The 115,343-nt window shown below is 43.9% G+C and carries 92 protein-coding genes and 1 other RNA gene (2 of these 93 cut by a window edge); 45 read left to right on the top strand and 48 right to left on the bottom strand.

Annotated elements, in window-relative coordinates; genetic code table 11:
• The 6 genes from rpiA to ssrS form a co-directional block, all read right to left on the bottom strand.
• Positions 1-157, bottom strand: the 5' portion of a protein-coding gene (gene rpiA, locus ACXAGV_RS01730; protein WP_474871335.1) for a ribose-5-phosphate isomerase RpiA. It extends 500 nt beyond the left edge of the window; the window shows 157 of its 657 coding nt (coding positions 1-157); it begins with the start codon at positions 155-157; its stop codon lies beyond the left edge, outside the window.
• A gap of 90 nt (positions 158-247) precedes the next feature.
• Entirely contained in the window at positions 248-895 is a 648-nt protein-coding gene (locus ACXAGV_RS01725) for a 5-formyltetrahydrofolate cyclo-ligase (RefSeq protein ID WP_474871333.1), read from the bottom strand.
• 33 nt (positions 896-928) lie between these two features.
• Entirely contained in the window at positions 929-2,557 is a 1,629-nt protein-coding gene (locus ACXAGV_RS01720) for an ATP-binding protein (protein WP_474871331.1), read from the bottom strand.
• 59 nt (positions 2,558-2,616) lie between these two features.
• On the bottom strand, positions 2,617-3,558 hold the full coding sequence (locus ACXAGV_RS01715) for a nucleoside hydrolase (RefSeq protein ID WP_474871329.1): 942 nt from the start codon (positions 3,556-3,558) through the stop codon (positions 2,617-2,619).
• 22 nt (positions 3,559-3,580) lie between these two features.
• A complete protein-coding gene (locus tag ACXAGV_RS01710) occupies positions 3,581-4,477 on the bottom strand; it encodes a ribokinase (RefSeq protein ID WP_474871328.1) in 897 nt (298 codons plus the stop codon).
• Positions 4,478-4,498: 21 nt separating this feature from the next.
• Positions 4,499-4,681: non-coding RNA, 6S RNA (gene ssrS, locus ACXAGV_RS01705), on the bottom strand.
• 594 nt (positions 4,682-5,275) lie between these two features.
• Between ssrS and ACXAGV_RS01700 the strand changes: the two genes are divergently transcribed.
• The 8 genes from ACXAGV_RS01700 (at position 5,276) to ACXAGV_RS01665 (ending at position 15,340) form a co-directional block, all read left to right on the top strand.
• A complete protein-coding gene (locus ACXAGV_RS01700) occupies positions 5,276-5,842 on the top strand; it encodes a UPF0149 family protein (protein ID WP_474871326.1) in 567 nt (188 codons plus the stop codon).
• Positions 5,843-5,914: 72 nt separating this feature from the next.
• Positions 5,915-7,234 carry a Xaa-Pro aminopeptidase gene (gene pepP, locus ACXAGV_RS01695; protein ID WP_474871324.1) on the top strand — a complete coding sequence of 440 codons (1,320 nt, stop codon included), beginning with the start codon at positions 5,915-5,917 and terminating at the stop codon, positions 7,232-7,234.
• A gap of 173 nt (positions 7,235-7,407) precedes the next feature.
• Positions 7,408-8,838, top strand: coding sequence for an FAD-dependent monooxygenase (locus tag ACXAGV_RS01690; protein WP_474871322.1), 1,431 nt, complete (start codon positions 7,408-7,410; stop codon positions 8,836-8,838).
• Positions 8,825-9,997, top strand: coding sequence for an FAD-dependent monooxygenase (locus tag ACXAGV_RS01685; protein ID WP_474871320.1), 1,173 nt, complete (start codon positions 8,825-8,827; stop codon positions 9,995-9,997). The genes ACXAGV_RS01690 and ACXAGV_RS01685 overlap by 14 nt, the downstream gene beginning before the upstream one ends.
• 458 nt (positions 9,998-10,455) lie before the next feature.
• Positions 10,456-12,000 carry a M28 family metallopeptidase gene (locus ACXAGV_RS01680; RefSeq protein WP_474871891.1) on the top strand — a complete coding sequence of 515 codons (1,545 nt, stop codon included), beginning with the start codon at positions 10,456-10,458 and terminating at the stop codon, positions 11,998-12,000.
• A 47-nt stretch (positions 12,001-12,047) separates the two neighbouring features.
• Positions 12,048-12,923: an EamA family transporter gene (locus ACXAGV_RS01675; RefSeq protein ID WP_474871318.1), complete on the top strand. Its 876-nt coding sequence runs from the start codon at positions 12,048-12,050 to the stop codon at positions 12,921-12,923.
• A gap of 110 nt (positions 12,924-13,033) precedes the next feature.
• Positions 13,034-14,323 (top strand): M24 family metallopeptidase, encoded by a 1,290-nt coding sequence (locus ACXAGV_RS01670; protein ID WP_474871316.1) that lies wholly within the window; start codon positions 13,034-13,036, stop codon positions 14,321-14,323.
• 84 nt (positions 14,324-14,407) lie between these two features.
• Positions 14,408-15,340 (top strand): DHH family phosphoesterase, encoded by a 933-nt coding sequence (locus ACXAGV_RS01665; RefSeq protein ID WP_474871314.1) that lies wholly within the window; start codon positions 14,408-14,410, stop codon positions 15,338-15,340.
• A 54-nt stretch (positions 15,341-15,394) separates the two neighbouring features.
• Here the strand turns inward: ACXAGV_RS01665 and ACXAGV_RS01660 are convergent, their stop codons facing one another.
• From ACXAGV_RS01660 to ACXAGV_RS01635, 6 genes are all read right to left on the bottom strand, one after another.
• Positions 15,395-16,243: a LysR family transcriptional regulator gene (locus tag ACXAGV_RS01660; RefSeq protein WP_474871312.1), complete on the bottom strand. Its 849-nt coding sequence runs from the start codon at positions 16,241-16,243 to the stop codon at positions 15,395-15,397.
• 93 nt (positions 16,244-16,336) lie between these two features.
• Positions 16,337-17,653 (bottom strand): sugar MFS transporter, encoded by a 1,317-nt coding sequence (locus tag ACXAGV_RS01655; protein ID WP_474871310.1) that lies wholly within the window; start codon positions 17,651-17,653, stop codon positions 16,337-16,339.
• Between the two features lie 121 nt (positions 17,654-17,774).
• Entirely contained in the window at positions 17,775-18,902 is a 1,128-nt protein-coding gene (gene nagA / locus ACXAGV_RS01650) for an N-acetylglucosamine-6-phosphate deacetylase (protein ID WP_474871308.1), read from the bottom strand.
• A 2-nt stretch (positions 18,903-18,904) separates the two neighbouring features.
• Positions 18,905-19,906, bottom strand: coding sequence for a glucosamine-6-phosphate deaminase NagB-II (gene nagB-II / locus ACXAGV_RS01645; protein WP_474871306.1), 1,002 nt, complete (start codon positions 19,904-19,906; stop codon positions 18,905-18,907).
• A gap of 1 nt (position 19,907) precedes the next feature.
• On the bottom strand, positions 19,908-20,786 hold the full coding sequence (locus ACXAGV_RS01640; RefSeq protein WP_474871304.1) for a glucosamine kinase nucleotide-binding domain-containing protein: 879 nt from the start codon (positions 20,784-20,786) through the stop codon (positions 19,908-19,910).
• Positions 20,787-20,796: 10 nt separating this feature from the next.
• Complete coding sequence (locus ACXAGV_RS01635; protein ID WP_474871302.1) at positions 20,797-21,882, bottom strand: acyltransferase family protein; 1,086 nt, start codon at positions 21,880-21,882, stop codon at positions 20,797-20,799.
• Positions 21,883-22,083: 201 nt separating this feature from the next.
• On the opposite strand from ACXAGV_RS01635, the gene ACXAGV_RS01630 reads away from it, so the two are divergent.
• From ACXAGV_RS01630 to gcvP, 6 genes are all read left to right on the top strand, one after another.
• The gene (locus ACXAGV_RS01630) at positions 22,084-23,118 is read left to right on the top strand and encodes a LacI family DNA-binding transcriptional regulator (RefSeq protein ID WP_474871300.1); all 1,035 of its coding nucleotides are present in this window, start codon (positions 22,084-22,086) and stop codon (positions 23,116-23,118) included.
• A gap of 205 nt (positions 23,119-23,323) precedes the next feature.
• Positions 23,324-25,969: a TonB-dependent receptor gene (locus ACXAGV_RS01625; protein WP_474871298.1), complete on the top strand. Its 2,646-nt coding sequence runs from the start codon at positions 23,324-23,326 to the stop codon at positions 25,967-25,969.
• 60 nt (positions 25,970-26,029) lie between these two features.
• The gene (locus ACXAGV_RS01620) at positions 26,030-28,270 is read left to right on the top strand and encodes an alpha-N-acetylglucosaminidase (RefSeq protein WP_474871296.1); all 2,241 of its coding nucleotides are present in this window, start codon (positions 26,030-26,032) and stop codon (positions 28,268-28,270) included.
• Positions 28,271-28,472: 202 nt separating this feature from the next.
• The gene (gene gcvT, locus ACXAGV_RS01615) at positions 28,473-29,552 is read left to right on the top strand and encodes a glycine cleavage system aminomethyltransferase GcvT (RefSeq protein WP_156078713.1); all 1,080 of its coding nucleotides are present in this window, start codon (positions 28,473-28,475) and stop codon (positions 29,550-29,552) included.
• A gap of 51 nt (positions 29,553-29,603) precedes the next feature.
• Positions 29,604-29,993, top strand: a complete 390-nt coding sequence (gene gcvH, locus ACXAGV_RS01610) for a glycine cleavage system protein GcvH (RefSeq protein WP_014950360.1) — start codon at positions 29,604-29,606, stop codon at positions 29,991-29,993.
• A gap of 121 nt (positions 29,994-30,114) precedes the next feature.
• Entirely contained in the window at positions 30,115-33,024 is a 2,910-nt protein-coding gene (gene gcvP, locus ACXAGV_RS01605) for an aminomethyl-transferring glycine dehydrogenase (protein WP_474871293.1), read from the top strand.
• A 256-nt stretch (positions 33,025-33,280) separates the two neighbouring features.
• Here the strand turns inward: gcvP and ACXAGV_RS01600 are convergent, their stop codons facing one another.
• Positions 33,281-34,171, bottom strand: coding sequence for a hypothetical protein (locus tag ACXAGV_RS01600; protein ID WP_474871291.1), 891 nt, complete (start codon positions 34,169-34,171; stop codon positions 33,281-33,283).
• A 422-nt stretch (positions 34,172-34,593) separates the two neighbouring features.
• Between ACXAGV_RS01600 and ACXAGV_RS01595 the strand changes: the two genes are divergently transcribed.
• Both ACXAGV_RS01595 and ACXAGV_RS01590 read left to right on the top strand, forming a co-directional pair.
• The gene (locus tag ACXAGV_RS01595; protein ID WP_474871289.1) at positions 34,594-35,571 is read left to right on the top strand and encodes a HipA domain-containing protein; all 978 of its coding nucleotides are present in this window, start codon (positions 34,594-34,596) and stop codon (positions 35,569-35,571) included.
• Positions 35,568-36,311 (top strand): HIRAN domain-containing protein, encoded by a 744-nt coding sequence (locus tag ACXAGV_RS01590; protein WP_474871287.1) that lies wholly within the window; start codon positions 35,568-35,570, stop codon positions 36,309-36,311. The genes ACXAGV_RS01595 and ACXAGV_RS01590 overlap by 4 nt, the downstream gene beginning before the upstream one ends.
• Before the next feature lie 344 nt (positions 36,312-36,655).
• On the opposite strand, the gene ACXAGV_RS01585 is transcribed toward ACXAGV_RS01590, so the two are convergent.
• Positions 36,656-38,161, bottom strand: a complete 1,506-nt coding sequence (locus ACXAGV_RS01585; RefSeq protein WP_474871285.1) for a serine hydrolase domain-containing protein — start codon at positions 38,159-38,161, stop codon at positions 36,656-36,658.
• A gap of 92 nt (positions 38,162-38,253) precedes the next feature.
• Positions 38,254-39,432 carry an alpha/beta hydrolase-fold protein gene (locus ACXAGV_RS01580; protein WP_474871283.1) on the bottom strand — a complete coding sequence of 393 codons (1,179 nt, stop codon included), beginning with the start codon at positions 39,430-39,432 and terminating at the stop codon, positions 38,254-38,256.
• Positions 39,433-39,967: 535 nt separating this feature from the next.
• On the opposite strand from ACXAGV_RS01580, the gene ACXAGV_RS01575 reads away from it, so the two are divergent.
• The 3 genes from ACXAGV_RS01575 (at position 39,968) to ACXAGV_RS01565 (ending at position 44,595) form a co-directional block, all read left to right on the top strand.
• A complete protein-coding gene (locus tag ACXAGV_RS01575) occupies positions 39,968-41,158 on the top strand; it encodes a PQQ-dependent sugar dehydrogenase (RefSeq protein ID WP_474871281.1) in 1,191 nt (396 codons plus the stop codon).
• Positions 41,159-41,370: 212 nt separating this feature from the next.
• Positions 41,371-44,025: an ATP-binding protein gene (locus ACXAGV_RS01570; RefSeq protein ID WP_474871279.1), complete on the top strand. Its 2,655-nt coding sequence runs from the start codon at positions 41,371-41,373 to the stop codon at positions 44,023-44,025.
• Positions 44,026-44,145: 120 nt separating this feature from the next.
• Positions 44,146-44,595: a DUF3010 family protein gene (locus ACXAGV_RS01565; protein WP_474871277.1), complete on the top strand. Its 450-nt coding sequence runs from the start codon at positions 44,146-44,148 to the stop codon at positions 44,593-44,595.
• Between the two features lie 124 nt (positions 44,596-44,719).
• On the opposite strand, the gene ACXAGV_RS01560 is transcribed toward ACXAGV_RS01565, so the two are convergent.
• From ACXAGV_RS01560 to ACXAGV_RS01545, 4 genes are all read right to left on the bottom strand, one after another.
• Positions 44,720-45,268, bottom strand: a complete 549-nt coding sequence (locus ACXAGV_RS01560; protein ID WP_239246400.1) for a hypothetical protein — start codon at positions 45,266-45,268, stop codon at positions 44,720-44,722.
• A 222-nt stretch (positions 45,269-45,490) separates the two neighbouring features.
• Positions 45,491-48,655: a tetratricopeptide repeat-containing hybrid sensor histidine kinase/response regulator gene (locus ACXAGV_RS01555; protein ID WP_474871275.1), complete on the bottom strand. Its 3,165-nt coding sequence runs from the start codon at positions 48,653-48,655 to the stop codon at positions 45,491-45,493.
• A 59-nt stretch (positions 48,656-48,714) separates the two neighbouring features.
• Positions 48,715-48,918, bottom strand: a complete 204-nt coding sequence (locus ACXAGV_RS01550; RefSeq protein ID WP_239246405.1) for a hypothetical protein — start codon at positions 48,916-48,918, stop codon at positions 48,715-48,717.
• 13 nt (positions 48,919-48,931) lie between these two features.
• A complete protein-coding gene (locus ACXAGV_RS01545; RefSeq protein ID WP_474871272.1) occupies positions 48,932-49,759 on the bottom strand; it encodes an SAM-dependent methyltransferase in 828 nt (275 codons plus the stop codon).
• Positions 49,760-49,934: 175 nt separating this feature from the next.
• Between ACXAGV_RS01545 and ACXAGV_RS01540 the strand changes: the two genes are divergently transcribed.
• Complete coding sequence (locus ACXAGV_RS01540) at positions 49,935-50,375, top strand: SRPBCC family protein (protein WP_474871270.1); 441 nt, start codon at positions 49,935-49,937, stop codon at positions 50,373-50,375.
• Between the two features lie 171 nt (positions 50,376-50,546).
• On the opposite strand, the gene ACXAGV_RS01535 is transcribed toward ACXAGV_RS01540, so the two are convergent.
• The 3 genes from ACXAGV_RS01535 to ACXAGV_RS01525 form a co-directional block, all read right to left on the bottom strand.
• Entirely contained in the window at positions 50,547-52,571 is a 2,025-nt protein-coding gene (locus ACXAGV_RS01535) for a RecQ family ATP-dependent DNA helicase (protein ID WP_474871268.1), read from the bottom strand.
• A 140-nt stretch (positions 52,572-52,711) separates the two neighbouring features.
• Positions 52,712-53,437 carry a transposase gene (locus tag ACXAGV_RS01530; RefSeq protein ID WP_474871266.1) on the bottom strand — a complete coding sequence of 242 codons (726 nt, stop codon included), beginning with the start codon at positions 53,435-53,437 and terminating at the stop codon, positions 52,712-52,714.
• Between the two features lie 161 nt (positions 53,438-53,598).
• Entirely contained in the window at positions 53,599-54,192 is a 594-nt protein-coding gene (locus tag ACXAGV_RS01525; RefSeq protein WP_474871264.1) for a hypothetical protein, read from the bottom strand.
• Positions 54,193-54,550: 358 nt separating this feature from the next.
• Between ACXAGV_RS01525 and ACXAGV_RS01520 the strand changes: the two genes are divergently transcribed.
• The 3 genes from ACXAGV_RS01520 to ACXAGV_RS01510 all read left to right on the top strand — a co-directional run bounded on the left by ACXAGV_RS01520 (position 54,551) and on the right by ACXAGV_RS01510 (position 57,721).
• Positions 54,551-55,672, top strand: coding sequence for a zinc-binding dehydrogenase (locus tag ACXAGV_RS01520; RefSeq protein ID WP_474871262.1), 1,122 nt, complete (start codon positions 54,551-54,553; stop codon positions 55,670-55,672).
• A gap of 199 nt (positions 55,673-55,871) precedes the next feature.
• Entirely contained in the window at positions 55,872-56,693 is an 822-nt protein-coding gene (gene nei / locus ACXAGV_RS01515) for an endonuclease VIII (protein ID WP_474871260.1), read from the top strand.
• Positions 56,694-56,788: 95 nt separating this feature from the next.
• Positions 56,789-57,721, top strand: a complete 933-nt coding sequence (locus ACXAGV_RS01510; RefSeq protein WP_474871258.1) for a bifunctional helix-turn-helix transcriptional regulator/GNAT family N-acetyltransferase — start codon at positions 56,789-56,791, stop codon at positions 57,719-57,721.
• Positions 57,722-57,771: 50 nt separating this feature from the next.
• Here ACXAGV_RS01510 and ACXAGV_RS01505 read toward each other — a convergent pair whose 3' ends face one another.
• The 3 genes from ACXAGV_RS01505 to ACXAGV_RS01495 form a co-directional block, all read right to left on the bottom strand.
• Positions 57,772-58,944, bottom strand: coding sequence for a sugar efflux transporter (locus ACXAGV_RS01505; protein ID WP_474871256.1), 1,173 nt, complete (start codon positions 58,942-58,944; stop codon positions 57,772-57,774).
• A gap of 190 nt (positions 58,945-59,134) precedes the next feature.
• The gene (locus ACXAGV_RS01500; protein WP_474871254.1) at positions 59,135-59,809 is read right to left on the bottom strand and encodes a nitroreductase family protein; all 675 of its coding nucleotides are present in this window, start codon (positions 59,807-59,809) and stop codon (positions 59,135-59,137) included.
• A 190-nt stretch (positions 59,810-59,999) separates the two neighbouring features.
• Complete coding sequence (locus tag ACXAGV_RS01495; protein ID WP_474871252.1) at positions 60,000-60,368, bottom strand: hypothetical protein; 369 nt, start codon at positions 60,366-60,368, stop codon at positions 60,000-60,002.
• Positions 60,369-60,561: 193 nt separating this feature from the next.
• On the opposite strand from ACXAGV_RS01495, the gene ACXAGV_RS01490 reads away from it, so the two are divergent.
• On the top strand, positions 60,562-61,158 hold the full coding sequence (locus ACXAGV_RS01490; RefSeq protein ID WP_474871250.1) for a retropepsin-like aspartic protease family protein: 597 nt from the start codon (positions 60,562-60,564) through the stop codon (positions 61,156-61,158).
• An 89-nt stretch (positions 61,159-61,247) separates the two neighbouring features.
• Here ACXAGV_RS01490 and ACXAGV_RS01485 read toward each other — a convergent pair whose 3' ends face one another.
• The 3 genes from ACXAGV_RS01485 to ACXAGV_RS01475 form a co-directional block, all read right to left on the bottom strand.
• Positions 61,248-61,658, bottom strand: coding sequence for a hypothetical protein (locus ACXAGV_RS01485; RefSeq protein WP_474871248.1), 411 nt, complete (start codon positions 61,656-61,658; stop codon positions 61,248-61,250).
• 265 nt (positions 61,659-61,923) lie between these two features.
• Entirely contained in the window at positions 61,924-62,232 is a 309-nt protein-coding gene (locus ACXAGV_RS01480) for a hypothetical protein (protein ID WP_474871246.1), read from the bottom strand.
• Positions 62,232-62,780 (bottom strand): YaeQ family protein, encoded by a 549-nt coding sequence (locus tag ACXAGV_RS01475; RefSeq protein WP_039232321.1) that lies wholly within the window; start codon positions 62,778-62,780, stop codon positions 62,232-62,234. The genes ACXAGV_RS01480 and ACXAGV_RS01475 overlap by 1 nt, the downstream gene beginning before the upstream one ends.
• 255 nt (positions 62,781-63,035) lie before the next feature.
• Between ACXAGV_RS01475 and ACXAGV_RS01470 the strand changes: the two genes are divergently transcribed.
• Positions 63,036-63,677, top strand: a complete 642-nt coding sequence (locus ACXAGV_RS01470) for a peroxiredoxin-like family protein (protein WP_474871243.1) — start codon at positions 63,036-63,038, stop codon at positions 63,675-63,677.
• Positions 63,678-63,854: 177 nt separating this feature from the next.
• On the opposite strand, the gene ACXAGV_RS01465 is transcribed toward ACXAGV_RS01470, so the two are convergent.
• Positions 63,855-64,763 carry a hypothetical protein gene (locus ACXAGV_RS01465; RefSeq protein WP_474871241.1) on the bottom strand — a complete coding sequence of 303 codons (909 nt, stop codon included), beginning with the start codon at positions 64,761-64,763 and terminating at the stop codon, positions 63,855-63,857.
• A 305-nt stretch (positions 64,764-65,068) separates the two neighbouring features.
• On the opposite strand from ACXAGV_RS01465, the gene add reads away from it, so the two are divergent.
• Positions 65,069-66,064: an adenosine deaminase gene (gene add, locus ACXAGV_RS01460; protein ID WP_474871239.1), complete on the top strand. Its 996-nt coding sequence runs from the start codon at positions 65,069-65,071 to the stop codon at positions 66,062-66,064.
• Positions 66,065-66,205: 141 nt separating this feature from the next.
• Positions 66,206-67,636, top strand: coding sequence for a glycoside hydrolase family 28 protein (locus tag ACXAGV_RS01455; RefSeq protein ID WP_474871237.1), 1,431 nt, complete (start codon positions 66,206-66,208; stop codon positions 67,634-67,636).
• A gap of 85 nt (positions 67,637-67,721) precedes the next feature.
• On the opposite strand, the gene ACXAGV_RS01450 is transcribed toward ACXAGV_RS01455, so the two are convergent.
• The 4 genes from ACXAGV_RS01450 to ACXAGV_RS01435 form a co-directional block, all read right to left on the bottom strand.
• Complete coding sequence (locus tag ACXAGV_RS01450) at positions 67,722-68,291, bottom strand: class GN sortase (RefSeq protein ID WP_338851995.1); 570 nt, start codon at positions 68,289-68,291, stop codon at positions 67,722-67,724.
• Between the two features lie 49 nt (positions 68,292-68,340).
• A complete protein-coding gene (locus tag ACXAGV_RS01445; protein ID WP_474871235.1) occupies positions 68,341-70,515 on the bottom strand; it encodes a marine proteobacterial sortase target protein in 2,175 nt (724 codons plus the stop codon).
• Positions 70,516-71,047: 532 nt separating this feature from the next.
• Complete coding sequence (locus ACXAGV_RS01440; protein WP_474871233.1) at positions 71,048-71,281, bottom strand: hypothetical protein; 234 nt, start codon at positions 71,279-71,281, stop codon at positions 71,048-71,050.
• 230 nt (positions 71,282-71,511) lie between these two features.
• Positions 71,512-72,465 (bottom strand): YihY/virulence factor BrkB family protein, encoded by a 954-nt coding sequence (locus tag ACXAGV_RS01435; protein WP_474871231.1) that lies wholly within the window; start codon positions 72,463-72,465, stop codon positions 71,512-71,514.
• Positions 72,466-72,857: 392 nt separating this feature from the next.
• On the opposite strand from ACXAGV_RS01435, the gene ACXAGV_RS01430 reads away from it, so the two are divergent.
• The 3 genes from ACXAGV_RS01430 to ACXAGV_RS01420 all read left to right on the top strand — a co-directional run bounded on the left by ACXAGV_RS01430 (position 72,858) and on the right by ACXAGV_RS01420 (position 75,286).
• Positions 72,858-73,409: a type 1 glutamine amidotransferase domain-containing protein gene (locus ACXAGV_RS01430; RefSeq protein ID WP_474871229.1), complete on the top strand. Its 552-nt coding sequence runs from the start codon at positions 72,858-72,860 to the stop codon at positions 73,407-73,409.
• A gap of 18 nt (positions 73,410-73,427) precedes the next feature.
• A complete protein-coding gene (locus ACXAGV_RS01425) occupies positions 73,428-74,120 on the top strand; it encodes an SDR family oxidoreductase (protein ID WP_474871227.1) in 693 nt (230 codons plus the stop codon).
• A 278-nt stretch (positions 74,121-74,398) separates the two neighbouring features.
• Complete coding sequence (locus ACXAGV_RS01420; protein WP_474871225.1) at positions 74,399-75,286, top strand: SDR family NAD(P)-dependent oxidoreductase; 888 nt, start codon at positions 74,399-74,401, stop codon at positions 75,284-75,286.
• A 67-nt stretch (positions 75,287-75,353) separates the two neighbouring features.
• Here ACXAGV_RS01420 and ACXAGV_RS01415 read toward each other — a convergent pair whose 3' ends face one another.
• From ACXAGV_RS01415 to ACXAGV_RS01400, 4 genes are read right to left on the bottom strand one after another with little or no spacing between them, the layout of a single operon-like run.
• Entirely contained in the window at positions 75,354-76,769 is a 1,416-nt protein-coding gene (locus ACXAGV_RS01415; RefSeq protein WP_474871223.1) for an ABC transporter ATP-binding protein, read from the bottom strand.
• The gene (locus ACXAGV_RS01410) at positions 76,766-77,635 is read right to left on the bottom strand and encodes an ABC transporter permease (protein WP_474871221.1); all 870 of its coding nucleotides are present in this window, start codon (positions 77,633-77,635) and stop codon (positions 76,766-76,768) included. The genes ACXAGV_RS01415 and ACXAGV_RS01410 overlap by 4 nt, the downstream gene beginning before the upstream one ends.
• Positions 77,632-78,615: an ABC transporter permease gene (locus tag ACXAGV_RS01405; protein ID WP_474871219.1), complete on the bottom strand. Its 984-nt coding sequence runs from the start codon at positions 78,613-78,615 to the stop codon at positions 77,632-77,634. Before ACXAGV_RS01405 ends, ACXAGV_RS01410 begins: the two co-directional genes overlap by 4 nt.
• Positions 78,616-78,617: 2 nt before the next feature.
• A complete protein-coding gene (locus ACXAGV_RS01400; RefSeq protein WP_474871217.1) occupies positions 78,618-80,087 on the bottom strand; it encodes an ABC transporter substrate-binding protein in 1,470 nt (489 codons plus the stop codon).
• A gap of 522 nt (positions 80,088-80,609) precedes the next feature.
• Between ACXAGV_RS01400 and ACXAGV_RS01395 the strand changes: the two genes are divergently transcribed.
• The gene (locus tag ACXAGV_RS01395) at positions 80,610-83,864 is read left to right on the top strand and encodes a WD40/YVTN/BNR-like repeat-containing protein (RefSeq protein ID WP_474871215.1); all 3,255 of its coding nucleotides are present in this window, start codon (positions 80,610-80,612) and stop codon (positions 83,862-83,864) included.
• A gap of 138 nt (positions 83,865-84,002) precedes the next feature.
• Complete coding sequence (locus tag ACXAGV_RS01390) at positions 84,003-86,099, top strand: TonB-dependent receptor (RefSeq protein WP_474871213.1); 2,097 nt, start codon at positions 84,003-84,005, stop codon at positions 86,097-86,099.
• Here ACXAGV_RS01390 and ACXAGV_RS01385 read toward each other — a convergent pair.
• Together ACXAGV_RS01385 and ACXAGV_RS01380 are read right to left on the bottom strand one after the other, a co-directional pair.
• Complete coding sequence (locus ACXAGV_RS01385; protein ID WP_474871211.1) at positions 86,094-86,642, bottom strand: PepSY domain-containing protein; 549 nt, start codon at positions 86,640-86,642, stop codon at positions 86,094-86,096. The two genes, ACXAGV_RS01390 and ACXAGV_RS01385, sit on opposite strands and share 6 nt — an antisense overlap.
• Before the next feature lie 113 nt (positions 86,643-86,755).
• Positions 86,756-87,904 (bottom strand): hypothetical protein, encoded by a 1,149-nt coding sequence (locus tag ACXAGV_RS01380; RefSeq protein ID WP_474871209.1) that lies wholly within the window; start codon positions 87,902-87,904, stop codon positions 86,756-86,758.
• 4 nt (positions 87,905-87,908) lie between these two features.
• On the opposite strand from ACXAGV_RS01380, the gene ACXAGV_RS01375 reads away from it, so the two are divergent.
• The 9 genes from ACXAGV_RS01375 to ACXAGV_RS01335 all read left to right on the top strand — a co-directional run bounded on the left by ACXAGV_RS01375 (position 87,909) and on the right by ACXAGV_RS01335 (position 99,412).
• Positions 87,909-89,360, top strand: coding sequence for a radical SAM protein (locus tag ACXAGV_RS01375; protein WP_474871207.1), 1,452 nt, complete (start codon positions 87,909-87,911; stop codon positions 89,358-89,360).
• Positions 89,361-89,370: 10 nt separating this feature from the next.
• Positions 89,371-91,095 (top strand): DUF1223 domain-containing protein, encoded by a 1,725-nt coding sequence (locus ACXAGV_RS01370; RefSeq protein ID WP_474871205.1) that lies wholly within the window; start codon positions 89,371-89,373, stop codon positions 91,093-91,095.
• A 204-nt stretch (positions 91,096-91,299) separates the two neighbouring features.
• Positions 91,300-92,253, top strand: a complete 954-nt coding sequence (locus ACXAGV_RS01365; RefSeq protein ID WP_474871203.1) for a dienelactone hydrolase family protein — start codon at positions 91,300-91,302, stop codon at positions 92,251-92,253.
• A 205-nt stretch (positions 92,254-92,458) separates the two neighbouring features.
• Positions 92,459-93,190, top strand: a complete 732-nt coding sequence (locus tag ACXAGV_RS01360) for a YehS family protein (RefSeq protein ID WP_474871201.1) — start codon at positions 92,459-92,461, stop codon at positions 93,188-93,190.
• Positions 93,191-93,283: 93 nt separating this feature from the next.
• Positions 93,284-94,228, top strand: a complete 945-nt coding sequence (locus tag ACXAGV_RS01355; RefSeq protein WP_474871199.1) for an alpha/beta hydrolase fold domain-containing protein — start codon at positions 93,284-93,286, stop codon at positions 94,226-94,228.
• A 31-nt stretch (positions 94,229-94,259) separates the two neighbouring features.
• Positions 94,260-94,808 carry a lactoylglutathione lyase gene (gene gloA / locus ACXAGV_RS01350; RefSeq protein WP_474871197.1) on the top strand — a complete coding sequence of 183 codons (549 nt, stop codon included), beginning with the start codon at positions 94,260-94,262 and terminating at the stop codon, positions 94,806-94,808.
• A gap of 288 nt (positions 94,809-95,096) precedes the next feature.
• Positions 95,097-95,753, top strand: a complete 657-nt coding sequence (locus tag ACXAGV_RS01345) for a hypothetical protein (RefSeq protein WP_474871195.1) — start codon at positions 95,097-95,099, stop codon at positions 95,751-95,753.
• A gap of 79 nt (positions 95,754-95,832) precedes the next feature.
• Complete coding sequence (locus ACXAGV_RS01340; RefSeq protein ID WP_474871193.1) at positions 95,833-99,177, top strand: thrombospondin type 3 repeat-containing protein; 3,345 nt, start codon at positions 95,833-95,835, stop codon at positions 99,175-99,177.
• Positions 99,178-99,187: 10 nt separating this feature from the next.
• The gene (locus tag ACXAGV_RS01335; RefSeq protein ID WP_474871191.1) at positions 99,188-99,412 is read left to right on the top strand and encodes a hypothetical protein; all 225 of its coding nucleotides are present in this window, start codon (positions 99,188-99,190) and stop codon (positions 99,410-99,412) included.
• Between the two features lie 60 nt (positions 99,413-99,472).
• On the opposite strand, the gene ACXAGV_RS01330 is transcribed toward ACXAGV_RS01335, so the two are convergent.
• The 8 genes from ACXAGV_RS01330 to ACXAGV_RS01295 all read right to left on the bottom strand — a co-directional run bounded on the left by ACXAGV_RS01330 (position 99,473) and on the right by ACXAGV_RS01295 (position 110,808).
• Positions 99,473-100,057: a DsbA family protein gene (locus tag ACXAGV_RS01330; RefSeq protein WP_474871189.1), complete on the bottom strand. Its 585-nt coding sequence runs from the start codon at positions 100,055-100,057 to the stop codon at positions 99,473-99,475.
• Positions 100,057-103,560 (bottom strand): DUF748 domain-containing protein, encoded by a 3,504-nt coding sequence (locus tag ACXAGV_RS01325; protein ID WP_474871187.1) that lies wholly within the window; start codon positions 103,558-103,560, stop codon positions 100,057-100,059. Before ACXAGV_RS01325 ends, ACXAGV_RS01330 begins: the two co-directional genes overlap by 1 nt.
• Positions 103,561-103,691: 131 nt before the next feature.
• A complete protein-coding gene (locus ACXAGV_RS01320; RefSeq protein ID WP_474871185.1) occupies positions 103,692-104,282 on the bottom strand; it encodes a DUF2780 domain-containing protein in 591 nt (196 codons plus the stop codon).
• A 392-nt stretch (positions 104,283-104,674) separates the two neighbouring features.
• Positions 104,675-105,916 (bottom strand): M56 family metallopeptidase, encoded by a 1,242-nt coding sequence (locus ACXAGV_RS01315; RefSeq protein WP_474871183.1) that lies wholly within the window; start codon positions 105,914-105,916, stop codon positions 104,675-104,677.
• Positions 105,909-106,301, bottom strand: coding sequence for a BlaI/MecI/CopY family transcriptional regulator (locus tag ACXAGV_RS01310; protein WP_474871181.1), 393 nt, complete (start codon positions 106,299-106,301; stop codon positions 105,909-105,911). The genes ACXAGV_RS01315 and ACXAGV_RS01310 overlap by 8 nt, the downstream gene beginning before the upstream one ends.
• Before the next feature lie 247 nt (positions 106,302-106,548).
• Positions 106,549-108,534, bottom strand: coding sequence for a class I adenylate cyclase (locus ACXAGV_RS01305; protein WP_474871179.1), 1,986 nt, complete (start codon positions 108,532-108,534; stop codon positions 106,549-106,551).
• A 180-nt stretch (positions 108,535-108,714) separates the two neighbouring features.
• The gene (locus ACXAGV_RS01300; protein WP_474871177.1) at positions 108,715-110,082 is read right to left on the bottom strand and encodes a sensor histidine kinase; all 1,368 of its coding nucleotides are present in this window, start codon (positions 110,080-110,082) and stop codon (positions 108,715-108,717) included.
• Between the two features lie 12 nt (positions 110,083-110,094).
• Positions 110,095-110,808, bottom strand: coding sequence for a response regulator (locus ACXAGV_RS01295; RefSeq protein WP_474871175.1), 714 nt, complete (start codon positions 110,806-110,808; stop codon positions 110,095-110,097).
• 166 nt (positions 110,809-110,974) lie between these two features.
• Here ACXAGV_RS01295 and ACXAGV_RS01290 point away from each other — a divergent pair, with 166 nt between their 5' ends.
• Positions 110,975-111,424, top strand: a complete 450-nt coding sequence (locus ACXAGV_RS01290; protein ID WP_474871173.1) for a Spy/CpxP family protein refolding chaperone — start codon at positions 110,975-110,977, stop codon at positions 111,422-111,424.
• A 105-nt stretch (positions 111,425-111,529) separates the two neighbouring features.
• Here the strand turns inward: ACXAGV_RS01290 and ACXAGV_RS01285 are convergent, their stop codons facing one another.
• A complete protein-coding gene (locus ACXAGV_RS01285; RefSeq protein WP_474871171.1) occupies positions 111,530-112,126 on the bottom strand; it encodes a DUF4136 domain-containing protein in 597 nt (198 codons plus the stop codon).
• 330 nt (positions 112,127-112,456) lie between these two features.
• On the opposite strand from ACXAGV_RS01285, the gene ACXAGV_RS01280 reads away from it, so the two are divergent.
• From ACXAGV_RS01280 to ACXAGV_RS01270, 3 genes are all read left to right on the top strand, one after another.
• Positions 112,457-113,509 carry an L-dopachrome tautomerase-related protein gene (locus tag ACXAGV_RS01280; RefSeq protein ID WP_474871169.1) on the top strand — a complete coding sequence of 351 codons (1,053 nt, stop codon included), beginning with the start codon at positions 112,457-112,459 and terminating at the stop codon, positions 113,507-113,509.
• Positions 113,510-113,543: 34 nt separating this feature from the next.
• On the top strand, positions 113,544-114,089 hold the full coding sequence (locus tag ACXAGV_RS01275; RefSeq protein ID WP_474871167.1) for a DsrE family protein: 546 nt from the start codon (positions 113,544-113,546) through the stop codon (positions 114,087-114,089).
• 522 nt (positions 114,090-114,611) lie between these two features.
• Positions 114,612-115,343, top strand: partial view of a CHASE2 domain-containing protein gene (locus ACXAGV_RS01270; RefSeq protein ID WP_474871165.1) — the 5' portion only. Its footprint extends 543 nt past the window's final position; only the first 732 of its 1,275 coding nucleotides appear in the window; it begins with the start codon at positions 114,612-114,614; the stop codon falls past the right edge of the window.

Genomic DNA, 115,343 nt, shown 5'->3' with positions numbered 1-115,343 from the left:
AGCTTGATACTGCGCCTTCAATTTTGTGTTTAATGTTACCGAGTTCTTCAATAAAGAAATTTACGGTAGAGCCTGTACCCACACCTACAATGCTATCTGCTTCAACATATTCGATGGCTGCTTTGGCTACGGCTTGTTTTTTTGCGTTCTGATCCATGGTCATTCTCCGACTTATTGTGTTCGCAAGTGTATCGTATAAGCGTACATGAACCCACAAGTTCGTATATTCAATTTGTTATAATGGCTATCACGAGTTAGTAAAATGCAGGGCGCGCGTGGGTGTTACGATAGCATCGAGCGGCACATCCCACGGTGCAATAGGTAGGGCATCTACTTCTTGAATGTCGTGGGCAATGCCTACCAACTTTGGCGCACGTTTTTTAAGAGGCGAATGGGAACTCATTTGGCGCTGAGTAAAGCTTAATGTACGATCGTAATAGCCACCACCCATGCCTAAGCGATTACCGTTACTATCAAAGCCTACAAGCGGCATAAGAATAACATCACATAGCGTAACCGGAACAACGTCTTCACAAGCCAGCACGGGCTCTTCAATGTTGTATTTGTTACAAATAAGCTGGGTGTTTGGGTTGTAAGATAAGAAAAGTAGATGCCCTTTGCATACGGGGTGTAGTACAGGAAGTGCGAATCTTTTTTTGCTTGAAGCCTGCCAAACACAATCGATGTAGTACTTTAAATTGACTTCGCCATCGTTAACTAAATATCCCGCTATTGTTATGCTCTCGTTGAGAAAAGGCAGGGCATTGAGTTGCGATGCTACGCGTTTTGCAGCATCCTCATGTTGTTCAAAAGATAACTCACGGCGTGTTTCGCGAAGCTTTTTCCGCAACTGTGCGCGAGTTCGCATGCTTTCTTGTGAAACGCTTATCTGCATGATTGAAGGCCTTACTCGCTTTAAACCAGGAGGTTAACGATCAGATTCACCTAAAAAGTGATTAAGTACACGAACTAATTCACTACTCTCAATGGGTTTGGTCAATACATCATCAAGACCTTGCTCACGCAAATATTCTGGCTGGGTAATCACATCCGCCGTTAATGCGACAATAGGCAAATTTGGCTTGAACCCCTTTATTTGAGCTGTTGCTTCATCGCCTTGAATGCCAGGAAGGTTGAGATCCATAAGAACTAAGTCCACAGGATTAGACTTGGCGTATTCAACGCCCTCTTCGCCAGTGCTCACTACAGAGAGAGACACGCCAAGTTTTTCGAATAAGGTTTGAATAACTACTTGGTTTATATAGTGGTCTTCAACCACCAAAACATTCGCGGATTGGCTAACGTTGACTTGAGCTACAATGCTGCGTGGTTCTGATTCAACGAACTGATTTTCACTCAACGCGTCGGCCGGTAAAGTCACGCTTATGCGAGTGCCGTGATTCAACTTACTGCTAACTTTAATAGACCCGTCCATGAGCTCGACAAGGCGCTTAGATATATTCAAGCCTAAGCCGGTTCCACTAATCTCTTGAGCGTTACCCATTCGCTCGAAAGGCTTAAAGAGTCGCTTCTGATCATCATCGCTAATGCCGATGCCTTCATCTATGACATTGAACACAACATTGCCATTTTTGTATTTCACTTGCGCTTTGACAGCCTTACCCTTATTGGTAAATTTAATCGCATTCGACAGTATGTTAAGTGCAATCTGCCCAAATTTAGTGTCATCAAAATACAAAGATTCGGGCATTGCTTCATCAATTTTTGTTGAAAATACTATACCGCTGTCTTCGGCACGGATTTTAGTTAACGAAAATAGATGTGTGAAAAAGTCTTTAGTGTCCACCGCACGGGGCATTACACGCATCTTACCAGCTTCTATTTGCTTGATATCTAGAACTGAATTTACAATTTCTAGCAGCCTTTCGCCGCTTGTACTTACATGAGAAAGCGGTGTGGTAAAAGACGAGGGCAAACCCAACTTTTGAGCTTCGCCCTCAAGCAGCCGGCTAAAGGTGTTTATCGCATTAAGTGGCGTTCTGATTTCGTGGCTTATGTAAGACAGAAAGTCAGATTTAAATTGGCTAGTACGCTCTAGTTCTCGGTTCTTACGCTTTAGTTCCAAATGCGCTACTACCGATTTACTAAGAGTTTGAAGTGATGCTTTCTGCGCTTCTGTCAGTGTTTTAGGTTTGCGGTCAATGGCGCAAAGTGTACCGATTGCGTGTCCCGATGGGGTAATGAGTGGTGCACCAGCATAGAAGCGAATATCAGGCGCGCCAGTTACCAAAGGGTTATCATGAAATCGAGGGTCTAACGTGGCGTTAGGAACTTCGAACACTTTTTCTTGCAAAATCGCATGAGAGCAAAAAGCAATTTCCCGGGACGTCTCTTCAGCATCCAACCCCACTCGTGATTTAAACCACTGGCGGTCAGGATCAATTAGACTAATAAGTGCAATAGGGGTTTCGCAAATTTGCGAGGCAAGTGCTGTTAGGTCATCAAACAGCTTTTCAGCTTCGGTATCAAGTACGTCGTAGCTGAGTAACTCGGCAAGACGTTCTTCCTCATTAATGGGGAGTGGAGCTGATTGCATAGTTTGAACCTAACGATGAAATAAAAAAGGGATTGTATATTAACAATCCCTTAAACATATCATAAAGCGTAGGTGTCTATGAATAGTTGTTCCAGCTTTTGATGGTCAACTTTAGTCGCTACTTTTATTGTATTTGCTTCATTCCATAGCGGGCTAGGTGTTGTACCTTTAGGCGCAACTACAGTTTGCCCTCTATCAAGCGTACCTGTGCCAACGCGAACGTGACCTTCAGTCAGCTCAAATAACTCTGGGTGACGAAGGTGGGCAATTGGGAATGCATCGTGGAAAAAACACACGCGATCTTCACGGTTTTGCGAGTAGAAATCCATGTAGAACTGGGCACTTTCTTTCACAAAACCGCCAAGCGTATTGTTTTTCTCTTCAAGCTTTTCAACAAAGGCAGGTGAGAATGGCGTGAAGTTTGTTACGTCCAAACCAAACATAGTCAGTTCCCAGTCTGCCGCAAACACGATTTCCGCCGCGTGCGCATCATTCCAAATGTTTGCTTCAGCAACCGGTGTAACGTTACCAGGAACAAACGCCGCACCACCCATAATGCTAACGCCTTTCACCAACTTAGGCAGTTCTGGCTCAAGACGAAGTGCAAGTGCCAAGTTACCCAATGGGCCAATAGCAACAATGGTGATCTCGCCCGGGTACTTGCGCGCCATATCAACGATAAACTGCGCAGAGCTGCGTGGGTCAAGCTCGGTCTTAGGTGCTTCAGGCTTAATGTGACCAAAGCCGTATTCACCATGTACGAAGTGTGCATAGTTTGACTCTGGGCCAACCCATGGCATACCAACGCCTTTGGTTACAGGAATATCTTTACCTGCAATTTCACAAAGTGTTAGTGCATTCTGCGCTGCCATCGTTACTGGAACGTTACCGAAAACGGTAGTTAAGCCTAGAACTTCAATATCTGGAGATTGGAAAGCGAAAAAGATCGCCATTGCATCATCAATCCCCGGATCCGTATCTAATATGATCTTATGTGCCATCAATTTATCTCAATGCGTCTTGCTAGTTGGCGTGTTTCGCTAAGAAACGATCCACTTCTTTTTGTGTTGGAATACTCTGTGCTGCGCCTTCACGGGTAACCGCAATGGCCGAAGCTGCACACCCTCGACGCAATGCTTGCTTAGCATCGGTGTGGTTGCTGTATGCAGACAAGAAATAACCGATAAAGGTGTCACCGGCTGCGGTGGTATCTACCGCATCAACAGAGAATGCTTTTACTTCTACAACTTCATTTTTGCGCAGCATCATTACACCGGCTTTACCTAGTGTAATAATAACTTCGCAGTGTGACCACTGCTCTTTGAACACTGTCACAATATCTTCAAGTTCTTCTTTACCGGTAATCGCAGCAGCTTCGGTTTCGTTTACAATAAGTAAATCTACACAGTCTAGCGGAAGCTGTTTAACCGACTCGCTCATAGGCGCTGGGTTAAAAGCTACTTTTAGCTGTTTTTCTTTCGCTTGGCGAAGTACTTCTTCAATGCTGCTGGTTTCGTTCTGCGTTAATACCCAGTCCGAAGGGCGCGTATCGTCTAGCGCTTGCATTACGGTTTTTGCGGTAATAGTTTGGTTAGCACCACCAAATAATACGATGGCGTTTTCACCGCTTGGGGTAACTTGGATGATGGCGTGACCTGAAGGAACTTCTGAACACTTTACACCACGACAATCAACACCCTTTTTAATAAGAGCTTGTTTAAATGAGGCGTCGTTTTCGTGAATGCTGCCGACGTGCCTTACGTCTGCACCTGCTTGCGCTAAAGCAATAGACTGGTTTGCACCCTTACCACCTAATAAGGTTTGATAATGGGTAGAGGCCAGCGTTTCTCCAGGCTGCACAAAGTGATCTACCTGGTAAACGTGGTCAATATTAATAGAGCCAAAATTTATTATTGCCATTTCTTCTTCCGTCGAAAGAGGGCGCTTCCCAGAATGCCGCTGTCCATGTTTCGCCCGTGAACCGAAAAGTTCAGGGCGGAAGAATCACAATTGCCGTAGGCTTCTCGATACGCGTCGAGCTTGCACAATAGCAGCTGTTTCAACTTCCTAGGTTTAAAGCATCGGCCAGGGACATGAATGAACTAGCAAACATCCCAGGAAACATTGTTGTTGTATTAACGCAACAGGGTATAACAAACGCGAGATCCAGTGAAGAGGATCACCTAAGGCGCTTTATAACTATTTTGCGTGGTGAATATAAAAACGGTAAAAAAATACTATTTTCTTGACCAATTGGTCAGCAATTATACACGCATACCGGAGAAGCTCAATAATAACCAACAAGCTAATGCTGATATTAAACGCTAATGAACACTGTCAAGCTGTTGCGAAAGGAATTCCATATCCAACAACCACGATCTTAGATGAAATCTGACGATGTTACTAGCCGTCCGGCAACGAATTTTGCTAAATCACCGTGAATTAAACACTGTTTGAACAGCGAGTAAACAACGTTTAAGCACCGTTGTGTAAAGTGTATGCGACACAGTGTTATTAGACCCTAAAATTACGTTTGCTGTTTGTTCAAAGTTAGCGCAGTGGCAGGGCAAAAGGAGGCGCTACACATTGATATTTGCTAGTATTAACTCCATCAAGAGATGACAGTGACGTAAGTCGCCGCCAAAATAGACGGTAATTAGCCGCTATACAAAAGCGGCACTTGTATCTCAAACTATTCAAAACAAAAGAGAACAATTCGTGGAAAAACAGCTCGATTACGATAGCGTAAGTAATAAATTGTCTCAGCAAGGCGTAATTGTTGACGCTGCAGAAGTTCATGGCATTCTGTGCGGTATGCTTTGTGGTGGCATGTCGCTAACCGACCAAAAGTGGCTAGAAGCGTTAAGTGAAACCATTAATCAGGGGGATGCGTTTAGCGACCCTACTAAGTACCTTTTAAATAACCTTTTCAATCAAACCTGTCAGCAGCTTCTTGAGCCAGAATTTGCGCTCAATTTGTTGCTTCCTGACGACCAAGCGCCGATAAATGACCGCGGAGCTGCACTGATTAATTGGGTGCAAGGTTTTATGCTTGGGTTTGGTCTACACCAGCAAGATCTTATGCAATGTTCTGACGATGTAAAAGAAGCACTTGAAGATTTTTCAGATATTTCACGCATGGAAGAACCCATGGATGCAGATGAAGAGTCAGAGAAGGCGCTATTTGAAGTTGAAGAATACGTGAAAATTTCAGCAATTTTATGCTTCAGTGAACTTGGTCAATCGCTGCTAGATGATCAACAAGACACGCCATCCGTACACTAATAATTCAAGGTAATAGAAGCGGCGGTAAGTCGCCATTTGCTTTAACGAGAGTTTTTTAGGGTTTTCTTTTTTATGATTAGTGCGCAAGAGTTTATCGCTAGGCAAGACCGACTACTTGCTCAGTGCAAGCCAAACAGTGTGTGTATTGTGCCTGCCGCAGGTATGGTGACCCGAAGTCGTGATACTGAGTATACGTTCAGGCAAGAAAGCGACTTTTGGTATCTGACAGGGTTTGAAGAACCTGACGCCTGGTTGATTTTGTCTAATCACCCTCGCTACGGTGAAAGTTATCGAGCAATGGTTGTACAGGAAAAGGACAAGAGTGCAGAGATTTGGCACGGTAAACGCTTGGGCGCCGAGGCAGCACTTGCTCGGTTTAGCCTAGATGAAGCCTTTGAAACACATGAGTTAGAAGAAGCCTTACTTGCGTCAATTCAAGGGCAAGACAATGTGTACTTTTCTTTAGGTTATAACGAACGTCACGACCGCTTATTTACTGAAGCCCTTAATACTTTGCGTGAAGCGCCAAAAGAATCTCTAGCACCTGGTGCAGTACATGATTTACGTCCGCAACTGCATGAAATGCGTTTGTTCAAGTCTGCTTGTGAAGTGGCAATGATGAAAGCGGCCGGTGAAATAAGTGCCCGTGCCCACAAGCGGGCTATGCAGTTTGCTGCTCCTGGATGTTATGAATATCAGTTAGAAGCTGAAGTTCACCATGAGTTCGCCATGGCGGGGGCTCGTTCGCCAGCTTACAGCACCATTGTGGGAAGCGGTGACAATGCGTGTATTTTGCATTACACGCAAAATAACGCGCAGGTAAAAGACGGTGATTTGATCTTGATCGATGCAGGCGCAGAATATCAAGGCTATGCTGCTGATATCACGCGAACCTTTCCGGTAAATGGCAAATTTACAGATGCCCAGCGCGACATTTACTCCGTTGTATTAAATGCGCAAAAAAGCGTGTTAGATATGTTAGCTCCAGGGGTTACCCTCTCTGAGGCTATGTTGCATAGCGTAGAAATTATTACTCAAGGTTTAGTTGACCTTGGCGTTCTTGAAGGTAGTGTGGCTGAAAACCTTGAAAATGAAACGTGGCGACAGTTTTACATGCATGGTTTGGGACACTTTTTAGGTTTAGACGTGCACGATGTAGGCAACTACAAAATTGATGGTGAAGACCGCCCCTTAAAACCAGGTATGGTGATAACCGTTGAGCCAGGCGTGTATATTAGCCAAGACAGTAACGTGCCGGAAAAATACAAAGGCATTGGTGTACGCATTGAAGACGATGTGGTTATCACCGCAACAGGTGTCGATATTCTTACTGCAGATGTGCCAAAAGACATTGATGCCATTGAAGCACTTATGGCTGAAGGAAAAGCGTAATTGCAAAAGCTCGTCAACGTTTTCAAAAGAAATGATAAAAGCGACACAAACAGTTCTTGTATTAAAGGCCCGCAACAAAAGCTAGCCTTTAACGCGAAGAAAAACATCCCAGATTTTACGCAATAAAATTAAATTTAAAGACATAGCCTCTGGGCGACAGGAAAACAAAAACAGTGGATTCGGCAGCAGCGGTTGATGTAGTAATTATTGGTGGTGGTATTGTCGGTACGGTATTAGCCAAAGCACTTGCAGAGAAAGTATCGCCGGCAAACGGCCTCGGCTTATCTGTCGCGCTTATTGATGCGGCTGACCCCGAGCAAACCACCAAAAATTTAGATGACTTTAATCCTTTCACCGATACTCGTGTCATTGCCCTAGCAAAACGAACAGTGGATGAATTGTCACACATGGGGCTAAATCTTGACGATTTAGCCAAGCAGCACAACGGTGAATTGCCTCCTCAAATTAAGCACATTGAGGTAAGCGACAAAGGACATTTAGGTTTGTTGAACCTTGAAAGTGGCGACTATCATATTGACGCCTTCGGTCAGGTCGTAAGCCTAAGTGCGCTAACTCGATTGGCGGCAAGTGCTGGTTCAAACTATCAACACATCGCACCAGCCAAAGTTACAAGCGTAAAGCAGCAGCGCGATTTTGTTGAGGTGGTGCTAGATAATGGGCAATCGCTTACTGCGAAATTACTGGTGCTAGCTGATGGCGGTCGTTCTGGGTTAGCTGAACAGGTTGGCATTTTTAAAACCGTTAGCGACTATCATCAAACAGCCATTGTTTTTAACGTGCACACCCAGCTCCCCCATGAAAACAAAGCATATGAACGTTTCACTGAAAACGGGCCGCTGGCATTCCTTCCTTTTGATAGCGAAGTCGATGGTATAAAAGCTACTGGAAACGGCTTTTCTGTTGTATGGACAGTAAATACCGACGCCGCAAAGACCTTAATGGCATTAAGCCAAAGTGCATTCATCCAAGCTTTACAGGAAGCGTTTGGCTATCGACAAGGCAAAGTACTAAGAGTGAGTGATTTGGCAAGTTACCCATTAGCGCTTACTAAAGCGCAGCAGGTCGCCAGTCATCGCACCGTGGTAGTAGGCAATGCAGCGCAGGCGCTACATCCCATTGCGGGGCAAGGCTTCAATTTAGGGTTACGTGACTTAAGTGCTTTAGTGCCTGAACTGCAAGCGTCAGCGGAAAAATATGCAGAGCAATTAGAAATGGGGAATTCGGAAAGTGCTCGGTTAAATGAAGGATTAACGTCACCGTCAAATGTAGCGTCAAATTCTGCTCAGGATGAGTTATACATCACGCAAAGCGAAACGATCGCGTCAGATAACTTCGATGCTGGCGCTTTTAGCATCACTCAGAGTTATGCCAAATCACGTCAAAAAGATAGAGACAATACGATTGCTCTTACTGACACACTTGTGCGTACTTTTTCAAATCAGTATTTTCCAACGGTCATTGGACGCAATGTGTCGTTATTGGCATTAAGCATGATGCCCCAGGCGAAAAAAACGTTTGTTAAACATACGACGGGCTATGGCGAAACACCACAAAGAATAAGAGACAACAATGCAGCATGTTGATATAGCGATAGTGGGCGGCGGAATTGTAGGATTAACCCTTGCCGCGGCGCTTAAATATAGTGAATTGAGCATAGGAATAGTCGATAAAGCGGCGTGTTATCAGGTACTGGACGATAAGCCTACGGCAAGAGTGAGTGCGATAAACCAAGCGAATATTAAAGCGCTGCAGCAGTTTGAAGTGTGGCCGCATTTGCAGCAAGATCGCGCCAACCCTTACACCGACATGCATGTATGGGACAAAGACAGTTTTGGCGACATTCACTTTTCATGCGATGAAATGGGCAGTGATGCCCTTGGCGTGATTGTAGAGAATCAGGCTTTAGTCAATGCATTGTCTAAATCTGTGGAAGCGCAGCCTAACGTGGAGTTGATCACCGCGGGTATTGATAGAGTATTAGCTGGACCAAATCAAACCATGCTGATGCTTGATAATGATGACGTGCTAAGCTGCCGCTTATTAGTAGGCGCCGATGGCGCAAACTCGTTTGTAAGAAAACAAGCTGGCCTGCCTATCACTTTTAAAGACTACGAGCATACGGCGATTGTCGCTAATATCAAAACGGTAGAGCCACATGATAATGTGGCGAGACAAGTGTTCACCCCCACAGGACCGCTTGCGCTACTCCCTATGTCTGAGCCAAATGTATGTTCTATTGTATGGTCGCAAACGCCAGAGCAAGCGAACTCATTAATGGCATTGGAGGACGCTGCGTTCTGCAATGCGTTAACCGCGGCTAGTAATAGCGTTCTTGGCACTATTTCGCTTGAAACCAAGCGCGCCGCTTTCCCGTTGACCATGCGTTATGCACGCCAGTGGGCGAAAGACGGTGTAGTGCTGGTGGGTGATGCAGCACACACCATTCACCCGCTTGCAGGGCAGGGCGCTAACTTAGGAATGCAAGATGCACTGGCACTGGCAGAAACCCTAAATGATTTAAAGGCGTCGGGTAAAGACATAGGTTTGTACAAGCACTTACGCAGCTACGAACGAAGCCGTAAAACAGAAGCCACGAAAATGATTGCCGCAATGGACGGCTTTAAATTCTTATTCGACGGCGACGACCCCCTCAAAAAGTTGGTCAGGGGAATTGGCCTTTCAGCCACAGACAAACTCAGCAGCATTAAAAACGCCTTCGTCAGCCACGCCATGGGCCTATAAACCCAAAAAAATGGGGTCAGAGTACTTTTCCGCCACCCCCGAATAGTGGGGGCAGAGTACATTATTGGCTTTCCCTATTACAAAACCGAATAAATGTACTCTGACCCCATTATTGAAGCTTGGAAGTGTACTTTTTCACACATCATAGAAAACAGGCGGCAAAGCTCTCTAATTATCTATCTCACTCTAAAAGCAAAGAAATGTACTCTGACCCCATTCTTGTGGTTTAGTCGTTTCGGCGTTGAGATAGTCAGCGGTACAGGATACTCTTCGGTATCCTTTTTTATTTGTACCAATGGCTTATGTTTACTTATCTTTGCAAACCTTATCGCGCCTTTTCCTTTGTCTGCGCTGCTTCCGTACTTACTTCTACCTTAATTACTGGTGCGGCGAATGCCGACGCAGTGGTTTCCACTTTAGCCTCGGTTGAATCGTCGGCGACAGCAAAAAGTGAAGAGATGTCGCTGAGTAACGCTTCTATCGATTTAGACGTGTATCGTCAACATGTTAAAACGCTGGCAAGCGATGAATTTGAAGGGCGAGGGCCTTTGTCAAAAGGGGAAGAAAAAACAGTCGATTACTTGGTAACCCAATACAAGAAACTAGGGCTTCAGCCCGCCTTTGGCGACAGCTACACCCAAGCTGTGCCTCTAGCGAAAATAACGCCTAAGAACATCTCATCGCTAAAAATAGGCGGGCTTGATTTTAGCGCAGGTAGCGAGTTTACCGCCCGAACTCAGCGCATTGTGAAGGAATACTCACTTGCTAATAGTGACGTAATTTTTGTGGGTTATGGCATTAATGCCCCAGAGTACAATTGGAATGATTACGCCGGCCTGGATGTAAAAGGAAAAACCGTTGTAATGCTGGTAAACGACCCGGGTTTTGCATCTAAAGATCCAGACCTTTTTCAGGGCAACGCAATGACCTATTACGGTCGCTGGACATATAAGTATGAAGAAGCAGCCAGGCAGGGTGCAGAAGCGGTTTTCATTATTCATGAAACCATGCCAGCGGGTTACGGGTGGGGCGTAGTCGAAAACTCAAACTCCAATACCAAATTCAGTTTAGTCGATGACAACAACAATGCTTCACAAGTCGGTGTAATGGGGTGGCTTCATCTAAATGCCGCCAGACAGCTATTTGAAGAAGTGGGTATGGACTATGGCGAGCTTAAAAACAAGGCTTCAAAGCCAGGATTTATTCCCATCGCGCTAAACACAAAAGCATCATTGGGCTTCGCTAATACTATTGAGCATGCCGAGTCACAAAACGTGGCAGGTATTTTAGACGGTACAGATAAGCCAGAAGAATGGGTAATGCTTCACGCGCACTGGGACCACCTAGGCAAAGTAGAGAAGAACGGCCAAACCACTATTTATAATGGTGCGGTGGACAATGCATCAGGCGTAGCAGGTGTGCTTACATTGGCAGATGCGCTATCAAAACGCGAAGAGGGCTTTGCACGTACACTAATGTTTAGTGCGTTTACCGCCGAGGAAACAGGGCTACTCGGTGCCGATTATTTTGCAAATAACCCACCGGTACCAACGTCCGACATGGTAGCTTTTTTAAATATCGACGGCATGAATGTAAACGATGATGTTGATTACATTTTGCAGTACGGCGAAGACTATTTATCTATTGAAGACGATTTAGCGACAGCTGCCGCTTTACAAGGACGAACGGTCAAAATGGATCCGCGACCTCAAAATGGATTGTTCTTCCGCTCAGACCACTTCGCGCTTGCGAAGCAGGGCGTGCCTTCAATTTTGTTCATGAGCTTAGGCGATACCGACCCTAGCTTCATCGCCAAACGCTACCATAAAGCAGATGATGACTACCTTCCAAGCTGGACATTAGGTGGTGTGCAACAAGACCTCTCACTTATCGGCTCTATGCTGAACTATTACGCCCAAGGCGATGTGTGGCCATACTGGAAACGCGACTCTGATTTCAAAGACAAGCGCACACAGGCAATGGAAGCGAAAGAGGCAAAGTAATTCACGCTTAACTGTAGGTAGCGATATAACAAGGTAAAGCGAAGCTAATGAGTTGGATTTTATTTACGTTGGGCGCGGTTGTTATGCAAACCGTGCGCAATGCACTGCAGAGCAAGCTGAGCGGGGCAGTTAACACCTCTGGGGTGACGCTCTCTCGCTTTATCTTGGCTCCGCCAATAGCCCTCGTCTATTTACTCATTCTCTACAGCAGTAGCGCCAGTCAAGCGCCTGAGTTCTCGGGCACTTTTATTGCAGTGATACTGTGTGCTTCGCTACTTCAAATAGCGGCCACTTCTTTAATGGTGATTTTATTCAAGCAGAAGAATTTTGCTATTGGCGCAGGTCTAGCGAAGAGTGAGGCCTTGGTGGCCGGCGTTGTAGGCATGCTCTTTTTCGGAAGTTATTTAACGCCCCTTGGGTGGGCGGGCATAGTAATAGGCGCAATAGCAGTATTTGTGTTAAGCAGCGGCAATCGGCTCCATGGCATTAGTGTGAAAACCATGATTATAGGTCTTGCTTGCGGTACCTGTTTTGCGCTTACATCACTGTTGGTGCGCGAGGCTAGCCATATGCTAAATGTTCAGCATACAGTGGCTGCTGCCTGGGTGTTGTTATGGGTGCTATGTGTGCAAACGGTAAGTTTAAGTGGTTATATTGCGCTAACTAAACCCTTCGTGTTCAGACAGCTAACCAACGCTAAAAAGCAGGTGCTAGCGATTAGCACGGTAAGCTGTTTGGGCTCAATTTGTTGGTTCACCGCCATGGCATTACAACATGTGGCGCTGGTAAAAACACTTGGGCAGTTAGAGGTGTTGCTTACCTTGGTACTCTCACATTACTGGCTAAAAAATGCAGTCACAAAACGCGAAATTGCTGGCTTACTTCTCATTGGGCTTGCCGCTATCTTCGTTATGTGGGCATAAAGTACAGACAATATTAAACACTGAAGTTTTTAGTACAAAATCAATTGAATGTTATTTTCATAAAACAAAAAAGTGCTAAACAATCTTAATTAAAACGACAGGAAGGGAACATGGATAAGCGACATTTCTTGAAATTAGCGGGTGCTAGCTTTGCGCTTGCTCCTGTGGCTTCTATAGCTGCAATTAATCAAACTAATGCAACAGACGTTAACGGTTTAAGCGGGCTAAGTGATATCACCGCAAATGCGAAGCCGATTACCGTAGAAGAACGCAAAGCCCGTATTGAAAAAGCGCAGTCGCTTATGAAAGCCCAAGACATTGCGGCAATTCTGGTCGAGCCTGGCGCTGCAATGGATTATTTTTCAGGGATTAAATGGTGGCGTAGTGAGCGCTTGACCGCGCTGGTTATTCCTCAAAAAGGTGACATGGCGGTGGTAACGCCATTTTTCGAAAAGCCAAGTGTGCTTGAGTCGTTAGCTATAGGCGATGATGTAAGAGTGTGGCAAGAGCATGAAAGCCCGTTTGATGTCGTAGGCAATATTTTAAAATCGCGCGGGATCACAGGCGGCAATATCGGCTTTGAAAGCAGCGTACGCTACTTTGTAGTTACGGGAGTCAGCCGAGCGCTACCAAATATTAATATCGTTCCCGCCGAGCCAATTATACTTGGTTGTCGCATGTATAAAACTGCGAGTGAACTGGCACTTATGCATAAGGCCAATGAAGTTACTTTGCGTGCTTATGAGTTTGTTTTTAATAACTTAGAGCTAGGCATGAGTCAGCAGGACGTAAAAAGTTTGATGAGTACCGCACAGCAGCGCTTAGGCGGTAGCGGTACATGGTGTTTGGCGTTATTTAACGATGCAAGTGCTTATCCTCATGGCACTAACGCTGCGCAAACTATCAAAGAAGGTTCGGTGATCTTGCTAGACAGCGGTTGCAGCGTGCACGGTTACCAAAGCGATATAAGTCGTACTTTGGTATTTGGCAAGGCGTCTCAGAAAGTTCAGGACGTGTGGCACACAGTAAGGGAAGGGCAGAACGTGGCATTTGCCGCAGCAAAAATTGGTGAACCAGCAGGGAAAGTAGATGATGCAGTGCGCCAATTCTACGCCAGCAAAGGGTACAGCAAAGACTATGCATTGCCTGGGCTAAGTCACAGAACAGGTCACGGTATCGGCATGGAAGGACACGAGAGTGTTAACTTCGTGCGTGGTGAAAATACGCCACTTAGAAAAGGCATGTGCTTTTCCAATGAACCAGGCATCTATATTCCAGGTGAATTTGGGGTTCGCTTAGAAGACTGTTTGTACATGACAGAAACCGGCCCTGCTTACTTTACCGAACCGCCAGAAAGTTTGGTGAAACCGCTGGGTAAATTACTGAATTTAAAAGGCTAAATAAGAAGTTAATAAACCTGTCTCTCAAAATTTTTATTAGCTGTTACACTTAAAAATATTACCTAAGTGAATGATGGATAAACTATGCCTGAAAGAAAATTTAGATTGGTTACACGAAGTGATTTCGATGGACTGGTATGCGCAGTTTTATTGAAAGATTTAGACTTAATTGACGATATTTTGTTTGTTCATCCAAAGGACATGCAAGACGGTAAAATTGATATTACCGAGAATGATATCACTACTAACCTGCCTTACGTTGCGGGTTGCCATATTGCCTTCGACCATCACTTAAGTGAAACAGTCCGCAATTCAGGTTACATCGAGAATCACATCATCGACCCGAAAGCGCCGTCTGCTGCCCGTGTTGTTTACGACTATTACGGAGGTGCAGATGAATTTCCGAATATTTCTGTAGATATGATGGATGCGGTAGATAAAGGCGACTCTGCCCAGTTTTCAAAAGAAGAAATTCTAGAGCCTACCGACTGGGTGCTAATGAATTTCATTATGGACGCGCGAACTGGACTTGGCCGTTTCAGAGATTTTAGAATCTCTAACTATCAGCTAATGATGAAGCTAATAGATGCATGCAAAGACCATAGCATTGAAGAAATACTGCAAATGGAAGATGTGGCTGAGCGCGTAAGTTTGTATCACGAGCACAATGAAATGGCGAAGGCACAGATAGCCAAGTGCTCTACCGTACACGATAACCTCGTGGTACTCGATTTAACCGAACAAGAGACCATTTACGCCACAAACCGTTTCGTGATTTACGCCATGTACCCAGACTGCAATATCTCTATTCACAAGATGTGGGGGCTGAAAAAGCAAAACGTGGTATTTGCTATTGGTAAATCCATTACTAACCGTAGCTCTAACACCAATGTGGGTGAGCTGTGTTTGAAATATGGTGGCGGCGGCCACATGAATGCGGGTACCTGCCAAGTTGAAACCAGCAAAGCAGAAACTGTTCTTGCTGAGCTTATCGACACCATCACAAGCGACGGTTAACGCTGATTAGTACACGGATGGAGGGGCAGAAAAAGTACTCTGACCCCTCAGCTTTTATTGCGTTAGCCGCACTTTAAAGAATTCGGCGAGGGTTTTACTTATTACCGGATGCTGGGTGTCTTGGTTAAATAGGCAAATGTTGACCTTGCCTAACTTAGGCAGATGCGGGTGGTTCAGTACGGCTAAATTTGCCGGTAAGCTCGATTTTGCTAGTGCTGTAACGCCAAGCCCTTGTTGAATAGCAGCCACAAGCCCGCCCAAATCGGCATTGGTGTAGCTAATCTTCCAAGCGAAGGTTTGCTGCTTTAACTGTTCAATCACTCGGCTTCTGTACATGCAGCCATCTGGCGCTAGTACCAATGGAATGTTGTTTCCCACCAACGGATGAGTCGTATCGCCTACCCACACCACGTCATCTTCTAAAACAACTTCCCCCTCAGTTTCTTCATCTGGATTAACAAGTGCCAGAATTAAGTCAAAGTGGTCTCGCTGAGACGGGTGAAGCAGATCGCGGCTTAATGCCGACGTGACTTCTAAAGACACATCAGGGTAGCGCTTTGAAAACTCACCAATTAAGCCTGGCAGTAGGGTAGAGGCAAATTCGTTGGGGATGCCTAAACGCAACCTGCCGCTAAGCGGGGCAGGGGTTAGGCTTCTAAAAATGTTGTCGTTAAGTTCTAGCAGTTCTTTCGCCTTAGGGTACAGCCAATTGCCGTCGGCGCTAGGTACATGGCGTTGGCCTACTTTGGTAAACAGCTTTCTATCTAACTGCGACTCTAGCTTTTTAATTTGCAAACTGATAGCAGGCTGAGAGCGCCCCAAAAAGTCACCCGCTTTAGCGTAGCCACCAAGTTCAATAACGCTAACAAAGGTGCGCAAGGTATCAAGGGAAAGCTGCTTCATAGTTAAAGATGGGTTCCGATATCACTGTTATTAAACACGTCTTTCAAGAGTACCACTTATGCGTATGGTAAACCCACCAAGTCGTCGCCTAAATTACCATTCTCTTAAACGCCACCCTTTCAACGCGTAGAAAAGAATAAAGGCATAGCAAGGTATCGTTGTCCAATAAGCATTTAAAACGCCGAAGTGGTCAGCTGTAAATCCGAAGAGTAACGGAATAATTGCTCCTCCAGCTATACCCATTATCAAGAGTGCAGAACCGCGTGCAGTGAATTTACCTAGCCCTTCTAATGCTAGAGGCCAAACTGCAGGCCAAACAATGGCGTTAGCAAGTCCCAAAAGTGCAATAAGAGTAATAGGATCAGGAAGCGTTGCAATACCTGCCCAACCCCACAGAAAACTTGCAAAGACGTGGCTTTCAGCGTTAGTGAACGGTATACCGATTGACAAAACAATACCTAAAACTGAAGAGAGAGTAAGTAATTGGTGCTGAGTGCAAATTCGGGGCACAAGTGCTAAACCAAGGCTGTACCCAATGACCATAAAAAACATGGTGTATGACGTGAGCCCTAGTGCTCCCGGAACGCCAAGTTGCGAGCCTGCTAGGCCAATTGTATCTCCGGCAACAACTTCTACGCCTACATAACAAAAAAGTGCAATTACACCTAATACTAGCTGAGGGAATTGTAATACTGAGCCTTTTCCTTTTCCGTATTCAGCGAGTTTCTTATCCTCAACATCCAGATCGAGTTCAGGCAAGCCAGAAAAGCTTAACGCTATTGCAAGCACTACTAACGCTGCAGCCATTCCTAAGTAGGGCATGATAAGGCTTTGTGCTAATTGTTGTATTTGTGCGCTGCGTTCAGCTTCTGGCAATGCTGCGATACTTTGTTCAGTGATACCTGATAAGTCACCGAGTACAAGAGCAATAAACACCATTGGTGCGAGCCAGCCTGCTCCTTTATTCAGTAGCCCCATAATTGATATTCTTGCTGCCGCACTTTCTGACGGCCCAATTTTTACTAAATATGGGTTTGATGCGGTTTGTAAAATAGTTAAACCGGAACCGACGATGAACTGAGCTGTAATAAATAATATGAATGTTTGCGTTTTAGCGGCAGGAACAAATAAACAGCACCCTGCAGCAATCAGTAAAAGCCCGAAAGTCATGGCGTTTTTATAGCCCAATTTATTGAGCACGAATGACATAGGAAGTGCCATAACAACATACGCAATATAAAAACTAAACGCGATTAGCAGTGCCTCTGTTCCGTTCAAATTGCAAACAATTTGCAAGAAGGGGATGAGTGCTCCATTTAACCATGTGATAAAACCAAAAACGAAAAACAATGTGCCGATTATTGTCATTGGGAGTATCGTCGACGGGGGGGATTTAACTGCAGTTTGCATCACGTTTCCTTCTTATAATGTTTTTATTTCACTGTATTGCTTACTTAATATTTTAATTTTTTGTGAGTACGTATTATCTGTTGTTCAAAAGAATACTGGGCTATGCATATTAGCTGCATACCTACCGCACGACTTCGCCGTTGCGCCAACAGCGTGTCACCCTTAAGTCTTTATTTAGCGTTATGAAGTTAGCGAAAGAGCCTGTGCGTAACGTTCCAATGTTCGCTTCGCTTTTTATAAATGAAGCAGGGGTAGACGTTGCCATTTTCAATGTTGCATGCAGATCAATACTCAGGTCGAAATGTGTATGCTGGATGGCTTTATCCATCGTTAATAGCGAACCCGCTAACGTACCGTCATCAAGACGTAACGTATCATTTTTACGTATGACTTTTACGCCTTGGTAGACGAAGTGGTCGACGTCACTTGCTGCCGGTGCCATAGCATCGGTTACCAGCATTAAGCGTTCATCACCTTTAAGTTTTATCGCTAGCTTTGCTGACACAGGATGAACGTGATGATGGTCAACGATTAGTCCGCAATAGACGTCATCTCTGTAAAGTGAGGCCCCAACCACACCAGGCTCTCTGCTGGTAAACGGTGACATGGCATTGAAAAGATGTGTAGCACCGGTAGCCCCCGCATCAAAAGCGGCAAAGCAGTCTTGGGAGGTGGCGTTAGTGTGGCCTATAGACACAATTACGCCTGCATTGGTTAGCGTCTCAATATCTGAGGGCGAGACCGCTTCTGGTGCTAGCGTGACAATTACTTTACCAAGATCATTTCGAGTAAATAAGGCCAACTCTTTGTTGCTCAGTGAGCGGATGTGCTTTGAACTATGCATGCCCTTTTTGGTTATGCTGAGGTGAGGCCCTTCGAAGTGGACACCCGGGATAGCGCCTGGATCCCATTTGTGACCTAACGCTATTGCATCAGCGCCTTTATTCATAACGTCGATGTCGTCGGTGATAATGGTTGGCATTAAGCTGCCCGTACCCACTTTTAAAAAGGCGTCTGCCATTTGCTGAAGCGTAGACAGTGTGGGCGTTTCGTTAAACTGAACGCCGCCTCCACCGTTTACTTGAACATCTACCATGGCGGGTATGACTAGCTCATGGATGACCTCAGCATTGCTATCATCCACACTGTTCGAGCAGAAAGCGGTCACTCGGCTGTTAATCACTTCAAAGCGCACGTTCGAATGAAATGAAAAGCCGTCAAAAAGGAGTTTGGCAAAATAAGATTTCATTGCTAGAGGGTTTCCGTTACTTTCTTAAGTCCTATAGGGCTGTCTGGATCCATATCCATCTCGCGCGCAGCTTTTTCAATATCTAAGTAAAAACGTTGCATAACAATGAGCGCCGATGTGAGAGGATGCACGTCCAATGGTACCTCAAATAAAGGGATAACTTGTGCTCCTCTGCGGATCACTTCTTCAATTTGTGACTTATGTACAGCACTTGAAGCGTCAGGAATATGGGCATCGATAACAGCTGTTCTGCGGTTTAGCAAGGATATGGGCCCGTGAAGAAATTCCGCGCTACTGAAAGCCTCAGCCTGTATTCCACAGACTTCTTTCATTTTAAGCGCTATTTCTCTGGATATGGCGTAACCGAAAGCGCGGCCTAGTACAACGCATCGTTCAAGCGGAGCTAAGTGCTCTGCGGTAAGTACAAAGGGGGAACTTATTACCGACTCTAATTGTGTAGGTAGGGCAAGTAAAGCTTCGTGAAGATCGTTGCGTTTAGTGAAATTTGCAACAATGCTTAATAACGCATACAAGGTCGCCAGATAGCTTTTGGTGGCGGCAACGGCAATTTCTGGCCCGGCACAAAGTGGTATAAATATATCTACAATATCTTTAACTGGTGATGACTCGTCATTTACCAGCGCAACACAAAGCGCACCTTTTTCCTTTGCCATTTTGGCTTGTGCAAGTATATCTGGGCTTCTGCCCGATTGAGAAATGATAAAAACCAGTGCTCTATTTAATCGAAGGGACTTGCCGAAAACGCTGTTTACCGATGGCGCGGCAGAAGCAACGGGCAGCCCCATTTCAGTTTCAATCAAATATTTTCCAAACACGCCGGCATGGTCTGAGGTACCACGGCCAATAATATACACAAATTCTGGATCGTGCTTTTCTATCTCTTCAGATAACTTGTTATATATATGGCTATTGTTGTCTAGCTGTCGTTTCAGCACTTGTGGCGTTTCTGCTGCTTCAGACGCCATTTTGGTCACATAAGCCATATTAACACTCCTTTACCAGGTCTTTTATTAATGAAATTGCACCAAATTCAGGTGAACACTTCGCGGGTTGTAAACGTTGTTGAATATTGTCAGGTAGCCACTCAGCCCATTGCGAAGACAAGCCACCAATCATTGAAATGCGTTTAGCGCCGAGTTCCTCTAGTTGAGAAACGACACCTGAAAGGTACTGCTTTCCTCCGTTCACAATACTAAGAGCAACGGGGTCACTGCCGTTAGCACATTTCACAACAATTGGCGCAAACTTACCGAAATCACTCGACTTGAAGTGCAGCGACTTACCGACTATCGCTTGAGGGTCGTCTGTACCAAGAGCTTCGCACATATCAGTAACGAGCCGAGAGGAAGGTACCAAGGAATCGAGTGCTTCAAGGGTGTATTGCAAGGCCTGCAGGCCAAGCCATGCGCCTCCCGCTTTGTCGCCTAAAGGGAAACCGTGGCCACCGATACTTGTTAAGTTTCCACTCAAGCTTGCAAGTGCTGAACTACCGGTTCCAGTTATTATAATTGCGCCGTCTTGACCTGCATGAGCGCCTAAACAAGCAATGTGTAGATCGGTGGTTATGTGTGTACGTTTAAATGGAAATATCCAACTCTGTGCAATTTCTCGATAACGCGTAACGTTTACACCTGCAAGACCTAGACAAACATTAAGATCGCTTATTTTTGTCGCTGACATTGAGGCTGCCTCTAATGCCAGTGTCGTAGCTTCGATAATTGATGCGAACGCGGTGTCGGCTGATTGAGCAGGGTTGCATGGACCTGACAATCCTTCGCCAAGCAATTCGCCTTGTTCGTTTTCAAGCCGCGCTTTGCATTTAGTGCCACCGCCATCAACGCCTACAAAGTAATTCTGAGTCACAGATTCCACCTTAAATCTTTATGAAAATTTGTTTGCGATAGAGGACATATACAGGAATAAAACAAACGCTGAGAAACAGAATGACCCACAACGTTGCACTTATAAAATCACTTGCTCCCATATCAGACATAAATGTGGTGTAGCTGTTGTGAACGGATACACCGGCGATTTCCCAATCAAGTAGCTTCTCTATGATAACGTGCAGGATATATGCGGTGATCGCGTTAGCCCCAAAGATGGTGGCTATTTGAGTACCGTTTCTGAAGCCTTTAATATCGGTGTACCACATCATACAGGCCAATATCATGGCGCCTATGCCGCCGGTGGCTAATACAAATGAGCTGGTCCACGCCTGTTTGATGAAAGGAAAACCTAGGCTCCAAATACATCCTAGAGAAAAAGTAACAAAGCCGAATACAAATAAATTCATCACCGTGGTAGGTAAGTCGTCCTTGCCTTTAACTATAATCTGGCCAATGAGCATACCCATGATACCGGTAACAATGGTAGGAAAGGTACTGAGCAGACCTTCGGGATCCCAAGTACCACGCCACAGCATACCCGGTACAAATTGATCGAACCAGTTTATAATGTTCTCTCCACGAGCAAGATGCCCGCTAGGTAGGCCCGGGGCAGGAACCAATAGAATAAATACCCAGTACAGAAGCAAGATACCAATGCCCACTTTAACCACGCTCTTTGGTTTGCAGTAAATTGCTAAATAACAGCAGGCAATATAAACAATGCCAATTCGCTGTAATACGCCTAGTAACCTTATTTGTTCGAAGTGGGTATAGAACAAATTAACAACGAGCCCGAGCCCAATAAGCGTAAAGCCTCTTCTCCACACTTTTTTCAAAATACTGGTCAATTGTGGTGAAGATGAATCGATATTCTTGAACCCCAAACTAATTGCTACACCCACAATGAGAATGAAAAAAGGGAACACTAAATCGGCAAAGTTGATGCCTATCCAATGTGCGTGCGCGAGTTCTCCATAAGTATTCGGACTGTTTACTACAATCATTGCGATTATGGTGAGCCCTCGAAATACATCGAGAGACAGAAGTCGTGAAGATGTCGTGTTTGTTGTCATGTTTCTTGCTTTTTTTATATTCAGTTGTTTAACCCTAACCCTTTTCTCTAACCTATGTCAACGTTGTCATTGTTGTTTTTTTGAACCTTGATGAAATTGTATTAGTTATTCATTGGTTTACGAAGACCAAGAAATTTGCTTAAAAAGGGGGTTCACTTTATTCTCTCTAACACTCAATACCTTTCACCGAAAAAGAGTTTCATGAAAAAACCAACTATTAAGGATGTCGCGAAATTAGCGGGAGTATCGTTTAAAACGGTTTCGCGAGTGGTTAACCAAGAACCAAATGTTAGTGAGTCGGTAAAGGAAAAAGTGCTTGAGTCAATAAAGCAGTTGAACTATCAGCCTAACCACACAGCAAGGGTAATGCGTAAAGCACCGTTCTCTCTTGCGTTTGTTTATGACAATCCCAACAGCCATTATGTGATTGAAATGCAAAATGGAATTATTTCTGAATGCAGAAAAAAAGGGTTTGAATTAGTTATTCACCCCACTGATTCTCATTCTGATGAGGTAGGGAATGAGCTTGCGGCTATGATTGGTTCAAATCAGATTGGCGGAATTATTCTCACCCCGCCATTGTCGGAAAATAAAGAGCTTGTTACATTTTTACTCAGTAGAGATGCTAAAGTAGTTAGGATCTTATCTGGCGAGCAACCCCCTGATAATCTAGCCCCGGTGTTGCATGTAGACGACGTGGATGCGGGATTTAAAATAACGCAGTATTTGCTGGATTTAGGCCACAGAGATATTGCTTTTCTTGGTTTTCATGCATCGCATGAGTCTAGTTTAGGGAGAGTAAGAGGTTTTACAAAGGCACATGAAGCAGCAAAATTGCCTTTTGATAAAAATTTTATCATTGATGGGGAGTTTACTTTCGAATCCGGCATGGATATGACTAAACAAGTACTTGCCATGCCCAAACGACCTTCCGCCATTTTTGCATGTAACGACGAAATTGCAGCGGGAGCTGTATTTATGGCGCGTCTTAACAATCTTAAAGTTCCAGAAGACATCTCGATTGTTGGTTTCGAAAACAGTCCCTTCGCCATGCAAACGTGGCCTCATCTTACTACGATTGACCAGCCTAACTTTGATATTGCAGCAACAGCTGCAGCAATGGTTATTGAAATGATGAAATCCAATGATATTCATGCTGTTGATTCAAAAGGGTTTTCTCTTGATGTGGTTGTAAGAGACTCGGCTTCTAATTATTCGCTTGAAAGCGTAGTTTAGCGTTTTCGTCTTACTGAAAGTTCATATTTTGGTCTACCCAATATCGTAGTAATAATTCCTTATTTTTTGTTGACAACGTTGACATTGGTTGGTAGCGTCAATGGCAGGTGATGAAAAAATCATCGTTAATAATAAGAAATAAAATTAATCAGCTGGTTGCCTAAAGCTGAACAACAACCACTACAAAGAAGATGGGAACCACATCATGAATAACGCTCGTCCAAAGAAAACGTTACTCGCCAGTGCTATCGTAGGCATTCTTAGCTCGCCTGCACTGGTTTTTGCTCAAGCTGCCTCAGACGTAAGTGACAGTGAAGTTGAACGTATTGACGTTACTTATCGTTCTAGTTTGGTCCAAGCTGCGGCACTAAAACGCGATGAAACGAAAGTTGCAGACATTATTACATCAGAAGATATCGGAAAGTTTCCTACCGAGAACATTGCTGAAGCAATCCAGCGAATCCCTGGCGTACAGATATCAAATATTAACGGTAGAGGTTCTACAATCAGTGTTCGCGGTTTAGGCTCCCAATATGCCAGAACTACCGTTAATGGCCAAACTATGGCGAGTGCGGATTTTACTGGTGGCTTTCGTTACGACATTATACAGTCTGAACTAGCTTCAAGTATTTCAGTAATTAAATCTCCCAGTGCAGACATGGATACTGGTGGTTTGTCAGGTACTATTAATATCGATACTACGAAGCCACTTTCCTACAGTGAGCGTAAGGTTGTAGCTTCGGTAAAGGGGCAATATTCGGAATTCTCACCCACAGATGATGTGACCCCCAAAGGTAATATCACCTATATCGACCAATTTGCTGATGACACAGTAGGATTATTTTTAAACGCAGGTTATCAGGAACTTGACGACAGGGTAGATAACTTCTGGATGGGTAGGTGGTTCAGCGATGATGAAGGCAATGATATTCCTCGACGTCCGCGTTACCGCCGTATTGACCGCGAAACCAAACGCTATTTGATGAACGGCGCAGTACAGTGGCGTCCTAGCGATAATTTCGAAACAACGTTTACCGCAATTTATGCTGATGACGATACGGTACAAGATTTGAACCAGCAGGTTTTCTTGTTCGATCGCGACGATATCACGCTACTTGGTGAGCCGGTAAATGGCGTTTATAACCAAGTGCGTATTGACGACTTTACTCTTGAAAATAATCGCCAAGCTGAGGACAAACAGGCTACCAGTAAAGCGTTTACGCTTGAGTCAAAGTACGAGACAGAAAACTGGACTTTAGTCGGTATCGCTCATTACACGAAAGGCGAGGCTGTGCATGCAGAAGAAGCGGTAATCTTAGCGACTACGGTATCTGCAAACATGGATATTTCAGATCGCAATAACGTTATCTTCAACGTGGATGAAGATCTAACCGACCCTTCTTTATACCCTGCTGACATGCCAAGGAACGAGTACCCAAACGGAGCAACTCGATACATGGACTCTTCTGAAAGTGCACTTCAATTTGACGCAATTCGCGTGCTTGAAGGCGACTTCTTCACTGGTTTTGCTTTTGGAGGAAAATTCCGTAAAGAAGAATTCAATAGAGACGTTTTTCGTACGGATAGATTCGCCATTGGTGAAGCTGATCCAAGCGACCTTCCGTTAATGAGTGACTTTAACTATATGGTAACTGACTTCTTGGACAACCAAATGTCCATAGAGCATGGCTGGGTCGCGCCAGATATTCAAGCTTACCGAGATGCGCTTGTGGCTGAAGGGGTAACAGTTCCAACTTTATTCGCTGCTCAATCTTCATATTCAATAGAGCGAGATATCCTATCGGTTTACGGAAAAGTTGATTTCGAAAGTTACATCGGTGAAATGACGTTGAGAGGAAATATTGGTGGTCGTTATGAAACTACCGACAGAACGATCAATACCTATTTGACCGGTGAAGATAACCCGATTAACTCTGAAATCAGTTTAGTGATTGGCGAAACTGCATTTGACTACGATTACAACAATTTTTTACCGAGCGTAAACCTTGTGCTTGAATTGACAGACGAAGTACAAGCGCGATTTGCTGCTGCCAAGGTGCTAGTCCGTCCATTACTGACATCGCGCACACAAATTGCTGCCTCTGAAACGTCGGTAAATAATTCATTCGGTACGCGTACTTACACTGTAGATCTTGGCCAGCCTAACATGAAAGCGCTGACTGCCGATCAAGCCGACTTAGGGCTAGAGTGGTACTACGGCGAGGGTAATAGCTTAGCACTCACTCTTTTTTGGAAAGAAATTAAGAACGGGTCGGTTTCTGAGTTTGTTTGCCCTGATAGCTACAACGACGTTGCGCTAAGTGGAACGCCGGAAGATTGCGTGGACACAGAAGGTAACATCTATGAAATCACCAGCACCTACAACGATGATAGTGGTACTACTATCAAAGGGTATGAACTAGGTTGGAACCAGAGCCTTGATGCATTGTTACCTATCGATGGTTTCGGTTTCTCAGCAAACTATACTTTCATCGATGCAGAAGATAGCGAAGACTTCGTGCTAACTAATTCGTCAGAAGAGACTTGGAATTTCATCGGATATTGGGAAAACGACACCTTTAGTGCAAGGGTCGCCGTGAACAATCGTAGCCCTTACGTTCAAGATAACACTGATGCATTTTTTGCGCGCGAGGGAAGGGTAGTCGACGGTAGAAATCAGGTTGATATTCTATTGAGCTATAACGTTACTGAAGCACTTAACCTTCGTTTTGGAGCACTGAATATCAATGGTAACAACGAAGAAGCCTATTTCACAGAAGAGAAGCCGGTGTGGCAAACGACAAGTATTATAGGCACTAGCTATTATCTGAGTGCGGTGTACTCATTTTAAGACAATTATGCTGCGGGAAACCGCAGCATTTTTTCTATGATTTTATCAGGATATTAAGCAATGAAGAAAACGTGGTCACTCTCGATAAGTGCATTGTGCCTAAGCTTATCTGCTGTATTAGCTGGCTGCGAACAGCAGCAAGAAGCCTCAGAAGTCTCAGAAGTCTCAGAAGTCGCATCTAAACCGTTAGACCCTCAGGTGAGCGCTGTTCTAGAGCGAGTTACACAGGGGCAAGTAAAAAATATATCAACGATTAAAGTAACTGATAAAGAGCCTGAGTGGTTTGAAGTAAATGTAATTGATGGGCAAGCGGAAGTGCTGGCAAATAGTCATACCGCACTAGCGTATGGCGCTTATCAATACTTACGAGAACAGGGCGCTTTGTCAGTAAGTTGGGAAGGAAAGCGCGTTGCGTTCCCTGACGTGTTTGAAGACTTTGATGGTACAAAAACAACAACCCCATTTGCACAACGCACTTATCTAAATGTTTGTGCTTACGGCTACACAACACCGTGGTGGGACTGGGAGCGTTGGGAGAAAGAAATAGACTGGATGGCGCTTCACGGAGTAAACAATCCTGTAGCAATGGAAGGGCAAGAATTTGTATGGCAAGCATTATGGAAGGATTTCGACGTTACCGATAAAGAACTAGCCGATTACTTTTCTGGCCCAGCATTCACGCCATGGCAACGCATGGGGAATATCGAAGGGCACGAGGGGCCTCTCCCGCAAAGTTGGATAAACAAAAAACATCAATTGCAAAAACAAATCCTCAAGCGCATGAAAGCGTTGGGTATGCAGCCCGTTGTACCTGCGTTTAGTGGCTACGTACCTAAAGCGTTTGTTGAGCGTTTTCCCGACGCCAAGGTTTATGAAATGCCACGCTGGACTGGATTTGAAAATGCTACCTATTGGTTAGACCCCGCTGACCCCCTCTTTAAAACAGTGGCTAAGCGATTTATTGAGCTTTATACCGAAATTTATGGTGTACAGGACTATTACCTATCAGACGCATTTAACGAAATGCTACCGCCGGTTTCTGAAGAGAACCGACACGCCGAGCTAGCATCTTATGGAAAACGCATTTATGAATCTATTGCTCAGGTTGCACCAGATGCTGTATGGGTAATGCAAGGATGGATGTTTGGCGCAGACGAAGAATTCTGGGACCTCGCATCTATCGAAGCCTTCTTAAAAGATGTTCCTGATCAAAAAGCTATGATCCACGATATCGGAAATGACAGATATCACGTGTGGCAGCGAACAGAAGGTTTTAAAGGCAAGCCATGGGTGTTTGGCTTCATTCACAACTATGGAGGTTCAGATCCTGTTTATGCTGACTTCGCAGACTATGTCGAGCAGTTGGACGTGGTGACAAACTCTGATAAAAAAGGCGTGCTAACCGGGTTTGGTGTATTTCCCGAAGGGATCCATAACAATTCTGTGGCCTATGAGTTTCTGTTCGATTTGCCTTGGAACGCCAAGCCCGATATGAAAAAGTGGCTAGCAAATTATACTAAAGCGCGCTATGGAAAGACTTCACCCGAACTTATCGCAGCATGGGAAAAGGTGATAAAAGGAGTGTTCTCAGTTAGCTATTGGAAAAGCCGCTGGTGGGAAGGCTCAGCTGGCGCGTACTTGCTGTTTAAGCGCCCAACAATCGACATTGTAAACTTTGATGGGCACCCGGGTAATTTAATGGCCTTGTACGATGGTATCTCACAGCTAATTGAGCTGGCACCGTTGATGGATAATGCGTACCTATATCAGTACGATATTGTCGATTTTGTGAAGCATGCAGTATCTTTACATGTTGACCTTATGCTGCAAGAAGTGGTTAGGGCATATTCATCAAACGACTTCGAACGAGGCGATGAACTCATGGTCTCAATAGAGGCTGCAGTCACAAAGTTAGATAACTTACTAGGGTTTCATCAAGAAAGTTTGCACACGTGGTTAAGTGACGCCTCAGCTTATGGTGAGACTGCGCAAGAGTCTGCTTATTACGTAAATAATGCGCGCCTGCAAGTAACGCAATGGGGTGGACCAAAGCTGAAAGATTATGCATCTAAAGCGTGGCAGGGTATGTACAAAGACTATTATTTGCCTCGCTGGAAAATGTACTTATCTGCGTACCGCATCGCACAGGAAGCTCAAACTCCGTTTGATGATGCTGCGCTGCAGGAAGCGCTGATAAACTGGGAGCGTGATTGGATAAAGCAAACGGAAATTCCAACGCAATATACCCCAGAAACACCAATCGAAGATGCGCAAGCGCTTATGGATACGATCTCGCTATAATAAAAATTGGTGTGTCTGCTCTGATCAAAAGCCCCGTTACCGACTTGAGTACGGGGCTTTTTACATTTGTATATCTAATCCAGTTGTGCAAATACATTTGCTTTTTAAATGTATTGATAAAAATTTCCAATTTGTTGCATAAACGTTAGCTCACTATACTCAATTTCGTTTTCTACCTTTCAAATTAAAAAGAGTAAGTGGAATGTCTAGTACCACCGCCCTACACGCAAAGCACCTAGAAGCCGGTGCGAAAATGGTCGATTTCTTCGGCTGGGATATGCCAATTAACTATGGTTCACAAATTGAAGAGCATCACGCTGTGCGTCAAGACGCCGGTATGTTTGATGTGTCTCACATGACCATTGTTGACGTAAAAGGCGCACAAGCCAAAGCGTATCTTCAGTACCTTTTAGCCAACGATGTGGCAAAACTAAAAGACAAAGGCAAAGCGCTATACAGCGGCATGCTTAACGAAGAAGGCGGTGTTGTAGACGACCTTATCGTTTATCACTTCGACGAAACTAACTATCGCTTAGTGGTTAACTCGGCCACGCGCGAAAAAGACATGAACTGGTTAATGAGCAAAGCAGAAGGCTTTGACGTAACCATCACCGAGCGCCCTGAGTTTGCCATGATTGCAGTACAAGGCCCTAACGCAAAAGAAAAAGCCGCTAACCTGTTCAGCGCAGCGCAAAAAGAAGCGGTAGCGGGCATGAAGCCATTCTTTGGTGTACAAGCAGAAGATTTATTTATCGCTACCACAGGCTACACCGGTGAAGCAGGCTATGAAATTATGGTGCCAGCTGAACAAGCGGAAAGCTTCTGGCAAGCACTACTAGACGCGGGCGTTAAGCCTTGCGGCCTGGGTGCTCGCGACACACTTCGTCTAGAAGCTGGCATGAACCTGTACGGCCAAGATATGGATGAAACCGTATCTCCACTAGCCGCCAACATGGGCTGGACAATTACTTGGGAACCAGCTGATCGCGACTTCGTAGGGCGTAAAGCACTAGAAGCACAGCGCGAAGCGGGTACCGACAAGCTAGTAGGCTTGGTGATGACTGAAAAAGGCGTGCTGCGTCACGGTCTTAAAGTGAAAACAGAAAGCGGCGAAGGCGTTATCACTTCAGGTACGTTCTCTCCAACTCTAGGTCACTCAATTGCGATGGCACGAGTACCAAGTGATGTTGGTGAAACAGTAGAAGTGGAAATGCGCAAAAAGTGGGTTACAGTAAAAGTGGTTAAGCCCTCCTTTGTTCGCAATGGAAAAAGTGTTTTATAAGGCCAATAGCTACTAGGCCCCAAAAGTTAACAGAGAATAACAGGAACGATTATGAGCAACATCCCAACTGATTTACGCTATGCCGCTACGCACGAATGGGTTCGCCCTGAAGGTGACGGTGTTTTCACTGTAGGTATTTCTGAGCACGCACAAGGCTTACTTGGCGACATGGTCTTCGTTGATTTGCCAGATGTTGGCGACGCAGTAAGCACTGGCGACGACGTATGTGTTGCTGAATCGGTAAAAGCAGCGTCTGACGTTTACGCGCCAATTTCAGGTGAAATTGTAGCAATTAACGAAGACCTAGAAGATTCACCAGAACTAGTTAACTCTGACCCGTACGGCGACGGTTGGCTATTTAAAATTAAAGCTGACGATGCGGCAGAAGTAGAAGGTCTACTAGACGCCGAAGGCTACGAAAACAGCATCGACGAAGAGTAATTCGTTACGCAGTTTTAAAAGAACCATAATTTGAAAAGGGGCATGAAGATAATTCAGCCCCTTTTTAACTTGAAGATTTAACGCGCCCTTGCGGCAACCATTACGAGTGCTTAACAACGTTATGTCGAATACTTCCCCTACATTGGCTCAACTAGAGCAAAAAGATACATTTATCCGCCGCCACATTGGCCCGGGTAAAGGCGAAATTGAAGAAATGCTGTCTGCTATTGGTGCAAGCTCACTAGACGATTTAATTGAGCAAACTGTACCGGCAGGTATTGCGCTACCAGAGCCACTAAAATGTGGTGAAGGGGCGACAGAAGTTGAAGCATTAAGTGAACTTAAAGCCGTTGCACAAAAGAACAAAATTAACCGTTCTTTCATTGGTATGGGTTACTACGATACGCACGTACCAAACGTTATTCTTCGCAACGTGCTAGAAAATCCAGGTTGGTACACAGCGTACACGCCTTACCAGCCAGAAATTGCCCAAGGTCGTTTGGAAGCTATTCTTAACTTCCAACAAGTGACCATTGACTTAACAGGCCTAGAGCTAGCATCTGCGTCATTACTTGATGAAGGTACAGCGGCAGCAGAAGCCATGGGCCTTGCTAAGCGTGTATCTAAGAACAAAAAAGCGAATGCGTTCTTTATTGCTAACGACGTTCACCCGCAAACGGTTGACGTGGTTGAAACCCGCGCTGAAATGTTTGGTTTTGAAATCATCAAAGGTGCGGCAGAAGAAGCAGCTGAACACGACATATTCGGTGCGCTACTTCAATATCCAACCTCTACCGGTGAAGTAAAAGACATCAGCGACATCATTGCTGCGGTACAAGCGAAAAAAGGGATTGTGGCAGTAGCCGCTGACCTTATGAGCTTAGTAATGCTTAAGTCGCCTGGCGAGCTAGGTGCAGACGTTGCACTTGGTAGTGCACAGCGCTTTGGTGTACCTATGGGCTATGGTGGCCCGCACGCGGCATTCTTTGCTACACGCGATAGCTACAAGCGTTCACTACCTGGTCGTATTATTGGTGTAAGTAAAGACACCCGCGGTCGCCCAGCACTTCGTATGGCGCTGCAAACTCGTGAACAACACATTCGCCGTGAAAAAGCGAACTCGAACATTTGTACAGCGCAGGTGCTGCTAGCTAACATGGCAAGCTTCTACGCGGTATACCACGGCCCACAAGGCCTTAAAACCATTGCTGAGCGCATTCACCGCTTCGCCGACATTCTTGCTACTGGTTTAAACCAGAAAGGTGCAGAAAAAGGTGTTGCTCTTAAGCACAGCACATACTTCGACACGCTAACCGTAATGGTAAGCAACAAAGAAGACGTACTAGAGAAAGCCTATGCAAAAGGCATGAACCTACGCGCAGACCTTGAAGGTGCGGTAGGTGTGTCGCTAGACGAAACCACCACACGTGAAGACATTGTTGCGCTATTCGACGTATTGCTTGGTGAGGAGCACGGCCTTACTGTTGAAGGTTTAGATGCAGAAGTAACCACGCAAGACGTAAAATCTATTCCTGAAGGTTTAGTACGTACTAGCGACTTCCTAACGCACGAAGTGTTTAACAAGTATCACTCTGAAACAGAGATGCTTCGTTACATCAAGAGCCTTGAAAACAAAGACTTGGCGCTTAACCACTCAATGATTTCATTGGGCTCGTGCACCATGAAGCTAAACGCAACGGCTGAAATGATCCCTGTAACATGGGCTGAATTCGGTCAGCTTCACCCGTTTGCGCCACTAGACCAAGCAGCAGGCTATCAAGAAATGATTGCCGAGCTTAGCGAGTGGTTAATTAACGTAACAGGTTACGACGCGCTTTCAATGCAGCCTAACTCGGGTGCGCAAGGTGAATACGCGGGTCTATTGGCTATTCAGCGCTATCACGAGAGCCGCGGCGAAGGTCACAGAAATGTGTGCCTAATTCCAAGCTCTGCCCACGGTACTAACCCAGCGTCTGCGCAGATGGTTAGCCTTAAAGTGGTAGTAGTAGCCTGTGATAGTAAAGGTAACGTAGACCTTAACGACCTTCGTAAAAAAGCGGAAGAAGTGGGCGACAACCTATCGTGCGCCATGATCACGTACCCGTCTACCCACGGTGTATATGAAGAAACCGTGCGCGAGATTTGTGACATTGTTCACCAATACGGCGGTCAGGTTTACATGGACGGCGCGAACATGAACGCGCAGGTGGGCATTACGTCACCTGGCTTCATTGGTTCAGACGTGTCGCACCTTAATCTACACAAAACCTTCTGTATTCCACACGGTGGTGGCGGCCCTGGTATGGGACCTATTGGCGTTAAGTCGCACCTTGCGCCATTCCTACCAAACCACACGGTTGTTAATGTAGAAACGGCAGGCAAAGACTGTGGAGCAGTATCGGCAGCGCCATGGGGCAGTGCATCAATTCTGCCTATTAGCTACATGTACATCAAAATGATGGGTAGCGCTGGCCTTCGCCGTGCAACCGAAGTAGCTATTCTTAACGCTAACTATGTGGCTAAGAAGCTAGAAGGGCACTTCCCAGTGCTTTACAAAGGCAACAATGGCCGCGTAGCGCACGAATGTATTATTGACCTTCGTCCGCTTAAAGAAGCAAGCGGTGTTACCGAGCTAGATATCGCGAAGCGCCTAAACGACTACGGCTTCCACGCGCCAACCATGAGCTTCCCAGTAGCGGGTACGCTTATGATTGAGCCAACCGAGTCGGAAGCGAAGTACGAACTAGACCGTTTCATTAACGCCATGGTTAGCATTCGCCAAGAAATTGCGAAAGTAGAAAGCGGCGAGTGGGATGCCACTGACAACCCATTACACAATGCACCGCACACACTAGCTGACATCTGTGACAGCGACTGGAACCGCAGTTACGACCGTATGCTAGCGGCGTACCCAGCACCAGAAGTACACAGAAATAAGTTCTGGCCAACGGTTAACCGTATTGATGACGTTTACGGCGACCGCAACCTGATCTGTTCTTGCCCTAGCATAGAGAGCTATGTTGAGGAGTAGGGTGGTTTAGCAGCGCTGCTGCTAGAGCATGATTGATTTGAAAGGCGAACCGGTTGGTTCGCCTTTTTTGTGTTTCTATACCATTTTTATATTAAAGATAGGAGCGCTTCTTGGAAGTAGTAAAAGTGGCTTTATTTCTTGTCAAAAACTGGAAGGGTTAAATCAATATAAGTTCATTCTAAAGTATCAATTTCATTAAATACTTGGCTGAAATTTATCGTTCATGAGGAGCCTTCCAGATATTTATTCGCAGCCTCTACCGTTTTATTTGTCTTTGTCTTGGAAAAATATAAGGAGTTATATTGCTTTCCTTGTCACATAAGTTCTCATAGCTAAAATCGAAAGGAGCATTCTTTGGCTCTATATCTATAATGTCTTTTACTCCTATGCTTGTATGCTCTTGTTCAGAAAAGTCTAAGACATGAAGACTGAAACTGGCTAGTTTCTTAGCTGCAAATAACAAACTCCTTAGATCTCCGTTTCCAAATAGTTTTGCCGATACACCGTCTTGTTCAAGTGTCCAGCTTTCATCTTGACGTTCAATACTGCAGGAAAGAGAATTTTCCACATAGCGAAGCATTTGCGATGCTTGGATAAACGTTTCTATTAGTTGATATCGTTCGTTGGAGGCCAAGGAATGCAATAGTTCATTGATTTTGTTAAAACTCAACGCTAAGTTTTCTTCAAAAGCTTCCGTTACTGAGAAAGTCGGTGTTCCATTGATATCTCTTGGAAAGGCTTTTTTATGTAAGCTGACATGATTGCATGATATATCTTTGTACTGATTATTTTCTAAATGTTTCCCAAACAGTTCAATGTGCTTATGAAAGTTTGTGAAGTTATTTTGGGAAGAGAGAAGTCTCATGTTTTCGTTCATTTGCTCTGAACGGTGATTTGTTGCGTAGAGTGCGAGCATTGGGATAAGTAATGCCAACACTGCAATTGGAAACTTATAGACTAAAAATAAATTGTTGAACCCTTCGAAAGAAAATTCTATTGAATAACCAAATTTATAATAAAAATTGATTGTAATAACTGTTATAGAAACAAAGAAAATTAAAAATATTATTAAAACAGTCTTTTTCACGATAGATAACGAGAAAAAACTCTGGTTAGCAGGAAAAGCTTCTATGAGTTTATTTAACAATTTAACTCCAGTTATATGATAGAAAAAAGAGACCCAGAGAACTTGTAACAGATTTTTTTACTGTCAGCGGGTGGTATGCTATTTGAGCCGCATCTCAACTTCAATAATAAAACGTATTATTGTATGACGTCAGCTTTGAGTGGCTATAGACTTTTTCTTACTTGTGCCTCACATTTAAAGTACAATATTTTCTAGTCGAGCGGTATCTAGAACTCTTGAAAGCTCAAAGGAGATCTTAAGCGTAAGGACACAGCAACCCTCTTTTCAAAAAAACTGTTTTTCCAAATAGTATCAATCTAGTCTTAAGCTAAATCGAGTGATATCTTTATTTTCTATAACACTAGCTCGTCGGAAGTTTAGATTAAGCTTGCCTTCTGAGCTAGAGAATTATTGCATTCGATCAATAAGGCATTTCAGTTTAAATGATGAATTTTACAATCATTGATATTTCTAGTCAGAATATCGATAACTATGAACAAATGGGTACTAAATCCAAGTTTTGGTATACAGATAAATCCAATGGTCGGGAGTACCTTTTTAAATCTCTTCATACTGAGGACAAGTATCAGAACCCAATTATTCGACATGGCGAAGACTGGGCAGAAAAAGTAGCTTGTGAACTAGCTGGTGTATTGGGTATTCCACATGCAAATTACGAACTAGCAATAAATGGTGAAGAACGCGGTACCAGAAGTGAGAATTTCATCCAAGAAGGAGATTCGATGATTTTCGGAAACCAGACGATAGAGCACGTAATAGAACGGGTACTAGAACAACAACTAGAAAAAGGTCAGCGATCACAAACTATAGCTCGTGTCTCCGTGATAATGGATCGTTTAATCGTCAATCCTCCAAAAGGATGGAAAGAGACTAAAGCAATCAAAAGTGCTGGAGATGTTTTCGTCGGGTATGTAATGTTTGATGCATGGATCTCTAATCAAGATAGGCATAATGAAAACTGGGCAATGATCATTGATAAATATGGCAAAAAATCACTTGCACCATCGTTTGATCATGCTGCTAGCTTGGGTCGCAATGAAAGTGATGCAAAGCGAAAAACGAGGCTAGAAACCAAAGATAAAGGACAGAGTATCGCTACGTATGTTCAAAAATGTAAATCTTATTTTTACCATGAAGGAAAGAGGTTAAAAACTATTGAAGCATTTACATTTTTTGCCATGCTTTATGGAGAAGCAGCTTTAGAGTGGCTTGAACGATTAGAAAACATTACAGCGAAGAAAATCTCGGATATACTTCTCGCAATTCCAGAAGACACGATGAGTGAGGTAGCGAAGCAGTTCTGTTTTGCAATGCTTCGGGAAAATAAAAAAATTCTTTTAGACTCAAGAGAGTTAATTTTAAGAACTATAGAGATAAAGAAAGAGCATTATAGAAAATGAAAAGTGTTTTTGTAACTTGGAAAAATATTGATGATGGCATGTGGTACCCAGTTGCTAAGTTAACTAGAGATCTTGATGGCTATCGCTTGAACTATACCAAAGGTGCAAAGAACGAAAATTTTATACCTTTTCCTCGTATGACAGATAGGAAAAAAAAGTATTTTTCTAATAGGTTGTTTTCTTTTTTTCAGAATAGGTTGCTTCCAAAAAACAGACCCGAGTTTCGTAAGATGCTTGATTGGTCTGATATGAGTATCGAAAATTACGATGAACTTGATATGCTTAGCATCTCGGGCGGTGAACGTAAGACTGACCAATACCGGATTACTCCAATGCCGGTAATGATTCGAGATAATGAATACAATATTAGTTTCTTTACCAGCGGAGTCAGTCACTTACCTAATGAAAGCTTGGGCAGAATTGAGCTTTTAGATAAAGGCGAACCTCTGACTTTCGAATATGAAAATGACAATAAATTTGATTGTAACGCTGTACTAGTAACAACTGTTGATGACCAGAAGACTAAAGTTGGCTATTGTCCAAAGTACTTTAATTGTGATGTTCGTAAGCTATTAGGTAATCCTGAATTGACTCATTATTCACTTAAAGTTCAGAAAGTGAACCTTGACGCTCCAGCGCAGTACAGGCTTCTGTGTGAGTTTACAACAAAATGGCCGAAAGGGTTTATTCCGTTTTTATCTGATGACTATCAGCCATATAGCGCTGAACTAGCAGAGTAAGTCGAGACTAATTTAGGTAAGTAAAGGTGGTTTTTTTGACCCCTTGATAACAAGAGGGGCTACGCCTTTTTTAACTCCCCCGACTTTAGCTGCACAGGTTTCCTTCCGAAGACTCTGGCTTCTTAATATATGTACTGCTCAAGTTGAGTTTTTAAATATCATAAACGCTGCGTTAATCGACGAACAAAAGTTCTACATTAAAGACAGTGAAACAATGTGCCCTACAAGCCTTCGTATTGAATTAGTAGCGACTTTGTTTATTTGAGTACGTATCTTAAAAAAACGGAGAATATTTTTGAATTAAGAAGATATCCGTTGAATGCTTTCAAATTCATAAATTACTCTTACCGCTTCCCTCGAATGTTCCCATCCATCACAAGCGCCTCAGCCTGCCCGTTCTTTTCATCCAACTCAAACCGAATACTACTCCCATTCTTAGCAAAAAATAGTCCTTCACCCTCATGAAAGTATTCTTCATTTTCAACATAAGGTAAGGCGTTAAGCACAAAACCATTGGCTGTTTTTTCTAGCGCCACATCAACGTTAACTGGCTTGGTCACCACATAGGTTCCAATGTATTTACTCAGTTCCTTTTGGCTTATGGGTACTAACTTCTTCACTTCAGCTTCCGAATAGCCCACGTTTAACGCTTCTTTTAAGCGTATTTCTAGTTCAGTTATTAACTGCCTACCGTTGTTGCCGTTCGTCATAATGGCATAGCCGTTGCCGGTATCTAGTTCAAGGTATAGCTGCGACATAAAACCAGCATCTGCGCCGCCGTGTCCAAAGCCCAGAATTTCTCCATCGTCACTCATGTTGATAAAAAAGCCGATGCCTACATTAGGTGCTTCATTGGTTGGTGTATTGTTGGTTAACATTTCTTGCGCGGTGGCTTGCGATATCCAGTCTGTTTTTTGCCCTAAATACGCGCTACGAACGCCGCTTGCTAGTTTCAACATGTCTGATGGCGTACTCCACATGCCTGCCGCTGCTAATGTGGCGTAGGTATGGGCGCCACCCTTAATTGGCGCACCGTTACCGTCATACGGCGTAGCCATATTATTTGATAAGTTTGTCGATATGGGTTGTTCGAAGCCAGAACGTGTCATGCCTAAAGGTTTAAATAAAAGCCGTTGTGACATAGATGGAAGGGGCTCGTTAGCTACGTCCTGCAAAGTGAGTTGAGCAAGCGTAGTGCCGCCACCGGAATAACGCATTTGTGTACCTGGTTGAATATCAACAACAACGGCATCGGTATTGGCGGGAAATGCACCTTCTAGCACCTGCGGCAAAGTAGGCACGGGTTCGCCTGCCGCGTAACCAGGAAAGCCATGTACTGTGGTACCCGCCGTGTGGCTTAACAATCTGCGTAAAGAGACAACGTCTTGCCCAGTCCACTCATGTTCAGGCAACTGCCAGCTGGTGAGTAAGGTATTAATATCTGCATCTAAATCTAGCGGGTTATTTTCGCGATATTTCATCAATACCGCTGCAAATGCGGGTTTAGAAATACTGCCTGCTTGGAACACCGTGTTTTCATCAATAGCCAATTCAGTGGCTAAATCTTTAACGCCGCTTTGCATGGTCCAAGCTATTTGCCCATTTTTCATAAACGCGACAGACACACCAGGCACATCATAATGCGCTTGTCTTTGCTCTAAAGATTGGTAATCAACCTCTTGCCCTTCAATTCGAATGCGTTCAGTAAGCCCAGTTTTCAAAAGGTTGGCTTCTTTTGATTCTGCGGCAGCAGAAGAGGAGGCGGGAAGGGTTTCAGGCTCTGTACAGCCCAATAACGAAGCTAAACAAAACGAAAGTGTTAAAGAGGAGAAGAGCTTAATTGATGTCATTATATGTATTCCATTACGAGTGAACGTACCAGAGTATGTTCCTACTGTTATTCGGTCAATGCTGACGATTTTCTAGTTCAGGCACTTGATAGCTAGTCGCCCGTACCTTCCGCAATCTTCTTTCGCAAGTTAGCTAGCCGCGTTTTATAAGCGCCATTCTCAACGTTTTCTTCATAGCTCATTGCCAGCGCTTTCTCTCGCATCTCAAGTGCCATGGCTAAATCACCGTTAGCTTCATAACCGTCTGCCAGGCTGTCGTAGGCATCAGACTTGTTAGGGAAGCGAGCTATATTTTTCTTAAAAATTGCAATGGCAGAGTCAAAGTCTTCTTTGTTTAGCGCCGCATAACCCGCGTGGTTTACGGCTTTATATTCTGGCTTTGCTTCAAAAGCGTATTTTGCAGAAAGGTCTTTATAGTATTGCTCTACCGCAGGAATACCTTCTTGTATTATTGCACCTGTTGGGCGTAACGAATTTAGCTGCTTTTGAAGCGCCAAGCTCATACCAGCAAGCGCGGTCGTATTGTGGCTTTCAGATGTATCTAGTTCGGTATCAAAGGTAAACCCTTTTCGTTCGCTGTTATTTAGCAGTTCACCGTAACGTTCGTATGCACTTAGCATGTTTCCACCTTCGTTACCCATATTGATATAAAGGTACTTGTTAAGGTCGCTATCTGATGCAAAGAACGCTTTTGCCTCTGGAAATATCACTTCTTCGTGCCACCACAAACTTGGGCTGAATGCGAAGTAAGCTTGAAACAGTTCAGGCCGCTCTTGCAGTGCGTATAGGGTAAAAAGGGCGCTTAATGAATGCCCAGAAACAATCGCGTAGTTATTAGTGCGATAGTTTGTCTCTACGTAAGGCTTTAGTTCTTTTTCTAGAAAGCCTAAAAAGTTGTCGGCACCACCAGATATTCCCCACTGGTTATAGCTTTCATCATAGGTTGGTGTGAAGTCTCGCGTGCGCTCGGTGTTGTTAATACCGATAACAATCATTTCCTGCGCCATTCCAGACTGATTTAGCAGATCAAGCGTGCCTACGGTATGGGCAAAATTACGCTGTCCATCTAGCAAATATAAAACTGGGTAGGTGGTGTCTTTGTAGCGGGAATAGTTATTAGGTAGGTGAATAAGCAGTTCTCGCGACTCATTCAAAACTTCTGACTTTATTGTTGTAACCACGGCCTCGCCCCGCACTTTTGCGTTTACGTGAAAGCTAAGGCCGAGCGTAAGTAATGTGCCGATAAAAACACGGGCAAGCTTTTGATACATTTGAAATTCCCTTTCCCGCTATCAGGCGCGAGTTTTTTACTGTTTGTTTATCCTACGCTGTCATAGTCGCACTTGCTTGTCAAAAAATCACCAAATAGTAGCCAGTTAAAAAGAAAAAAGCCGCATTCAGCAACGTGATGCGGCTTTCCGAGCTGGGCTGAATAGACAGCCTTCTAGAGCAATTACGTTAAAGGGGTTAGCTAGAACGACCCTCACTCATAGCTGCCTGTTCAAATACCTTAACTCTCGACATATGATCACCTCCTTACATTCGTTGCTAAAACTAGTTGGAAAATAACATAGGTGGCGTTTTAGTAAAGCACGGCTGCATTAAAGAAAATTTAGGGTAGTGTGAATAAATTCACGCTACAAAAACTGTAACGAGTAGCAAAACGAAGGCAACAATATAAACCCGTTTAATTAAATCTACGTAACCAATGCTAACTAAAACCCTATGCGCCACCCGTTGATGTGTAATAAACGCTTCACCGTGTAACTAGCAATACGCAAACTCTCGAAAAAGGTTAGAACGTCGATGAACACAACAAGTAAGCACAAAGCTAGCATGAATCGAAAAGCCGCAGTCTTGGTTACTCTATTCGCAACGTCTTTTTTTACCTTTGCTCAGTCAGGCTCCTCTGGAAAAGTTGAAATGAAAGGGAGTAAGGGTACTACTGTAGTGGGGAATGTTCAGTCGACGTTCGATAACCCGTGGGCCATGACGTTTTTGCCGGATGGGCAAAGCTTGGTAACGGAAAAGGCGGGCACTTTGTGGCTGCTTGATGAAAACCAGCAAAAGCGTTTTGAGGTTAGCAATGTGCCAAGCGTTACCGCACGCGGGCAGGGCGGGCTAGGCGATGTCATCATTCACCCTGACTTTGCGTCAAACAACACGATTTATATTTCCTACATCGAGCGAGATGAAAAAGACGATGCCTTCAGTGGCGCGGTAATAGAGCGTGCCACGCTTACCCTTTCTGATAGCGGTGCTAAGCTGTCTGATAGAGAGCTAATTTGGCGTCAGTCGCCGAAAGTGACTGGGAACGGGCATTATTCTCACCGCATGGCGTTTTCACCGGACGGCTATTTGTTTATCACCTCGGGCGAGCGTCAAAAATTTACCCCGGCACAAAACATGGCAATGAATTTAGGTAAGGTGCTGCGCTTAAACGACGACGGTAGCGTGCCAAAAGATAACCCGTTTTATGGTCAAGGCAGCGTAACCGAACAGATTTGGACGCTAGGGCACCGCAACCCGCTGGGTATAGACTTTGATAAGCAAGGTAATTTATGGGCTCATGAAATGGGGCCTCGCCATGGTGACGAACTCAATTTGATTGAGCGTGGTCGCAATTATGGTTACCCAACGGTGTCGCAGGGTGACCATTACTCTGGTGTAAAAATTCCTAATCACGAAGGCATTCCTATTTTTAAATCGCCCGAGTTGGCTTGGGTGCCCGCTATCAGCCCAGCTGGTTTTATTATTTATAACGGCGACAAGTTTAGCGACTGGAACGGGAATGGATTTATCGGTGGACTGTCTTCAAAAGCGTTAGTTCGCGTTGCTTTTGGCAAAGACGATGAAGGCAAATGGAAAGTGGAAGAAGCAGAGCGTTACGAATGGGGCAAGCGCGTGCGCGAAGTCGAGCAAGACAGCATGGGCAATATCTATGTACTTGAAGACAAAGAAGGCGCGCGCTTAATTAAGCTTCAGCTCCCTGAATAATGATGAACGCCTTAATGATGAACGTAATACACGCAGTGTTGAGGGTTGTTATTTCAGCTCAACACCGTGTTTTGTGGTGTTTTCAATTTACGATTTTACAAACATTAAATTCAGCGAGTTCATAGAGAGAGCATTATAAATCTGAATACCAATATGATACGTTGCCATCCATATCCAAGAATGGCTTAGCTAATACAAACCTTAGGAACCCTATGAGTCAATTCCCCCAAAACTTTAACTTTGAACGCTGTGAAGATGAGCCTATACATATCCCCGAAAGTGTCCAAAGTTACGGTTTTCTTATCGCGTTTAGCTACAAGGACTTGAAAATTGAAATTGTCAGTGAGAACTGCAATTCGATTTTCGCTGGCGAGATCATAGGGGAAAACTTTTTAGACATTCTATCCTCCGATTCTGATGAGCGCACGTTTCTTGAAGAGACGTTCGACAGAGTATCGGCTAGTAAGATAAGGCTGCCCATTCAACTTCATCTTAGGAGTACGCTTTTAAAAGCGGGCGAAGAAGTAGACTATTTAGCGGTAGTTTATGATTCTGGTGAGCACTATGTGGTTGAGCTAGAGCCCGCTACAGAATTTAGAGATGTCTACAGCGCAGAGCAATTTATAAAGCTCTATTCAATGTCTATCGCGCCACGCTTCAAAGAAATGACGTCGCTAGGCGAGATGGCGCGAGAAATGGTTTCGACCATAAGATATCTCACTAATATGGATAGAGTGGTTCTTTATAAGTTCAATGAAGACTACTCAGGGAAGGTTATAGCGGAGGCCAAAGCAGAAGATATGGAGTCTTATCAAGATTTATATTTTCCTGCTTCAGATATTCCTAAGCAAGCCCGTGAGCTTTATAAAACCAATTGGGTAAGGCTTGTCCCAGATACAGAACTGCCTCCTGCCAGGTTAGTTCCTTCCGCAGAAAAATCAGGCAGAGAGCGTTTAGATCTCTCGCGTTCGCTTTTAAGAACGTTTTCGCCCATACACCTTCAATATATTAGAAACCAAGGGTTACGCGCTTCGTTCTCCATCTCTTTAGTTACAGACGGAGAGTTATACGGGCTTATTTCTTGTCACCATCGCGAGCCCTGTTATATCCCTCAAAATGTAAGGCTGCAGTGTGAAAACTTAAGCCAGTTGTTTAGCTGGCACTTGTTGGCTAAAGAAGAGGAAATTGCGAAACGCAAAAAGGATGTTACCGATAAAGCCGTTGACGTTATGCTCGACAAGATAGGCCCTGCAAACCCCATTAGTCGCGTAGTGAAAAGCGGCGAAAGGGCGTTTTTAAATGCGCTCAATAGCTCGGGGTTTGTTTATTATTCACAGTACGAGACCATTACTCTTGGGTCAACCTTACCTATAGAGCTTATTAAAGACATCTTTTCTAAAGCGGTCAGTGAAGGCGGTTTTCCTTACACAAACGATTCGCTCTGTGACGATTATCCTGAGGCGCGAGAGTACGGTATTGCGGGTATTATGATCATCCCGCTGTTTGAAAAAAAGCAGTATTTTACCGCCTGGTTTAGAAAAGAAACTCATCGCATTCAAAAATGGATTGGCGCTGAAGATGAAAAATCTGAAGATGCGCCAAAAGAAGAACGTCTTAAGCCTCGTTCAGCGTTTACTATCCATACCCGCATAATTGAAGGGCATTCAACAACATTTGATAAAACTGACGTTGAAACTGCCAACCGGTTAAACAGGATGTTTTTGGTTTATGCACTTGATATGCAAGAACGTATGCATATCAGTATCCAGGAACTTGAAAAGCAGGATAACTACAGAAATGAATTTCTTGCAACCTTGGCGCATGAGTTGCGAAACCCATTGGGCCCAATCATGTCGGGCGCGAGTATTTTAGAGAGCGTTGATGATGATGCAACTCGTAAAAAAGTGACGGCAATCATTAATCGACAAGCCGAGTACATGTCAAAGCTTATCAACGACTTAATGGACGTATCTCGTATAACTCGAGGAAAGGTTAAGCTAGAGTTTGAAAGGTTAAGCATTCGAGACGTACTTTCCGATTCTCTTGAAATTGTAGAACAGCAGGTTAAAGCGAAGAAACACGACATAACGGTTAATTGTCTTGAAGAAGATGTAACCGTTTACGGAGATAAAGCGCGCTTAAGCCAGGTCTTCTCTAACATTATCCATAATGCGGCTAAATATACGAAAAATTCAGGAAAGATAGCTGTCGAGGTCAGAAAAGAAGGCGTGATGATCGTCGTTTCTGTGAAAGACAACGGAATGGGTATCCCTGAAGACAGGCTAAAAGACGTGTTTAACATGTTCACTCAAATTGAAGCCCATTCTACGCATACAAAAGGCGGCCTTGGTATCGGTCTAACTCTGGTGAGTAAGCTTGTGGCTTTACATCACGGTGAAGTCTCTGTAATGAGTGATGGCGTTGACCAAGGCAGTACCTTTGAGGTAAGGCTACCTATTTCCAAAACCGCTTACGAACAGACAGAAACTACAGAACTGGAGTCTACTGTTCAAAGCGAAAGTAAGGTGATGTTTGTTGACGATAACTCAGACCTTATCGACGCTTATTGTTTGCTGACTGAATCGATGGGAGTTACTGCTTTGGGCATTACCTCGCCTAAGGATGCCGTTGACGCATTTAAAACTTTCAAACCTGCCTATGTATTTCTTGATATCGGTATGCCAGATATAGACGGCTACGAGTTAGTTAAAATGCTTAAGGCGTTACCTGAAGCAGAGAATACGAAATTTTATTCTCAAAGCGGGTGGGGGTCAGAGAAATACGTAGAGGATTCTAAATCCGCAGGGTTCGACGAACATTTTGTAAAGCCCTTGTCGAAGAACACTATCAAGTCAGTGCTAAGTTAGCTTTTTGGAGCCCGCCAGTGCGGTAACTAAAGATTGGCGGAGAGCAAAGAAAAATACTGGCAAGTGAATAACAGACGCGAAACGGGCTATAATAGCAGGCAAACGTAATTAGGAATAAATATGAAAGTCTGTGGTATAGATTTAAAAGGTAATGAAGCAATTATTAGTTTGGTGTCGCTTGCTGATGGTTTGTTTCATTTGCCTGACTGCCGTACGCGCCGTCTAACCCTTGCCGATACCAGCGCAAAGGGCTTAAAAAGCTTTCAAAGCACCTTTGCAAAGCTTGTTGAAGATTACAAAATTGATGCTGTGATAATTCGTCAGCGTCAGACCAAAGGTAAATTCGCGGGAAGTGCAATTGGATTTAAGCTAGAGGCCGCTATTGAGTTAATCGATGGGTTAGAAGTTATCGTATTTAGCCCAACAGATATTAAAGAATCGCTACGCAGAAACCCGCTGGCTGTGCCGTTCTCTGAAACTGGATTGAAACAGTTCCAAGAAACCGCTTTTACCACAGCATATGCATGGCTGATGAAAAATGAGTATGCGTCGCAAGAGTCTAGTGAATAGCAAGTATTGCTCGCTTCATGAAACGTAAAAGTAGGCTAGAGATTGATTTTTACGTGCGAGTAGTGATTGGTATAAAGAAAATAGAAGATGCTTTTGAGTGAAAAAGCATCTTCTAGCTCAAGCTTTACTTAAGTAAAGCCGGAAAGTCTGGGTGAGAGAAAATCTCAGTATTTAGCTTCTGTACCGCAGGTACAAAAGAACGCTGCATTTCAGAGCAGGCTGACGTCGCTAGATAGCTCGACTCGTAATCATAACGTGATTTAATGTTTAGGTTTTTACCGTTGCTTGAGGCTAAAGATAAATCGAATTCCCAAAATGCATTACCGATTACGGTGCTGCCATAAATATCGTTAAGGTTTGCGGTTAAAACTGTTGAAGATTGGTCTTCATATAGGTCTGCAACAACCATTTCAGCTAAAATTGCATCTCTGATGTACGTTGCAAACGTTCTACCTTCTGGTGTTCCCACTGGAGAAGACAGGCGGCACATTACCTTCGACTCGTTTTTACCTGAGTCGGTAAACTCACCAATATTGGCTTGAACGTCTTGCTTCGACAAGGCTCTTAAAGCAATTGTGTTTTCAGTAGAAGTGGCATAGGTATGTACTTTGTTTGCGCAACCAGTGGCTAAAAGTGAAACACCAAGCAGTAGTATAGTTTTTATTTTATTCATTTTTTTTCCTTGCCCATTTGAAAAACTCTCTTTATTGGGCGTTATTGTAAAGAGAGTGGTTAAAAGCGCTTAATTGTTAAAAAAAGCTAAACAATAATACATCAAATCCTAAAATGTTGAAGGCTAAAGTTAGCCCAAAAGTCACCGATAATCAGGCATATGGCGCGTGTTATGAAGCACCTGTTAATTGAGAGGTTTTAAAGAGTATGAAGATGGATTGCGCTATGCTGTTTCGTTTAGCTGTTCTCTCATCTTTTTAAGCGACTTATAAAAAAGGTCTAATTTCGCACTGAAATCTTTCGCATTTTCGTGCTCACCACGCTTGACGCTTAACTCAATCGAGCTAGCTAATTCTGCTAGTGTAAACGCACCAATATATCGAAGTGCCGTTGTGAAAATATGCGCTATGCGCGCAATGGATGGATAGTCTTGGGTATCAATAGCCTTGTGTAGCGCGTTGAATTCATCTTCTAAAGCGATAAAGTCATTAAGTAGGTTTGTATAAAGCGCCTCATCGCCAAGCAATGTGTGTAGTGCTTTGGGTTTGTCGATAAATGTAAGTGATGAACTTGTTACCGCTGTTTCACTGGTTACTTCTAAAGTGGCCGAAGACCTTCTTTTATCCAAAACCTCAACCAATACATCAAAAAAGCGGTTTGGATCGACAGGTTTATTAATATGGCCATCCATGCCTGCAGCTAAGCTTTTATCTATGTCTTGCTGCATTGCATGGGCGGTGGTTGCAATGATAGGTAAGGTTAACTGAAGCTCTTGTCGAATGCGCTTAGCTGCGGTTAATCCATCCATTACTGGCATTTGAATATCCATCAGGACTACGTCAAACGCGCTGTCTTCACGCAGTTTGTCTACAGCTTCTAAACCATTATTGGCAACTTCAATAGTGGCTTGAGTGTCGTTTAAAAGTCCAAGCGTTACTTTTTGATTGAGTGCATTATCTTCTGCAAAAAGAATGCGTGTGCCTTTTAAATTGGGCACAGTTGGTATGTCTTTAAGTAATGTTTTGGCTTTTGTGTTAAGACATAGTTCCTGCAGTGTATCTACCAATTCGCTGGTACTAAATGGTTTCTTGATGAAATTACGTATGCCAAGCTGAATGGCCTGTTCGCGCATTCGTGGCGACTCAAATGCATAAAGCATAACTACTTTTGGCTGCTTAATTGAAAACTCTTGATTCATTATGGCGGCCACTTCAAGGCCATCAATATCAGGCATGTTCCAGTCTAAGATAAGCAAGTCATAAGGAGATGATGTCGCTAAAGCCGCACGCATTTTAGCAATGGCGTCTTTTCCGCCTGTGGCAATATCGGCTTGAATATTAGCCATAGATAGGGCTTCTAAAATAGCGTTCCTCGATGCTTCAATGTCGTCGGCGACAAGTACTTTTAGCGCAGAAAGCTGGTTAGATGGAGAAACAATTTGCTGCGAAGTGTCTTGTTTTACGTTTACCGTAAAGTGGAAAACAGACCCTTTCCCCAATTGGCTTTCTACCCAAATCTCACCGCCCATTAATGCGGTAAGCTGCTTGCAAATTGCTAACCCTAAACCTGTACCACCGTAGCGTCGCGAGATCGACTCATCACCCTGATTAAATGGCTGAAACAGTTGAGCTTGATGTGCAGTAGTCAGGCCTACACCTGAGTCCTTGACTTCAAATTCAAGCTGAATATCGTCGTCTGATTGTCTGCATCTAACGCTAACCGAGATAAGCCCATCTTCGGTGAACTTAAGGGCGTTGCTCAGCAGGTTATTCAGTATTTGCTGTATGCGCAGCGGATCGCCAATTAAGTTCAGCGGCACATCTCGAGAGATATGTTGAATTAGCTCAATATGCTTTTCTTGTGCACGAGCAAGGTGCAGCCTGATGGTTTGATTAACGAGCGTATCTAAATTAAATTGAGTAGACTCTATATCGAGCTTACCAGCTTCAATTTTAGAAAAGTCCAGTATGTCATTAATGATGCTCAGTAGCGTTTGAGATGCGCCTTCAATTTGTATCAAATTTGTTTGCTGTTCTTTGTCTTCAGCGGCCCGTTGAGAAAGCTTGGTAAGACCAATGATGGCATTCAGCGGTGTGCGAATTTCATGGCTCATACGCGCTAGGAAATCTGATTTTGCTTTGGTAGCTTTGCGCAGATCTTGCGTTAAGATATCGAGCGACTTTCTCTGTTGCCAAGTTCGAAGCCATAGCCCAACCATTAAGCCCAATGAAAGGATGACAAAGCCAATAAAATAAAGTTGTTGGGTATTCTTTTTCTTTTGGATAAGGTTGCGCTGTTCTTTTAACTGATTGTCTTTTTCTAGCAGCTTTATTGTTTCTTCTTTTTCTGAAATGGCTAGACGTACGCGGTGCAGGGCCACTAGCCTTGATTGCTGTTCATTAAAGCTCTGTTTAAATGCCTGCCTATATTGCTTAGAGTAGTTAAGTGCAGTTTCCAAGTTTCCGTATGTCTCGTGAAGTGAGACAAGTTGATTGAGAACATCTAATATCAACACTTTGTCATTTTTTATGACGTCTTTTTCGAGCCCAGCTTCTAGTTCAGTAATTGCAAGTTCCAGCTCGCCTTGTTGTTTATAGATATCTACTAAGTGAAGAAGATGTGATCCTTCGTTGTACTTAAAACCAACTTGTCGGTCAGCTTCCGAAGCTTGGTTTAATTTCTTCAGCGCTTCACTTAAATTACCTTGTGCAATATAAAGCTCTGCCATAGCGCTGTGCACAATACCAATAAAAGGGTAATTTGCCTCGCGAAGCTGACTTTCAGCTAATAGCAGGCTTACCTTTGCGTCTTGATACTGACCAAGCGCTCGCTGGGCATATCCTTGAAAGAAATAAGCCGTACCTTCGCCTTCCTTGCTATTAAAGCGTTGTGCGGCAGACAAATATTGATGTGCAAAAGTCAGCATTGACTCATAGTCTTTAAGCGACATGTACACGTTACCCATGGCGCTATATACCAAAAGAACGTTGTCACTTTCAGCGTTATTGAAAAGATCTAGCGCTTGGTGCATGGCTTCTAGCGCGCTGGCATGTTCGCCAGATAAATCGAGAATTAACCCCTCTAAGCGATGTGATTCAGCAAGACTCAGTACATTTTTTGCTGACGTTGCGTATTTACGGGCTTCAAGTAACGCCTCGTACGCCAATACATAGTCTTGTTTTAAAATATAATAGTAGGATTTTATGTTCAAAAAGCGTGCGTGTTCATAATCATTAGGGTGAGCAGCAAAAAATGCGTGTAATTCCGTGAAAGCGCTTTGAACAGACGGATCGTTTTCTTGAATGCGTGTTTTAAGCCCGTCTAATTGAATTATGGGTGATGAAGTGTTGTCTTGCGGCGCGGCCAAAGCGCGAGCGGATAGTGTCATGAGGATAATGACACTGATAACACACAAGACAAGGCGCTTCATAATTTGCTTACTATTAGTTAGTAGCTAATAACCCGAATAGTTTTACTGGTATCGTCGAAGCGCTTGGATAGCTCGTCCCAGTTTTGATCAGCAATTATTTTTACCTCTTCGGCAGATAGCCCGTATTTCTTAGCCGTTGCAACTGGGTCGCTTTTATAGGCTTCCATAAGCTTGCTGTTGGTATCCAACTCAATCAAGAAATCTTGAATAGATTTTGCCATTTTTTTGTCCTTTTTAATTTACGGTTGGGTTTCTATATTTAATAACTTGCTGTTCGGTCAGCCCTAGCTTTGCTAATCGGTCTTGTCGATATGCTGGCATACCTATCGAGGGCACGACGAGGGTCGACACCAATGTGGGTTTGGCTAACTCAAGTTCACAAAGTCGCACGCTTTCTATTTTTGGCTCGCAAAGAGGCAGTGTCGCGGCTTCATAAATAATGAGTTCATGGTTCGTAGGATAATGCTCTGCCAGAATATCTGCCAGCATGGCAAGGCCTGACTGGCTTTGATTAGCGTCTAACACACTCAATGTTGCTTCCCCAGCTAACCCAATTTGCCAGATAATTTGTGTCATGTGTGGGTCAATACGGTAGTCGCGAAACAGAAACTGAGTTGCTTCGTATGACTGGCAGCCAAAGCGTGAGGGATCTATGCCTAAATCGGCAATTAAGCAATCTTCCGCCGAAACCCCAGGCAGCATTTTCGCTTCTAGGCCCATCTCTTGAACGCGGCGAATGGCTTCATGAGAGGGCGTAACAAAAACTCCGGGATGGCCATAAAAAGCAACGCATACTTTATTGCCTGCTACCACCGACTCTACAATTCTATCGGCCATTTGAGAATAGGTTAACGCACGGGATTTGCCTTCTTCGTAAAGGTCATCTAGCGACACGCTATTGGGATTAAGAGTGGTCACCACGTGCTCGCCAATTTTGTTCATGATCCCCATAAACACGATGTCGGCATTTTCAATGTGGCTTCTAGCGGCAATGGTCATTTGCCCAGCAACGCTAATACCTGTGCCGACCACAACTAGCGATCCTTTTTTAGTGGTGTCCATTATATCCTAAACCGTCTACGACACTGTTATTTAGCCACTATAAATTAGAATTAAGGCTTTTGCTATATTCACAGGTTTGCCGATTAACGATAAGTTTTATTAAGTAAAGGTTTTATAGCGTTTGGGCTATTATCGAACAATGTCGCTAATAAAAATGTATAAAAAGGAATAAAGCGTGTTTTCAATTCATGTAGAGCGAACCATTAACCAGCCTATTGAAAAGGTGTTTGCCATATTAAGTGATCATGCCAATTATGCTCAGTTTAAAGCTATTGAGCAGTCGAATTTACTGGTAAAGGGTAGTAATGAACCAAATGGGCTAGGTGCAGTGCGCGAGATTATTTCAGGGGGCTCCAACCTTCACGAAGAGATCGTTGCTTACGAACCGCCTTTTAAATTAGGTTACAAAGTCGTGAAGTCTAAACCATTACCCTATGATCATCAGTTAGGCGAAATAACCCTTAAAGACGAAGGTGGGAAAACCCACGTGACGTGGCGCTCAAAAGGGCATATCACTATTTTTCTTTTGGGAAGCCTTTACTTTGATAAACAGATTCAAAATGTTGGTAGCCGTGCGTTCGGCAGTATACTAAAGCAGATTGATAGTATGGCGTGAATCGCCGTTAAATTGATAAAACACGTTCGCTTAACGTGCAACAAACGCAGTTCATGCAACCGGCTGCTAGTCGGCAAGATCGAAAGCGCAATGCGACCTCCTTTAGCAAAAGGCGCTAGTTCAATTCAACACTGTCTCGTTTTCGGCCATTCAACGGTCAGTACCAGTAAGCTATCTGCACAATACTGCGTTCACTTCATCTAGTACGTCTGCATATCGGCAGTGTTCAAAGCTGCCGAATCCTTTTACTTGCCGTATTTTTAAACGGCTAAATAAAGGCATTGTCATGCCAGTTAGAAAGCGGCAATAAATAGAAGGAGTGATGGTGCCTTCAAACTTTCCGCTTAAATGCATCTTTAGCGCCGTCATAGCTTTTGATACCTTCTCACCATCTGGTTTTGATATTGGTGATGAATAGCTAAGCTTTGCCACATCGCCTTCACAAACACTACAATGTCCACACGCCTTCGGTGCTTGAGTATCATCAAAATACGCTGACAAGTTATGACTTAAGCAGGTGCCTTGTTCGAAGAAGCTTACAAGTGCGGCGATGCGCCCGATCTCTTTACGCTCGTTTTCAGCAAAATAGTGGGCTAGTTGGTTTGAAAGATTGCCATCTTGCAGTAGTTCGTTGTTAATACGGTAAACATCGGTAATTAAGCGCGATGCGAGCTCTATATGATTGTGTTCGTGCAAGTATTCTAAGGCCGCCACTACTCTTGAACGTTCTGCGCCGTAGTGCTGATAAATACTCTCAAAATCGACTACACCCCATACTTTCTTCATGTTTGAGTGCGTGAATACAGCATCTAAAAAGCGCGCTCTCTCTTCTGAAAACAGACTTAATATAGTGGCTTTATCTGTAATGAAGCGGAATTTGTATTCTGCGAAATAGGCATATAAAGGGCGAATAATTTTGGCGAGTTCAAGCTGTACCAACAGCGTTTTAAGAGGTAGCTGACGAATATTACTTACACTTGATAGGCTGTTTATCTGTGTTTCCCATTGGTATACGCCAGTTTCATTGTTAATTGATGGGCTAATTTGGTTAACAGCATCTTGCATCGCTTCACCTTGCGTTACTGTTTTTTGCATTGCAGGGGCTTGCGACTTAATGTCGTTAAGTACGCGTTCAATGGCGCTTTCATCTGGCGTGTCGCCGTAAACGAAGTTCTCTATGGTGACAAGCCCATCTAGGTTCGCAAGCACGGTACAGTTTGCTGCTTTATCGTCTCGTCCACCTCGTCCAATTTCTTGGCTGTAGTTCTCGATAGATTTTGGCAAATCGTAATGAATTACAAAACGAATATCCGACTTATCAATGCCCATCCCAAAGGCAATAGTCGCTACAACTACTTGAAGCTTATTGTGCATGAAGTCTTGCTGAATACTTTGCCTTACATCACTGTCGAGACCAGCGTGATAGGCCTTTGCAACAACCCCTTGTTGCTGTAAAAACTGAGCTACCTCTTCGGCGCTTTTTTGCAAAGTAACGTAAACAATACCTGCACCTTGTTGCTTTTGAATTTCTTCAATTAATGCTTGGTTTTTATGAGTCTCGAGAACAGGCCGCACATGTAAATTTAAGTTAGGTCTATAAAACCCAGTTTGAATAATATTGGCAGGCGCGATATCAAAACGCGCCGACATATCCTCTTTTACCTTTTTAGTGGCCGTTGCTGTAAGTAATAATACCAGCGGGATATTAAGCTCTTTTTGGTAGGCGGGAAGTTTTAGATAATCGGGGCGAAAGTTATGGCCCCACTCAGAAATACAGTGCGCTTCATCCACCACTAACATGCTTACCTGAATAGATTCAATGAACTGCCGAAAGCGCTCGTTCTTAAAACGTTCTACCGACACCATTAATATTTTGCACTTCCCTGTACGCACGTCGTTCATCACTTGCTTGTTTTGCTCTGGTGTTAACGTGGAGTCGATACTTGCCGCCGCAATGCCTTTACTATGCAAAAACTCCAACTGATCTTTCATTAGCGCAAGTAGTGGCGACACGACCAAGGTCAAATGTGGAAGCTGCGTAGCGACGAACTGGTAACACAACGATTTGCCCGAACCCGTCGGAAAGATCGCTAACGTGGAATGCCCGCTAAGTAGAGAGTCTACCGCCTCTTTCTGCCCCTCGCGAAACGCTGAGAAACCAAAAAGCCGCTGCAAAATATTGGGGTCAGAGTACATTAATAAGCTTCCAAGTCGCGATATAAAAAATGGGGTCAGAGTACATTAACTTATTTCCAAACAGTTTGTGGTTAAGTGTTCGCAGGTTTGAGCTAGTTGAGCCAACGCGACGTTTTTAAAAATAAAGGGGTCAGAGTACATTAAGCTATTTCCGAGCAATCAGCGGTTAACTGCTCACTGATTTGCGGTGGCCTACCCAACGCTTCATGTTTTAAGCGGTGCCCAGTTAGGCTTTCAATTTTTTGTTTAAATGTATCGCTTCCCAGCACTAGTCCTCTTCGAGTACCGCTTTGAATTTTATCAATATCAGTTTGAGGCAGTTCATCATCGAATAGAGCGCGGTAAGCGGCAAGACGCTGGTTTTCTGAAGCTCCTAAATTTAGGTATACAGGATGAGGACTGTGCAGTGACGAAGGTGTACCTAACGCATTTATTCTGTAGCTTGACCATTTATATTCAACCGGCTTTTCGACCATGTTCGCTCTTACAGGGTTCAGCTCGATATATCTATAAACCGTGAGAAGATATTCGTCGTTAGAGACCAGACTGGAATGAAATCTTCCTTCCCACAACGTCCCAGAGCGTTCATATTTGTGGTTAAAGTACCTCACATACATGCGGCCAAGCGCTTGCATCATCTTGCTTACGCCAAGGTTATCAAGCTTAGGAGTGCAAAGTAAATGAACATGATTGGTCATCAATACCCAAGCATGTATGCCTACATCAAATTTTGCAGAGAACTTTTTAAGCCAGCTAATATAGGCAATGTAGTCGTTTTCACACTTAAAGCATATTGAGCGATTGTTACCTCTTTGGATGACGTGTTGAGGATAGCCTGCGGGAGCCAAACGAGGTTTCCTTGCCATAATTTCACCAAATTCCTTTCTATATTCTTTCTACTAAAATGAGTGAATTGAGAAAAGGCTACAACCCTGTACCTATCAAAACTGGTCTAACGGGCAAGCTGGAAGAATGAAATGGATGGCTTGTTTGGCTCTCCTAAATTAGAAAATGTACTCTGACCCCATTATTCATATCCCCAGGGTGTGCTTGGCGTTGCTATGGGATTTTCGAGATCAAAGTCTACCTGTACTTCGCGGGCAGGGCGAATTAGTCGATAGCTAAAGCGACTTGGGTAGATCATCATTTGCCAGACGTTATCCGTTGATGCTGCAATTCCCGATTCTATAAATAACGCTTTTGAATATACATCTGCAGGAAACGACTGCACTTGGGGGAACCCTTCATCTACTGTGTGGCCGCCATACATGGTTGAAGAATGAAAGCTGCCATCTTCATTTCTATGATCGTGCTTCAGCATAAGACCCGCGCCGGTTTTCGTTAGAATCCAAGTGCGGGATGCATCGTCACCCACGTGAAAAGGAATTTGAATTTCCGAGTCTGTGCACTTTCTTATGTGCATAACAAGCTTCGCATCACCGAACGTATTACCCACATTGTCTTTGCTAACTTTGCCCTGAAATGCTTTACCGCAGTGGGCCTTTATCGCATTAAAAAATGCATCGTGAGTAGGAATCGAGACCAACGGTGCCTTTTTAGCAAGCGCAGCATTGCTTATTACAGCAAGCCCAAGTAAGACGTACGCACAATACTTTTTCATTTCTTAATTCATCATAGCAAGTTGATACAAGTTTAGCAGTGTAACCCATCTGAGTAATGGGGTCAGAGTACTTTATTGATAAAGGTCATGACGTGATGTGTGATTAGGATATTGGCGGTATCACTTGGTGAAGCCGTTAAGTTGCTTCGCGGAAAAGCTCGTGAAAATATACTCTGACCCCATTAATTTTGAGGGGGGTCTATCTGAGGTAGCGGGGAAATGTACTCTGACCCCATTTTTTTGGAATGTATAAATGGTCGAAACGCATATGTATTCGCAATATAAATATTGCTGATAGTTGTGGCGTGTTAGCTTAACACTAAATTCAGCGTTTAATTTTTAGGGCACAAGAGTCAACATGAAAAAATCAAAACAACTATTTACGCTAATTTCCTCAGAAGGCGAGCTTCAGGTATCGCTTAAAGAGGTAGATGTTCCAGAGCCTAAAGCCCATGAGGTGATTGTGCGTATGGAAGCTTCTCCAATAAACCCGTCAGATATGTGGCCTATGTTTGGTCCAGCAAGCCTTGATAAGGCGTCTTTCGATGCTGATAAAAATGCATTGGTTGCGCCGGTACACAAGCCTTTGCTAAGCCGTATTAAGTCTCGTTTAGACCAAACACTGCCTATCGGCAATGAAGGTGCAGGTACGGTTGTTAAGGCGGGGGACAGCCCAGAAGCGCAGGCTTTGATGGGCAAAACCGTATCTATTCTTACGGGCGCAGCGTATACAGAGTATGCATGCGTACCTGTGCAGGCGTGTTTGCCTCACATGGAAAGCACTACGCCGCAACAAGCTGCGTCTTCGTTTGTTAATCCGCTTACTGCACTTGGTATGGTCGAAACCATGCGTATGGAAGGGCATAAAGCGCTGGTACATACTGCTGCGGCATCTAACCTTGGGCAAATGCTGAACAAGATTTGTTTAGAGCAGGGCGTAGAGCTTGTAAATATTGTTCGTAGCCAGGAGCAGGTGGATTTGCTTAAAGGTATCGGCGCGAAAATTGTGCTCAATTCCAGCAGTGAGAATTTCAAAGCTGAGCTTTATCAAGCCATCGACAGCACTGGCGCTACACTTGCGTACGACGCCATTGGTGGCGGTGAGTTAGTTAGCGATATCCTTACCATGATGGAAGCGTCGGGCAGTAAAGATGCAAAAGGCTTCAACACTTATGGCTCGGACAGCAATAAACAAGTGTATATCTACGGCGGCTTAGATTTCTCGCCTACTATTTTGAATCGCGCTTATGGCATGACGTGGAGCATTGGTGGTTGGTTGCTAATGCGCTTCTTAGGCAAGCTTGATAAGAAGCGTGTAGGCGAACTTTACCAAAAAGTGGCTACGGAAATTAATACTACGTTTGCGTCGTCTTACAGCAAAGAGTTAAGTCTAGAAGAAGCACTACAGCCAGAGAATGTGGCTCTGTATAATGCGAAGAAGACCGGCACTAAATATCTGATAGTGCCTAACAAGGGTTAATCAGCGGAACGTTTAAATACGGCAAATTTAGCTTAACTTCGATTAATAAAAGGGTCTGTTGATCTTTGATGTACTAACTTCGGTTTAAAGTACATTAAAGGGCTACAGGCCTTTTTTGTATTCGTTATCATATAGCTGCAAAGAAGCTGAAAATGATGCGAACTAACCATTAACCCAGATAAAAGGTCGTTAAGATAGCATGCCTGAAGGCCCAGAGATCCGTCGCGCTGCAGACAAAGTTGAAGCGGTAATAAAAGATATCCCCTTAGAAAAGGTAGAGTTTGGCTTAGCGCTGCTTAAACCTTATGCTAAACAGCTGGAAGGCGAAAAAGTGCTGCGCATGGAAACCCGTGGCAAGGCGCTAATTACCCATTTTAGCAATGGGCTCTCTATGTATTCGCACAACCAACTTTATGGCGTGTGGCATACCTGTAAACGCAACGAAATACCGGATACTACCCGCCAGCTAAGGGTAGGGCTTCATACCGAAACAAACAGTGCTATTTTATATAGTGCGTCTGACATTAGCATTTGGCCAACACAAACCATTCATGAGCATCCTTTTTTGCAGCGAGTAGGGCCTGATGTACTAAACGATTCGGTGACAGAAGAGTTGGTACTAGAACGCTTACGTTCAAAAGCGTTCTATAATCGAGCGCTAAGCGGCTTATATTTAGATCAGCGCTTTATGGCGGGGCTGGGCAACTACCTTCGCAGCGAAATATTGTTTGCAGCAGGTGTTCATCCTTCACTCAAACCTTCTCAGTTAGATGATGAGCAGCTGCGCAGCTTGGCACATCATACCGTAGCAATATGCAAACGCAGCTATGAAACAGGTGGTTATACCGTGTACACAGAATTACGCGAAGTGCTTGAAGCAAAAGGCGTTAACTTTGAAGGTACGCGGTTTATGGTGTTCGACAGGGAAGAGCAGCCTTGTAGAGTCTGCGCCACTCCAATAAAACGCCAAATGTATAATGGGCGGCGCCTTTATTGGTGTAGCCAGTGCCAGGCGAAGTAATCTACCCCCAATTTTTTATGAACAATAAATAATCTGTTTGACTTGTCTCCAATTACGATTAATTATATCCGTAACTGGTTACGGAGTTTTATGAAATGAAGTCGTTTAATGAATTGGGGCATATTGCATTAGGTACTGCCTTACGTCAGTTAGCCGCGCAGGTGTCAAAGGATGCGGAAAATACTTATGCGAAATTTGGATTTGCGATAGAACCAAAGTGGTTTCCAGTTTTTTACGTGCTCGCGTCAAAAGGTGCTGATTCTGTCGTGAATATCGCTAAAGAGATAAATCATTCTCACGTGTCGGTGAGTAAAATCGTAAAAGAAATGAAAGCACGCGACCTAATTGAAAGTTATAAATCGAGCGACGATTCGCGGGTTACGTTGGTGGCGCTAAACGACAAAGCGAAAGCGATGGTGCCCCAAATGGAAAAGCAGTGCGATGCCATAGACGCTGCAATGCGTGAACTAAAGGAAGAAACGGGTATCGATTTATGGGAAGCGGTGAGCGTAGTTGAACGGCACCTTCGATATCGCCCCATAAGTGCAAGAGTGGACGCTCACTCGCCTGATATCAAGGTAGTCGATTATGCGCCAAAGTATCACGAAGCTTTTAAATCGCTCAATGTAGAATGGATAAGCAAATATTGGGAGCTCGAAGAGCCCGACTTTAAAGCGCTCGACGACCCTGAAGGCTACATTTTGAATCAGTCGGGTGTGATATTGATCGCGTTAAATAAGGGCGAACCCATAGGCTGCTGTGCACTTATCAAACAAACTGACGATACGTTTGAACTTGCCAAAATGGCGGTTTCTCCCAAAGCTCAAGGTAAAGGGGTAGGGCTGCTGTTAGGTAAAAGTATTGTTGAAAGAGCGAAACTGATGGGATTAAAGCGGCTGTATTTAGAAAGCAACTCGGTACTTAAGCCGGCAGTCAGTTTGTACGAAAAGATAGGGTTTAAGCATATTAAGGGGGCGTCGTCGCCTTACGCGAGATGTGATGTGCAGATGGAGCTACAGTTAAAATAGTCTGGGCGTACGAAAGTACAAAGAAAGTACGCGTAAGAAAAGACAGGATTCTAACGACCTGACCGGTGCTTTACAAACATGAACACTAACATCACGTTTAAGCCAAATATGGCAATGCACAGCGAACCAATAGTGGCATCTCTGAAGCTAAAGAATTGGGCCACAGTGCCCGCGCCAATGGTGCCTAACATCATACCCACGCGGGTGGCATTTGAATAAAATGCTGAAGTGAATCCAGTTAAGTCGGGTGCTTGTTGTTGCAGTAGCGTCAGCCCAATGCCAGCATATAAACCGTAGAACAGGGCGTTTAATATTTGAAGGGTTAACAGTTCCCAACTCGTTTGAGAGAAATATACGCCAACGTAAAAGCAACATCCGAAAATAAACGCCACAGCCATGATACCCGCAGGAGGGAAGCGTCGAGCCAGCTTGGCTGCTAGAAGCATGGTAGGAATTTCAAGTGCGGCTACCACACCCATCATTAGCCCTGGCAAATTTTCCGGCAACCCAAGTTCATTCATTACGTACAAAGGCATGGATGATAAATACATGACATTGCCTGCCATTCCGGCAAGTATGGCTAACCCCACAAGCCAAAATGGCAGTGATAGCGAGCCTTTAAGCGTTGTATTGAGTGACTGTTGATTGGCTTTTTGAGGCGGCACAACGTTCACCACAAAAAGCGTTGCAACAATCACGCATGCAATGGCCACCGAGAAGGACGCTGCGAAGCCAAAATTGGCAACCAGCGTAAATGCCAGCGGCGGACCTACTACCCAAGCGAGAGAAATGGCAGCGCGAACTTTTGAGTTAAATGCGGCCAAGTCAATGTCTTGTTTTTTTGCCCATAATCCCGAAACGGTCAACATTTGAGACACGGCTCCAGCGCCCACCGACATAAACAAGACGCCAGCGAGAAATACGTGCCAAAACTGTTTGCTAAAGATAAAGGCGACCATGGCAATGCCCACGCAAATCATGGTTAGGCCGTAAAGGCGATTTGCGTTAAAACCTTTGTCTGCCAAGTGCCCGAGGTACTGACTGATCACCAACCCTGATAGCGTAACGGACACCATATAAATACTTATATAAATAGGCTCAACGTTGATCTCATCAATGAGGAAATAGCTCATCAGTGGCGTTACAAACGATGATGTTAGGCCAGTTAATAGACTTAACAGTAAAAAAGGAAGTTGTGGAGAGAATGCGTGACGCGATGACATGAGGATACGAGCTCCGAGGGACTGTTAAACGTGGTTGACCGAAATTCGTAAAGAAAAGGTCGCAGCCCTTAATAACGAGGGCGCATTATAAGTGCTGCGTATCTCATGTCTATGACAAAGCTTTTATTAGTTATACCGTTTTAAATACTTAGTTTACTTCATGCGCCTAGGCCCATAGCGCGTTGTAGATTTAAAGAAAGCTCGCAATTTCGCTAAGCGACTTTTTTTGCATGGCGTGTGCAGGAATAGTGGCGTTATCCGCCGGATAGCCCGCAATAATAAGCATATAAGCACGCTCGTTATCAGGCCGTTGACAGACTTCGGTTAAAAAGTTCATTGGCTTTGGTGTGTGGGTCAAGGTTGCCAAACCTGCGTTGTGGAGTGAAGTAATAAGCATACCCACTGCGATACCCACCGATTCGTGCACATAGTAATTTTGGCTTTTTTCGCCTGTTTCTGTCTCTCCAAACTTTTGACTGAATACGGCAATTAGCCAAGGCGCGGTTTCCAGATAGGGTTTACTTGCGTCAGTGCCTAACGGCTTTAGGTCATCTAGCCACTGTTGCCCCGCACGGCCATTATAAAAACCGCGCTCATGCGCTTCAGCCTGTTCGCGTATTTGTTGTTTTACTTCGGGCGACTGAATAGCAGCAAAGTGCCACGGTTGATGGTTCGCCCCGCTAGGTGCGCTTCCCGCGGTTAATATACAGTTTTCAATTACGGCTTTATCAACAGGTCGGTCGCTAAAGTGTCGAATGCTGTGCCGACGCTGCATGGTTTTCAAGAATTCTTGGCTACGGGCTAGCATTTGCTCTGTAGAGTATTCGATAAAGTCATTGAGTGGAGAATGGTCGTGAGGCTGCATTTATTTTCTCTTTTTGTTTTTTATTACTTTATCGCTTCTGACGCGTCATTAAAAATAAAAACGCGCTAACAGGGGCCTGTTAGCTACATCGAAATAGAAAATGGCGTAGACAGGTATGCACAATAAAAAAGCGATTCACTCAGGCAAAAGTGAATCGCTTTGGTGCAATGTGCTGCTAATAAAAACGCGATTAGTGGCGTTTAAATGGTGGGCGAGTGCCGCGTTTCTGATTGTCAGTTTGCTCTTCTAACAATTCAAGCTGAGCTACATCATACACTGGCATCATGGTCGTTACTCTGCGATATGGCGGCTTACCTCGCATGATAACTTCTTTCACTTCAACGTATTCAATAGCTTCTTGCCCTACTGATTCCAATTGCGCCACATCGTTAACCGATAAGCTAACTACCTTGCGTTTGAATGGAGGCTTTCCTGAATAATCAACAACTTGCACATCAACCGTTTCATCAGTTGACAACGTCGTAGCCTGCGCAGCGTTTGCAGAAAAGCCAAGCGAGACAGCCGTAATTAATGAACTCAATACATAGCGTAACTTCATGTTGTGTCCTCTTATTGAATTGCTACTTTAGTCTATTGTATGGCCAAAAAAGTGCTAAACAATGGGGGTTGGTGATAGGTGTTTTCTATCACTAATGGACGTATATGGGCTTTGAACAATCAAGCCAAGGACATAAAGACCAAAATTAATCGGGCGTGCTAACAAATGGCTGCGTTATAGTAGTGCGTTGCGCATGGATGCGCGCACTAAAATGGGGCTTTGTCGCGAAGCCGTTTTGTGGAGTTCCACTAAAATCAATTGTTTACCCTTTGGTCTTTATCTTGCTGTCAATCAACACCTATGTGAAGCGTCGAAAAACGGTGTATGTGCGGTGAGTGTAAAACTTAAAATCCCCCTATTTGCTTTGCTAACTTTTTGGTTAGCATGCACATCTGCCGTGTCAGCGATAGAACAAAATATTCCTCTTTCACAAAGCAAAGGCGGAACACTATATCTGGAAGCGACCCTAGAATCGAACATAAAGGCTTCGTTTCTATTAGATACGGGTTCAAGCTTGTTAACCCTCAATCAAGCTACCTTCGACGCGCTAACAAGAAATCAAAAGCTACTCGCTACGCGTACTTCTGCGGCGAGAATGGCTAACGGCAAGATCGTTAAAATATCACAGTATCAGTTAAACTCGGTTCGTATAGGTAATACCTGTGAAGTGGGGCCTGTAGAGGTGGCTGTACTTCCAAAGGGAAATAATATTCTAGGCATTAATACATTATTGCGGGTTGCGCCTTTAACTATCACACCAGAGTCGGTGATTTTAGCGGGTTGTGAGTAGACATTTTTACAAACGTTTGTTTTTTAAACGCCAACAAAAAAGCGAACCTTAAGGTTCGCCCTCAATTTCTAAGTTAATATGAGATCACATTAATCGTCACATTCGCTTACGTCGCCGCCCATTTGCTCTTTCATTTTTACGCAAGCTTCATGTGCTTTCTTCGCTGCGGCGTCTTTAAACTCACCTGCTTTTTCAGCCGTTGCGTCGTATGCGTCAGAGGCCATTTTCTTGCCATCATCATATGCGTCTGAAGCCATCTCTTTGCCGTTATCAAAGGCATCAGAAGCCATTTCTTTACCTTCTTCGTAAGCTTCAGAACTCGCGTCTTTGGTTTTATCCCAAGAATCTGCAGCACTTTCTTTTGCGCTGTCATAGGCGTCTGCTGTCGCTTCGCCCGCTTTTTCCATCTCTTTTTTTACTTCGCTTTTCGTCTCTTCGCTAGACTCAGTACAGCCCATTAACGACAGTAGTAGTGCTAACGCCATTGCTTTAGTTTTCATTGTGAAGCTCCTTTTGCTGGGATTATGGTTATTGTAGTAATTGGTCAACATGATTTGTGCGAATATTTAGTGCAACGCTGAGCGTTACTGGCTATTTCCTAAAAATAATTGGCAAGCTAAATACACGACAAAATCAGTCTAACCTACTTAAATAACAAAGCGTAAGTAGACTTTATGCGGAAAAATGAAAGGTTTATAACTAAATTTTGGTAATTTGTGGAATTTATTTGCTCCTGAACGGTGCTATTTCGTCGCAATGCGGATGTTAATCATCTGGGTCTTGTGTAGTAAACACAAGGTGTCGACGCATATCCTTCAACACAACGCCTTTTTTAAGTAGCGCTGCGCTTAATTTTCGCTGCCACTTCTTTAGTTCAGGCTCAGCGTTTGACACCGCTTCTTCATTTTCGAATTGAAAGCGAAGCAGTAACGAGCCGGGGAATTGGTGATACTGAACGTCAAACCAACACTGTTGCATACCATTTAACTCTTCAAGGGCTTGTGCTTCAAGGCTATCGGCTATACTAAAAACCAGTGCTTGCTGTTTAAGTTGAACGGCAGAGAGCTTTTTCATTACAACTGCTTCTCTATAGACACTTCAACGCTCTCGGTGACATCTGCACCTTCAATAGTTAGCCACATTTGCCCATCTTGAATAGTAACCTGTATTTGCATAGAGCGATGAACAGCATTGGCCAAAGTAGCGGCAAGCGACTCTGGCAAAGTAAACACTGATAAGTTCTTTTTGGTTTGTAGCTTGTTATGCTCTTTTTTCCACCACGCGTCGAAGCTGTTGTCGGCGTAGGAATAAATCATCATTTGTTGGCTTTGATTGCAGCCCTTTTTGATGCGCTGTTCAGAGGGTTGTCCTAACTCAATCCACAGCTCTATTTCATCGCTAAAACTCTTTTGCCATAAATCTGGAACGTCATCGTCAGACAGCCCCTTGGTAAACTGTAGGCGTTCATGAGCATTAACAATAAACGCAACCACGCGCAGCATCATTCGTTCGTCATTTTCAGAAGGGTGACGGGCAATAGTAAGGTTGTGGTCGTTATAGTAATTGCGATCCATATCCGTTATGGATATGTCAGCTTTAAAAATGGTCGCTTTAAGAGCCATGGTGTTCCTGCTTTGTTCTTAGGAGGCTTGAAGTTAACCCCATGTGCTATGTAAAAAGTGGCATAGCAAGTTTTGGCGCTATAGTAGCAGTAAAAAGCAAATTTCGCTGTAGGTGAGTAGCGTCCATTACAAGTATTTGTCGGTTTATTTATTAGTGCGCGAAATTTCTAGTGAAGCTTCTCGGTCATATTGGACATCGCGCAAAGCGCGGATAACCAAAAACTAAACAAACAAAAATGAAAACGGAGAGGGTTGATGAAGAGACTAGTGGCTATGGCGATGTTAATGTTCGCCTGTATAGCAGGCGCATCAAATGCGTATGCTTTGGAGCGCGGCACTATTGCAGAAGATGCAGATTCAGTAACGCCGTTGCTTAATGGTCAAGTGGCGCCTAAAACAACGCTTAAAATGGCAGATGGCTCGCCGGTAAGCTTACAAGCGCTTACCATGCAAAAGCCCAGTATTGTACTTTTTTATCGCGGCGGGTGGTGCCCGTATTGTAATGAGCAGCTTGCCCAGCTTAAAGATATTGAAAAAGACTTGGTGGATATGGGCTATCAGATTTTGGCCATTTCACCTGAATCACCAGAGCGCTTGCAAGAGCAAAAGCTTGAAACAGAATTCTTGGTTACGCTTTTATCCGACGACAAACTAGACACTATTCGCGAGTTCGGCGTTGGTTTCTATTTAGATACTGTGACTGAGTTAAAGTACAAAACCTATGGCATTAGCTTAACAGAAGATGAAAGCGGTAATAGTGTTTTGCCAGCACCCAGCATCTTCATGCTCAATAAAAAAGGGCAGGTTTTGTTTAGCTATGTTAACCCAGACTTCAAAGTTCGCCCGTCGGCAGACCTAGTTTTAGCGGTTGCGAAAACCCTTAAAAAAGAAATGTAATGCGAATAGCCTTACCAAGGAGTTGTTCTTGGTAAGGCATGCCAAAAGTACTCTATAATATCGAGCGCTATATTTCATCGTGTCTAATATTGATTAAGTTAGATTCGCACGTATTTGACTGTCATAACGAGCTGTACTTAACCATTCACCCTATCTCAAACTGTAAGGAGTAAGCATTTACACTGAAATCAATGAAGTGATGTGCGAGGCTAGACGTTTAGGTTCAATATAAGTATCCCCTTTACAGTTGTTTACCACGCTTAAAAGCTGAGTAAGTAGGTGTTTATTCGCTACGTTCCGCTGACATATGGCGTGAACGGTATTGAGTTCAAGTGTACTTGCTAACGCGTACATACCTTGTAAATTGCGATTTATTAGAAGCGTGTTTAAAACGCGGTTAGCGGTGTATCGACGCCACGCCATATGATAGCTGTCGAAATCGCACGTTAAGTCAACACTTAACGCCACACAAAGCGCCCAAGAAAATGGGCGATAGTGTAAAAGATGTTCGGTTAGTAAGAATATTTCAAGTGCGTGGTCAACAAACAGTGACGGCATTGCCGTATCACTTAGCTCAATAATGGGGAATAGCCCTTCGGCGGCGAACATAGACTCTACTAATTCAAAGGTGTAATACCCGTTACCATGAAGAGCAAGAAGGCATGTCTCAATTTCATCGAGAAGCGCTTCATCGAGGGTATTAGCAACGTCTTGAAGCGTTAGGTTATCTAAAAACTTTGCAATGTTCGGGTAGAGGGCATTAATCTCAGCCCATTTACTTTCTTTTGAATGACGTAAGGCCCTCTGATATTTGAGAACGTCGTCATGCCGTGTTAAATCGATTTGGGTGTGCGATTCGTTTCTCGAATAAATCCATCCTGCCCAAGCTATCATTGGCGAGTCCGCTAATCCAAGTGCGTGGAGCTCATTGAGCGAAGAACCTAACGAGCACACCACTTCCACCAAGCCATGGGCTGCCTTTACATCTTTCCCCATAAAATCGGGTTCTTCTTGCATATGTTCGAATGAATACACGCCATTACGCCAGCCTGCTAAATAGCAGCCTTCTATACATTTTCCGCACATGACTGTGCTCCTGTTAGTGTTTTTTGGTGATAATGAAGAGGCCTGTTGCTCTTTGGTGGTATTTAGCCTGTGTGACAAGGCGCACGCCAACGAGCAACTGGCTCGTTGCTATTGAAAGTTATGAAAAGTAATCAAGAAAAGCATCGATAGAATGAAGTTAGATGCCTAGAACGAACTTAAAACAAATTTTGTTTCAAAAAAAGTACTGTTTTGTCCCGCTATAAAAAAGTTATTTTCTGCAAGAATGCGAGGTTTACAGCGCCAAGTGGTATAGTAGGGCTTACGCCTTAACTCATCGTATTTCCATGATAAATAAAAACTTTCCATTACTTGATTTACATCGTCATTTAGATGGCAATGTGCGTCTGCAAACCATTCTGGAGCTTGGTCAACAATTTAACATTTGTTTGCCTGCTTATTCGTTAGAGGGCTTGAGACCGCATGTTCAAGTAATGGAGATCGCCCCCGATTTGGTGTCATTTTTAAATAAGCTTACGTGGGGCGTTAAGGTGTTAGGCAGCCTCGACGCCTGCAAAAGGGTAGCGATAGAGAATGTAGAAGATGCAGCTAAGCAGGGTATTGACTACACAGAGCTGCGTTTTAGTCCTTATTTTATGGCTGAAAGTCACGGGCTACCAACACAAGGTGTGGTTGAGGCCGTGATAGACGGTGTAAAAAGCGCAACTAAAGATCACGATGTTAAAGTTAATCTCATCGGTATTTTGTCGCGTTCTAATGGCGCAAAAGTATGTCAGCATGAGCTAGATTCAATTTTGGCCTGTAAAGCGCATATAACTGCAATTGATTTGGCGGGTGATGAAAAAGGTTTTCCTGGCAACATGTTCATAGAGCATTTTACAAAAGTGCGCCGCGAAGGGATGCCTATCACAATTCATGCAGGTGAAGCAGTAGGCCCGCAGAGCATTTGGCAAGCCATTAACGACTTAGGTGCTGTGCGAATAGGGCACGGCGTTAATGCTATTAATGATGCTAAGCTAATGGACTATTTGCGCGACAACCGTATTGGCATTGAAAGCTGTTTAACCAGCAACGTATTGACGAACACGGTCACATCATTAACAGAGCACCCGTTAAAAACCTTTTTGGATCACGGCATACTCGCCTGCCTGAATACCGACGACCCGGCAGTTCAAGGTGTAGAGCTAGATCACGAATTCTCCGTTGCAGCTAAGCAAGCTGGCCTTATGCCTTCTCATATTAAACAAGCGCAAGAGAATGCATTGGCAATTGCTTTTTTAAGTGAAACCGAAAAAGCCGCACTTAAGCGCAAAGTAAACTAATCCGAAAGATAAAAATCGTGCCGTGGTTAAACGGGTAATAACATTATTTTGATTAATAATGCCACCGGTGGCATTATTGTTGTGATGTGAATATTTTGTTTCTTAAACGCAATCAGTTACGACTTAAATAATGGAGCTTTTATGCTGCGCTTTATACCTGATGTTGACCGTTCTATGAGTAGCTACCCCAGCCGTTTCACACACCGCCGGGCTTTGGGATGGGGGGCGTTTATTGTAACCCTTCTAACTTTTTCCTGTGCGTCGGCATCTACTGACGAAGACTGGAGAATTGCTGAACAGATTGTAAATCAGATCCAGCTGCCCACTATTCCAAACGAAAAATTTGTGGTTGATGTGAGTGATACTTCACTAAGCGCAGCGCGAGCGCCAATTCAACGTGTAATTGATAAGGCTTCGGCCAGCGGCGGCGGTATTGTTTTTGTGCCCAAAGGAACATGGCAAGTAGACGGTCCTATTCGTCTTAAAAGTAAAGTGAACTTGCACCTAGAGGAGGGCGCTACTCTGCTATTTTCCGGCGACCCTTCGCACTACCTACCCGTGGTTAAAACCCGTTGGGAGGGTACTGAGGTATTTACCTATTCACCGCTAATTTATGCGCTAAATGTGGAAGATGTGGCAATTACAGGTAAAGGTACTATCGACGGGAATGCCCAATCGGCGTTTATTGGCTGGTATGAGAAACAAAATACAGATATGCATGCGCTTCGTAAAATGGGGTTTGATGGCGTTCCAGTAGATAAGCGTCAGTTCGGAGAAGGGCATTACTTGCGCCCTCCGCTTATTCAGTTTTTCCACGCCAAGCGTGTGCTGCTTGAAGATTATACGGCCCTGAATTCCCCGTTTTGGGTTAATCATCTGGTTTATACGTCTCATGCTACGGTAAGACGAGTGAAGGTAAAAAGTCACCTGTACAACAACGACGGGTTAGATATTGAATCGAGCCAGTTTGTGCTTGCTGAAGATAATCACTTTAGAACCGGTGATGACGGTATCGTTATTAAGTCTGGCAGAGACGCTGACGGTCGAAATATAGGTATACCTAGCACAGACATTGTTGCACGAAACAATGATTTAGGTGGGGAAGACGGTATTGGTCTTGGTTCGGAAATGTCTGGCGGCATTAAGCGCGTATTTTTTGAGAACAATGTCTTACATGAAGGCGACTCAGCATATCGCTTTAAAAGCAACTTAGACAGAGGCGGGCGCGTAGAAATGGTTCGAATTAGAGGCAGTAAAGTGGCTTCGTTTAAGCACTTATTCTGGTTCCAGCTAAACTACCCCAGTAATTTACATGGTAATTTCCCGGCTACCTATACCGACATTATTATTGAAGATTTAACGGTAGAAAATGTGGGTACGGTTTTGGAAATTCACGCTCCAGACGCAGCCCCTGTGCATAACGTTAAATTCAAAGACATTACGATCAAGAAAGCAGAAGAAATTCTTATTCTAGAAAATGCCAACGATATTATTTTTGAAAATGTCACCATAGGCGAACAGGTCTGGAATAGCACGTTTTCTTCGCTGCACATTGAATCTGTTACTCGCTAGAAAACAGGTTAAACGCGATAGGTTGTTCGCATTGGTCCTTTATTTTCGCCCAAACAAGCGGCTAATTAATTGTGGGCGAACCTATTTAGGTTCGCTGGCTTTCAGTTTCGACCAACTCAACAACAAGGCGTAAATTACTTTGAGTTGATACCGCATTAAATGGGTAGCAGGTAACTAAATAGAGCTGCTGCCCATTTACATCTACTTTCATTGCCGAGGCGGCATCGACTATCGTCTTCGATACAACTCGATAGGTTACCCACTGTGAGTTCGGCAACTGTAATTGCATAATATCTCGGGCTCTCACTTTCTTTAAGAACGTGAAGTGAGTATCTCTATGCCCGCCAATCACACTTCCACCCTGTCCGAGTGGGGGCGAGTCGGTGTGGTGTCCTGGGCCAAAAGCAAGGGCGTTTCCTTGTGCGCCTTCTAGTACATACAGCTGTGTGTCGCTTTTGGCATGAACCAGCTTGCCCACTGGCCAAGTATCAGACCAACGCCAAGGCTTCTGGTTAGCGCCAGTGGCTAGCGTTTCTTCCCACGAAGATTGAATTAAATATTGCGCCAGTTCAGCTTTCAATAATATCCAGCCAGCTTTGCCAAAGCTGGCTGTGGCGATCAAGACTAAGATGATGGTAAAAGCGTATTTAATCATTGTTTGTCCACGCAATATTCAACCAAAATAAATAAATGAGCTTAAGGTGCTAACCTCGACACCCCTTGTTTCGTAAAAAGGCGGCGCTGTGAAAAAGCGACAATAAAAGTATGGCAATCACGCCTAATACGACATGCTCAGATACACCCGCTGCGGTCTGGGGGTAACTGATTTGTCTGAATTGCGTTCCCTGTGGCATTAAGTTTCTTACGTTTTCGGTGGAAGATGGTATGCGCTGTGTATTTGCTATTTTTTCTTCAATAGCAACAAAGCTGGTGAACTCTGTTATAAGTTTATGGGGCAGGGCTACAGCAAGTATGTCCTGTTTTACTTCATCTACATTTCGCCCTAACGCTTTCTCATCCATTAACGCCGCCACTTTCTTTCTTGCCCAAGCAGTCGCTACGCCAAGGTGTTGAGTAGAAACTGTCGACGTTGGCGCTATTGCTACCGAACGGGTCCACTCGCGAGTAGTGCCCTGCTTGTCCACAAGTGCGCCTTGAAGGGTTATTTTTCCGCTTATACCGGCGTTATGAGGCAGTTTCACATTCAAAAGCAAAGGAACTCCCGCGTATAAATCAGGGAGCTTAGAAGGGTAAATTTCTGCTGACTGTGCATAGCCAGCTGGTAGAGTGAGGCTTAAATTACTCAACACAGGGCTTTCTAACTTATAAAGCAAGCTATCCATTTGCTGTTTAATATCTGCCGTATTGCTAACAAAAACATAGCTTCCGCGACCAAATTGAGCGGCTCGGGTCATAAAATAGCTATTAGGCGCGCTGCCTATGCCTACTGTAAAAAGGCGCGCATCACCCAGTTCGTTCTTTATTTGCGAGAACAATGCAGCTTCATTGCCTACCGCTCCATCGGTGATAAAGACAACTTGTTTTATAAAGTTTTCAGCTGTCGTGCGTTTAAGTGCGGCATTAAGGGCTGGCGCCATTTCAGTGCCGCCCCCTGCATTGAGGTGCTTTACAAAGTCCCTCGCATATTGCTTGTTTTGTGTTGTTCCCTCTACAGAGGTTTCAAACAAACGCGTGGTTTCATTGTTAAATGCTACAACATTAAATCGGTCTTTCTCACTCAAGCGGTCTATCGCTAATTGTAAACTCTCTTTTGCGTCGACAATCGGGCGACCTCCCATAGAGCCTGACGTGTCGATAACGAAGGTGACATCGCGATCGAAATCCTGTAAATCTTGGCTCTTCACTTGCGGCGGCATTAGCATAACAAGGACGTAGTCATGCTGACCTTTCGACTCAGTGAAAATAGCTGCTTGTGGTGCACTAGAGGGCGTAGGCTGCCACTCTAGCCAAATGTCTCTATCCATTTTGATATTGCTTTGGTTAAAGGAGACAAGATAATTACCTGACGATTCTGACCAGTTCACACGGTGATTTCTGCTAGTGACGCTATTGAGCGCTAAGCCGGTATTTAGTGTTGCGTTGAACGTGAGTTGCGGGCCCTCATTGCCTTCTCTCATATAAGGTGTGATAGCTCTGGCGTCGGGTACCTGATCTGTTGGCTCTCCCCAACCAGTACCTGATATTTCAGCCTCTATATTCTCGTTAAATTGATTTAGCGGAATGCCTGGCGAATAGCGAGGAGTGAGCGTAGTAGGCAGGTGAAAAGTAAATCTACCATCGCGGTAGTCTACCTGTTGGACATACTGAAGTGTCACCGTTATTTCCTCACCCGGCGCTATATTCGCGACCTGCTGGCTAAATAAATTTGGGTGTTTTTGCTCTGTTAAACTGGCTTTCTTTCCCGCTTTTTTGGCTGCTTCAAATGCTTCTTTCGCTTCTGCCTTCGGCTTAATTTGCCCCCGGATTACTCTGTCTCCTATAAGCATTTCCATACTGTTAATCGCCGCGTTTTCATTAAGCGGAAAGGTGTAAACGGCATGCTTCCATTCATTACTGGTATTAGTGAATTTTTGAGAATAGGTAACGTGCGCAATCATGCCATTCACCTGTAAATCCACGTCAGTTGAATGCAATAGAGCGGGGGAATACTCACCGTCCACGCTTTGCAGCATTAGTTCGCCAGACTCAGCGCGACCTAGCGGACTAACCACCAGGCCAAGCAAAAAACACAGAAAAGAAGCAAGAATAAGCAGGTTGCGGTTATGCGCTCGTGACGCAGTGGACCGATCTTTAAACCAAGGTTTGTACGCAGTGGACGGATTGAAGTAGTCGCGCTTGGGTGTTTTAGAAAATAGCATGAAGTAAGCTCGTTTTATATGACGATGCTTGTAATTAAACACTTTAATTAGGGCGAATTTTGAACAGTAATTATGGCTAACTAGTGAAGAAAAATGGCAAAAGTGTATTTCCAAATATGTGCTTGATGTGGGCGATGGAGTTAATAGGAAAGCCAATAATTCCGATGACACTAACGCACTATGTAAATCCACCGAATAGCGTAAAACCGCCCAAATTTGGAAAGCCTAGGCCCTACAAAGTGGGCTACATAAGTATGAAAGGGATGGACGCGGCTAGTGTTTTACTTTTCGTCTTGGGAAAACATTTAGCTTTTTTGCACCCACTGTGCACAACAGTGAAATAGTGAAGACAACTATTGTTGTCACGACTATTTCTGTACGTCCATTGAGACTGAAATAATGTGTGGCAGCGTTAAGCGAAAAAACGGTTAAAACAATAATTGAGAGCATGTAAGCAATATACTTAACTATTTGCACAATTGAGATATTCATTAAGAAGTTCCTTGAAGTGGAGACAAAAAGCCTCCGTTTTTTATTCGTCAGTTTCAGTAGTGCGTTCTGACATTTTGTCACCTACTTTGCCACCAGCGTAACCTAAACCGCTAGATAAGCCGCCCAATGCAGCACCGCCCAAGCCTGCAGCTGCTCCACCTATGGCGCCAGCACCTACTGATGCCCAAAAGCCTCCCCAGCTAAAGTCCCCCCAGCAATGCTCTTCACAACCACCGGATACATAAGTAATTTCGTTAAGTGTAAGTTCTTGCATTTTCCAAATTCCTTTTAAAATTCAACCCAACATTGGGTAGAAAGCAATATAAGGGATTCAAAAAAACGTTGTAACTGTATTTAGGGTTAGATTTTGTTCGCTTGTCACGTTACTCCGCTATTTTTCCACTAGTTATAAGTACTGGATGGGTAGACACTAATACGAAAGCCAGCAGGAAAACCAATAGACTACTGCCCTAACACTTGGAAATCTCTAAAACATGGTTTTTGTTAGCGCCTTAAATCATCTGGCGTGTGGTCGGCCACAAATGCGTTCCTTTCACCCATTGGTTTATCTTCACCCACGGTACTGTCAGCACTGGTTTGAAGCTCGATAGATGAATTCACTTCAGCACCAATTAAAATGATATAGGCCGTTAAATATAGCCACATAAGCAGGATTATAATACCCCCTACAGAGCCGTAGGTTTTGTTATAGCTTCCAAATTCATTCAGGTATATCGAAAAACCATATGAGGCAACCACCCACAAGGCGGTAGCAAATACGGAGCCCGGCGTTACCCAGCGCCACTGCGCTTCTTTTCGGTGTGGGGCATATCGGTACAAGGCCGATAGTGCAATGTTAAACAGCGCTAACATCACAGGCCATGTCACCCACATTGCTTGCTTGGAATCAACAGCATTCGACGTCATCCAACTTATAGTTTCGGGTAAAATAGTAATGCAGCCTAGGGATACGATGACGGTAAGGATCATAAAGATAGTGCAGGTAATACGTGCCAAAATACCTTTTAGAAAGCCTCTGCCTTCCGCTTCACTGTATGTGATATTACATGCCTTAATCAGTGCGTTAGCACCTTTACTACTACTCCACAGTGACAGGAGCAGAGTAAATAAAAAACTCCAACCCAGTGAAGTATTCGACTTCTCGGTTAAATTTTTGAGTTGTTCTTCAATAATATATCGACTGTCGCTTGGCACTACGTTTACCAGTAAAGCCATGTGGTTTTGTAGTTCATCAGGTGAAACAACAAGGCCATACAAGGCAATGGTAGCCCCCAGCAGTGGGAAAATAGCCAGTAAACAATAGAAGGCGACACCAGCTGAGATAAGGGGAATGTTGTCTTTTTGAAGGCTGGTGAAAATGCGTTTTAAAATACTCCACCAATTTTTCAATGAAAGTTCGAATGCAGATTTAGCGTGGTTGAAACGTTCCTTGCTCATGTGTCCTCATGCCTTGCCTAAACAATAAAACTCTTAAAGTTTGATACATAAAAATTACGCTGTCGGCTTACATCCCTAAAAAAAGAACTGAGGTACAAACGCTGTAAATCATTCACAAGCTCTGAATGTCTGCGTGGGTATCAAGAACATTGGGGTGGGTGTTTCTGTTCTTATTTCTTTTTAAAACAGTGTCTTATGTTTCTTTTGATTGGGTGGTTTGTAATTTGCAGCTTCAAAAACATCGTAGTTAAAGCGGTCTTATGCCATGCACAAATGAGTGCGTACACGTTTTTACTAAACGTAGAAGGTAGAAAAAGACAGTTATCTCTGTTTTCTGGCGCATACCGTTTTTTACTAGTTTTATATTCCATTTTTCAATAGGAGTGAACATTATGAGCATTTCGCAAAATTTAAAAGGCAAGAAAATTGCTATTTTGGCAACAAACGGCTTTGAACAAAGTGAGTTAATTCAACCAAGAGACATGTTTATTGAGCAAGGTGCTGAAGTCGATGTGCTATCCATTGATGAGCAGGCAACAATAAAAGCATGGGATGAAGACAACTGGGGAAAAGAAGTCAATGTTGATAAACAAGTTACGTCTGTAAAGCCGGAAGATTATGACGCCCTAGTGCTACCTGGAGGTCAAATTAATCCCGATGTACTGCGTACTGATGATGATGCAGTTTCCTTTATCAAAGATGCCTACAGTACGAAAAATATCAAAGCGATAGGGGCCATTTGTCATGGACCCTGGCTGTTAGCAGAGTCAGGTCTAGCTAAGAATGCAACACTTACGTCATTTCCTAGTATCCAAACAGATCTCAAGAATGCAGGGGCAACGTGGGTTGATGAAGAAGTCGTCACTCATTCAAAACTAGTAACTAGTAGAAACCCAAATGATATTCCGGCTTTTGTAGATCAAATTAGCCAGATGATTGCCTAGAGTAAGGGAGAAACGTCTATGTCCACAACAAATAACAGTAAAAAGGTTATTGCCATCACCGGTGCTTCTAGCGGTATTGGTAAAGAGACAGCCAAACAATTAGTCAATAACGGTTTTACCGTTGCCCTTTTGGCAAGAAGCGAGGACAAGCTTAGTGCACTGGTAGAGGAGTTAGGCTCTGACAACGCACTTGCGGTAACGGCTGACGTTAGCAACTTTGATGAAATAGAAACGGCGTTAAAGAAAGTATATGAACGGTATGGTCGTATAGACGGTATTTTTGCCAACGCTGGCCGTGGTGCAAAAGCCGCTGGCATTGAAAACGGTGACGTGGAAGACTGGAACGGCATGCTTGGTGCAAATGTAAAAGGGTTGCTTTACACCGCTAAAGCCGGTTTGCCTTATTTGCGTGATGCAAAAGGCCATTTCATTATTACATCTTCTGTTGCTGGGCGGATAGCCCTGAAAGGCTCTGTTTATGGCGCAAGTAAATGGTTCGCTTATGGTTTCGGTCAGAATCTCGCCGAAGAAATGCGTGAGTGGGGCGGCCGCTGTACAACTATTTGCCCGGGTATGGTCAATACGCCTTTTTTCGACGAACCTAAAGAAGACAAGCTTAAGCCAGGGGATATCGCAAAGTCGGTATTGTTTGCATTAAATGCAGATGAATCAGCCTGCGTTCGCGAGGTTTATGTTATGCCGGCGAAATAATCGAGCTCGAGTCAACTTCGGGCAAGAGGCATTATATCGCAGTAAAGGGCAGGCTCAGTCACTGCCCTCTTTTCACTTCCCCACTATTAAGTTCAGCCTGCCTTATCAATTTCATGAAGCTATTCAAATTAGCTAAATAAAGTATTTTCACCGTTCTCTTGCCCCTAATCTAAGTATGTCGATAAGCGCTACTGGAGTGAGGTAGGCGACGCCTATTTACTCACTGAAAAGGCTCCTCTAGGAAGCCCACGGCGTAATAACAATTACAGGAGAGTAAAATGTCTAACGAGTTTGCGGGTAAAACCGCCATTATTTCTGGCGCCGCTGGTGGCATTGGATTAGCGCTGGCACAGACGCTGGCAAAGCAAGGTATGAACATCGTTATGGGCGATATCGATAACGTGGCTTTGACAGAGTCGGGTAATGGATTGCGTGAACAAGGTTTTGATGTGCTAACTTGTGCTCTAGATGTTACCGACTACTCTCAGTGGGAAGATATAGTTGTCAATGCAATAGAGAAATTTGGCAAGGTTCATATGGTCATTAATAATGCGGGTGTGGGAGGCACACCGGGTAAAGTAGAAGATTCTGAGCATGAAACTTGGCGCTGGGTTATGGATGTTAACGTAATGGGCGTGCTTTATGGCGCACAAGCATGTGTACCAGCCATCAAAGAACACGGCGAAGGAGGCTGGGTGCTAAACGTGGCGTCGATGGCAGGAATGATGGGAATGCCATATGCGGGAGCCTACTGCGCATCAAAAGCGGCGGTTGTTTCGATGACAGAAAGCTGGGTACCAGAATTGAAACCTTTTGGCATTCATACTTCGGTACTGTGCCCTGCATTTGTGAAAACTCGCATCCATGAGTCTTACAGAAACAGGCAGGAAAAGTACACCGTGGCAGCTGAAAAGCGCATTGATAAAGAGAAGCTCAAAGCAGGCGCCCAAGCGGCAACTAAAGCGGTTGAGTCGGGAATCGATGCCTCTGTGCTAGCTGAACGCGTGATAGAGGCGCTTCAGTCAGAGCAAACTTATATTTATACACACCCGAATTATCGAAAGGTTACTACGGCGCGCTTTAGCGCTATAGATTGCGCATTTGTCGATGCTGAGCAGAGTCAGGCTGTTGGTCATCTTATTGATGATGAAATCGTGACTTTTTAGTTTATTCGTGGCTACGGTTTGCGTATAAACACACGAAAGTGCCCTGAATCTTGTCTTCCAAAAGCCGTTATATAACGGCTTTTGATGTTGTGAGAGTCTGAAGGTCAATGACGCGGTCACAGACTTTTTCTAGCTGTGTTCTATCGTGGCTGATAAAGAGCACCGTGCAATTTTCTTCTCTGCATTGATCGACAAGTAAGTGAGTAATTGCCTTACTTGTAATGGGGTCGAGCCTAGATGTTGGCTCGTCAGCTATAAGTAGCTTGGGCTTTAGTAGCAGCGCGCGCAGCAATGCAATGCGTTGAAGCTCACCTCCACTTACTTCAGAGGCGCTGCGCTCAAATAATTGCTGGCTAAGGCCTAGTTGAGCTGAAAGTAAATCAGCACGCTTTTTAGACACATTGTGAAGCTTTATTACGTCATCAATCAATGATTTAAGCGTAGTGTGATCGGCAAATGAACTTGGGGGATCTTGATATAGCTTTAGGGTTTGATAACGGTGTAAAAGCGTATGAAACGCAATATTGCCTTGATAGGGTAGAAGCCCAAGTAGAGCATCACCTAGAGACGTTTTTCCACTGCCGCTATCACCACAAAGCCCGACAATTTCGCCTTCCCCTAAAGAAAAACTAAGGCCAGTAAATAGTGTACGGTTACCTCTTATAATTGTGAGGTCATTCACCGATACCAGCGGTGCAAACCTATACGTTTTTTTTGTTGTAGCCGTCCAGTGTTGCGGAGCCGACGCAATAAGGGCTTTGGTATAATTTGATGAAGGGGAGGACAGTATCTTGCGGGTATCACCTTTTTCAATCAGTTTCCCGTTTTTAAGCACCATACATTTACCACCCAATGCCTCTGCCACTGAAACATCGTGCGTAATGGTAAGTAGCGTACCGTCGTCAGCTTTTTGCTTTAGTTGCTCAATAATATGATGTTTGCGTCCGGCATCTAGCCCTTTTGTGGGTTCGTCGGCTAGAAATAAAGGTGCATTAGTCGCTGATGCACAGGCAAAAGCAACACGCTGTGCCATTCCACCAGAAAGTTGAGAAGGGACCTTATCACTGTCGTCCTTAAGAGCCAGGCTGTCTAGCTGTGTCTTCGCACTCTTTTGTGCTTCGCGAGCACCGTTGCCCAATGTAAACCGAAAAACTTCGGCGACTTGCTGGCGAATTTTCATCATTGGGCTTAGAGAATGCCATGGCTCTTGCGGCAGCATAACAATGTCTCGCCCCCACAATTGTTCACATTCACGTCGGTTCGCACGAAGCATATCTACACCGTTTACCAGAACATTTCCCGTAACCCTCAGTGCAGGCGGTAAGTCGCCCATAATTGTTTGCGCTAGCAGACTTTTACCTGCCCCGGTTTCACCCAATATAGTCAGTGTCTCGCCTTGTTCAAGGTTAAGGGATAGATCCTCTACAATAATGGTGTCTTGCGCGTAAATTGATAGGTGTTCAATAGCAATGTATTGGCTCACAGTTTGCGCTCCAATGCATCACTCTTTGATAGTCTACTGCTGCTGTCAAAAATGAACTTATTTAAACGAGGTGTTTTGTCACTCTTCGCAGAAAGTAAGTGAAAGCCCAGTACGAGAACGAATAGGGCGAAAATAGGTTGTGCGAGCAGCCAAGGTGCTTCGTGATAGTATGGAAAAAGCTCAACTATCATCAGCCCAAGCTCAGGGCTGGGTGGTTTTAAACCAACATAAACGAAGCCCACCGATGCCATGGCGATAATTGAGGAGGAGGCACCAAAGGCAGCAAGTGATAACACGTCTTGTCGAATGGCGGGCCATATATGCTGACTAAATAAATAGCGTCTTGGAAAACCCATTAGTGTAGAGTTTTCCAGTGCAGGGCCTGTCACTACTGGTAGAGTGATAGCACGTACCAGCCTGAAGTACTCGACGGCCAGTACTAAGGAAATGGCTAAATACAGCATAATGAAAGAGCCTGGTACTAGCGCCGCGAAAAGAAGAATAAGTACCAGTCCGGGGAGCGCCAATATTGTATTGGCAATGAAATTCAACGTCGTATCTACCCAACCTCTACACCACGCTGCAATTATGCCCGTTAGCACGCCAATGATTGATGAACTTAGTACACACAGTGCAGCGAGAGAGAGTGATATGCGCAGACCCTCTGAGATTCTGGCTAACATGTCGCGTCCGAACTGATCTGTACCTAACCAATGTTGCGCACTTGGGGCTTCGAGCACTTGCTTTAAATTTTGTTGATTACCGTTTGTTCCCAATAGAACAGGCTCGCCCAACGCAAGTAATAAGAGCAGCATCAAAAGTGAAATGCCTATCACTTTTTCAACAGGTAAGGCGGGTGTCTTCATTGGCTATGTCCTCGATTTTCCCTCACCCTTGGGTCGAGTGCATACTGACTTAAATCGACAAGTGTGTTGACCAATACGAATAACATGCCCATTAGCAAAGCAGTGCCTTGTAACATAGTGATGTCGCGGGCAAAGACAGCATGGGAAAGTCCGTGTCCTATGCCGGGCCAAGCAAAAAGGCTTTCAATCATAATTACGCCTTCAATTAACCCGATAAGCTGTATGCCCATGAAGGCTAGAGCAGGTATTACAACGTTAGGTAGCGCATGGCACCTAAACGCCTCTAGAGCGCTTAACCCTTTTATCTTGGCGAAATGGAAGTAACCCGATTGAACCGCATTAACAGTACTATTGCGAATTACGCGGTTTGATATAGCCGCCAGGCTTAACCCTAAGGTCATTACAGGTAATATGGTATAGACAAAGCCTGAAGAGCCCGCAACCGGAAGCCAGTTGAGCTCTAGTGCAAAAATAAAGATGAGAATTAGCCCCAAGCAAAAGACCGGTTGAGAGCGCACGAACGTGGAAAACACTAATGTTGTTTTATCAAAAAGAGAAGCACGGCTTTTAGGAGTATTTTCACTTTTTCGAGCGCTTCTGATGCCGCTATAAATTCCCAGAGGAAACGCAATTAATGCGGATACCAGAATAGCTAGTCCAGCGAGAACAAGGGTGTAAGAAAGCTGATTTTGTAGCTCAACAACAATGGGGGCCCCCGTGACCAAGCTTGTTCCTAAATCCAGAGAGGCTAAATCAGTCATCCAGCTTACGTACTGTTCGAAAGCGCTTCTGTGTAGACCAAGTTCTTCTGCTACGGCATTAGCGGCACTTGTGCTTACCGCATCATCACCGTAGCGGCCAGCAGCTATTTTGTAAGCCATATCTCCAGGTAGTGAACGGGCTATAATAAATGTGAGTGTACCTACACTCCACGCCATCAGTACTGCTTGAAGCAGCCGTTGAAGTAGGATTTTTCTCATTGCTATGGGGTTATTCTCATTTGAGATACACGAAAAGAGCGCTCGTAAGGGTCGAAGCTGAAGTTTCTAAGTCGCCTAGATGTAGCCGTTTGCTGTACATAGTACATAACGGGGATGAGAGGAACGTCTTTTTGAACTTCTTGCATAATTGATGATATCAACGATTTGTAAGCGTGTTCATCCGTGGTGTGACTTAAGGTTTTTAAATCACTAAACACTTTTTCATTTTGCCAGTTCATTGGCCCCCAATCTCCGCCTTCTTTTGAAGAAAAGTCAGCCAGCATTATACCGAGAGGGTCTGGGATGTTAGCAAAGTTACGCGCCATAAGTGCAGTCTGCAATGTACCATCAGCATGCCCTGAAGGAATGGCACTTACATTTTCCATATGGACAGAGAGCTTTACTCCAATGCTAGCCCATTGATCTTGAATTGCAGTGGCAATGGTAATGAGTTCTGGGCGATTGGCATACGTAATCATATCAAGCGATAAAGGTGAGCCACCTTTGTAGCGCACTCCATCCTCACCTACTAACCATCCCGCGTCGGTTAGTAGCTGTGCCGCTTTTTTCCTGTTTAATAATAAGTCTCCATTTTCAACACTGTTATTTATTGTTGGATTATTGTCTGCGTCACTCATTGAAATAGTATTGGTAGCATTATCTGTGGCAGTAGAACGAATATGCCAGTCTCGAATATTTGGACCAAATAGCTGATCAGCAGAGATATTCGATATACGCATTACGCCAGATGCAATGCCTTCCCTGTCAATCGCTAAACTCAGTGCTTGCCGTACTTTTACATCTGAGAGAATAGGATGACCGCTATTTAACTTAATCAAAGTGGTGCGAGGGATCTTGTCACTAAACACGTTTACATTTGAGTCAGTGCGCAACATGCTAACCGCGGCAGGGTCGAGGTTGTACACAATATCCGCTTGCCCCGTTCGTACCATAAGCGCCCGCGTTTCAGAGCGGTGACCCGTTACGTACTCAACGTTTTCGATAACAGCGGGCTCGCCCCAATAATTGTCGAAGCGTGTGGTTGTAATATTGTGGGGTGGTTCAAAGTTCGCAATCTGATAGGGGCCTGTACCTATTAAGGTTTTAATTCTGTTGAACTTGCCGAAGGTTGCAGGTGCCACGATCGCAGTTGCATAATTACTTAACAGGGAAGGGAAAGGACGGTAACTTTGGTTCAAGGTGAACTGGATAGAATATTCTGATACCACCTCCATGTTGGCGATCATATCTTTTGAAAATGGCGTTGGTTTACCAAACGCGACCGAAAGGCTTTTGTAGACGGCGTCGGCGGTCATTAATGTGCCGTCATGAAAATACACATCAGGACGTAAATTGAATGTCCAAACGGTAAAGTCCTCATCATTTGACCATGAGCTAGCAAGTCCTGGGATAAGCTGACCTTGGTTATCTACGTCTATGAGTGTTTCCAGAATTTGCATTCGTGTAAACATGTAGCCGGTACTTGCCGGATCGTTATTGACTGGTTCAAAAGGACCACTGATCAGAATTTTGTTTGTAGGTTGTGAAGGTGTGCAGGCACTAAGTAGAACGCTGGCAACGACGAGTAAAATTGTTAGATGTCTAATCCGCATATTATTTTTATGTATTCCCTTCGAGCTTTTAAGCTTTTTCGTGTCTATTTGAATCCTGTGAGTCAGTATTAGTATTTAATATTCTTAGGCTGACCACCCTGAATAGTAAAACAAAGCGCCAGATTGGATAATATACGATTTGTTGAATAAATGTACATATTGAGTCGGTAGGACTAAACTACTTTTGAAAAATGCACTGGCTAATGACCATCAAAATATTAAGTAATGTTAAGTCGGTGCACAATATTTTCAACTGTTGTAATGGGCAGTTGGTCGTATGTTACATTGTAACTTTAAGCATTTATTAGTAATGCTATAAAGCGATAATTTAAAAATTAAAAAAAGGGTTTTGAGCCCTATCAAATACACTGGATAACAATAATGAAAAAGCTTCTTAAAGCGGCAGTTGCTGTATCAGTTGCACTTGCGTGCACCCCCACCTTTGCAAACAAAAACGACAAGAATGAAGTCTTCAGCAGTTCAACATTCAAAGCAATGGAGCTTAGAAGTATTGGGCCTGCCTATATGTCCGGCCGAATAGCCGATATTGCCATAGATAAGAACAACCCGTCTACATGGTACACCGCAGTAGGCTCTGGCGGCGTGTGGAAAACCACTAACGCGGGCACAACGTGGGAGCCAATCTTCGACGACCAACCCGTTTATTCTATTGGCGATGTAACCATTGCACCAAGTAACTCAAATATCATCTGGGTGGGAACAGGCGAAAACAATGGCGGTCGTCACATCAGTTTCGGCGACGGTGTTTACAAATCTCTAGATGGCGGACAGACCTGGAAAAACATGGGGATGTCGAAGTCAGAGCACGTTTCAGACATTATTATCCATCCTACTAACCCAGATATCGTGTGGGTGTCTGCCCAAGGTCCACTGTGGAGTGGCGGCGGCGAGCGCGGCTTGTATAAAACTACCGACGGGGGAGAAAACTGGAAGCAAGTACTTAAGCCTGCTGATAAATGGACGGGCGTAACATCCTTACTTATCGACCCGCGCAATCCAGATAAACTTTATGCAGCAACGTGGGCACGTCAACGCTCAATTGGTGCTTACGTAGGCACAAACGAAGGCGCAGGTATTCATACTTCTAACGATGGTGGCGAAACCTGGATTGAGCTTAAAACAGGGTTGCCAAAAGGCAATATGGGTAAAATTGGTATGGCTATATCGCCTATGAACCCTGATGTTATCTATGCCACTATTGAAACGGATAATCGCGGTGGTGGCTTTTATCGCTCAGCTGACCAGGGCGCTAGCTGGACTAAGATGTCTGATGAAGTAGGCGGCGGTACTGGCCCTCACTATTATCAAGAAATTTTCGCCGACCAGCATCAGTTTGACCGTGTTTATATCGCCAGTAACTACAGTAAAGTATCAGACGATGGCGGTAAAACATGGACGCCTATTAATACTAAGCGCAAGCACGTGGACGACCACGCCATGGCGTTCCACCCTACCGATCCGGATTTTGTGTTAATGGGATCTGACGGCGGTATTTACATGTCTCACGACAGAATGGCGAACTGGCGCTTTATGGCTAATTTGCCGTTGACTCAGTTCTATAAAGTTGCGCCAGATGATTCAAAGCCTTTTTACAAGGTTTACGCAGGTGCGCAGGATAACTCAACGCAAGGCGGCCCTTCACGCACTATGCGAGAAGAGGGAATAAAGAACAAAGATTGGTTCTTAACGTTAGGTGGTGACGGACACGGCCCAGCGGTAGAGCCAGGCAACCCGGATATTATGTATTCTCAGTGGCAGCAGGGTAACTTGACCCGCGTGGATATGAAAACCCGAGAAGGGGTATACATCAAGCCTCAGCCACTACCAGGCGACCCGGCAGAACGATACAACTGGGATGCACCGATAAATGTTTCAGCTCACGACCCTGCTCGTATTTACTTTGCATCACAGCGCGTTTGGCGAAGCGATGATCGCGGCGACAGCTGGACGCCGGTATCAGGCGATTTAACAAAAAACGGTAATCGTATGCATTCGCCATTGATGGGGCGCACTTGGTCGGTAGAAGCCGGTTGGGACTTATATGCCATGACCGAATTTCATACCATCGCCAACTTTGCTGAAAGCCCAGTGGATGAAAATATTCTGTGGGCAGGCACTGACGATGGAATCATCCAAGTTACAACTAACGGCGGCAAATCGTGGAAAAAGATTGAGTTAGACGATATCAGAGGCATTCCTGCCAATTCCTATGTGAATGATATTCGCGCTGACTTGTTCGATCCAAATACTGTATATGTGGCACTAGATAATCACAAATATGGCGACTATAAACCCTATCTTATTAAATCGACTAACTTAGGCAAAAGCTGGACATCGCTTGCTGAAGACCTGCCTGAGAAACATCTTGTTTGGCGTATAGTGCAAGACCATGTGAACAAAGACTTGCTCTTTATCGGTACAGAGTTTGGTGTGTTTTTCTCGGTAGATGGCGGTAAAGACTGGGTAGAGTTAGACGGCGGTATGCCGACTATTTCAACCCGCGACGTGAAAATACAGCGCCGAGAGAATGACCTAGTGGCCGGTACTTTTGGTCGTGGTATCTACATTCTTGATGACTATGCGCCGCTGCGTTCATTAACCGAAAAGTCTATGCAACAAGACGCCATTTTGTTTGGCCCGAGCCGCCCAGTTAAATGGTTCCAGCTAGATGACAATCACACAGACTCTGACGGCGACGACCGCTTTGTTGCTGAGAACCCTGAACACGGTGCAACCTTCACCTATTACCTGAAAGACAGTTTGCTTACGGCAAAAGAAAAACGCCAAGAAGCAGAGAAAAAATTAATAGAGGATAAGAAGTACCCTAAATATCCAAGCTGGGAAGCCGTGGAAGCAGAGAACCAAGAAGCGGCGCCAGCAGTCTATGTTGAGGTACGCGACAGCGACGGAGACGTTATTAAGCGCGTCGAGGGTAAAGCAAAGAAAGGCTTACATCGCATCACCTGGGATATGAAACATACATCCACGAGTCCACTTACTGATAAAGAGAGTAAGGATAGAGGTTTAATGGCACTGCCAGGCACCTATACCGCAACCTTATTTAAGCGTGTTGGTGCTATGGTTACGCCACTGTCTGAACCTGTTTCGTTTGAACTTAAGCCTATTGTTCAAGGCGCGCTTGAAGGTGCCACATTTGATGAAATTGCTGCTTATTCAGACAAGGTAAGCGGTGCGCAAAAACGAGCACTGTCTTCTACTACGGTGCTAACGCAGCTTAAAGATACAATGGCTCTTTTGCGCACAGCTATCGACCGCACGCCAAATGATGTAACTAAACTTGAAGCCCAATTTGCTGAGATTCAGAACGAGATAAACGAAGTGAACAGAGCGTTTTACGGTCTTAAGTCTCGCGATAGAATGGGCATCAAGCCGGCGAATATCATGAGTCGCCTGCGTTATGCACGTTCTGCGTTAGGTTCATCTTATGGGCCGACACAGCAGCACAAAGATCAGCTTGGTTATGCTCAAGACAGCCTAGATAGTGTAGTTACGCGTATCAGCACCTTGCAAAACACTGCTGTACCTGAGCTTCAGCAAGCAGTACTTGATGCGGGTGGTCCATGGACTACGGGGCTTCCTGTAATCGCTAAATAGCGGTCACTCGGCATTATTGTGCTTAATACGCGGCAGTAGCTTCACTGCCGCGTTTTTCGTCTTTTTTACCAAAATTTTCGATACATACTTATTTTTTCTTTTGTGTATCGCGTAGTGAGATCGTCATTGTTTTCTTTTTTGTTTGTATCCAACTCTTCAGTAAAATTAAAAGAATCATTAGGTAAACCAGTATTTAATGCATTGCCGCTTATATCTTCTTCAGCGTTTTTATTAGTCCTTTTTTTATCATTTTTGTCTTTGCCAAGCTTTGCTCTAGGTGAATCATATAATGAACTTGAGCGTTACACGGTAACGGCCACACGCCCCTACTATGACGAAACGCTTTCGCGCATATTCCCACACTACCAGTTTGATAAAAGTAACTTAGTATCTCCTTTGCACACCAATAATATGCTGCTTCAATCGCCGTCTGTGTCATTAAATGGTCAGGGTGGGCAGATACAAAGCATCAATATTCGAGGATTTTCACGATGGAGAATTCAAACCCTATTAGATGGCGTACCGATTGTCAGCGACAGACGGGCAGGTTCTAGCATAGGTTTTATCCCACCTGATTTTATTTCATCAGCATCCGTATTGCCCGGTGCAGCTTCCACCTACCTAGGCTCTGGTGCGATAGGGGGGGCGGTGAACTTACGACTTACGGAAACTCAAAAACCTTACTTAAGTGTGAGTTACAGCAGTAACCAGCAAATGAAAGCAGCAAGCTATGCTGGCACCAGTGCTATTTATAGCACGGAAAAAAGCGTAGAGAGTGAAGGGGTTTCAGATTGGAAAATTTCATACAGAAGCGCTAATAACGGTGAGGATGCGAACGGAAACCCGCTGTTTGATCAATTTGAACAAACAGGGTTGTTTCTTAGGCACAGACCTGAAAATAGCATCATAAAAGAGGCGTGGACGCTTTATTCTGATAATAGCGACATTGGTAAATCCAGCAGTGACTACCCTGAAAGCAGAATAACAACCTACCCAAACAATACCCATTGGCTTGGTAAGATAGCGTTCGAAGATAATTTGTTTGCTGGGAATGTCTGGTGGCATAAATCAACCTTAGATACCTCGGTGCTACAACTAGGAAGTCGCATAAATGACAGCGAAAATAAGGCGTTTGATTATGGCTTCAATATCAATGCAGATACGCAGATAAAAGGCTGGGACTTAAACTGGCAGTTTCAGCTATCCGGTCGTGAAGGTGTGGTGGCAGATGAGAGAGAATTCACATTAACCCCAGTCGAAAGCGCATCACCTCACTCTTCACTATCCAGTTTGATAACAAACGCATTTGAATCAGAACTTGGCTATGAAGTGAGTACGCTTGATGCCAGTGAAGTTAACACCGCAGCCGTTGTTGATACTTCACGTCAGTGGCAAAGCTTGTCACTGGCAATCGGTGCAAGGGTTGATTGGCAGCGACAGTCTGATGATTCAAGTGCCAGCCCAGCTCAGCCTAATGAAGCCCAGCCTAGTAGGTCGCAATCAACCACGAAATTTAGTGGCTATCTGGGCGCAAATTATCAGCTTTCTCCCCATTGGTCAGCTAGCGTGTATGTTTCTAGTGCATTTCGAAACCCATCGTTAACTGAGCGTTTTTTTGCTGGGGAAACTCCTCGAGGTACAGTGCTGGGTAGTACTCAGCTTGAGACCGAACAAGCCCTTAATAAACAGCTAACCCTGGCCTATAGCGCAAAACATATTCAGGGCTCGATTGAAGTGTTTCATCAGAAAATTGATAACTATATTGAACGTATTACAGTTGCTGAAGATGTACTTCAATATGCTAATTTAGATAGTGCAACCATAGAAGGCGCAAGCTATCAGGTTAGCTGGCAATCACAAGACAGCATCTTCGATGCTCGACTTAGTGGCATGTGGATTAAAGGGGAAGATAAAAGCGAAGGCAACGTGGGCGGTACTATTGCAGATGTACCCGCAAACAATCAGCGCCTAGATGTAGGTGTTAATTGGCAAGACACGCGTTTGTTTACGGTACTAAGTTATCGCGCTAGTAAGACAGACGTTACAGACGGCGAACGAGCCCTTAGCGATGTTTTTACCCTAGATATTGGCGCTGATTGGCAGTTAAATGAGGAGATAAAAGTTCAAGTAAGTTGGAACAATCTTACTAATCAACAGTATTACACCAGTACCGATGACAAAGCTGCGTTTGCTCAAGGTGAAAGTGTGCAGCTAGCCATCACTTATCAGTTATAAATTACTAAAAGGCTGGCGGTATTTCTTTTTACGGTATTTGCTTTTTAGTGTGCTGTACAGCATAACAAGGCCCGTTACCCACAATACAAAAAGTAATAGAGCTGCGGGCAAAAACAGCCATAGCTTGGCGCCTTCAAAGAACCAGCTACCGTCATGAATTGCTTCAATGGTGTCTGTACGGCGGTAGGCAACCTGAAGTACATCACCGCTTTGAGCGTCGAGCTGTATTTCCCAGTGATTCCTGCCACGCACTTTTATGATGCCTTTATTGGGGCGCACGTCTAACCGGTCTATATCATCCCATTTGTTTAAGTTAGCTTGTGGCACCTGTTTTACAGTATCAAGAACTTCATCAAAGGATAGTGTTGGGGCGCTGTTCTCTGATTTTTGCGTCGGCGGTTGGATCCAGTCGAATTCTTTTTTAACCTGCAATAACAAGCCGCTAGCGATAACAATGATCACAGGGGTAAAAATAACCAGTGACAGCCACAAGTGAATACTGCGACTGTACTTGCGACTGTTTTTGCGAAAGGAAGCGGACATGAAACAACACTTAAAACAAAACGATAAATACATCGCATACTATACGGTAATCTCGATAGGCAGTAAAAACCGTCTAGCGCGAGGTTTATCTGTTTAAACGGAATTATCCAGTGTCATTTAATTGCGGGGTGATTAAAATGAAGCCTTGTATCGCAGGTAAGCGAAACAACTGACTCGGTTAATATAATTTCGCCAATTTCTTGCCAATGCGCTTTGTCTATTCCTGCATCGTTAAAATTGGCAGCATATAAAACCCAAGACAGCGTCTGATTGGGGTAATGCTGTAGCGACAATTCATCTCGAAAGTCATCTTTGTCTACCAGTGGTGTATCTGGGGTCAATGCAGTTCTGAGCCAGTGAGGGCCTTGTATTTCGGCTTTTGTATCAGCTTCGCTTTTTATTTCAAGTTCGGACTTTATCTCGATTTCTTTCGAAGTAGTTGGCGCTGAAATGCTCAGTACTGACGTACTTTCTTCTGTATGCCCAGCCATTCTGGAGTTTGAATCACCGATCTTTACTGCGGCTAAATGAGAAACGGGTCTAAACCGCGCATTGGCTTTTTTACCGCTAAACACTTTATCGGCTTTCTCAAGGTCGCTTTCCAATCGATAGGCGGTAAGCAACTGGCTAAAGGGCGGCAGCTCACCAAGCGCTGGTTCGTTAGTCATAGGTAAGTTTGCAACGTGCTTTATTTTTGTACCCCCTAGCGAGTGCATTAAAAATATGTTCTCAGTAAGTGCACTATGGACATTGGGGAAGAGCTTAATTGCCATACCAAAAGCACGCTTATCTCGCTGCTTTGTTCCGCTTAAACTGACGGATGCCCTAACAATAATAGGTACCTCTGTGCCCGCTTGAAAAAGCCCAGAGTAAGGGCTGTTTTGACTCATCTTCCATATACCGGCAAAGCAAATTCCGTTGGCTTGAAGTAGCTTATGTTTGGTGTCTAATTCGATAAAATTTGCATCAGATGAAAGGGTTCTTTGAGCGTGTTTTAGCAGTATGTTTTCGTCGTTAACATCAAAGTGTTTGCGCGACACTTCATATTGCGGAAGGCTTGAGTAAGGGTCAGAAAAGACTAGGCTTTTCATTTCTTCGAACGCGCTCAATGGTGTTGCTACTTTGAATTGTGCTTCACTAGCTTCTGCATGACTTATTACACAATAAAACAATGTGGCTAGTGCAAAAAAGCGCCATGCCTTGAAAGTATTTTCAAGTGTAAAAGGTCTTTGTTGATACTGAGTAGCTTGAAAAAGGCACATTGAAATGACGTGCTCCCCTGGTATCACAAGAAATCAACAGCTTGCTTCTACACGAAAGCGAATGGGCGAACATTTTACTCCCAATCAACTTTTGGGGCGAACACATACCATTGGCTGTGTTGCTGTTGAAATCACGCAAAAATGTAATCTTGATTGCACCTTATGCTATTTGTCAGAGCATTCACAAGCAGTTCGTGATATTCCCATTCAAGAAGTATTCAAGCGATTAGACAATGTGCTCAAACACTATGGGCCTGGAACCAGCGTGCAAATTACTGGGGGCGACCCTACGTTAAGAAAACGCAGCGAGCTTATCGATATTGTTGCTTATGCAAATAAGCTTGGCTTACATACGGCGCTATTTACAAACGGTATTGCTGCCACTAGGGGCCTGCTCACTGAGCTTGTCGAAGCTGGGCTTAACGACGTTGCATTTCACGTAGACACCACCCAAGAACGCAAAGGTTATGATGATGAGCAGTCGCTAAATGCTATTCGTGAAGAATACATAGAACGAGCCAAAGGTTTGGGGCTCATGATCATTTTTAATACCACAGTACACACCGATAACTTCAAAGAACTGCCCATGCTGGTGGATTTTTTTGTACAGCACGCAGATGCAGTAAGTTTTGCTTCGTTTCAGCTGCAAGCTGAAACCGGACGAGGCGAGTGGGGCGCACGAACGGATGTAGTCGACCCGCTTACCGTAAAAGCGGCAATTGAAAAAACAATTTCTAAAGCTTTGCCATGGGAAAAGGTACGTATAGGTCATAGTGATTGCCACAGCTACATGCCCACTTTAGTTACCGATAATCAAGTCTATTCTGTCGTTGATAACGCGCAATTGTTTGCGCAATTTCTTGAGGACTTTAAGCATATACAAACAACCCGGCAGCACGGCACCGCAAAGATTATATGGGATTACAGTAAAGCGCTGCTTGCTCGCCCACAGTGGATTTGGAAGCTCGCGAAAGCAACATCGTTAAAGCTGTTTGAAATGCGTAGAAGCCTTTTCAAAAGTAAAGGACGTTTGCATAAACTGTCGTTTTTCGTTCAAAACTTTATGGATGCAAGTGCGCTGCAGCAAGACAGAATTGATGCGTGCTCATTCATGGTAATGACAGCAGACGGCCCTGTTTCAATGTGTAAACACAACGCCGAGCGCGATGAGCATATATTGAAACCACTTTCTTACACCAACCATCGGGGGCAGGTAAAGCAATATCAGCCTTTAGGCGAGCGGTATCGAGAGGATAACGTGATCCCTATTCGACTGCTTGCCGATGATAAGCCTATTCACGAACCCAACGAAAGGTCATCGAATGAATCAATCAGTAAGCCAGTTAGCGATCTAAACCAGGAGCTAACTCACAAGTCAACTCACGGGCTAAAAAACGATCTTGGCGCTAGACCAAATAGCGCTCCCTTAAATCAACAAACTTCAGAAATAGGATAAGGAAAAAGCCATGCAGTATTCTAATTCGCTAAAGTTTAACAGCGCTTTCGGTGACGCTTTACGGGCGTTTGTTTCATTGGGTTTAGCGTTTTTCTTGTTGTTTTTCGTACAAAGTGTAAGTGCAAGCGAAAAGCCAAATGAAGTAAGTTCAATGACTGCTAACGCTGAAACCCAAGCGCTTTTTATGCTGAAGCAAGCTTACAAGCAAGCGACTCAAGACTGGGAGTATGTATTAGCAAATTATGTTGATGAAGAAGGGCGAACTAATTTTAAAGGCTTGTCTGAGGATATTGCGCCGCTCGAAAATGTTGTGACCTTTATTGGCTTTGCTAGCCCAACCGCAACACCTGAATTATTCACTTCGCCAGAAGAAGTAATGAGCTATCACATCAATAGTTACAACGCATTGGCAATGTTTGGCGTGATTGAAAAAGGTATTCCGGATGGCTTTACAAGTTTCTTCTCTCGCGCCGCTTTTTTTAAGTTTCGGGATGTGGTGATTGGCGGGAAGGTCACTAATCTATACGACTATGAAAATGATGTGATAAGGCCGCTTAACGAACCAAGAGTACACTTCGCCCTTAACTGCATGGTGAAAGATTGTCCACGACTCCCTAAAACGCCATTTTACCCAGAGTCATTAAATGAAAAGCTAGAACAGCTTACCTATGAATTTTTCAACAAGCCAAAGCACTTCTATTTGGATGATAAACGCAAACGAGTGTATGTATCAGAAATATTAGACTTCTACACAGAGGACTTTGTTGCGTCGGGCAAAGCCAAAGATTTGCCCCAGTACATTAACCTATATATTGAGCAACCAATCCCTGCCAACTACAAGCTTCGCTTTATTGATTACGACTGGCGTATTAATGCACAGCCGGAACAGACCTATACCACAAAAGTTCAAGAAAACGGTTTAAAAAAGTTGCCTAGCCAAGTTTCGAAGAACCCCATCGTAGAGGCTGCTTTTGCGCTTCATTCTCGGGAAAGTAATACCCATGAACCTAAGCGTGGAACTGCATCAGAAGCGCCTTTTTTACTTACCAGCACGCCTAATCAAACAACCGTCTTGGAACTTTATACATCCCAAGGTTGCAGCAGCTGCCCACCGGCTGAAAAATGGATTTCAGGCTTTGTAGATAGCGAGAAGTTATGGACAGAGTTGGTTCCTATTAACTTTCATGTGGACTACTGGGATTACCTTGGTTGGAAAGACCCGTTTGCTGATAGTGCTTTTAGTAAAAGGCAACGAGACTATAAGCGTGTAGGCAAAGCCAACACTATTGCCACGCCCGGTTTTGCTCTAAATGGCCGAGCTTGGAACGGTTGGTTTCGCGGGCAGCTGTTACCGAATAAAACCGCCCCTTTGTCTGGCGCACTCCATGCTTCGATAGAAAACGACAACATAGACGTGACGTTCAATAAAGCAAACGCAAGCAAGGATAATCCTTCACTAACGGCACATAGGGCATTACTGGGCTTTGGCATAGAAACATCGGTAAAGCGGGGTGAGAACGCAGGGAGTAAGCTAACTCATGATTTTGTAGTGCTAGATTACGAAAAAGCGGTGTTAAGTAGCGAAACTGACAATGCTCGCGCATTTCAATATGAGACAAGCTTATCTTTGCCTAGCAATACGCATGTAGAAACCACAAAACGCGCCCTAGTTATTTGGGTATCCTATGCTAACGACCCTTCTCCAATTCAAGTTGCCGCGTCTTGGTGGCAATAAGTTGCTAAGTTTATGTGACATGAGGGTTATTGCCTTAAAAGGGAATCGTGCCTTGCTTCTTTGGCTATCCCACGTACAGTAGATATTATCGACATTTTTCGGGGCACGGTGTTTGTGCTACCACTTAATACCACTCAGCAAAGATCCTTACCCAATGAAGGGCAATTACCAATGCTAAGCGGTGTAAACTTAAGGTTTCAAAAAATGAAGCAAAATAACACCCCAAAACCGCAAAAAGTACCGCAAAAATTATCTCAAGAAGTAACGCAAAAAAAAGAACTTAACATCCCTCAAGAGGCATTTGATTGGTACGATGAATATGCCCACGGTGATATAGACCGTCGCACGTTTCTAACTCGCCTTGCTTCCCTTTCAGTTGCTGGCCTCACCGTGAGCGCTATTGGTGGCGCACTTATTCCTGACTACGCCAAAGCAGAGCAAGTGTCGTTTAATGACCCGGCAATTAAAGCTACTTACGAAGTTTTTTCATCGCCCAAAGGCCACGGTGAGGGCGGTGGGTACTTAGTGCAGCCCACTAGCTTACCAGAACCCGGTGTGGCGCCATGCGTATTAGTGGTGCACGAAAATCGCGGGTTAAACCCTTATATAAAAGACGTAGCCAGAAGGCTTGCTATGCAAGGTTATGTCGCTTTTGCCCCAGATGCACTGTTCCCATTAGGTGGCTACCCAGGAAATGATGACGACGGCCGCGCTATGCAAAAGAGCCTTGATAGGGACAAAATAGAGCAAGATATGGTAGCGGCAGCGCTGTGGTTAAAAGATCACGAAAAGACAACAGGTAAGCTTGGCGTGGTAGGTTTTTGCTTTGGTGGATATATTGCTAATTGTCTAGCAGCCAGCATACCTGACAAGTTGGATGCTGCTGTTCCTTTTTACGGCACACCAGCCAAGCAGCCGCTAGTCGACCAAGTAAAGGGTCCTCTATTGATTCACTTTGCTGAGAACGATAAGCGAGTGAATGCCACATGGGAGAGCTATAAAGCCATATTAGAGGAAAAAGACGCTGAGTATGAAGCTTTTACTTATGCCAAAGCACAGCATGGCTTTCACAACGATTCGACAAGTCGTTACAGCCCCAAAGACGCGGAGTTAGCATGGCGCCGAACGGTAGATTTTTTTAATAGCCATTTGAAATAATAAAAAGTGAAGCGGCCTTGTTAGGCCGCTTTTGTTGCTCAGCTTTTACCTGCAATTATCTTATCCATAGTGATGGGGATGACTTGCACATAAAAGCCCGCGATAGATGCGAATGGCCAAGTAGTGTAAAATTAAAAACGCGCGATTTGCGCTACACTTTAATCTATACCAATTATTGGCTACTCCACCTTTCAGGCCCACTTACATGATTCACAACGATGTTCTACGTCGCCTCCGTTATGCATTAGCTATAAACGACACCGCCGCAATAAGTATTTTTAAATTAGTTAACTACGACATGGAAATTGACTATTTACATGCCGTGATGAAGCGAGAGGGAGAGGACGGCTATTTACCGTGTCGCGATAAGATTATTGCGCTGTTTCTTGATGGATTGATTATTAAAAACCGTGGGCGTCAAGAAGGGCAAATGCCTCAAGAGCTCGGGCCAAAAGAGCGACTAAGCAATAACGAAGTGCTGCGCAAAATCCGTATTGCTATGAGTTATAAAGATGACGATATGATAGCGGTACTTAAATTAGCAGACTTCAGAATAAGTAAAGGTGAGCTGTCAGCATTTTTTAGAAAGCCAGACCACCGCAATTACAAACCCGCAGGCGATCAAGTGGTCCGTAATTTGTTGCAAGGCATGGTGAAAAAGTATCGACCAGATTCATCAGGTAACGGCCGCAGCGCGCAAACAAGTCTTAACAAGCCAGCCGCTAATGTGTCAGAAAAAAATCGGACAAACGATAGAAAACGCATTAAAGGTAAACCGAACGGGAATAACCCTCATACTAATGAGTCAAGAGTTGCGTCTTCGGCAACTAACAAAGCTAAGCGCGTAGTTAGCCAAAGTGCTAACAATGAAATGCAAAAGGGCAAGAAGCACACTAATACATCTGTGTGGGGTGAGCTACCTGCTAAAAAGCGGTGAATCAAGTTCACCGCTAGATGGCTTCCATTTGCCAGTGCTTGAGAGCTTGTTAGGCTTACTGACTTCAATCAACATAGGATGGGGCTTTTATTTATGCGGTTTACTTTTGGGCTCGCTACACTTCTTGGCATAGCATTAATGCTAGTAGGGTGCGGTACGACGAAAAGCGATAAAAGGGAAACAGAGAGTGAAAAGGCCGAAACGCCATACGCTAATTTAGATGACATTAAACCCCAGTCGATAGTTTACAAGACGGTTAATGGCAAAGATTTAGCGCTGGATCTATACATGCCAACTTCCTTAGGAACTGCCCCCACACTCGCCGTATGGGTTCATGGTGGTGCTTGGATGAGAGGGAGTAAAAACGAGACCCTGTCCAAAAATGGTAATTTAGTCGCTTCTTTGCTCAATGAAGGTGTTGCGGTTGCGGCAGTAAATTATCGTCTTAGCGGTGAAGCTATTTTTCCTGCAGCCCCCAACGACATAAACGATGCGATTAATTTTTTAGTTGATAATAGCGATAATCTTAAACTAAGCGCTGATCACGTGATCATGATGGGGCGCTCAGCGGGTGGGCATCTGGCCTCGCTTTTGACCACATCAAACAATGACGACGCTCCATTTCTTAATGCAAAGCCGCACTACCGCGTGATTGGTATGGTAGATTTTTTCGGACCCTCTGATCTTGTGGCCTTACGAGGCAACAGCGGCAAAGTGGATCACGACGCGCCTGATGCCGCAGAAGCTCAATTTTTGGGTGAATCTCCACTGGCTAACGAAGCCCTAGCGCGAGAAGCTTCGCCAACCACTTATATAGATAATGAAACGCCGCCTTTTATTATTTTTCATGGACTTGATGATGGTGTGGTACCCGCTACGCAAAGCGAATTATTAAGTCGCCGCCTAGACCAATTTGGCGTGCCAAATGAGTTATTTCTTGCTAAAGGTAAGCGCCATGGCGATCCGGTATTTGATACCGACGAATTTGTCTCGAAAGTAGTTAACTTTGTAAGAGAAGTTAAAAAGGAAAATAACTAAATTTATTTCAATAGAGTAAAAGGGAAAAATTATGAGCCGACATTTCGATAAGGCCGAAGGCCTGTATGAAGAAAAAGATGCTGCCACACAAGGCTTTGTGTTCAACCAAACTATGCTGCGCATTGCAGACCCAAAGCGATCGCTAGACTTTTACACGCGAGTGATGGGGATGACGCTCATTAAACGTCTAGACTTTGAAGAAATGAAGTTCAGCCTGTATTTTTTGGCAGCAGGTGAAGATTTTTCGGACATTTCTGACGATGAAGAGCAACGTACTCAGCAAACTTTTGGTCGCCCAGCTATGCTTGAATTAACCCATAATTGGGGCGATACGCCAGAAACCGTTAGCTATCATAACGGTAATGCCGAGCCTAAGGGCTTTGGCCACATTGGTTTTCATGTACCTGATGCAGAGGCTGCCTGCGCTAGATTTGCATCACTAGACGTTCCTTTTCAGAAAGGGCTTAATGATGGTTCTATGAAAGGCATCGCATTCATTAAAGACCCTGATGGTTACTGGATAGAAATTTTTAATGCGTCTAATGTATCCGCAACCTGTGCACCGCATTTGAAAAAGTAGGCGAGTCTTATATGTGAGATTCGCAAAAATCCGCGAAAGCTATCATTCTTGGGAGTAAGCTATTGCTTCAAGCTTACTTCCATAGTTAAGCAGGGAGGGTTTGATATGTTTTCACTTTTCGATTTCTCTGAAACTGTCATTATTTTTTACATATATAAAGCATTAAATTTGTATGATTAAAAAATGAACGCAAAAACATAGGCTTATATTTATATAAATTTAGGTTCGAAAAATGCTTACTAGAGATAGCTCAACATGGTGTTGGGCTAAGCTTTAGAGGGATTTTTGATGACTATAAAAGCTAACACAACAAATTCTAACTTCCGCAGTAAAACTTTTTTAACCCTTCTGTTTCTCTTTTCTGTCAGTTTTAACGCCAGTGCATCTATCATTTATGAATTGAGTACTGACGATATTGCTGATTGGGAAGGAGAATATACCTATTATGACTTTTCTGAAAATGTAGATGTTGAAATTTCTGGAGTCGTTGGCAGCTCTATGCCGTCAGAACTGCTAAGTTCTAGTACGAGCAGCTTTACATTAACGACTAACTACTTTCCTGACTTAGATGACGAAGCATGGTACGTAGGCTTGTTTCGAACACTAGGCTTAATGGCAGTAAGCGGACCGGAAAAGCTATTCTTGACGGTTGAATTTGATTCGGATATTACGGGTAGTGATTCACTAGCTTCTGCATATTTCGAAACAGACGATGGCGTCTCCTATTGGGATTTAGTCTCAGGTACGACAGTTGATATTACTGAGGCCGCTGGGAAAAGCGTTTTATTTGGCTTTCAGATTGAATCAGTTGATTCAGATCTGTTAGATACACTAAATGTAACTCAAATAAAGATCGAAAAAATTGCTCAAGAAGTAAGCGCTCCCCCAACGCTATCACTATTACTTCTTATATCACTACTAGGCATTCGCCGACTTTATAAATAACTCAATCATTCATTCTTACCTGGCATTGAACAACAGGAAGTGTCGTTTGGCTCGATGTCCAATTAATTGGAGATAGGACATGGTAAGGTTTAATTGCAATTACAATGGAAGTAAGCAGTTCACTTCTGAACAATTTATATATTCACTCTTTATATTAATATTTCTGTTGGCGTTAAATGTATCGCCAGTGAAGGCTCAGGAAGCGACAGGAACTTGGGAGGTTGTAGTAGGGGCACAAATTGACCAGGGCGACAGGCGTTACGATCGTTCCAATCGAGTTTACTACACAGAAAATACCATTTCGTTACCTGACGATTTAGATGAATACGTCGAGCTGCGGCTCGTAGTGACTTCATCTTCCTATCCGGTGGCAAATGCTGCGGGATTAACTACAGATAATTTACCCTATTTTACGCTCACTGAACCCTCACAAGATGTGCGTATTGAATTTCCTCGAACACGGGCGCGATTCGCTGTTAGTTTAAGTGTGATGCAGTTTATCGAATCGCAACCCCAGGATAGCGACGGGGATGGTATTTTTGATACAGACGATATATGTCCTCTTGATCCAAATAACGATATAGATAACGACGGCGTTTGTGGCGACGTGGACATATGCCCGCTAGATTTCGACAACGATGCGGACAACGATGGCATTTGCGGTGATGTTGATGTCTGTCCACTTGATCCCCTGAATGACAGTGATGGCGATGGAATTTGTGACGGTGAGGATATTTGCCCTGTAGACGCGAACAATGACTGTATTTTAATAGAGGGTATTGTGAACGGTGGGGGCTCTGCTATTGCAAATGCACAAGTTGAATTAGGCAATGGTGGGAATACGGTCTTCACTTCACTAAGCGGAGACTTCTCTGGAAATATCCAGGCCGGTACGCTGTCTTCAGACGGTTCTCGTCAGTTCTTCCCAATCAACGTAAAAGCACAAGGGTTTGCAACGGGTAACGCCAAAGTGCCTTTTGTTCCTGGTCAATTTAACTACAGAATTGTAGTTAGCTTACAGCAAGTTTCTGACACTATTGAAGAAAGTGAAGATGTGACGCAAAGTGGTGGTGTTGAAATTGTTAAAAACGGGAACCCAGTTGGCTCGTTAGAAATTCCTCTCACATCTCTTCCAACTGGCGTAACACAAGTAACAGGAACGGTAACTTATCTGGATCCAGAAACCGAAGACTTATTGTCAATGCCAGGCGGCGATTTGTTGGCACTACCAGAAGGCGCAGACCCGAATACCGACGACCCAGTTATTCTTGAGTCATTTGGCATGATGGAATTCAATTTATTTGACCAAGAAGGCAATGAAATTACAACTCTCTCAAATGATGCAGAAGTTTGTATGAAAGCCACATCTTCTCTCTCGGAAGGTGACGTTGTTCCATTGTGGTACTACGATGAAGACTTGGGCGTTTGGAGAGAAGAAGGGCAAGGAACGGTTGAAGAAAAAAACGGTATGCTTCTAATCTGCGGTAAGGTAAACCACTTCAGCTGGTGGAACTATGACAGACCTATAGAAACTCATGCTTGCATGCGTTTTGAAATGCGAGATGAGTTAACCAATTTGCCGATTGATGCTATTGCTTGGAATGCAGAAGGTGCGACTTATAGCGGTACTTCACCTACTCGTTCATGTAGTGACGGCGATGGCTCTTTCGACTCGTTCACTGTGAAAATGTCTACAGACACCTCTCCTGAATCTATTAAAGTTTACGGTTATATCGGCGGTAGCAAATTCTATTTGCGTAGCGATAATGACGGTACCTACTCTTTAGTTACAGATAGTAGTTTGGCAACGAGTTTTGATACGCCAGATGAAAACGGAAGCTGTTTGTTTGGGAGCTTGACAGGAACCTGCTGGCCTCTTGATTACGAAGAAGACGGCGATGGTGTATTACCAGTTGACTTAAACAATATTAACCTTCCTCCGGCAATCACAGAGTTTGAAATAACCGATAATCTCATTCAAATGGGCTCAAGTGTACCGTTGTCTGTGACAGTCACAGACCCTGAGGGAGGAGATGTTAGCCTTTCGTGGACTACATATTGTGGCTATTACGGCAACACATCGGGAGGCTCTTTGAGCGTAAATCCGCAATTTGGCACTTCAGGAACAAACTTTCAAAATGAATTTAATGCGCCGGATACTCTTTTTTATCCTGCGGAGTACTGTGAAATTCGTTTAGAAGCTTCTGATCCTTTGGGGAATACCAGTGTGGCAACTCGTTGGTTAACGGTTACATCGTCGCTAAACTATGACTTATCTGGGGTTGTCTACGGGGTCGATGGTTTACCTGCTGAAGGGCTGATGGTCGATTATTACAATTGGGAATGTAGCGTACAGCTTTCATCTGTAACTGACCAAAATGGAGAGTACTCTTTCCAATTTGACATCTCACAATGTGCATCGGATAGTGAATACTACTCACTTGGTGAGCTATTTGTTAATTTTGAAAAAGATGGCAATTTTTGGACATATAATAGTTATCTAGACAACTACTATTATAATGAATTCGATTCGCTGAGTGTTGGTATCGTTAATAATGAGCAAGGTTGCATATTAGATTCTGACTCTATGATAACTATGTGCAGTTTTGACATAAGATTGCCTACTTTGTGGTCCGCTATTGAGGGGGCTAGTACACATTTACCTGCAGGCGAAACTCATATTCTAAGCTATTTCTCTCACCCTTTTAACGGGCTTAGCGGAGTTTATTCATACAATGCTATTGAACTGGGAGAGAACGCGCAGTCTTTCGGGCCGATGAGCGTACCGGTTGGTCCAGGCACCTTGGAAGTTCATAGTCAGAATTTTGGAAATTACTCTCAGTACATCTATACCAATATCATAAATCAATCCATACATGTTTATGACATTGGCCAAATAGAGGGAGATGTTGAGGTTTATGTTTACGATTTTGATAGCTTACCATTGGAAAACGAACTCGTAACTATTACAAGTTACTCAGCATCAGGCTCAACTTCCTCCAGCAATACTGACAATAATGGTTTTGCTTCATTTGAGGTAGCTTTAGGTGAAATACTGGTGTCTTCTTCAAATGACAGTTTCTGGGGGACTTTGAGAAGAGCTGATGAACCTATGGTGGTAGAGTTGAATTCGCCTAGTATGTGCTTAATAAACCTCACTGCATATGACCCTTTAGGCCAACCTTTTACTAACGCTGAATATTATGTCAGTCAGACTGGAGAGACAGTAATTACTGATGAATACGGCAGAGCTTCATTCAGTGTTCGAGCTGGGGATTTATATCTAACCTCGTTTCAGTCTTTTTATACTGACTTCTGGTATGAAATTGATAATTGTAGAATGGTCAACGGAGTTCAAAGAGAAATAGATATTGTTGTGACTAGTTATTCTTATCAAACTCCTCAACCATCAATCGCTCAATAAGGAATTGAATATGAAAACATTAATACGTTTATTGGCTGGTTTATCAATTCTGATCTGTACGTCAACTTTTGTATTTGCTAACGAAAAGAGTGCTGATAGCATCTATGAGAAGCGTGAGGCACAACATGAGGCCATCAAAGAAAGTAAAGCGAGGCTTAAAGCTATTAAGCAAAAGCAAGTTGAGCAAAGAAGAAAAGAAGCGAAGAAAGTAATAGAAGCTAGAGTTAAAAAATAGCGCTATAAGTACTTCCTATTCATATAGTTAATGATTAGATTAGCTAAGTAAGAAGCCTCTTTAGTTAGAGGCTTTTTTTATTCGTTCTAGAAGCGTATTGTAATTTTTATACCCCTGAAGCATCAAGTCAGAGGCATCATTTGAGGGCTTTATAAGCAACCCCGGTGTTCCTTTCAATTCAAAAGCTTCAACTAGATGCTGCGCACGTTTGAAATATTTATCTGCATGCTTTTGTGACAAACATGTTTCAACTTCTAAGTGATTTATTTGCGGTGCAGAGTACAAGAGAGCATCGGTATAGGTCGAATTTTCAAGCAATTGATTTGGTGTTGATAGGAGCTTTTCACTTAGTGTGAAATAGTGTTCCGTACCATATAGTTCACCAATGCAGTAAAGGTTAGCCATCAATTTATGTGTATTATCTTCTTTATCAGGCTCGGGGATAAACCATAACACCCAATTAATTTTTTTATTTGAAGCTAATTTATTCAGTACTATTTTCTGCCTTGAGCAATAAGGGCAGTTTATATCCATCAGCGCATGTATAGTGACGTTTGCTCCTGTTTCCCGTTTTTGCCAGCTTGTATATTCAATATCCAAGTTTGAAGAAACTGCTAAGAAAAGGAAAAGTAGTGCAATATTCATTAGTTCGCTTCCAAGGTTAACTCAACACCGCTAAACTCAGTGTGCAAATCGTGCTGGGTATTTAGCAAAAATAAACGATTTGCTTCAATTTCCCCTTCGTTGGCTAAATAGCTTTTTACCGCTTTACTGCGCAAGTCGGCAAGTTCAATTAATTCACTTTCAGGAATGTCGATACTATTGCGAAGCTTGTTGTAACGAGCAATCGTCAGTGCCCTTTGCACGTCCTCTTCATTAATCGCATTAATAAAGTCATCATTACTGTTTTGACCTTCATCTTCACTTGTTAACTCGGGGTATAACTGTGCCACCATCTTCTTATATTCTTGTTCAAGGTCAGGCGTAAACATCTCTACATAGTGTGAAATAAGGGCGTCGGCCAATGGGCCTTTCAGTGGTATACGGCTGCCAGTTAATGGCTCATCTTGCGAACTTCCACTGTCGCTGAGATTTTCAATGTCATCACCTGTAGAAGTATTCCCGTTCGTACTTGAACTGCCTGAGTTAGTAGTGGAATCAACAAGCCCACTTTTTGCGAACAGCGTGGCATTTAACTGGCGTTGTGCCAGCGTACTTGAATCTGATACCGCATTTACCGTTCCTTCAATGTTCACTCTAAGCCCTGGGCGTTTTTTTAACGCCTCGGCTAGGATATTCAGCTTTTCCTGTGCATCCGCGCCGAGTGAATGCTCTCCAAATCCAAACGCAACGCTGTCTAGCTCGTCATCGCTGCCAACCAGATTTGCTAGTAGTGAAAACGGCGCGGTTACTGCCTTGGTAATGATGTTGCCAATAGCATTAAGGATTATAGAGCCAAAGCTAAAATCTGGGCTGTCTACGTCTCCAGATACATCTAAACCTAAGTCAATAACGCCGTTGCTATCTTCTAGCAGCGCGATCGCGAGCCCGAGCGGCAAACTTAGCGCTTGGTCAGAATCAGATTTTTTGCCTAACGTAAGCTGGTCAATAACCACATGATTCTTACCTTCTAGCGCTTTCCCGTTAAGCTTGTATTGCACCGCTAATGATAACAAGCCTTTGTCAATGTAATAGCCCATGTAGGTGCCAGAGTAGGGGTTCACTGAAGTCAGTTCAGCGCCTTTTACAGAGAAATTCAAATCTAGGTCTAGGTCACTTTTTAATGGGTGAATGGTGCCTGCTAGTTTTACCGGTGCGTAGTTATCTATTTTTCCAGTAATATCCACATTAGCTGGCGTATCTGAACGAGAGTCCATGCCCAACACTTTCCCATTTAGGCTTTCAATGGCCGATGCGAACTTTGGTGTTAATGAGTGATCAGCAAAATAGGCTTTACCGTTTTCAATTGATATGGCGTTCACAGCAATAGCAAGCTCTTCAGTGTTTGAAGACGTCTTTTCACTAGTAATAGATACTGCTGAATTTTCTGGGTTTATGCTGTCAGGTTCACCAGCGATACCATTTTTAACAGACTTTTCTGTAGTGTTGTCTTTTATTGAAGCAACAACTAGCTTGCTCACATTGGTTTGCTTAGCCTCATCGATTATGAGACGAGCGAAGGGTGACTGTAACTGAATATTCTCTATGCTTAGCTGGTTTGAGGTGTGGTCAAAATTAAAATCGTCCACCACTAAAGACTGCCATTGCAACAAAGGCTCTTTGGCATCATCGAGAATGCTTAAGTCAGACACTTTCGTACTCGCCTTAACGTTTAGTGCCTCTGTACCTTCATTACCCATTGCAGCGTCAAACTCAATATTCAGATTGAAAAGACCTTTTTCAAGGGTGACATTAGCGTAGGGTGAAACATATTGCTGAAACTGATTAAGTGCTAGTTGCTCAATGGCAGCTTTGCCTTGCACCGTTTGCTCTGCAATAACTAAATTTCCGCTGCTTGTTATTGTACCTTTTGGCGTATTACTCAAGGCCTGGGTGTCGGCAGATAATTGCAGGCTTGTGGTATAAGAAATGGGCTTAGAGAAGTCAGTGGTAATTTCACCGCTTTCAATATCAAAGTGACTAATTCTGTAATAGGTACCATCACTTATGCTGCGTTCTAGAATATCAATAGTTCCGTTATTAAACACAAACTTTTGTAGTGCAACATTCCATGTCACCTCTTTAGCTAGTTCCGGTGAACTATTGTTAGTTTGTGTTTTTGTATGCATTTTCTCACCAGTTTGTGCTGGAGAAATGCTATCGGTATAAACGTCGTTATTGGGGGGAGAGGCTTCATTCGAACTTGCTTGCTCAGCACTTTTTCCCTCTATTTGAGGCGCAGAGGCGATAACGCTATTTGCCTTAGAGCTTGTTTGGTTAGAAGAGGGAGCAAAGCCTTTAGGCGTAAAGAGGCGTTGTAAATCGAGCCCAGTGTCATCGAATAAACCCGACACCCTGACATCATCTAGCGAAACTTCAGCAATATTTACCTGCCGCTCCGCACCGTTGACGTTTATGTCGTGAATGGCAAATGAAGGAATGGCGAGGAGCTCTTTCGAGGTACTGGCGCTATCTGGCGCACTCGGTGAAGTGGTTGATGATGTGCTTGAGTTAAACACCAGGTTGTTGAGGGCGAACTCGCCGTCTCCTAGTAAAAATTTAAACGCATCTCCCTCTTCAAAGGCTTCTGCCTGAAGGCTTAAGTCAACCGTACCATCTACTAGTTTCGCTTCTATCAAATTTTTTGATAGCGACCAAAGTGGTGTAAGCGCCACGTCTTTTATTGCAACGTCGGTGGTAACTTTAAACGGAGATAGTTGGAACTCACCTTTGATGGAAATTTTGCCATTCTCAGCGGTAAGCAAATTAAACTGATATTGATTAAATGAGGCTTGGCTATTGCCATGAGCACTAACCACTGCATGCGTATCTAGGTAATGCAGTGCAACGTCTAGTTCCGGGTAATCTAGCAAAGTACCGGTAACTTTATCTTCTAAAACAACATGGCCGTCGTTTAGTAAAAATTGGCCTAGCGTTATTCGAGGGATTTGTCCTTCAGCTGCGTCTTCTTCCCTATTTTCCTCATGTGTACTGCGCTTCTCAAGGTGAGCAATGATGTCAGAAAAGTTGAGCGTTTGTGTGTCGTTATCGGTATTTAAACGCGCTACTTTCGCATATGGTGCATTGATGGTTAACGACTCGAGAGCAGGAGTGAGGGTAACCAGCGATTGCCAGAAGCCAATGTCTAAAGAAATATTATCAACACTGAAAAAACGGTCGCGTGACAATTCATTGTTGGTATCGCTTTCACTGCTGTTCTTAGCCTGACCATCACCACTTGCCGGGCCCTCTGGGTAAATAACAAAACCGGTAATGTCCACTTTTAATAGAAAAGGGTTTATAGCAATATCTTCAACAGCAGCACTTCGCCCTGTATTTTCTTTTACTAGGTTAGGTAACTTTGCCTCTAACACCGCAGGAGTTACTACGCCTAAAAGAAGGGCGTAAGTAAGATAGAAAAGGACAAGGTAGGTAGAAACTCGAAACCACTTTGGTTTCGCTGAAAACCAAGATGTTGCATTTTGCATAGGCGATTAGGCTGCGTAATTGAGAATGAAAAGATGAGCAAGGTTGCTATTAGAAAAATATAACCTTGCAAAAAAGGTTTAAAGCGTATTATTTTCTGCCAAGCAGCACATCTCAATACGCTTTCGATAGATTACAGAGCCGCTAGTAAATTATCTAGGCCAGATTTAAATAGCGCTTGTGTTTCTTCATCGGCATTTACATTTAAATATGAGCTGATTTGCGTGGCGAAGCTAGCAATCATATCGGTTGATAGGCCTAGCGCCTCAAACTGTTGCTTCAAATCATTTACTGATTTAAGTGTAGAGCTATATTCAGATGCTTTATTGAATAAACCTGATAGTGATGAACTAGAACTTGCTGCCGTATTGCTGCTAAGTGAAGGCACATTTTCAAGCAGGCTATCAATACCAGGAATACTGTTTGCCAGCTGCGTATAGTCACCACTAGAAAGGTTACCTTGAACATAGTTCATAATAGACGCAATGCCGCCTTCTGATTGCGTTTCAGATACATTGAGATTGTCAGAAACAGCACCTACCAAGCTAGATAGGTCGATACCAGACGCTGCACTTGTTGCCATTTCAGTTAGGCTACTAGTAGTAACAGTTGAGTCAGCTTTCTTTTCACCTAAAAGGCCTTTAAGCTGGTCTATATTGGCGTTTGCGTTTGTTGTAAAGACGGTAAGAGCAAGCACTGCAGGCGCTAAAGCGAAACGGTTCATTATTGATTTCCTTTTGTGTACGCCAAGAGTGAAAAACCGGCTGGCGCAGCATGATTGAAAATAATCGTAGCAATGGGCTATCGAGTATTTACACCTTCCATATATTAGAAGTGCTCAGGTTTGTGAATACTTACATTCTACCCTAGTACAGCTCCATTTTGTTTCTTTGAAGTGTAAAGGTGCTTTACACTTTCACAAATCGCAAGGCAGCTGAGGCTTGTTTAACTTGGCCACTTGAGGGGAGGCGTGGTTAAAAGGCCCCAGGGTTGTACGCGGGGAGTAAGCAAGTAGTACGAACGATGTAAGTTTGAATGAGTGAGTAATTTAGTCAATTAGACAAAACACTAAAAGGAGCGGGGCGCTCCTTTTAATATTCTGACTTATTTTATAGTTTATTTACTTTGTTTTGGCGGAATAACTATGCGTTCTACATCTTGGGATGCGTTCTTCTCAACGCTCACCGTGTCAAGAGAAGAACTAAGCTGATAGTCTAGTTGCACAAGTAGATCTGTTTGCCTGATTCCTTTTCCGCCCTGAATACGAGGTTTATATTCCCATTGTTTTAGGGCTACTTGTGCGCTTTTATCAAACACGCCAGCAGGTACCGATTTTACTACTTTTACATTATCTGTAGCGCCGGTTTCTGTTATATCGAAGGAAAGCACAACAAAACCTTCTATATTTGCTTGCGCTGCTTTTTCTGGATAGCTTGGCGGGACGCGTTTAACAGGTGATGCCTCGTTAATCTTAGCTACAGCCTTTTTTGGTGCAGCAGGCGCGTTTGCTAAAGCGGTGTTGATAGTGAGCAGAGCGGCAACAGTTAGTACGCCAGTCGCCAGTAATTTATTAGCACTTGCAGGTTGCTTTATTGCATTTAAACGTTTGATCATAGTCCTTTTTTCTCCAAAGGTTGGGTAAAGCCCTAGTGAACTGTGCAGGGCGTTTGAACAATGCTCGGCACACTGCACGAGTGCTTTTGCATAGGTAAGTTTTTCGTTGTCTGTCTTGTCTTTCAGTACAGCGTGATCACAAGCCAATTCCTGATTGATTCTGAAGGATTTCAGCGCTAGCCAAATCAATGGGTTAAACCAAAATACGATAGCTACAATTAGCGCTAATGCATTCCAAAGGTGGTCGTAATGTTTGCGGTGCATATTCTCATGTTCTAATACCAGCGCTTGCTGCTGAATCGAGAACGCGCTTTTGAACGAGAAGGGGATAAGCACCTTGGGCGAGACAAAGCCAAACAGCATAGGGGTGGCAGCTTTACTGGAATAGTAGGCATTGGTGTGGATAGCGCGGCGCGTTCCTATCGATGCCCATATTTTAAGGTGATGTGCTAAGACAAAAGCAGTAATGGCGCTTGCACCCATAGCCCAGACGGTAAACCAGGTTTGAAACTCAGTAGGGTTTAGCGTTGGGTTAACCCCAACCACATAGCGAGTAAAGCTATTTGATGGAATACTAACCAGCGACATGGGAAGATTATTCACTATCAAGGAGCCTGGTACCAATGCCCATAACTTATAAGTAAGCGATACCCCTATTTTATTAGTAAAAAAATGCTCGCACACCATCAACAAAACAAGCGCTAGCGACAAGATACCTTGCTGAGCAACAATCCAATCAATCATTGTTTTCTTCCCATTCTTTGATAAGCGCTTTGAGCTCGTTTATGTCTTGTTTTGTCAGCGAGTTCTGATTAGCAAAGCCTGCGACCATAGGCGTGATTTTTCCTTTAAACAAACGACTGACGAAACTCGATGCTTCTTTTTTTGTATAGTCTTCTCGCGCAATCAGCGGGTAATAAAGGTACTGGCGTTGCTGTTTTTCAAATCCTAAGACTTCTTTTCTTACCAAGCGGCCTAATAATGTTTTTACGGTTTTTTCATGCCAGTCTTTCTTGTCATTAAGCCGTGAAATGACTTCATTCGACGTGGCTGGGTGGCCGTCCCACAGTACATCTAGCACTTCAAACTCGGCGTTAGAAATTTCGGGTTTGTCAGACATTTTGCTCATAGGAACGAAACCTACCTTCATTGATTACAGTTGTAGTCGATGAGTTTAGATTACACTTGTAATTCTATAGTGCAAGCATTTTTTGTGTATTTTAAATCCAAAAAGCTTCTTTATATCTTAAATGAGGAAGGGAATGGTTTAATGTTTTGCGCGATTAACGTCGCCCAAAAGCGCAAATTAAAAGTGTGAAAATAAACGCTTGGTTCACGCTTGCTCATTTGAAAGAAAAAGAGCAGTGCCGAGCCTTTTAATAAAGGACATTGAAGTTAAGGTCGGTTGATTCCAAGAACTCGCCCAAAATGCGAGGTTGTTGATTCCCCCTTGGTACCATGACATAGCACGCTGGCTGGGGGATGACCTCTTGTAATTCGTACCACAAGGTATCCAGTACTTCGTTACCGAATTTTAAAAATGTTTCGCCCCAAGATGTTTTGTAGATAATAGCGACATCTTCAACTGTGGCTTTTTGGCGTAAGGTAGGAAAATTCACGATCGCAAAACATGCGGTTATGCGCTCCGGCGCAAGTAAATCGTTACGAGGTAGCGACGAGACTTTAACCGGTGGAAAGTACTTGCACAAGTGTTTGAGAAGGTCGTTAAGGTCTAACTCGCTTACTTCACCATAGTTGTAATCTAGATAAACTGCGCTGTTGGTATCAATTATCTTACTTGAAACCAACCATACCATTAACGCAATCGCGCTAGAAGCTTGGGATATTTTCTGAGCTTCATCAATGATACCTGATTTACTTAATAAGTCACCTGCATAGGCCGACCATACCTCGGTGCCGTTTTTTAGCTGGCGCATGGAAGTAGTAATTTTCTCGCAGTACAGACTCTCGTCGAATGCACGACGTAGAAACTCAATTTTAGCTTCTTTTTTAGCGTAATATGTACTTAAGCGCCTACCTAAAACCGTCATGTCTTTCTCATCCATCACTTGTTGGTAGTGGCCAAGTTCTTTAGAAATGCGTCGGTAGCATTTTAAGAGGAAACTGTGAACCCGACGACTAAGTTGTACGCGTTCGCTAAACGTCCAATCTTGTTGGTTGTCCAAATGAAGGATTTGCTTTCTGCTCCACCCCCATTGCCTGGCGTAAGAGGCTAAAATTCTACGCTTAAAGTTTGGCTTTTCTCCTTCGAAAAGGGATTGACTTAATGGGCAAGCACATTTTAAGTACAAACATTGCTGAAGGACTTCTATGTCTTCAGGCTGACCGTTAACTTTGTAGTGGGTGATAAGTTCGTCGAACATCAATGCGTAAGGGTCGATATCTGATACATGGCCCGGCGCTTCAGCACCGCGATGAACATGCTTTTTTAGCAAGTTACACAGAGGCTGACCGTGAGAAATATTGGCCAAGTACACTTCAAGTTTTGCCATTTTTAAAACAGACTTAAAGGGGGAGTCCATGGCTTTCCCCAATTGCCAAATGGCTGCGCCAAACAATTCACTGGCATCGAGCTTTTCAAGATGACCTAAGTCCATAAACCAATCAAGATCAGGTGAGCCGCCTTTTTCCAGGCTGTTATAAATAGCTTGGTACTGATTCTCATTGGTTCTTTCTGGCGTAAGCCACCAAAAAGGGGCTTTGCCCGCTACAACGATATTGGTGTTATAAAACTCGGCTTTTAAAAACAATGCTTGTGCTGAGCCGGCGCTTTCACCCTCGGCAACACCAAAGTCGTTTTGCTTTACTTTATCTATTTCAGAAAGAAAAAAATGTACTTCAATTCCAAAGGTATTGTCCGCCCATTTTTCAATGGCGGTTAGCTTCTGTTGAAGTAAGGAAAGTTCTACCTCTGAAAATCGTTTGCCATTGATGCACACCCAGTAATCAAAATCCGAGTCAGCGGTTTGTGCAATAGTACCCACACTGCCCATGAGAACCAGTGACTCTATGGCTCGTTGCCTTGGCCAGATTTGTTTAATATCCGCAAAAAAGTGACTCTCAGCGGGAAAACACCGTAAAAGCGCCTTTTCTATATCAGGCCTAAAAGAATAGTTATTGATGCCAAATGGAACAGTCTCACCCGAAGAAAGTGGGCCAATATAACCTGGAAGTGCTTCGTGATTAACGTGTACAAGGAAAGGGAGCACGTGAAAAAGTGGCTTGTGCTTTTCAGGCATGAGCGTAAGCGCTCGTTCAATACGGGCCTTGTTATACCTTAATACACGCAATAACCTAATGGTAAGGTTTTGCTGAACGGAGAGAGGCTGCTGCGCTGCCATTATATCAATCTACACTTCTTCATACCGCCAAGCATAACGCTAATTCGCATCGACTTCCTCTATTTTCGGCAACAACACAAGCTATGTTGTTTTAGTAATGTTTTATATAAAGGCGATGTTTAGAGTATACAAGAATACTTTTCTTTCTTAATGCGAGCAGTATGCGTCTGCAAAACATTTTTACAAATGTGTCGGCGCGCTTTTAGGCAACGTAATTTCAACGCTAAGACCACCTTTTTCTGGGCTTTGCATTACAAGTTTTCCTGCGTGCTTTTCTACTGCTTTTAGCGCAATGGTTAAGCCTAGACCAAAGCCTTCAGTGTGCATCTGATTTCCGGCTCGGTAAAAAGGCTGCATTAACTTTTCAATCTCAGCGTTGTCTACGCCAATACCATTATCCTTAACAACAATGACAACACTATTAGTACTAGAAACAACGTCTATAGCAACGGGCTGGCCTTTATCCGAGTATTTGCAAGCGTTACCCACTATATTGTCTAGCGCTTGATGCAAAGCTTCAGGGAAGCCTAAAATTATGGCGTCGTCTATACGTGATTGGTTGAACGTTAATGTGGTAGGAATACCCGGGTAGTTTACTGCCATATCATCCAATACACGGTTACATAACGCAATAATGTCACAGGGCTCAGCTTTCTGGGGCGTCTGTTCCAAAGTCGAAAAGTTTAAAATTTGCTGAATGAGCTGGTCCATTCGTTGGCAGTCATTGTGTATTTGTAATACGTGTTTGTTTTTAGGTTGATGCTGTTCGATAATTGCTGCAGATGCCTGAAGCCGAGCAAGAGGGGCGCGCAACTCATGAGATACATCATGTAATAACCTTTGTTGGGCACCTATCGCATCAGCGGTTTTGCTAACCATAAAGTTAATATCAGCTGCGAGGTCGCTTAACTCGTCGCCACGAGTTAGAAGTTGAGAGGGCACTGGTGTCGCAGTTTGGTCGTTGGCGTATTTTCGGCTAAAAGCCCCTAAATATTTTATGGGTTTAACGATGCTCCAACTAAGCAAAGCACTCACCAGAGCTGAGGCTAAAAATATGAAAACAAATTGTATAGACTGAAAGCGATTAAGCACTTGTTTGTAAATTCGAGGCGTTTGCGGTTGCCTAAATTGAGCGACATAGCGGTTGTTTGACGGCCCGTATATTTCACGTGTGATCCTGTGCTCTTCAGGCACTTTGTTCAGTCGATAGTGATAAACGACTTCATCATCAGGCGTTGAAATAAGCATGGGGATTAGCTGGTTTTCTCGCCCATTTCGTCTTTTAGCCCATTCTCTAATCTCACTTTTAGCTCTACCGTTTTTGAACGCTTCGTGTTCGTATCGCCATACAATCCTTTCAGCCTGGTTCGTCGCATCATCAAGAAAACGCTTGTTGTAGCTACTTGCAGTATACTCGTTAACTAACACGTAACTGGTAGCCGCCATTACCACAAGGCTAGCTACCCAAAAAGCAACAAAAATTCGCCAGAATAAGCGCTTGAAACCCAAGTTAGTTTTTATATCTGCCCATTTAACGTTACCAATCATTGCCCTTGTCTTCTATTCCGGTTGCTGAGGAGCGGTTAGCATTTGATAGCCCACGCCGCGAACAGATTGAATGACGTTGGAAATACCGGCTGCTGACAGCTTTTGACGAATTCGGCTTATATGTACATCCATCGCTCTGTCATAAGCTTCTAATGGACGTTTTAATACTTCCTGCGTCATTTCTTGCTTCGATATAGTTTGCCCAACACGCTCCATAAGATAGCTAAGTGCATTGAATTCAGCGCCCGTTAGCGCAAGAGCTTTGCCATTAACGGTTGCTTGCCGTGCACCTAGATCTAGGTGTATTCCATGCAATTCACTTGGCGAAGCGGAGGGTGTGGACTTCAGGTATTGTGTTCTTCGAATGATGGCGCGAATACGGGCACCAAGCTCTCTTGGGTTACAAGGCTTAGGTAGGTAATCATCAGCACCTAGCTCAAGTCCCACAATTCGGTCTATGTCATCGCCACGACCTGTTAGCATAAGGATTGGGGTTTGTTTTTCGGCTCTTACCGATTTCAGTACATCAAGCCCTGATATGCTAGGCATCATGATGTCTAGCACAACAGTGTCGTACTGCTCACTGTTGAGTAATGTTTTTATTGCTTCATCACCGCTGTAAATGGCATCTACACTGAAGCCGTCCCCTTCTAAAAACTCTTGGAGTAGGGCGCATAGGTCTTTGTCATCATCGACGAGCAACACATTGATTTTTTCATTTTTCATACCTGAATTTTACCCCTATTTACTGCGGTGTTTTTTAACTTTACCCAACTTTACACTAGCTTAACCCTACTTATCGATTGATTCACGCATACTAAATCCCGTTGATGAAACAACATTATTTTTAAACGTCATGCATAACCATGACAAAACAAGTAGGAAGATTAAGATGAAAAAATTAATTACCGGTGTTTTATTAAGTGCATGTATCGCAACCACTGCTTATGCAGGCGGTAAGAATTCTGATGAGCGTAGAGGTGGAGACTTCTTGCCTTTGCATAAAATGGAAAGAGTACTAGACCTAACTGAAGAGCAAAAAGTGCAGTTTCGAGCGTTAAAAGAAGAGCTTAAGGCTGAGCATCAGGCTAAAAGAGCAGAAATGACCGAGGGTGGTAAGCGCCGTAAAGTTAATGCGTTAGCGGGGTTAAACCCTGACGACACTGATTATCAAGCGAAAGTGGAAGCTATTGCAGAACAAAAGGCTGAAAAAGCCAAAGCTCGCTTTCTTAAACGTGCAGAACTTCGCATGAAAGTAGCGGAAATCCTGACCGATGAACAGCTTGAAAAGTTCGATAACATGAAAAAGAAACGCGGAAAAAAGCAGCGTCAGCGTAGCTAATTTATACCACGTTTAATCAGTAAAAGGCGCCTCCATGGCGCTTTTTTGCTAACGGCCATTGGCAAGCTGCGTTTGTAAATGTTGGCTTGCGTGAAATGTGTTTAGCTAGTTTTGAATAGCACTTGATGGGTACTGTTCTAGCAATTTTATTACAAGTTCATCGAGTTTCTTTTGAATACTAATACTGTCTTTCGATTCAAGTTCAACACTACCTGAAGCGCTATAGATAAATTTGCCATTCCTTACCATATCAATCTGGAGTCCCTGCTGTAGAGACGTCTGCTCACCAACGGGAATGCTAAATATACTGCCCAACGATATACCGCCCGAGCGACCGAAGCTACCCGTACCCAACCCAAGGTTTAAAGTAGTACCGTCTTCTTTTGCTGTGGTAGATGGCAAATACCCCACAGAAACATCAGCATTGTCTTCTGCCGACGGTGTTAAACCCTTCGCAATTAACTGCTCGGTCATGGTTGAAGACAGATGGTTGGCGAGGGTTTCATTAATAGGATTCAACGGCGATTGAATGTAAAAGGTTTTAATGTCAGCAAAGTTTTGCGTGTCATCTACGCTTACTTGAGGTTTGCTAGCGCACCCAACAACTAACGCTAAACTTAAAAACGACAACAAGACTGACTTTATACCATACTTCTGTTGTCTAAACCCTTTGTGACATTCTGTTGAAGTACTACTTCCCATAATAATTTCCCTCTAAATTACTGCTGTTAAAAGGATGCTCTGTCAGCAGAAATGTTTAACGATTGCTAACTTTAACGACACAATACCCTGTTTTAGATCTGAATTAACACTAAATGTGGTAACAAAAGGCCACAGCCTTTTGCTCACTGAGCATAATTCGCTGAATTGTCGTCACTCGTCGTCGAATTGTGCTCTGCCACGGTATTTAAACCGTATGCTTTGTTATGTAATGTTGCTTACCTACTTTCTGATACGCATGCTAAAGCGTACGCATAGAAGTTTACGGTAGGCGAGCGGCTATGTCTTAAAAAAGATTTGAAGGTAAAGGATATGCATATTAAGCGCACGTTAACAGCTACTGCGATAGCGGCAGTTTTTTCTATTAATGCAGCGGCACACGAAGCACATGATTCTCAAGTTGAATTGGTCGGCGACATTAAAGGTACACAAATTACTGGCGTGACGGTAAGTAATGATGGGCGAGTATTTGTAAACGCGCCCAATTGGCGAGACGGCGTAGGGTTTTCTGTGGCTCAGGTTACCGGTAACGGAGAGTTTGTTGCATTTCCTAATAATGAAACAAACGAGTGCGTAGCGCAAAGCGAGGTAAGAAAGGATTGCTTTTTGGCCGTGCAGTCAGTGGTTGCCCACAAAGATAAACTGTATGTGTTGGACACCCGCAACCCTAAATTCAACGGGGTAGTGGATGCGCCTCGTTTGTTTGTCGTGGATTTAGCTTCAAATGAAATCGAAGGAACCTTGATCCTCAGTGAAGATGCTTATCACTCTGATTCTTACATTAACGATTTACGCGTAGACGAGCACACAAATCGCATATACATGACGGATTCGGCTCATGCGGGCTTAGTGGTGTATAACCTCGATGACAATACCAGCTATCGCATTTTAGATAATCATGAAACCACAAAAGCCGAGGTAGAGTCCTTAAGTATTCAAGGTAAGCCCTTCAGCATGACTGTTCAATCAGACGGCATCGCGTTAGATACGTTGAACGACACACTATATTTCCATGCTTTGTCGGGTTATTCACTGTATGCCATTAATACCTCTGATATAAAGAAAGCATCGAACGAGGTACTAGCTAATAAAGTGCGCAAAGTCGCTACAACAGGCGCTCCTGATGGCATGACTTATCATGAGGGCAACGTCTATTTAGCTGACTTAGAAAAGCAAGAGGTGCAGTACCTTACGCCAAGCCTCGACCTTCGCACACTTGTAAAAGGCGATGTGGTGAACTGGGCTGATACCTTTAGTATACATAATGATGAGCTTTACTATACGAACAGCAAAATTCAAGATGCGGGCAGCGATGTCAGCGACATGACGTTTGAAGTATACAAAACAGCGCTACCTTCGCGTTAAATCACGAGAAATAGTTGAGGAAAAGGAAATGATCATGACAAAAGGAATCGGCAGCGCGTCACTTGCTTTGGCAGTAGCATTGTTTGTGACGGGGCAGGCTTCAGCTAAATCAGAATTTGAATATGGCCCAGTGTTTAGCTCTTTTGGAAAACATGCGCCAGTGGATGGCGTTAGTTTTACTGAAAATCAGACATTCAAGGTTGCATTTGACGTAGCTAAAGCGGCAAAACCAGGCGAGGTTAACCGCAAGTTTGAGTCGCTCGCGCGTTTTATCAATATGCATGTAGCTAATGGTATGAAACAGGAAAATCTTTCCCTTGCGCTTGTGGTTCACGGTTCTGCCACAGAAGAAATGCTGACGAGTGATTTCTTCAAACATCGCAAAGGCCAGCCTAATGGTAACGAAACGTTACTTTCTGCACTGATGCAGCAAGGTGTCGAAGTAATAGTATGCGGACAGTCGGCTGCAGCCCATGGCGTTGAAAAAAGCGCATTGATAGACAGAGTGAAAATGGACTTGTCAGCCATGACAGCGCATGCGCGCTTAGCGCAAAAAGGGTATTCGGTTAATCCGTTTTAGGTTGTTTAATACATGCAATAGTAGGTTTGTTTAAGACAAAAAGGAGCAAAGAGTAATCCAACTTTATAGACTGTAAAAGAATATTTGAGTCTTCGGCATGATACTTCTCGTTTTAAATTTCTAGTACTGTCATTAAGGTTGTAATCTCATGGTAACCTGCCACGGTGGTTTGGTTTTTAACAATTTCCGTTAACAATCAAAACTAACCGTTATGGATACCTTATAGCTGTGGTTTATCGCTCGGAAAACCAAAGAAACGAACTACGATATAATCATTATCAATGTTCTGCCTGAACAAAACTGACCTATATTTTATTATTGACTTTTGACATCAGAAAACGCAAAAATGATATTCCGCAAAGCGTTACGTCTGCGAAAAGAACTAAAGCGGTTTAACTTTTAAAAGCCAAAGGAAGGCTCGTTATCAAACAGTTTATCTTTATAATCTTTCTGGTGACGAGCATATCGTTTTTCTTCAGAGTCAGCATTGTGCTGGGGCTGTACGCGCTAGACCCTCTGCAAATGTCGTCGGTAACCGATGATGCCTCAGCTGAAATTGTTAATCGGATTGGCTCTCTTATTTATAGAGGGGACGGACAGGATGCGGTGACCGTCGTTCTTATTGATGACTCTTATCTGATCGATACTAAATCACAGTGGCCGCTGCCATATGCCCAGCAATCTCAGCTATTCCGGCAGATCCTTCGCTACAAGCCCGATGCAATCTTTATTGATTTACTTTATACCCACGACAGGGCTGAGCGCGGCGATAGCTTCTCCACGCTGAAAAACGTTCTAGATCGAGCTGGTCGACGCACGCCGGTGTTTATCCCCAAACCTGACGAGTCGGAATTTTCAGACGAAGTGCTCTTCAGTACGGCGCATCCGGTGGATGTTCAGTGGCAGGGCCATGATGACTTTTATCCCCTTGCGCTGGGCGTATTGCCCACGCCGGCTCCAGCCCTGTTTGAGGTGTATTGCCAGCGCCATGATTGTGAGCGCGGTGTATTGGAAAGCCGAGAAGATATGTATATTCAGTGGGGATCAAAACTGCATCCTGAGCAGGAAAACTTTACTCCACTGGTTCGCTGCATGAGAGATGAGTCAACCTTCGCAAGTTTCTTTCACATCTTCGTTTCTGAAGTATTCTGGAAGTTAGCCGATGACTGGCGTCAGCCTTGCCCCTATACCCGTACCATTATGGCTCAGCAGTTATCAGCAAATTCTGACGATGCTGAGACACTGTTTCGTGAA

It is taken from the genome of Alteromonas sp. ABH4_453 (assembly GCF_056160665.1).
Note: the sequence above shows the minus strand (reverse complement) of the source record. Positions and strands in the feature narration are given on the sequence as shown.

What these genes read in the sequence shown, in the direction of transcription:
- ACXAGV_RS01575 (WP_474871281.1), top strand. Translation starts at nt 39,968, where the DNA reads ATGAACACAACAAGTAAGCACAAAGCTAGCATGAATCGAAAAGCCGCA.
- ACXAGV_RS01580 (WP_474871283.1), bottom strand. Translation starts at nt 39,432, where the DNA reads ATGTATCAAAAGCTTGCCCGTGTTTTTATCGGCACATTACTTACGCTC.
- ACXAGV_RS01470 (WP_474871243.1), top strand. Translation starts at nt 63,036, where the DNA reads ATGAAGAGACTAGTGGCTATGGCGATGTTAATGTTCGCCTGTATAGCA.
- ACXAGV_RS01370 (WP_474871205.1), top strand. Translation starts at nt 89,371, where the DNA reads ATGCAGTATTCTAATTCGCTAAAGTTTAACAGCGCTTTCGGTGACGCT.
- add (WP_474871239.1), top strand. Translation starts at nt 65,069, where the DNA reads ATGATAAATAAAAACTTTCCATTACTTGATTTACATCGTCATTTAGAT.
- ACXAGV_RS01660 (WP_474871312.1), bottom strand. Translation starts at nt 16,243, where the DNA reads ATGAAGCAGCTTTCCCTTGATACCTTGCGCACCTTTGTTAGCGTTATT.
- ACXAGV_RS01300 (WP_474871177.1), bottom strand. Translation starts at nt 110,082, where the DNA reads ATGATTGGTAACGTTAAATGGGCAGATATAAAAACTAACTTGGGTTTC.
- ACXAGV_RS01275 (WP_474871167.1), top strand. Translation starts at nt 113,544, where the DNA reads ATGACAAAAGGAATCGGCAGCGCGTCACTTGCTTTGGCAGTAGCATTG.
- ACXAGV_RS01555 (WP_474871275.1), bottom strand. Translation starts at nt 48,655, where the DNA reads ATGACACTATCCGCTCGCGCTTTGGCCGCGCCGCAAGACAACACTTCA.
- ACXAGV_RS01565 (WP_474871277.1), top strand. Translation starts at nt 44,146, where the DNA reads ATGAAAGTCTGTGGTATAGATTTAAAAGGTAATGAAGCAATTATTAGT.
- ACXAGV_RS01520 (WP_474871262.1), top strand. Translation starts at nt 54,551, where the DNA reads ATGAAAAAATCAAAACAACTATTTACGCTAATTTCCTCAGAAGGCGAG.
- ACXAGV_RS01295 (WP_474871175.1), bottom strand. Translation starts at nt 110,808, where the DNA reads ATGAAAAATGAAAAAATCAATGTGTTGCTCGTCGATGATGACAAAGAC.
- ACXAGV_RS01425 (WP_474871227.1), top strand. Translation starts at nt 73,428, where the DNA reads ATGTCCACAACAAATAACAGTAAAAAGGTTATTGCCATCACCGGTGCT.
- ACXAGV_RS01625 (WP_474871298.1), top strand. Translation starts at nt 23,324, where the DNA reads ATGAATAACGCTCGTCCAAAGAAAACGTTACTCGCCAGTGCTATCGTA.
- nei (WP_474871260.1), top strand. Translation starts at nt 55,872, where the DNA reads ATGCCTGAAGGCCCAGAGATCCGTCGCGCTGCAGACAAAGTTGAAGCG.
- ACXAGV_RS01385 (WP_474871211.1), bottom strand. Translation starts at nt 86,642, where the DNA reads ATGTCCGCTTCCTTTCGCAAAAACAGTCGCAAGTACAGTCGCAGTATT.
- ACXAGV_RS01420 (WP_474871225.1), top strand. Translation starts at nt 74,399, where the DNA reads ATGTCTAACGAGTTTGCGGGTAAAACCGCCATTATTTCTGGCGCCGCT.
- ACXAGV_RS01630 (WP_474871300.1), top strand. Translation starts at nt 22,084, where the DNA reads ATGAAAAAACCAACTATTAAGGATGTCGCGAAATTAGCGGGAGTATCG.
- pepP (WP_474871324.1), top strand. Translation starts at nt 5,915, where the DNA reads ATGATTAGTGCGCAAGAGTTTATCGCTAGGCAAGACCGACTACTTGCT.
- ACXAGV_RS01305 (WP_474871179.1), bottom strand. Translation starts at nt 108,534, where the DNA reads ATGGCAGCGCAGCAGCCTCTCTCCGTTCAGCAAAACCTTACCATTAGG.
- ACXAGV_RS01480 (WP_474871246.1), bottom strand. Translation starts at nt 62,232, where the DNA reads ATGAAAAAGCTCTCTGCCGTTCAACTTAAACAGCAAGCACTGGTTTTT.
- ACXAGV_RS01545 (WP_474871272.1), bottom strand. Translation starts at nt 49,759, where the DNA reads ATGGACACCACTAAAAAAGGATCGCTAGTTGTGGTCGGCACAGGTATT.
- ACXAGV_RS01590 (WP_474871287.1), top strand. Translation starts at nt 35,568, where the DNA reads ATGAAAAGTGTTTTTGTAACTTGGAAAAATATTGATGATGGCATGTGG.
- ACXAGV_RS01360 (WP_474871201.1), top strand. Translation starts at nt 92,459, where the DNA reads ATGATTCACAACGATGTTCTACGTCGCCTCCGTTATGCATTAGCTATA.
- ACXAGV_RS01495 (WP_474871252.1), bottom strand. Translation starts at nt 60,368, where the DNA reads ATGAAGTTACGCTATGTATTGAGTTCATTAATTACGGCTGTCTCGCTT.
- ACXAGV_RS01335 (WP_474871191.1), top strand. Translation starts at nt 99,188, where the DNA reads ATGAAAACATTAATACGTTTATTGGCTGGTTTATCAATTCTGATCTGT.
- ACXAGV_RS01355 (WP_474871199.1), top strand. Translation starts at nt 93,284, where the DNA reads ATGCGGTTTACTTTTGGGCTCGCTACACTTCTTGGCATAGCATTAATG.
- nagB-II (WP_474871306.1), bottom strand. Translation starts at nt 19,906, where the DNA reads ATGGCTTATGTGACCAAAATGGCGTCTGAAGCAGCAGAAACGCCACAA.
- ACXAGV_RS01380 (WP_474871209.1), bottom strand. Translation starts at nt 87,904, where the DNA reads ATGTGCCTTTTTCAAGCTACTCAGTATCAACAAAGACCTTTTACACTT.
- ACXAGV_RS01345 (WP_474871195.1), top strand. Translation starts at nt 95,097, where the DNA reads ATGACTATAAAAGCTAACACAACAAATTCTAACTTCCGCAGTAAAACT.
- ACXAGV_RS01445 (WP_474871235.1), bottom strand. Translation starts at nt 70,515, where the DNA reads ATGCTATTTTCTAAAACACCCAAGCGCGACTACTTCAATCCGTCCACT.
- ACXAGV_RS01550 (WP_239246405.1), bottom strand. Translation starts at nt 48,918, where the DNA reads ATGGCAAAATCTATTCAAGATTTCTTGATTGAGTTGGATACCAACAGC.
- ACXAGV_RS01410 (WP_474871221.1), bottom strand. Translation starts at nt 77,635, where the DNA reads ATGAAGACACCCGCCTTACCTGTTGAAAAAGTGATAGGCATTTCACTT.
- gcvP (WP_474871293.1), top strand. Translation starts at nt 30,115, where the DNA reads ATGTCGAATACTTCCCCTACATTGGCTCAACTAGAGCAAAAAGATACA.
- ACXAGV_RS01500 (WP_474871254.1), bottom strand. Translation starts at nt 59,809, where the DNA reads ATGCAGCCTCACGACCATTCTCCACTCAATGACTTTATCGAATACTCT.
- ACXAGV_RS01560 (WP_239246400.1), bottom strand. Translation starts at nt 45,268, where the DNA reads ATGAATAAAATAAAAACTATACTACTGCTTGGTGTTTCACTTTTAGCC.
- gloA (WP_474871197.1), top strand. Translation starts at nt 94,260, where the DNA reads ATGAGCCGACATTTCGATAAGGCCGAAGGCCTGTATGAAGAAAAAGAT.
- ACXAGV_RS01535 (WP_474871268.1), bottom strand. Translation starts at nt 52,571, where the DNA reads ATGTACTCTGACCCCAATATTTTGCAGCGGCTTTTTGGTTTCTCAGCG.
- ACXAGV_RS01440 (WP_474871233.1), bottom strand. Translation starts at nt 71,281, where the DNA reads ATGCAAGAACTTACACTTAACGAAATTACTTATGTATCCGGTGGTTGT.
- ACXAGV_RS01310 (WP_474871181.1), bottom strand. Translation starts at nt 106,301, where the DNA reads ATGAGCAAAATGTCTGACAAACCCGAAATTTCTAACGCCGAGTTTGAA.
- ACXAGV_RS01475 (WP_039232321.1), bottom strand. Translation starts at nt 62,780, where the DNA reads ATGGCTCTTAAAGCGACCATTTTTAAAGCTGACATATCCATAACGGAT.
- ACXAGV_RS01680 (WP_474871891.1), top strand. Translation starts at nt 10,456, where the DNA reads ATGTCGCTGAGTAACGCTTCTATCGATTTAGACGTGTATCGTCAACAT.
- ACXAGV_RS01570 (WP_474871279.1), top strand. Translation starts at nt 41,371, where the DNA reads ATGAGTCAATTCCCCCAAAACTTTAACTTTGAACGCTGTGAAGATGAG.
- ACXAGV_RS01490 (WP_474871250.1), top strand. Translation starts at nt 60,562, where the DNA reads ATGGATGCGCGCACTAAAATGGGGCTTTGTCGCGAAGCCGTTTTGTGG.
- gcvH (WP_014950360.1), top strand. Translation starts at nt 29,604, where the DNA reads ATGAGCAACATCCCAACTGATTTACGCTATGCCGCTACGCACGAATGG.
- ACXAGV_RS01450 (WP_338851995.1), bottom strand. Translation starts at nt 68,291, where the DNA reads ATGATTAAATACGCTTTTACCATCATCTTAGTCTTGATCGCCACAGCC.
- nagA (WP_474871308.1), bottom strand. Translation starts at nt 18,902, where the DNA reads ATGAAATCTTATTTTGCCAAACTCCTTTTTGACGGCTTTTCATTTCAT.
- ACXAGV_RS01435 (WP_474871231.1), bottom strand. Translation starts at nt 72,465, where the DNA reads ATGAGCAAGGAACGTTTCAACCACGCTAAATCTGCATTCGAACTTTCA.
- ACXAGV_RS01670 (WP_474871316.1), top strand. Translation starts at nt 13,034, where the DNA reads ATGGATAAGCGACATTTCTTGAAATTAGCGGGTGCTAGCTTTGCGCTT.
- ACXAGV_RS01325 (WP_474871187.1), bottom strand. Translation starts at nt 103,560, where the DNA reads ATGCAAAATGCAACATCTTGGTTTTCAGCGAAACCAAAGTGGTTTCGA.
- ACXAGV_RS01405 (WP_474871219.1), bottom strand. Translation starts at nt 78,615, where the DNA reads ATGAGAAAAATCCTACTTCAACGGCTGCTTCAAGCAGTACTGATGGCG.
- ACXAGV_RS01525 (WP_474871264.1), bottom strand. Translation starts at nt 54,192, where the DNA reads ATGAAAAAGTATTGTGCGTACGTCTTACTTGGGCTTGCTGTAATAAGC.
- ACXAGV_RS01430 (WP_474871229.1), top strand. Translation starts at nt 72,858, where the DNA reads ATGAGCATTTCGCAAAATTTAAAAGGCAAGAAAATTGCTATTTTGGCA.
- ACXAGV_RS01340 (WP_474871193.1), top strand. Translation starts at nt 95,833, where the DNA reads ATGGTAAGGTTTAATTGCAATTACAATGGAAGTAAGCAGTTCACTTCT.
- ACXAGV_RS01330 (WP_474871189.1), bottom strand. Translation starts at nt 100,057, where the DNA reads ATGAATATTGCACTACTTTTCCTTTTCTTAGCAGTTTCTTCAAACTTG.
- gcvT (WP_156078713.1), top strand. Translation starts at nt 28,473, where the DNA reads ATGTCTAGTACCACCGCCCTACACGCAAAGCACCTAGAAGCCGGTGCG.
- ACXAGV_RS01620 (WP_474871296.1), top strand. Translation starts at nt 26,030, where the DNA reads ATGAAGAAAACGTGGTCACTCTCGATAAGTGCATTGTGCCTAAGCTTA.
- ACXAGV_RS01595 (WP_474871289.1), top strand. Translation starts at nt 34,594, where the DNA reads ATGATGAATTTTACAATCATTGATATTTCTAGTCAGAATATCGATAAC.
- ACXAGV_RS01285 (WP_474871171.1), bottom strand. Translation starts at nt 112,126, where the DNA reads ATGGGAAGTAGTACTTCAACAGAATGTCACAAAGGGTTTAGACAACAG.
- ACXAGV_RS01375 (WP_474871207.1), top strand. Translation starts at nt 87,909, where the DNA reads ATGACGTGCTCCCCTGGTATCACAAGAAATCAACAGCTTGCTTCTACA.
- ACXAGV_RS01400 (WP_474871217.1), bottom strand. Translation starts at nt 80,087, where the DNA reads ATGTTTACACGAATGCAAATTCTGGAAACACTCATAGACGTAGATAAC.
- ACXAGV_RS01315 (WP_474871183.1), bottom strand. Translation starts at nt 105,916, where the DNA reads ATGATTGATTGGATTGTTGCTCAGCAAGGTATCTTGTCGCTAGCGCTT.
- ACXAGV_RS01455 (WP_474871237.1), top strand. Translation starts at nt 66,206, where the DNA reads ATGCTGCGCTTTATACCTGATGTTGACCGTTCTATGAGTAGCTACCCC.
- ACXAGV_RS01365 (WP_474871203.1), top strand. Translation starts at nt 91,300, where the DNA reads ATGAAGCAAAATAACACCCCAAAACCGCAAAAAGTACCGCAAAAATTA.
- ACXAGV_RS01685 (WP_474871320.1), top strand. Translation starts at nt 8,825, where the DNA reads ATGCAGCATGTTGATATAGCGATAGTGGGCGGCGGAATTGTAGGATTA.
- ACXAGV_RS01280 (WP_474871169.1), top strand. Translation starts at nt 112,457, where the DNA reads ATGCATATTAAGCGCACGTTAACAGCTACTGCGATAGCGGCAGTTTTT.
- ACXAGV_RS01725 (WP_474871333.1), bottom strand. Translation starts at nt 895, where the DNA reads ATGCAGATAAGCGTTTCACAAGAAAGCATGCGAACTCGCGCACAGTTG.
- ACXAGV_RS01320 (WP_474871185.1), bottom strand. Translation starts at nt 104,282, where the DNA reads ATGAACCGTTTCGCTTTAGCGCCTGCAGTGCTTGCTCTTACCGTCTTT.
- ACXAGV_RS01585 (WP_474871285.1), bottom strand. Translation starts at nt 38,161, where the DNA reads ATGACATCAATTAAGCTCTTCTCCTCTTTAACACTTTCGTTTTGTTTA.
- ACXAGV_RS01720 (WP_474871331.1), bottom strand. Translation starts at nt 2,557, where the DNA reads ATGCAATCAGCTCCACTCCCCATTAATGAGGAAGAACGTCTTGCCGAG.
- ACXAGV_RS01665 (WP_474871314.1), top strand. Translation starts at nt 14,408, where the DNA reads ATGCCTGAAAGAAAATTTAGATTGGTTACACGAAGTGATTTCGATGGA.
- ACXAGV_RS01485 (WP_474871248.1), bottom strand. Translation starts at nt 61,658, where the DNA reads ATGAAAACTAAAGCAATGGCGTTAGCACTACTACTGTCGTTAATGGGC.
- ACXAGV_RS01530 (WP_474871266.1), bottom strand. Translation starts at nt 53,437, where the DNA reads ATGGCAAGGAAACCTCGTTTGGCTCCCGCAGGCTATCCTCAACACGTC.
- ACXAGV_RS01715 (WP_474871329.1), bottom strand. Translation starts at nt 3,558, where the DNA reads ATGGCACATAAGATCATATTAGATACGGATCCGGGGATTGATGATGCA.
- ACXAGV_RS01675 (WP_474871318.1), top strand. Translation starts at nt 12,048, where the DNA reads ATGAGTTGGATTTTATTTACGTTGGGCGCGGTTGTTATGCAAACCGTG.
- ACXAGV_RS01395 (WP_474871215.1), top strand. Translation starts at nt 80,610, where the DNA reads ATGAAAAAGCTTCTTAAAGCGGCAGTTGCTGTATCAGTTGCACTTGCG.
- ACXAGV_RS01290 (WP_474871173.1), top strand. Translation starts at nt 110,975, where the DNA reads ATGAAAAAATTAATTACCGGTGTTTTATTAAGTGCATGTATCGCAACC.
- ACXAGV_RS01465 (WP_474871241.1), bottom strand. Translation starts at nt 64,763, where the DNA reads ATGTGCGGAAAATGTATAGAAGGCTGCTATTTAGCAGGCTGGCGTAAT.
- ACXAGV_RS01505 (WP_474871256.1), bottom strand. Translation starts at nt 58,944, where the DNA reads ATGTCATCGCGTCACGCATTCTCTCCACAACTTCCTTTTTTACTGTTA.
- ACXAGV_RS01635 (WP_474871302.1), bottom strand. Translation starts at nt 21,882, where the DNA reads ATGACAACAAACACGACATCTTCACGACTTCTGTCTCTCGATGTATTT.
- ACXAGV_RS01655 (WP_474871310.1), bottom strand. Translation starts at nt 17,653, where the DNA reads ATGCAAACTGCAGTTAAATCCCCCCCGTCGACGATACTCCCAATGACA.
- ACXAGV_RS01510 (WP_474871258.1), top strand. Translation starts at nt 56,789, where the DNA reads ATGAAGTCGTTTAATGAATTGGGGCATATTGCATTAGGTACTGCCTTA.
- ACXAGV_RS01710 (WP_474871328.1), bottom strand. Translation starts at nt 4,477, where the DNA reads ATGGCAATAATAAATTTTGGCTCTATTAATATTGACCACGTTTACCAG.